This window comes from Paenibacillus sp. MY03, from assembly GCF_002165585.1.
Lineage (GTDB): Bacteria > Bacillota > Bacilli > Paenibacillales > Paenibacillaceae > Pristimantibacillus > Pristimantibacillus agaridevorans.
Genome location: NZ_MXQD01000004.1, coordinates 576,715 through 692,057, shown reverse-complemented (window position 1 = coordinate 692,057; position 115,343 = coordinate 576,715). Strand labels below are relative to the sequence as shown.

Sequence of the window (115,343 nt, the reverse complement as noted above, 5' to 3'; positions counted from 1 at the left end):
GCAGGTTCGGTCGTTTATCCTGGCGGCGCCCGAGCTGTATCGCTATCGAGGGACGAAGCGGGGGATCAGCGCCGTCATCGAGATGTATACGGGCGTGGAGCCGATCATCGTGGAGCAGTTCCAGACCAAGATAATGCGTGATCACGCCGAGCTTCGCAGCTTGACGGATGCGCTGTATGACGACAATCCGTATTCCTTCACCGTGCTGCTCAGGCCGGAGCAGGCGCTGGGCGAGAAGCAGCTTGTCGTTATCGAGGGGCTGCTGGAGGAACAAAAGCCGGCTTATACGGAAGCGAAGCTGGTCCAGCTCCAGCCGTGGATGTACTTGGACCTGCATACGTACTTGGGCATTAATACCGTATTGACGGAGCCGTCGCTGCTCATGCTGGGGCCGGAGCGCAGCATGCCGAACGATACGCTTATCGTCGAGATGGGCATGGAGAAACGAATGGACGTTCATACAAGGTTGGAGCTGGATTCCGAGCTTGAATAAACCGGACTAACGAGGAGTGGTTGGTGTGAAGAAGTCGAGGCTGTACCCGTTCGAGAGAAACCGTTATTTCTACGGCAAGCTGCTGACCGTAAGGGATTTCGAGTCGGAGCAAAAATATTTTAATGACAAAAGAAGGCTGCTTAACCGGCTAATGTTCGGCAGCGGCGTCCTGTCCGGCATGTCCGTCGTCGCCGTGGACGACAAAACGGTGTCCGTCGAGATGGGCGTGGCGATCGACTACATCGGTCGCGAAATCGTCATTCCGGCGCCTGTCACGATGAAGCTGTCCATGATCGAAGGCTTTACGAACAACGAATACAAAAAAAACGTCTACCTCTGCGTCGCATATGACGAAAAGGGCAAGGAGCCGGTGCATTCCGTAGGCAATGCTTCCGTCCGCTCCGGCGAGGTCAGCGAATATAACCGCGTGCTGGAATCGTACCGGCTTTTCATCAACGAGACGGCCCCGGCGCCGTCATCCTTCGAGTTCGTCCAGCTGATGGAGAACATCGTCACGCTCTACGAGCGGGATAACGTACGCATTACGCAGCGCATGCCGAAATATGTGACGCCGGGCGAAGTGATAGAGGTGCGCCTTGTCGTCGAGAAGACGCTGCAGACTCCGCGCATCGCGTTCTCGTATGAGTACGAGCTGACAGGTTTTCAGAACGTTGGCGATTCCAATGGAGTCGTGTCCTTCCAAGAACCGGGCGATGCGCAGGATACGGAGTACACGATTACGTATCAGCTTAAGGCGCCGCATGAAGGCGGAGTGTTCGCGGAACTCGCAGTTCCAGCCCGAAATGCCAAGCTGACGATCGGCGACGAACCTGTTTCCGTCGACTCCAGCGTAAAACAGAAGATCGAAGTCGTTGACGTCCCCGTCGCGGAGCGGATTCTGGAGGACTGGCATGGCCGAAGCCTGGAGCACGCGGTAGAAGGATCGGCTGACAAGAGCATCTGCTTGGCGAAGATCAGCTTGTTGCAGATGGGACCGACATACATGATCGAGAAGGTCGACCGCATGCCGTTCGACGAATATATCGAAAGCACAACGCTGACCCAACGCCTGTCGAGGAGCGGAGGCGGGGCGTCGCTTCATAAGTTTTTCGCGAGCGCGGAAACGCAGGATCTGGAATATGGGGCGAAGCCATCGCTCGACGTTAAGTATCATCCCGACCGCAACGAATTCGACTTCAAGCTCGGCATTCCGCGTCCGCAGCATCTCTATGATGAGATTGCAACAGGCACGATGGAGGTCGCGCTGGAGTCGATCGGCAAGACGGGAGGTTTCTTCTTCTCCAGGGGCAAGAAGAACTACGTCTCCGACGAATTGATTCACGGTCTGGGCGAGGGACCGGTAACCGTCGTCGTGGGCCTGGAGGAGATCGACGAATCCGGCCATGCCAGCGGCTCCGCAGCGAAAAAACAGGTCTATTACGGCCAAAGCGATGTGTTTAAAGGGACGGAATTCGAGCCTTCCCTCCCAAATGTCTCGCTGGGCACGATTGTTTATCCCGATAAGGGGACATTCCGCATCGGCATGAAGCTGCAAGGCGATAACGAGTCATCCGCCTCCGTAATCGCCGTTCGCTGGTGGGCATTCAAGAGCCTGGGCACTTCCGCGAAGGCGGCCGCGGCTGAGATGACATCTGCGTTGATGGAAGCGGCACCGGACAAAGAATAATCCATTTGGACATTAAAGTCATGGCCTCTCGATTCTCCTTATACGGGAATCGGGAGGCCTTTTTGTTGCGCCGATGGACCGTAAAGTAACTCTGATTAGCGTCCATAGGCGTTAGAATCGCTTATAGCTCCAAAAAAGTAGCGAACGAGCAGCTGTAGGCGTTAAAAACGCCGTTGGACCGAAAAGTAACTCTGATTAGTGCCCATAGGCGTTAGTAACGCTTATGGCTCCAAAAAATAGGCGAACGGGCCGCTGTAGGCGTTAAAAACGCCGATGGATCGTAAAGTAACTCCGATTAGCGTCCATAGGCGTTAGTAACGCCTATGGCTCCTAAAAGTAGGCGAACGAGCTGCTGTAGGCGTTAAAAACGCCGATAGACCTTAAAGAAACTCTGATTAGCGTCCATAGGCGTTAGTAACGCTTATGGCACCAAAAAGTAGGCGAACGAGCAGCTGTAGGCGTTAAAAACGCCGATAGACCGTAAAGTAACTCTGATTAGCGTCCATAGGCGTTAGTAACGCTTATGGCTCCAAAAAGTAGGCGAACGAGCAGCTGTAGGCGTTAAAAACGCCGATGGACCGTAAAGTAACTCTGATTAGCGTCCATAGGCGATAGTAACGCCTAAGTCTCCTAAAAGTAGGCGAACGAGCACCTGTAGGCGTTAAAAACGCCGATGGACCGAAAAGTAACTCTGATTAGCAGCATAGGCGATAATAACGCTTATGGCTCCAAAAAGTAGGCGAACGAGCTGCTGTAGGCGTTAAAAACGCCGATGGACCTTAAAGAAACTCTGATTAGCGTTCATAGGCGTTAGTAACGCTTATGGCACCAAAAAGTAGGCGAACGGGCCGCTGTAGGCGTTAAAAACGCCGATGGATCGTAAAGTAACTCTGATTAGCGTCCATAGGCGTTAGTAACGCCTATGGCTCCTAAAAGTAGGCGAACGAGCAGCTGTAGGCGTTAAAAACGCCGATGGATCGTAAAGTAACTCTGATTAGCGTCCATAGGCGTTAGTAACGCCTATGGCTCCTAAAAGTAGGCGAACGAGCAGCTGTAGGCGTTAAAAACGCCGATGGATCGTAAAGTAACTCTGATTAGCGTCCATAGGCGTTAGTAACGCCTATGGCTCCTAAAAGTAGGCGAACGAGCAGCTGTAGGCGTTAAAAACGCCGATGGATCGTAAAGTAACTCTGATTAGCGTCCATAGGCGTTAGTAACGCCTATGGCTCCTAAAAGTAGGCGAACGAGCAGCTGTAGGCGTTAAAAACGCCGATGGATCGTAAAGTAACTCTGATTAGCGTCCATAGGCGTTTTTAACGCTTATGGCTCCAGAAAGTAGGCGAACGAGCATCTGTAGGCGTTAAAAACGCCGATAGACCGTAAAGTAACTCTGATTAGCGTCCATAGGCGTTAGTAACGCCTATGTCTCCTAAAAGTAGGCGAACGAGCAACTGCCGGTGGGATCGACTTACAGGTTCACAGATGCGCACATCGCGAGGAATAAGCCGACGAGACCGGTTTATGAGCTTTCAGATGCGCATATAGAGAGGATTAAGTCGATGAGACCGACTTACAGGCTAACAGTACCGACAAGCGAGGGTAATAAGTCGGCGTGGCCGACCTATTGGCTAATAGTAATGCATATCGCGTGGAATAAGTCTGCGAGACCGACTTACAGGCTCACAGATGCGAAATTTGAGCGTAATAAGTCTGCGAGACCGACTTACAGGCTCACAGATGCGAAATTTGAGCGTAATAAGTCTGCGAGACCGACTTACCAGGCGTAAAGATGGTTACTTTCGAGCCCCATACTTTAACGTGTCTATAAGCAACCTTTGGGCGATGAGATGCCACTTCGTTTGACTGAGAAAGAGGTGCCCAGAGTCGAAACTTCGACTTCGGGCACCTCTTTTCGTTGATGTGTATTGGCTTGGCGTACGATGGTCAATCAGGCTTCGGGCACCAGCTGGTTGAGTTCCATACGGACAATCTTATCCTTGTTGAAAGTAAAGGTGTACAGAATCCCTCCCGATACGAAACGCACGTTAGTTCTGCCAGTCGGCAACGTCTCCTTGACAGAAACGACCTTGGCATCAACAAGCCGTTTGTAAGCAGGGTCCATGACAGCTTTATTCCAGGTCGACAATTTGGTTACTGTAAACAGCTCCGGATTGTCTTCATCGGCCGTCAGTACGAACGACATGCCCATGGAAGCATAAGTCAGTGTTTGCGTCGCAGGCAAATCCGGCAAAAGATCGTCAATCGCAGGATCGGATGCGCCGGAAGCAGAGCTTGCTGCTGAATTGCCAGTTCCGGCTGTGCTGCCGCCGAATGCCCCTGTGTTACTCCCGGCAGTTGAACCGCCGCTCGATGCCGCATTACCGCTCCCGGCAGTTGAACCGCCGCTCGATGCCGCATTACCGTTCCCGGCAGTTGAACCGCCGCTCGATGCCGCATTACCGCTCCCGGCAGTTGAACCGCTACTCGATGCCGCATTACCGCTCCCGGCAGTTGAACCATTGCTCGATGCCGCATTACCGTTCCCGGCAGTCGAACCGCTGCTCGAGTCCGTGATATTGCTGCCCGACAACGTGCTTACATTTCCGCTGGTGCCAGAGGGGGCGTCGTTTGCGTCAGCAGGATCGGCACCCGGGCCAACGCCGTTGTTCTCGCTTGCAGCCTCGCCGCCTTCTCCTTCGGAGTTCCCGCCGTTGCCACTTGAATTCGCATCGGCACTGCCGCCTGTCGTTGCAGCTTCAGCGCCTTCCCCAGTCGAAACTCCTTCGGAGGAACCTTCTTCCGATTCGGCAGAGTCATCTCCAAGAGGAAGCTCTGGAAGAAGAGGCGTCTCCGAAGCAGGAGGAGGATCGGCTGCGCCGAGCGTCTCTTGGAGTTTCGCCAGCGTTATGCCGTGGAAGCCATCTGCCCAAGGGCTGCCCGCGCGGAAGAAGCCTTTGTACATGACGGCTCCGTCGGCATCGTACAAACTGCCTATGCCTTGATAGACACCTTCGGCGAATTGTCCTTCATATCGAAGTATGCCTGCATCGTCATAAGCTTCGCCGGTGCCGCTCTTTGCGCCTCCGAGGAATGTGCCGACATACAGCGGTTTGCCCGATTCGCTGTACAGCGTGCCAGCCCCATGGTAAGACCCTAGCAGGAACTCGCCTTCGTACTTGACGAAGCCGGAAGAATATAATTCTTTGCCCGTCCCGGAAGCCTTGCCGCCGGCGAAGCTGCCTTCGTAGCTGATATGGCCAGCAGCATCGTACTGCTTGCCTGCTCCTTCATAGACGCCGGCGACGAAAGCTCCTTCATAGACAGGCTTGCCTTCAGAATTCGAGAGCTTGCCCTCGCCTTCGTACATCCCTTGCAAGTAGCTGCCGGCATATAGAATGCTGCCGTCTGCGTTGTAAGCGACCCCGGCTCCCTCGAACTTGCCGGAGAGGAAGGAGCCTTCGTAGCTCGGAGAACCATCAGCGTTGTAGAGCGTTCCCGTGCCGCTGTATACGTCATTAAGGAATTGACCGCGGTACAGGAGCAATCCATCCTCGGTGTACAGCTCTCCGTCTCCCGTCATCATTCCCTTGTCGAAAGCGCCTCTGTAGCGCAGGACGCCGCTCGGATAATAAAGCTTGCCTTCGCCGGAATACAGTCCGTCGACCAGAGCGCCTTCATAAAGCAGATTTCCGTCTCCGTCCCGCACGGCCGCCGTTCCGTTGAAGCCGCTCCCTGCAAGCGCCGTTGCCTCCAATTGAGGGGTCTTGCCCATCCACTTGTTTAGGAAGGCAGGCGGATTGATAAAGCCGAAGTATACAATGACGAGAGAGATGATCACAATCAAAGCGATCATCTTCTTGGCGATGTAATAACTCCCAAGCCGCAAGTAATTGTCCAGGGAGCGAAGCGGCCCGAACAAGGCAGTGACAAGAAATCTGCGAAGCATGGCGAACAGCCGCTTGGGAAGCGTCTTGGCTCGTTTGATGGGACGAATGATGATCCGTTGAATAGGTTTGAATATGGGCTTGAGTATCGCTTCTATCATGTCAAGGCACCTGTATCGTCATTTGGCCCGGATTCGTTATCGAAATAACGCCGCCCCAATTGCACATGCACTTGGATGAGTTGTTTAATGCGGGCATGTTGCCAATCAGCACGGTCGGAGAGCCTGGCGCCCATGGAGCGGCGGTAACTGGTACGCATGGCATAGGAGTCAGTGCGCCCAACGCGGCTGCCGTGGCAGAAGCAACGGTTGGATTGGCAAGAGATTGGCACATGCCGAAAGGCAATATGTTGACCATTGGTTTGTTATCCATAATATTGGCTGCGGGCATAACATTAAGAACTCCGTTGGCCGGCAGCGTGACAAAGCTGCTTGGCGCTACTCCGAAGCTGCATTGAAGCATGGCGCCGCCGCATACTAATTGACCCATGACGATCCTTTCCGTGAGCAGGAGGACCTTGAGGTCTTCCTCTCTCTGTTTTTCAATATTCGATGTCGAGTAGGAAAGCAGGCTTTTTGAACAATCTCTATTAATAATAGTACTATAAGCCTCTTTCTTTCATCAACATAAACCTGCACAATCGGCTCTCTTTCGTCACAAAAATGAAAGGAAAGGGATGTCAATCTATCAAACATATAGTACTATAGAAATAGAAAATTCAAGCAATCGGAAAGCGATGGTGTTCATGCGAAAGTCCCCGGTCATTATTTTGCTGCTCCTGATCGCAATTGGTCTCTCCTGGCTCGTATACGCGAATCGGTCACAGATGGCAAATCTGCCGTTCGAAGGAGAACGTTCGCTTTCGTATCTATCCAAAACATCGATAGGTCAGGGCGGTCTTGTCCACGTCATCGCGGATTCCCGCAAAGAGCTTATCCAGCTGGACGGAGAACGTGTCATTCTACAAGATGTGAAGCTTGGAGATGAGGACGGCAAAAGCCACGGCTTCACGGAGGTTGAATCGGCGGCAGACGGGAGCATGATCGCCCTCGACACGGTGCTGGACGAATACGGACTGTACGTGCACGAAGAAAGACTCATGCGTTATGAGCCGGGTTCCAAGGAGGGTACGATACTCTATACCTACGATGGCGCGGTCGGCAATAAACGTCTCGGCAAGATCAAAGGCGTTCAGACGCAAGGCGATCATGTTTACTTCTATATCGACGAAGCCGAAGCCGGAATCGGGTTAATGCGCCTTCCGTTGACGGGCGGAGCACCCGAAGAGATATACAGGTTCACGCTGCCTGGCGAACGTTATTTGTCGGAGGTCGCGGGCACCCAGCAAGGCGAGATTTATTACTCCACGAGGAGAGGCGCCATCTACCATGTGACGGCAGGAGGCGAAAGCGCCAAAATTTATCCGTTGCCGGAGACGGAGCGGACAAGCCGCAATTTCCCGGAATCTCTACAGCTGCATGACGGGCGCTTGTACTTTATCGACAGGCTTGTAAATGCTGTCTCAAGCATCAGCTTGACGAATCCGGGCGAAATTCGTACGGAGCTATCCGAAGAAGAGCTTGCGTTGCGTTCAGGCGGAGCCGAATTTCTGGAAATCATGGATGTTGAGGTCGATGACCAAGGCGGCTTGCAGCTGGCGATGGACGACCGCATCGTCTATATTGCCGCAAACAAACAAGACTCGAGCGTCATAACGTCGCTGGCACAAGGCAAGTCGGAAGTTCGCCAAACATGGATCTTCTGGACCGCAGCAGCTTTGCTCGCTCTGGCAGTCGTCGCACTGCTCCGAATGGTCTATGTTCATTGGCTTAATCGCCGGGTATCGTTATTTTTTAAGCAAGTATTCGCCATTGTTCCGATTTTGGTCGTTTCGATGTTCATGCTCTCCAACTTTATCTATGACAGCTTCTCGACTCGAATGGAGGATGAGATGCAGCGCCAGCTGTCGCTGCTGGCACGCAACGGGCAAACCCTCATTGACGGCGACCAGCTAAGCCGCCTCGCTTCTCCGAGCGATTACGGCAATGCCGATTATGTGGCGCTCCGCGACAAGATGGGTTTCCTGTATGAGAACGAAGACCCATCCATTCGTCAAGGCTTGTACAGCACGTTGTACAAATACGAGAACGGCCAATTTTTTGTCATCATGGACGATGACGACGGCGTGAACATGTTCAAGCCGTTTGCGGTGACAGAGACAAACAAGCCTGTCGTCGAGAGCGGCGCCATCGTCTCCGAGCGCTGGGAGGACGCAACGGGCAAGTTTATGTATGCCATAGGTCCCGTCTACGACTCGTCGGGCAATATCGTCGGCGTCTATGAGACGGGCAGCGACCTGAACGTGCTCTATCAATCCAACACTACCATCTACCAGAGCATTCTGCGCAACATCGGCTTAAGCAGTCTCGTTCTTATCGCGATGGTGCTTGGCGTTACATATTGGCTGCTTCGTTCTCTCCGCAAGCTTCGCAAGAGCGTGATGGAGATGGCGAGCGGCAACTGGGACGTTCATGTGAATATCCGCTCGCAAGACGAAGTCGGCGATCTCGGCGAGCAATTCAACCGGATGGCCCAGCATATTCGAACTTATATTAAGGACATTACGACCTTCAGTGAGGCTTCGCATCGATTCGTTCCTCAGCAGATCTTTAAATATTTGGGCAAGAAGGGGATTACGGAGGTCCATCTCGGCGATCAGGTACAAGGCAACATGTCGGTGATGGTAGCCAATATCCGCTCCTTCAATCAGTTGTCCAAGCAGCTGTCTCCGAAGCAGAACTTCGACTTCATGAATGGTTTCCTCAAGCGCTTCAGCCCGTTCGTTCGGCAGGAGGAAGGACTAATCAGCAAATATCTCGGAGCCGGCTTTATGGCACTGTTCCCTGGAAGGTCGGAGGATGCGATACGCGCAGCGATTGCGATCCGACGGGAGCTCGCGGCGTACAATGATAGCCTGATCGCATCCGGTTACCGTCCTGTCGACATGGGGATAGCCATCCATAAAGGACCGCTGATGCTCGGCATTGTCGGCGAGGAGCAGCGTATGGAGGGCAATGTCATCTCCGATGACGTTAACGTGACGACGGCGCTGGAACGGTTGTCCGATACGATGGGCTCATCCTTGCTAGTGACAAAGACGTTCTTCGATCAGCTGCGCGCACCGGAACGCATCCGCTGCCGCTATCTGGGGCGAATCGGCATGGAGGGCAAGGACGAATCCGTGGAGCTGTTCGATGTTTACGAAGGCGACTCCGACAAGGAGCGTCAGCTTAAGGATCGGACCAAAACGACATTCGAAAAGGGCATTCGCCTCTGCCAAGAGGGACGTTTCTACGACGCGCGGGAGACGTTCGTCGAGGTCATTAAGTTGAACCGGTTCGACAAGGCGGCCAAACTTTATTTCTACCTGTGCGACGAATATTACCAAAAGGGCTCGTCCGAAGGCTGGAACGGTACGTTAGCCGTATAAACCACTGTGAATATGATAGAGACTTATGGGGGCGGGAATCATGCTGGTTCAATCTAGTCGGATTGAAAGGGTTGGCGACAAGCAGACGGCGGATGATATCAGTTCATTCCTGCTGTCTGACAGTTCGTTCGACGACACCAATTATACGCCGGGCGAACTAAAACATTTTCGCGAGCTGCCTTATCGGGCGTTGCTAGGAGACAGCATTTTCTGGTACGCCCGCAGCGAGGACGGAAGCATAGCAGGCATTAATTGCATGGCGCCGAATGAACAGGGAACTGGCGGATATAACTGGGATTATCTCGTCGTACACAGGGATTATCGTAGAAGCGGACTGGCCGCGAGCTTTATCGAAGAAATGTTTCGTTACCTGCGTGAACAGAACGCCCGATATCTATTGGCCTATACCTGTGATTTGCCACAATATGATGCGATCAAGCTGATGTTCGCAAAGCTGAATTTTAATCTGATCGGACGTTGCCCCGATTATTATTACGAGGGCGAGGATCGCCTCGTCTATCATATCAAGATAGATTAGAGACAGTAGGAGTAGTGGAATATGAACGGAATATTGCGAGCCGTCGGCGCCCGTCCGGAGGATCAGCGCAAGCTGCTTCTGATGGCGCCTGTTTTTTTTATTTGCGGCATCGCGGAGATGCTGAACTACAATAGTTTCATGACGCTTTTTAACCAGCGATTCGGCAGTGAGTTTTTGCCGTACGTGTACGCAGCGGAAGCCTTCATATTGCCTCTCGAAGCCTGGCTGCTCTCCTGGCTGGCATCCAGACTACCGAAGCCGAAGCTGATGCGGGTCATGTATGCCATGATGGTTGGCATCGTTGGCGTAAATGCCGCAATCTTGATCACGTTAGAGGGGCTCGGCATGGATGCCCGTTGGTTCTATCCGGTGCTCTTTATCGCGTCGAGCTTCGTCGTGCGCCAGCAAACGCTGCTTCTTTGGAGTCTGGCGATCGATCTCTGTTCGACGCAGCAAGCGAAGCGGCTTATGCCGGTTTTCGTAGGCTCCGCTACGCTTGGCGGTGCGACGGCCGGCTTGCTGGCGCAGCTTATTAGTCTCGCATTTGGGCCCGTAGTTATCTATACGGTCGGGGGTCTGTTGCTGCTGCTTGTTTGGAGAAGATACCGTAAAGTGATCTCGGACTTCCTTGTGCCGATATCGCTCCGGATGGAAGCCGCCTCGGTTGAAGAAGAGACGATCGGAGCAGGTGCGGTATTCAAGCACGCACTCCGGTCGCCGTTCTTGCTAATGGTTATCTTATTGATGACGATGATGCCGGCTTTGTATTTCCTAATGGAATATGAGTTCCTGAGCATTGCCCGAATGTCCTATGTCAATGAACAAGCATTTAGCCAGTTTTTTGGCATGATTACGATGATTTTGTTCGTTCTTGCTTTCTTGCTTCAGCTTGTCTCTGGCAGGTTGATGGAGAAGCTTGGCGCGAGTCAAATGTTGACAATAATCGCGGGAGTGTACGTGCTCTCGTTCGCCGGAGCTGTAATCTTTGGAGGCGGAGCAGCGGCGATGCCCGTTATTTCTTTAGGCTACATGCTGCTTTATCTGCTGCTCTACTATTCGGCGGAGCCGTCTTATCAGCTGTTTTTCAAGACGCTTCCGCTGGCGCAGCGCGACAGCTATCGATTCGCCGCACAAGGAATTGCAGCCTCTGCCGGCATCCTGCTGGGCGCTGGCATGCAATTCCTTCATGCTGGTTTAGGTCTTTCGTGGCAGCTGCTGTCCGTGATCGGTCTGGCAGGTTCGGCGCTGCTGCTTGTGTTAGCCTGGTATGGACGAAGACTGTACATGCGCGAGCTTGTCCGGAGCGTTAGTTCCATGAGCGCCGCAGATATCGCGGATTCGTTTGACGAGATCAGCATGAATCCTGCGGCAATGGAGGAAGCAAGGCGGCTCTTGGATCATCCGTCGGATACGGCTCGCGAGATCGGCATTCAACTCATTGGCAGGCTGCATGACCCCAAGGATCTGCCGCTGCTGTTAGGACTGCTGGAGGATGGGAACGACCGGATTCGCATTGCGGCAATCAGGGCGATGTCGCTCGCAGGTGCCGATCTGCCGGCCATGGCGCAAATCGCCAAGCTGCTGGAGGATCCGGACGACGCTCTTAGGACGGAGGGAGTACGCGCGATTGCCCGCATGAAGCAACTGAAAGAGCAAGCGTTTTTCTTTCTGCGGCAAAAGCTGCTGGATCGCCATCCTTCCGTCGTGGCGGAGGCCGTCAAAGCGATGTATTCGCTTGGCAAGGAACAGAGTTACGAAGCTTGCCGAGAGGTTATCGACCGCATACTGGAAGAGGGCGGCGAAGCTTCCGTATATATGTGCGGCGCGATCGCGGACTTGGAGCTTACCGCATTTATACCCGCGATCATCAAGTTGACGGAGGATCCGCATCCCGCTGCCAGAGTGTCCGCTATTCGCGCGTTGGGAAAGCTTCGCAGCGAGGATCTTATCCCGCTGCTCTTGCCCAAGCTGTCGCGGATGGATGAAGAGATGTTGTCCGCATCCACCCAAGCATTCGTCGACATTGGCCAGCCTTCGGTGAAGCCGCTGCTGGCAAGTTTGCCGGATGCGCCTGCCAAACACTGGAGCTCGGCCGTAATGGCCTTGTCGGAGCTGCTAGGCGAAGAAGACATGCGCGGCGGATTGACGCAAGAGGCGTTAGGCCGGCTCTCGGAGCTTGGCAAAGCGGCGGACTATGGTGCCGCGCTAAGAGTATGCGGCATGGAAAAGCTGGCCAGTCTCGCGGATATGCGTTGGCATGAGGTGCGGTTGCTCGTGTTCAAAGGAATTTGGGCCATGCTCGCCAAGCTGACGGATGAACGCGCCGTTGAAGTTATCCGTACAGGCGTCACGCATGCCGAGGAGGAGTACCGCAGCAATGCGCTGGAGGTGCTGTCGGAAGGCTTCGGCGATCGAAGAATTTCGCAAGCAATGATCATCTCATTGGAGCTGGAAACGATGTCCCGGCCCAAAATGGAGCGGGATGAGGCGATGACATTGCTGGAAGCGGCATTGCACGGATCTGACGATTGGTGGAGGGAAATGGCAAACGAGGCGCTGGCCGAACGGAAAGGGGATATGGCTGTGACAAACGAAGGTCAAATAATGAACCGCTTGAACAAAGTCGTATTCCTGAAGCAGGTTCCTTATTTCTCCGACCTGTCGCTCGAGGAATTGGGGCTTATCGCGGGCGTAGCCGAAGAGGAGACGATCTCCGACGAAGACATCCTGCTTAAGAGGGGGGAACCCCAGTCGGCTATGTATGTCATCGTCGAAGGCAATATCGAATTAACAAGCGTGTCCGCGGCGGGCTGGGAAGGCACCATCGGCGTGCTTGGACCGGGTGACGTGTGCGGCGTTACGTCGGCGCTTGACGGATCCCCCTCCACCGTGACGGCGCAGTCGCTGCTGGGCGATGCGCGCGTCCTTAAGCTCTCCGGCGACGATGTCTCGCGTCTGGTACGTTTGTATCCCGAGATCGGCATCGGTTTGCTGCGAGCTTCGTTCGCCCGGATCAGGCTACTGGAAGAGATGATGATGCGAATTGATTCATAATCACAAATGAATCGAATTAACTATTTACAAAATACAATATTTATGATATAATAAAATATTTAATATTGATTAATACCTCCTCTTTTATTATGATAAGAATCCATAGGGACTATCATATTTGTATGAGGAGGTTTTTTATATGCATATGCCGCATGAAATACGTGTTCTCGAATTGACCGCGATCATTATGGGAGAAACCAATCGCATTTATCCGTCGCTTCTTGTGCTTGAAGATGGTTTGACGCTTGTCGATTGCGGTTACCCCGGGCAATTGCCGCTTATTTTGCAGGCTATCGAGAAAGAGGGGTTCTCCATAGCCGATCTAAAACGAATCGTACTTACTCATCATGACATCGATCATATTGGAAGTTTACCTGACGTATTGGCGCTGTGTGCCGGGGAAATCGAGGTTTGCGCGCATCGGCTGGAACGCCCGCATATTGAAGGCGAGCTTCCGTTAGCCAAGGTGACTACGGAATCGCTTGCCCAATTGGATCTGCTGCCAGAGCCGCATCGTTCAGCCTTAAAACGGGTATTGGAGCATCCCCCTAGCGCTCCAGTCGGACGTCTCGTCGGGAACAATGATATTCTCGATTCCAAGGGCAATGTCGAAATTATCGAGACAGCGGGACATACGATGGGTCATATCAGCTTGTACCATCGTCCAAGCCGCACATTAATAGCAGGAGACTCGCTGATCATAGCAAATGGCATGTTGAATGGGCCTATCCCCGAGCAATCAATAGATTCGCAGCTTGCTCTGCGTTCGCTTGAGCTTTTGCTGACATACGATATCGAACGGGTCGTCTGTTATCACGGAGGAATATACAGTGATACCGCCGAAGCGATTCGCGATCGCATCTCATTTATCGCTTCCCAAAGAGATGATCGTGCAACAAGGAAAGAATCTGACAAATGAAGGTTGCAACCCGGCGCCTCCTTGCATATAATATAGATTAATGTTTGGAAATGTTGGATATGAAACTGCTTTGATGGAGAAGAGTACGCAGTGCCTCCGCACAGGGAGAGGACGCCATGGATTGAGAGCGTCCTTATGGAACAGGCTGCCGAAGTTCGCTCCGGAGCATGCGCTTGAACGGCCGGATATTGTTCCGCGTCAGTAGGGCTGCACGGTTCCCGCCGTTAACGGGACTAGAGCAATCACGAACAGCGGTTTTGTACGCAACGTGGTTGGAATTAGGGTGGTACCACGGTTCTTCCGTCCCTTCGGGGAGGAGGGACCTTTTTTTGTTGGAAAAGAACAGAGTTTCACACCGCTTGATGCAGTCAAGTGCTTTTGGAGTCAGAATGCTGGCTGGCTGGTTCGCTCTTGGAGTAACGATGTTGGCGGTAGTCGGATTGATGCGCGGCATGAAAAAAAGTTTAGCCGTTGGTTCAACAGAGTGTGCGTATGTGCACGATTTTCCAGCATTGGGCGCTTAAGCTAACGGACATCAGGAACCTTATTTCCATGAAAACGATGTGTTTTCAAATGTAAGGGACATAGGAAGCGCTATTAGGTGCGACAGAAGGCTGAAAGGCTCTCCGGAGGACGAATAAGGTTTCATGTGTCCGTTAGATTCTCGAAAGCCGCTGTATGGGCGAAATAACGTCGCTGGTGTCCGTTAGGTTAGCGAAAACGGAGAAGCAAACAAACGACGACGCTCGCTGCGGAGTCCGGTCCATAATTCCAGTGTAGCTTTGGGACGCAGCGGCAAGCAGTGTGATGTTGCCCGCCAAGACGGGCGAAGGCAGGGGTTACAAACTTTTGGAGGCGATGAAAGATGAAGGCAAGGCTGGAGGAGCTGCGCGCCGAGGCGCTCGGCGAGCTGCAGGCCGTGGCGTCGCAAGGCGCCCTGAACGATCTGCGGGTTAAATATTTGGGCAAAAAAGGCGCTTTGACGGAAATATTGCGCGGCATGGGCGCGCTTAGCGCGGAAGAACGTCCCGTCATCGGCGGCGTGGCCAATGAGGTGCGCGGCGCGATCGAAGCCGTCATCGAAGAGAAGCAGATTGCATTCCAACGCGAGGAGACGGAGGGACGCCTGCGCGAGGAAACAATCGATGTGACGCTGCCGGGCCGGAAGCTGCCGACGGGCTCCGTACATCCGCTGAACAAAGTGGCGCAGGAGATCGAGGACGTGTTTATCGGTCTCGGCTATACGATCGCGGAAGGTCCTGAAGTGGAGACAGACTACTACAACTTCGAGGCGCTAAATCTGCCGAAAAATCACCCCGCGCGGGATATGCAGGATTCGTTTTATGTAACGGACGAAATTTTGATGCGCACGCACACGTCGCCGGTTCAGGTTCGTACGATGAAGGCTAGCGCAGGCATGACGCCGGTAAAAGTCATCTGCCCAGGCAAAGTATACCGCCGCGACGACGACGATGCCACGCATTCGTTCCAGTTCAATCAAATCGAAGGTCTTGTTATTGGCAAAGGCATTCGGATGAGCGATCTCAAAGGAACGCTGCTGCAATTCGTTCAGCAAATGTTCGGTTCGCAAGCGCAGATTCGGCTCCGCCCAAGCTTCTTCCCGTTCACGGAGCCAAGCGCCGAGGTAGACGTGACTTGCGTGCAATGCGCCGGAGACGGCTGCCGGATGTGCAAGCAGACGGGCTGGCTTGAAATACTGGGCTGCGGCATGGTTCATCCGCGCGTACTGGAGATGGGCGGTTACGATCCCGAGGAAGTGACCGGCTTCGCCTTCGGTATGGGCGTGGAGCGGATTGCGCTGCTGAAATACGGCATCGACGACATTCGCCATTTCTACAGCAACGATCTGCGGTTCTTGGGCCAATTCGCCCGCATGTGACGAAAGAAGGGACGGTATCTAAATGAAAGTATCCTATCAATGGTTAAATGAATATATCGATCTATCCGGCCTAAGCGCCGAAGAGCTTGCTGAGCGCATGACGCGCGGCGGCATTGAGATCGACGGCGTGGAATCCCGCAACAAAGGCGTCACGGGTGTCGTTGTCGGCCATGTCGTGTCCAAGGAGAAACATCCCGACGCCGATAAGCTTAACGTATGCAAGGTGGACGTGGGCACGGGCGAGGAACTGCAGATTGTATGCGGCGCCAAAAACGTTGACGCGGGACAGCTTGTACCCGTCGCCGTAATCGGCGCGGTATTGCCGGGCGACTTCAAAATCAAACGCGCGAAGCTGCGCGGCGTAGAATCGCAAGGCATGATCTGCTCCGCGAAGGAGCTGGGTCTGAATGACAAGCTGCTGCCGAAGGAGCAGCAGGAAGGCATTCTGGTGCTGCCGGAATCGACTCGCATCGGCGCGTCAATCGCAAGCGTGCTTGGCATCGACGACGAGGTGCTGGAGCTCGATCTGACGCCGAACCGCTCCGACTGCCTCAGCATGCTGGGCGTTGCTTACGAGGTCGGCGCATTGACCGGACGGGAGGTAAAGCTTCCGGACAACGCCGTGCATGATGCCGCCGCGAAGACGGAAGGGCTCGTATCGGTAGCTGTCGAAGCCGAGGAGCAATGTCCGCACTATACCGCGAGATACATTCAAGGCGTAACGATCGGGTCGTCGCCGTCCTGGCTGCAGAACCGTCTTATGGCTGCCGGCATACGTCCTATCAACAATGTCGTGGACGTAACGAACTTCGTCATGCTGGAATACGGCCAGCCGCTTCATGCTTTCGACGCCGACAAAGTGCCGGGAGGCCGAATCGTAGTGCGGATGGCTCGCGAAGGCGAGACGCTGATCACGCTTGACGACCAAGAGCGCCATCTGGAGCCGCATATGCTGGTCATTACCGACGGCAATGAGCCGATCGCGCTTGCGGGCGTTATGGGCGGCGCAAGCACGGAAGTTACGGCGGGCACGACGAATATTTTGCTGGAATCGGCCAGATTCGACGGGGGCATTGTTCGCAAGACGTCGCGCCAGCTCGGTCTTCGCTCGGAATCCAGCATCCGCTTCGAGAAGGAAGTGGATCCGGCCAGCGTCATTCCGGCATTGGATCGCGCCGCATCATTGATCGCGCAACTGGCTTCCGGTCTCGTAACGGACGGCATCGTGCAAGCTGCTGCCAAGGCGCCGGAGAAAGCTGTAGTCGAAGTAACTCTCGCGCGGATCAACGGTTATCTGGGCACGGAGCTGTCGAGCCTCGAAGTCCGCTCCATCTTGGGCCGATTGCGGTTCGACTATGATTTCGGCGCGGACGACGCATTCCGGATTCAGGTGCCAGCGCGCCGCGGCGATATTACGAGAGCGGTCGACATCATTGAGGAAGTCGCCCGTCTGCACGGGTACGATAATATCCCGACTACGCCGATTCACGGCGACGTGATTCCGGGCTCGTTGACGAAGCCGCAGGCCATTCGGCGCGAACTGCGCAAACGTCTGGCGGATTCCGGTCTAAACGAGGTCATCAGCTATTCGTTCACGAGCCCGGCCCGCACGGAGATGTTCCCGGCATTGTCGGAAGGTGCGCGTCCGGTGCGTCTGTCGATGCCAATGAGCGAGGAGCGCAGCGTGCTGCGTACAACGCTGTTGGCACAGTTGGTAGAGACAGCCGTCTACAACCGCAATCGCAAGAACGAATCCGCCGCGTTGTTCGAGATCGGCAGCGTGTTCCATACGGACGAGGAGACGTTGACCCGTCTGCCTCGCGAAAAACATCGGTTCGCCGCGCTTCTGACAGGCAATCGGGTCCAAAGCAGCTGGAACGGCAAAGCGGCGGCTTACGACTTCTATGATGCCAAAGGCATTGTGGAGACCATTGCTTCCGTGCTTGGCATCGCCGGCAAGCTGACTTACGCGCCGGCACAGCCGGAGCACTTCCATCCGGGCCGTACGGCCGCGATTGTGCTGGATACGGAATCCGGACCTTCGATAATCGGCTACGTCGGGCAGCTTCACCCGGCAAGCCAGCTGGAGTGGGAGCTCGCGGATACGTACGTTGTAGAGCTTGAGCTTGAACCCGTCTACGAATATGCGGACTTCGACATCGTCTATCGCACGCTGCCGCGTTATCCGGCGATGGAACGCGACATTGCTGTCGTTGTAAACTCGGACGTCGCTGCGGGCGATCTGACAGCCGCCGCGACACGCACGGCAGGCGCTTTGCTGGAGTCCATCTCCGTGTTCGACGTCTTTACGGGCGAGCGTTTGGGCGCCGGCAAAAAGAGCGTTGCCTTGTCGCTTGTATACCGTCATGCGGAGCGTACGCTCACGGACGAAGAGGTAACTGCGCTGCATGCAGAGGTCGTCGGACACCTCACACAATCTTTTGGCGCAGAATTGCGGAAGTAGGCAGGAAACCACCTCAGCCGCATCGAATTAGTTCAAGCATGAACTTCGATGCGGCTTTCTTGCGCGCATCTGCGACATGGAGACGATAGGAGGATACGACACAGTGGATGCAGATCAAACCGTTGTAACCGTTGATATATATGGTGTTCAGTACAAGCTTAAAGGCCATTCCAATGTAGAATATATGAAGAGGGTTGCAAGCTCGATTGACGACAGCATGAAGAAGCTGGCGAAGACGTATCCTCGTTTAGATATGCAAAAGCTTGCCGTTCTCTGCGCCATGCAGATTACGGAGGATGTATTCCGGCTGCGGAAAGACAATGCGCGGCTGCAGGAGGAAGAAGCCAGGCTTGGCGTTATCAGCAAGCAACTGGAAGCGGAGACGCGCAAAACCTCCGAGCTGGAAGCTGGACTATCCGAGCTGAAGCAGGCTTCGGAAGCGAAGCTGCTGCAGGCGCAGGAAAAGGCGGAACAAGAGCTGGCGGAGCTGCTTGCGCTTGCGGACGAGCAAAAGCAGGCTGACGAGGCTGCCCACAGCGAAGCGTTGCGTTTGGCGGAGGAACGCTTGAAGCAGCTGCGGGAGGAGCATGAGGCCGAGCTGCAGCGTGTCAGCGACAGTCTGATTGCGGAGAGCAAAGCGGAGCTGCTGCAGCTTAAAAGTCGGCTGGAGACGGAGCTGGCCAAGCTGGAGGCTGACCGTGACGGAAAGATTGCCTCTTTGACATTGGAAAAGGAGCAAACGGTTGCAGGCTTGATGCAAGAGAAGGAGCAAGCGATCGTCGAGCTGAAGACGGAGCAGGAGCAGCTGTTGGCTGCATTTATGCAAGATCATGAGCAGCTTGTGGAGGAGCTCAAGAACGAGCAGGCACGAGCGATCGAACAGGTACAGAGGGACAAGGCTGCCATTGTCGCCAAGCTGGTGGGCGAGAAGGATGCCGTCATGCTGGAGCTGGCCGACATCTCTGCAGCCAAGGAACGCGCGGTTATCGAGCTGGCGCAGCAACGGGAGCAGGCGCTTGCCGAACTTTCCATGGAAAAGGACGAGGAGCGGGAAAAGCTTCTGGCGGAATGGCAGCGGAAATGGGAGCTTCGTGAAGCCGAATGGACGTCGTCAGTCGATGCCGCCTCAGCAGAACAAAATCGGCAAGCGGAGGAACGCGAGACGTTTTGGAGAGCGGAGCTGGAGAAGGTCGAGCAAGAACGGCGTTCGGAGCTGGAGCGCAGGCGAAGCGGCTGGCTGGAGGATCGCGATAAGCTGCTGACCCGGATTGCCGAGCTGGAACAACAAAGCCTTGCGGATAAGGAAGCCGCCGAACAGCGCATACAGGCTGCGGACGAAGGAATAATGGCCGCGATGGAGCAGGAGGAAATTCTGCGTTCATCCCTATCGCAGCTCCAGCAGGAGCGGGAAGAATGGATCGAGCAAATGGAGGTTGCCGAGGAGCGGCTGGCAGAGCTTGCGTCTGAGAAGGCAGCCAGCGCGTCCGGCTACGAGGAGCAGTTGTCTTCCTTGAAGCTGGATTACGAGAGCAAGCTGGCGGCATTGTCCCAAGAGCATGAGAGCAAGCTTTCTATCGCTCAGCAGGAAAGAGAAGCCGAGTTATTGGCGGAAAACCAAAGGAATGCGGAAATCGCGGGGCAGTTGGAGCGTAAATCCGCAGAAGAGCAAATGCTGTTGACGATGGTTGAGGAGCTCGAAGCGAATGCGGCGGAACTGGCGGAGCAGTTGGAGCGCAAGGCTGCCAATGAACAAGCGCTGGCGGAGCAACTGGAACGCAAAACTGCCAATGAACAAGCGTTGGCGGAGCAGTTGGAGCGCAAGGCTGCCAATGAACAAGCGCTGGCGGAGCAACTGGAACGCAAGGCTGCCAATGAACAAGCGCTGGCGGAGCAGTTGGCTTCGAAATCCGCCGGGGAGCAAGCGGTCGCGTCCAAGCTGGAGCAAGCGGAGCTTGAAGCATTGGAACTGCTGGAGCAGTTGACGCAGCTGGAATCCAAGGAGCAGTCGCTGACGGAGCAACTCCAGCAGTTGCAGTCGCGTGAACGCTCGTTGACTGAACAGGTCGAACAGCTGACGGCGAGAGGACAATCGTTAGCGGAGGAGATCGAGCGGTCGCGTTCGCAGGAGCAACTGCTAGCAGCGCAGATCGAGCAGTCGCGTTCGCAGGAGCAATTGTTGACAGCGCAGATCGAGGAACTGTCGGCGAACGAGCAGTTGCTTACGGAGCGTATCGAGCAATTGACGGCGAAGGAACAATCGTTATCGGAGTCGATCCAGCAGTCGCGTTCGCAGGAGCAGTTCCTTGCGGAGCAAGTGGATGAGCTGACGATCAGGGAGCAGGCGCTAAGCGCGCGGATCGAGGAAATGTCGGCAAAAGAACAATCGCTCGTCGGGCAGTTGGCCGAGCTGACCGAGCAAGGGAACGCACTGTCCCTGCAGGTAAACGAGCTGGAAAACAGCGGACAATCGTTGAGCCAGCACAAAGCCGAGCTGGAAGCCGCCAGACATGCGCTGTCCGAGCAATTGCTGGAAGCCGACTCGAAGGTCAAGGAGCAAGCCGAGCTTTTGGCGCAATTGGCGGAGAAGGAGCTTACCCTGACGGGCCAGCTCCGCGAAGCGGAAGCCAAAGCCGAAACGTTGTCCCAGCAGCTGTCGCAGAAATCGGCAGACGAGAGCGAGCTCGCCGCGAAGCTGGATCAAGCGGAGTTCGAAGCGCTGGAGCTGTCGGAGCAAGTGGCGCAGCTGGAGGCGGCCGAACGGGCATTGACCGGCCAACTGAGCGAAACGGATTCGGAGAAAAACGAGCTGTCCGAGAAACTTGCCCAATTGACGGCGGGCGAACAATCTTTGCAGGAGCGGATCCTTGCTTTTATAGCGCTAGAAGAGTCCTTGTCGGAGCAGCTTCAGCAAGCTGCCGCCGGGGAGCAAGCGTTAAAAGAGCAGCTTGATCAGGTGACCGGAAAAGAACGATCGCTGACCGCTCGGCTTCAGGATGCGGAGACAAAAGCGGCTGAGCTGTCGCAGCAGCTTGCCCTTAAAGCCAAGGAAGAAGCAGAGCGCACGGCCAGATTGGACCAAGCGGAATTCGAAGCGCTGGAGCTGTCGGAGCTGGTCACGCAACTGGAAACCAAGGAGCAATCTTTGACCGTTCAACTTGCCCAATTGACTTCGCAGGAGCATACGCTGTCCGAGAAGCTGCAAGAGGCGGAGGCCAGATGGATCGAATTGTCGGAGCAGCTAGCGCGTCAGCAGAAGGAAGAACAGGTCTGGATGGATGAGCGGGATGCGCGCGAGCATGAGCTCAACGCCGAGCTGGCTGCCCGTTCCGCAAGCGAGCGGAAGTTGTCGGAGCAATTGTCCGCGCTGACTTCGCGAGAGCGGGAGCTTTCCAATCAATTGGCGGAGTTGAAGTCGAACGAGCAGGAGCAGCAACAGCAGTTGGCCGAACTTCAATCTCATGTTCGAGAGCTATCCGCGCAATTGGCTCAGCGCGAAGAGCGCGAACAGGAATTGGTCGATCAATTGGCCCGGGGCGGCCTTGCCGAACGCGAGCTCTCCGAGCGGCTTGCCGCAAGCGGCGAACGAATGGCCGAACTTGAGCGTCAGCTTGCGGAGCAACAAGGCCGCAACGAGTCGGAAGCCATGGAGCTTGCCGCGGAGCTGGAAGAGCAATGGAAAGCGGCGTCTGCCGAATCCAAGCGGTTAAGCCAACAATTGTCGGAGAACGAGACCGAGCTTGGACGATTGACGGCCGAAGCCGCGGATCGCGATCACAAAGAGCAGGAACTGATCGCTCAGTTGGAATTGCTGGCGGCTAGGGAGCGTATCGCTAACGGTCAGCTGGAAGCGGCAATGGAGCGTTCCGAGCAAGCCGAGAAACAGCTGTCCCAGCAAGAGCAGTCGATTCGCGAGCTTGAGACGGAGCTGGCGCGTCTGGAGAAGGCGGGCAACGATTATGCCGCGATGGAAGAAGAGCTGCGCGAGCGGATGGAGCTCGCCATGCGCGAAGCTGCCGCCTCGGTCGACGTGCAGGAGGATTGGCAGGAACGGCTGAACGAGCTTCAGCAGGAGCGGGATCAAGCGGCTCAATCCGCGGAAGCGTTGCTTAACCAACATTCCGCTTTGCTCGACGATCACAACAAGCTCAGCCGCGAATACTCGAAGCTGCAGTCGGAATTCAACGAATGGATCGAGATGATCGAGCAAAGCTGACGGCAGCGTTCGAATCTATGAGGCGCAAAACATTTTGAACAACCTCTTAAAGGACGACTATTCCAGCTCGGTGCAGGTTGCATCGGGAGGGAATAGGCGTCTTTTTGCGCCCACAACCAGCCACTAAGAAGGAGCATTGGGACAATGAGCCAATATGAAGCTGCAGAAATGTTACAAGCGGTTGCCAATCGATTGATTCCGAAAGACGAGTGGCCATCGGCGGCCGAAGCGGGAGTCGTTGCCTATCTGGAACGTTTCGCCGGGCAAGAACCCGTTGTCTGGACAGACGTCATCGAGCCGGGACTTCGCGCGTTGAACGGGGAAGCATTAAAGCGGCACAAAGCCCCCTTTGTCAAGCTGACTGAGGATGAACAAGATGAGCTGCTGCGCGGCGCGGAGAGCGGTTCCTACCCGGGGTGGCCGGCTTCGGCCGAGCCGCGCTTATTGTTCTCCACCGTGCTGGAGCTGGTCGTCGACGGTTATTATGGAAGTCCGGAGGCGGGCGGAAATCTTGGAGGAAAGTCCTGGGAAATGATAGGATTCCGTTCCGGTACGGCTTCGGCGACGCGGACACCTCCCGATGAGCCCGAGTTCATCCTGACGCCTCTGGACCAGTTGAAAAACAGATACGACGCCGTAGTCGTCGGGGCGGGAGCGGGCGGTTCCGTGGCGGCGGCACTATTGGCCGAGGCCGGGCTTCAGGTGCTCGTCGTGGAGCGGGGAAGCTGGCTTCGTTACGAAGAGGTCGGCAGGGACCATTTGCGCAATCATCGGTTTAGCAAATACGGGCATAATACGGGACCGAATTCCGTCGGCTATCCGCGCACCTTTGCAACGACTAGCGGGGCAGAGCGTATAACAGCGCCGTTCGAAGGAGATTACCACAACAACGCGATGACGCTCGGGGGAGGCACGCGCGTCTATGGCGCGCAGGCGTGGCGGTTCCATCCCGAGGACTTTCGAATGGCGAGCCGGTATGGCATACCGGAGGGGAGCTCGCTCAGCGACTGGCCGATTACTTACGAGGATCTAGAGCCTTACTATAATCGGGCAGAGTGGGAAGTAGGCGTCTCGGGCGACGGTAATGCTCATCCGGGACGAGGCAAGCGTACGCGCGCTTATCCCATGCCCGCGCTGCCATTTACGACGGAGGCGGAAGCGCTCGCTCGGGGAGCGAACAAGCTGGGATGGGCAACCGGGGCGGTACCGCTTCTGATCAACTCGGTTGAACGGGACGGCCGGCAACCATGCGGACGCTGCGGGGAATGCGTGGGCTTTGCCTGTCCGACCAACAGCAAAAATGGCGGGCATAATACGATGCTGGCAAGGGCGATGGCCACCGGCAACTGCGATCTCGTTTGTGACACGTTGGCGGAGCGCATCGATACGGAGGGAGGAAAACATGCGACGGGAGTTCGTCTTGCGCGTCTCGAGAATGGCATCATCCAGCGAAGACAGGTGCGAGCGGGCCAGGTTGTCGTTGCGGCAGGGGCTATCGAAAGCGCGCGTCTCCTGCTCAATTCCGGCAGCGATTCCGAGCCCGAAGGAATCGGCAATCGGAACGGGCAAGTGGGAAGACATTTGCAAGGTCATGTCTACTCCGGCGCATACGGCTTGTTCGACGAACCTTTGCAGGACGGATTAGGCCCGGGTGTCAGTATCGCAACTTTGCGATTCGACCATCATCCGGAGAATGGAATTATCGGAGGAGGGCTGCTGGCTAACGACTTCACCCGGCTGCCGCTTGTTCATTGGTATCGAGCCTTGTCTCCGAACGCGATCCGATGGGGACGGGCAGGCAAAGTACATATGCGGGAAAGCTATTCTCGCACCAGCCAGATCCAGGGGCCGATTCAGGAGATTCCGAGCGCCGAATCCAGAGTCCGTCTATCGCGGACGGTCAGAGATGCGTTTGGTCTTCCGGTAGCCGCGCTCTCAGGAGGCGTGCATCCCGAATCGTTGCGGGCAGCGGAAATGCTGGGCGCGCAAGCGGAGAAATGGCTGTGGGCATCGGGCGCGAGAGAGGTATGGAGAACCCGGCCGGGAGGCGGACTAAGCGGGGGGCAGCATCAAGCGGGCACGCTGCGGATGGGTAACGACCCTCTGACATCGGTCACCGATCCAACGGGACGCGTACACGGCTATGACAATCTGTGGGTGAGCGACGGCTCGCTGCATGTTACGAACGGGGGCGTTAACCCGGTGCTGACGATTATGGCGCTGGCCTTCCGTACGGCAGACCATATTATTAAAGAGGGATGATCCGGGGCGATTAGGTTTGGAAACGGCCACCCTCTTCAGCCCGGGAACAACCCTGATCCTCGCGTTCCATATTCCCAAGCTGAATCGGTTATTATTCTACCGGCCTTTGGGTAGGGCAGACGCTTGCGATTACCCGTAGGAATGGATCGTTCCCGTCGGTCCTCCGAAGGAGAGGCTCGCAAGACGGACGATATCGGGCGTCACGATGGCTGGATCCTTGCCCGTGGCGTGCATCTCCGTGCGGAGCGTGCCGGGGTTGTAAAGGTTGACCAGAATGCCGTGCTCATGCTCCTCGTCGGCGATGGAGCGCGTCAATGACTCCAGTCCGGCCTTTGCGGCGCTGTAAGCGGCATAACCGCCTGCGCCATTTCTAGACAAGCTCGATGTTATATTAATGATGCGTCCGTACTTCTGCTTGCGCATGGCCGGCAAAACGGCTTTCGTGAGCAGGAACGGCGCCGTCAGATTCGTGTCGATCTGCTTCTGCCAATCGTCTGCGGACAACTCGGCAACGGAGCCCGACTCCAGGATAGCGGCATTGTTAAGCAACACGTCGATGCGATCGTAACGCTTAAGAGTTGTGCGAATAGCATCCGTGACTTGCGATTCTTCCGTGACATCCGTCTTTAACACGAGCGCCGTTTTACCCGTGCGGTCCTGCACGAGGGCGGCCGTCTCCTCCAGCTTATCGCGGCGGCGTCCCAACAGCACGACTTCCGCTCCTTCCGCAGCGAAGGCGATTGCCGTCGCGCGCCCCAATCCCGTTCCGGCCCCGCTGATCAAGGCAATTCGAGTATTCATAGCTCCCACAAGCATTCCTCCCGTTCACTGGTAATGTGTCCATCTTATCAAAGCGGCAAGCCCAATGGAAGGCAAGGGGCTATCAGACTTTTTGACCGTGAAGCCAAATATTCCTGATAAATCTTATGTATAAAATAATAGACCCGGAGCACTGCGGCAGCAATCGAAAGCTGCGCGCGGCTCCGGGTAAATGGTATTTGGTGCTGTTAGGTAACGACCAGCTTCGCTTTCATCTTGGCATGGCCGCCGCCGCATGGCACGTTGCAAATGATATCGTAAGTGCCTGGCTTGTCGAATTGAAGCGTAACGGATTCGTTGTTGCCAATCGTATGTTTGGTCTTCAAAATTTGCACGCCGTGAACGCCGCCAACGGACTTCAATGTCAGAGCAACCGGCTCTCCAGCCTTGATCTGATACTCCTGCTGATCAAATTTCCAATCGGATGCGGTCACAACGACTTCGGAAGCCGGCTCTACGGCAGCATCAACGGCTACCACATCCCCGCTATTTCCGCCGTTGCTTCCCCCGCTATTGGCTCCGCAAGCCGCGATGACCAGAGCCAATGTTAGAATGGATGCGAATACGATCCATTTTTTCATAATCGATATCCCCTTTCAGCCTTAAAGTTCGAGTTCAAAAAGTTCGGTTTTCAGCACAATAGCGTATGCTTCCGATGCTGCGTTTTTTTCAAAAACGCTGTAGAAGATGGAATGCAAGTAGAAACTGAGGAGCGGAGCGTAGTGGAAGCTACGTGAGCACCTGCAATGTTTCCGGAGGAAACATACTTCGAAAGCATTCGCTTAGTTTCGTTTGCGTTCCATATTCGATGTCGAGTAGGCTTCATGGCATACTTCGTGATCAAAAGCGGACTTTTTGAACAACCTCTTGAATGGCTATAAATATTCTTACCCTTTCATTGTATCCTAATATTGGACATGATAAAGGAGAACAGGTGACAACTCCTTGACAAAGGATTGACAAAATTGTTAGCAAGGTGAAACGGCTCCGCGTCCTCTTCCTATATAATAAAAAAGAAAACAAACCTTTGCCCCTTTTTCTGGCAGGCAAAGGTTTGTCATCCGGCAGCGATCTTGCTGTCCATTGCGTTGCGGCGATCATCGCGATCGGCGCGGGCGAAGCTCTGATTAATCGTGGCGATTGCGACCGGCTTCATAAGGCGTGCTTACCGGGATAAACAAATCGATAATCCCGATAACAAGCGCGGCCAGAATCGCGCCGAGCCAAGTGACAGTGACGCCTCCGACGATGAACTGGGCAAGCCAGATGACGACCGCGCTGGCTATGAAGCCGACGATGCCGCGACCGAAAGGCGTAACCTTTTTGCCGAAGATGCCTTCGATAATCCAGCCCAATGCTGCGATGACAAGCGCCAGGAAGAAGGCGCTCCAGAAGCCTCCCACGCTGAACTGCGGCACGATAAACCCTACGAGCATCAAGACAAGCGCGGAAACGATAAACCTAACGACATGGCCTAGAAAAGTCACATGCATTACCTCCTTCGTGGAATGGTGAAGCTGCAGGCGAAGCCATATAAAGTCTGCCCTGAAACAGGAGATGGAACGGTTGCTGCTGAACTTAGTATGGTCATAATTTCATCAATTCATGTGAAGGCGGCAATACCCGTATTCAAAGATGCGCCGAATCGTGCATCGCGTTCAAGGTTCGGCTATAATAAAAGGGCGAGAGGAGTGTTATTTGTTGGATTCCAAAATATTGACAACGCTTGAGTATCCCAAAATTATAGATAAATTAACGAAGCATGCCAGCACGTCGCTGGGCAAAAGCATCGCGGAGGCGCTGCAGCCGGAAACGAAGCTCGAGTCCGTGAAGGCGCTGCTGCAGGTAACGGACGAAGCTTATGCGGCCGACAGACTTAAGGGCAGCGCGCCGTTCGGCGGCATCGTCGATATCCGTCCGTCCTTGCTTCGCGCTAGAATCGGAGGCACCTTAAATCCCGGAGAGCTGCTCGATATCGCCTCGACTGCACGCGGCGGCCGCAGGGTGAAACGTCATATCGAGAGCATTCACGACGAGCATCCGCTTCCGATGTTGTCCACGACGGCATCCGGCCTTGCGGAGCATAAGCCGCTGGAAGACGCCATCCTGGACTGCATCGACGAGAACGGGGAAGTGCTGGATCATGCCAGCCCGGAGCTTGCTTCGATCCGAAGGGAGCTGCGGAGCGGCGAGGGGCGCATTCGCGAGAAACTCGAGAATATGATCCGCTCGTCAAGCGTGCAGAAGATGCTGCAAGACACGTTGATTACTTTGCGCAACGACCGTTATGTCATTCCGGTAAAGCAGGAATATCGCGGCAGCTTTGGAGGGATCGTACACGATCAATCCGGATCGGGCGCCACTCTTTTTATCGAGCCGGAAGCTATCGTAGCGATGAACAACAAGCTCAGAGAGACGCGGGCAGCCGAAACGCGCGAGATTGAGAAAATTTTACAGAAGCTTACGGCCCAAGCCGCCGATCATGGGGAAGAGCTGCTGATCGATCTGGAGCTGCTGGCCGAGCTGGACTTCGCGTTCGCGAAAGCAAGAATGGCGCACGAGATGAAGGCAACCCAGCCTCGAATGAACGACAGAGGGTTTTTGAAGCTGAAGCGCGGCCGGCATCCTCTGATCGATAAGGATAAGGTCGTTCCGCTCGACGTCGAGCTCGGCAATAACTACACGGCTATTATCGTGACGGGTCCCAATACGGGAGGCAAGACGGTATCGCTCAAAACAGTGGGCCTGTTAAGCCTGATGGCAATGTCGGGATTGTTCGTGCCAGCCGAGGATGGCAGTCAGTTATGCGTCTTTGATGCCATCTACGCGGATATCGGCGACGAGCAAAGTATCGAGCAGAGCCTCAGTACGTTCTCCAGCCATTTGACGAACATCATTCGCATTTTGGGCTCCATGACCGCCAAGAGCCTTGTGCTGCTGGACGAGTTGGGAGCAGGAACGGACCCCGCGGAAGGATCCGCTCTGGCGATTGCGATTTTGGAGCATATTCATGCTCGGGGCAGCCGTATTATCGCGACGACGCATTATAGCGAGCTCAAGGCTTATGCTTATAATCGCAAGTCGGTCATTAACGCCAGCATGGAGTTCGACATCGCGACCTTAAGTCCAACATACCGGCTTTTGGTCGGCGTGCCGGGACGAAGCAATGCGTTTGCGATCGCGGAGAGGCTGGGCCTGCAGCGTTCTATTATCGATCATGCGCGAGGCGAGGTCAGCGAAGAGGATCTGCGCGTGGAGAACATGATCGCGTCGCTGGAGGAGAACCGGATCAGCGCCGAATCGGAACGTCAGAGCGCGGAGGCGCTGCGGAAGCAGATGGAGGCGCAACGCGCGAAGCACGAGGAGGAGCGTCTTCGCTTCGAGGAACAGAAGGAGAAGCTGCTGCTGAAGGCGCAGGAAGAAGCAAGGGAGGCTGTCGCCAAGGCGAAGCGGGAGGCGGAGGTCATTATCGCCGACTTGCGCAAGCTGGCGATGGAGGAGGGCGCTTCGGTCAAGGAGCATAAGCTGATCGAAGCAAAGCGGAAGCTTGATGAGGCGTCTCCGCAGGTACAGACCAAGAAAGTCAAGTCGGCGGGCAAACAAGGCAAGATCGAGCCTGGCGACGAGGTAATGGTGTACAGCTTGAACCAGAAGGGCTCCGTGCTCGAGGTGCACGGCTCGGACGCCACCGTACAGCTTGGCATTCTAAAGATGAAGGTCGCGCTGGATGATATGGAGCTGCTCAAGCCGAAGGCGGCCGACGCTGCCAAAGCCGTTCAGCCTAAACAGTCAGGGGCGAGCTTGAACCGCACACGCGACGATAACGTCAAGATGGAGCTGGATCTGCGCGGCGAAAGCCTGGAGGAAGCCATCATGGAAGTGGACCGGTTCCTGGACGAGTCGTTCCTGTCGGGATTCGGTCAGGTTTATATTATTCATGGCAAGGGGACGGGCATTCTTCGCACGGGCATCCAGCAGTATTTGCGCAAGCACACCCATGTGAAGAGCTTCCGGAACGGCAATTACGGCGAAGGCGGCATAGGGGTTACAGTTGCCGAGCTGAAGTAGGAGGTTTGGGTAATGAAGGAATCGGAGATCGATAAGCTGCTTAACAATCCGTATGCGTCCTCGCTGGTATTCGTATCCGTCACCGTGCTGTCGCTGATCGTTTTTCTGTCGGTGTTCGAGCTGGTGACGAAGTACAAGTGCTGGGACGAGATCAAGCGAGGCAACGTGTCGGTGGCTATGGCAACCGGGGGCAAAATATTCGGCATATGCAATATCTTCCGCTTCTCCGTCGAAGCGAACGACAGCATCTACGAAAGTCTGATCTGGGGAGCGTACGGCTTTATTATTTTGCTCGTGGCGTACTTCCTGTTCGAGTTCCTTACCCCCGTCTTCCGGATCGACGAGGAGATCTCGCGCGACAACCGTGCGGTCGGGTTGATCGCCATGATCATCTCCGTATCGCTTTCCTACATCATCGGAGCCACCGTCATCGTCGACTAGAGAGGTAGTTCAAAAAGTCCGCTTTCCATTACGAAGTATTTCTAGAAGCTTATTCGACATCGAATATTGAATTCAGCCGAAACTTCCGGTACTCACGTAGCGCTGCTACGCTCCGTTCCTCAGTTTCTAGCTTCATTCAATCTTCTCGGTACTGAAAACCGAAATTTTTGAACTTTTATTTTGTATTGAATTAGGGGGTTTTCCCGAAGATGAAGTATCTTTGGATTACGCTGCTTGTCGTGGCGATATTGTTTTTTGTGGTCGGTATTATTTACGTTATGAATACTTGATGGATGTTAGATGAGAATTGAAGGAGAACTGTAGCGATGGAAGAAAAGCAAATTTGTCCTTGGTGCCAGACGGAGATTACTTGGGATGAGGAGATTGGGCCGGAGTCTCATTGCCCGCATTGCGAGAACGAACTGAGCGGCTACCGCACGATGAACATCGGCATCGGAGACGGCGGGGAAAGTGACGACGTAGATGAAGAGGACATGGATCTTCCGGAATGGAACGACACGGACGACGATAGCGAAGCGGATTGGGCCGCCGAGCAGGAAGGGTACATAGGAACTACCAGAAGCACTTTAGCAGCGCAAGGCGTCATTCAGGAGATCACGGAGGCGCAGTACGAGGTTCCGGAATGTCCAAACTGCAGGGAATATATGTTGGAAGCGGGGACGCAAGTTCTGGGCGGAGAAGGTTTCGTGCCAGCTGCGCCCGAGGTCATTGGAGAACCGTTTCTGCCATCGCCATTCCGTATAATCTGGTACGTCTGTCCATCCTGCTTCGCAACATCTTCGCAGCTGAGTGCCAGTGATCGGGAGTATATGATGGGCAAGCTGTCCGAGCGGGAATAGAAGCCGTCAGGAGGGCAGCTTCCAAGATTGGACGGGCATAGTGAGCGGCAATCGGGGCATCTTACAAAACATATTTACGATGGCCGCAGGATAAAGCTGCGGCAGGAGGTTATGTTTTGGCGAAATTAGACAAACAAGCTGCCCTGCTTCTGATCGTCCAAGCGATGTACGGCGTAGCGAACGCGCTCTCGGGAACGTTTGTGCCGGTCTATCTATGGAAGGCAAGCGAGTCGTATATGCTGATCGGCTGGTTTACCTTCGCCCAATTTGTACTCGGCGGACTTACCTTTTGGGTCGTGGGCAAGTGGGTAAAGGAGCACAACAAGATGAACAGCCTGAGGGTCGGCATCGCGCTCTCGGGCGTATTCTATTGCGCTGTGTTGCTGCTAGGCACGGCCGCCAAGACATGGGCCGTCCCGCTTGGCGCCCTTAACGGCATTGCGATGGGCATGTTCTGGATTGCCTGCAACGTCGTTTACTTTGAAGTAACAGAACCGGACACGCGGGATTCCTACAATGGATGGGCTGGTCTTCTTGGTTCCACGGCAGGCATACTGGCGCCATGGATATCGGGCTTGCTGATTACGACCATGCAGGGAGAGAAGGGATACCGTCTCATTTTTACCCTTTCGCTTGCCATCTTCGCGGCCAGCGTCGTGCTAAGCTTCTGGTTGAAGAAACGCAAGGCCGAAGGAACTTATGATTGGCTGTACGGCTTGAGGCAGCTCTCCACGAAAGGAAATTCATGGAGGCGAATGTTCCCGGCCATCGTGGCGCAAGGCGTGCGGGAGGGCGTGTTTATGTTTCTCGTGGGTCTGACGGTCTATATTGCCACAAGGGATGAAAGCAAGCTAGGTACGTATTCGCTTATAACGTCCTTTGTTGCATTGATCAGCTTTTGGGCGGTGGGCAAATGGCTGAAGCCGCATCGGCGTTTGACGGGCATGCTGATCGGTGTCGTTATGATCAGCCTGGTCATCCTGCCGTTGTTCTGGCAGGTCTCGTATACGACCTTGCTGATGTTCGGTATCGGCACCTCTTTGTTCATGCCGCTGTACATTATCCCGATGACGTCCCGTGTTTTCGATCTAATCGGCGAATCCAGGGAAAGCGCAAGCCATAGAGAGGAATTCGTCGTGTTAAGGGAAGCGGGATTGACGCTTGGACGTATGGCAGGTTTGTCGGCATATCTCATTGTTTTGCCGATTACGGATTCGCCGAGAGCGATCACATGGCTGCTGTTGGGAGTCGGCGTCGTGCCGATCGCGGGCTGGTGGTTCATTCGTCCATTCCTGCAAGAACAGCATAGCGATGTGCGAGAAGGGAACAGGAGAAGCCGCATAAAAGGGAAGGCGAAGCCGAAAACGTCATAATCAAGTTGTGACCTGCAAGACTACAATTAAAAGGCATGTAAGCAATGGGAGAAGGTTGAAACAATGGCGAGAGCAGTAAGCGATATTACGAAATTAATCGGAGAAACGCCGATCGTCCGCTTAAACCGGATCATCGAGCCCGGAAATGCCGAAGTTTATGTGAAGCTGGAGAAATTAAACCCCAGCGGCAGTGTCAAGGACCGGGCGGCATTCGCGCTTATCGAAGCAGCCGAACGCGATGGCATGATCCATCCAGGTGCAACCCTAATCGAGCCTACGAGCGGCAACACGGGAATCGGTCTCGCGATGAATGCCGCGGCTAAAGGATATAAGCTGATTCTGGTCATGCCGGATAATATGTCGACGGAGCGGATCAAGCTTCTTAAGGCTTACGGCGCAAAGGTAGAGCTTACGCCGGCAGCCGAGCGGATGCCCGGCGCTATACGCAAAGCGGAGGAGCTGCAGCGTCAACACCCGGGAAGCTTTATTCCGAATCAATTCAAAAATGGAGCGAATCCCGATATTCACCGCCGGACGACTGCGCTAGAAATTATGGAGCAGACCGGCGGCAGGCTGGATGCGTTCGTGGCAACGGCAGGTACGGGTGGTACGATAACCGGTACAGGCGAGAAGCTGAAAGAGCTGCTGCCGGAATTGTACGTCGCCGTCGTGGAGCCGCAGGGCTCGCCCGTCCTCTCCGGAGGGCAGCCAGGTCCCCATAAGCTGGTCGGCACAAGTCCCGGCTTTATTCCGGACATTCTGAATACTTCCGTTTACGACGAAATCATACAGGTTTCCGACGAGGATGCCATCAGCACGATGAGAGCGCTCGCGAGACAAGAGGGCCTGCTGCTGGGTCCATCCTCAGGCGCTTCGGTCTGGGCAGCGCTCAAAATCGCCCGGAAGCTGGGCGGAGGACGGCGCGTCGTATGTATCGCCCCGGATACGGGTGAACGATATTTAAGCATGGGCCTATTCGAGTAGCTTACAGGCGAATATATTCACGACAGCCAGCCGGTCTGCAGACCGGCTGGCTTCTTTAAATGAAAGGAAATATTCCTCAATTGCATGCATTCAGGCCACCAGTTCTGGGCAACCTTTGGTTGTAAGGAAGTGAGTGCCATATGTCAATCAAGCCGTTCGGCATATTTCCGGCCGCATGCATTATGGTTTTATCCGTTGGTCTCGTAAATCACGTACTCGTCGTACCGCTTATCTTGAGCGCCGCACGCAGAGACGCCTGGATGGCGGTTTTCGTCGCACTAATCTTCATTTTGCCCTGGACGGCCATACCGCTCTATAGAGCCTTGTCCAAGTTGCAGGGCATGCGGCTTGACCACTGGATGAAGGATCGACTCCCCTTGCCCGTCGTCTGGATATTCATTGGGTACATGATGCTGTTCGCGTTCACGACGGCAACGGAAACGCTAATCATAACAGTCTCTTGGGCGGAGACAACGTATCTTAGCAGTACGCCTCCCATAGCGGTTCTAATGGTGTTTATCGGCTTATGCGTGTTTGCGGCGAGTCTGGGGCTGCGAACGATTGCATTCGTCAGTTGCTTGCTGCTTCCCGTTGTGGTCCTTGTTGGCGACTTTGTCATGTCGGCCAATATGCCGCACAAGGATTACCGCTATCTGCTTCCCATGCTCGAGAATGGCATGTCCCCGGTCTTGCAAGCTTCGTTGTTTTCTCTTACTGCGTTCGGCGAGTTGTTCCTGCTTCTGCTTATGCAGCATCACTTCAGGTCCTCCTTCAAGCGCTGGCATCTGATTGTGCTTGTCGCCTTCCTGGCGCTGCTTGCAGTCGGACCGGTAACGGGGGCGATATCGGAATTCGGTCCCTTTGAAGCAGAGAAGATGAGGTATCCGGCTTTCTCGCAGTGGAGACTTGTCACGATCGGGCGTTATTTCGAGCACGTCGATTTTTTTGCGATCTACCAGTGGTTGTCCGGCTCGATGATTCGTATATCGCTCTGCATTTATTTGATCGCAGAGTTTAGTCCAATCGGGAGGATGAAGCGGAAAAGCATCGGCCTAGTCTTAATTGGGACGATGGTTGGCGGAGTGTCCCTGTACTGGGTCCATAATATGGTCGATTATGCTCGGGTGCTCAGATTTTCATATACCTATGGAGGCATCGTGTCTTGCACTATGGTACTCGTCGTATACGGGCTAACATTTGTTAAAGCAAGGAGGAGCGGCAATGGACGGACGGGAGCTGGATCAGCGGAATGAGACGAGCGGCAATGAAAGAAGCGAGCGAATTAGCAGAGAGAGATTCCGCGAGCTCATCGAACCGTGCAAGGACGTTTTCCAGCATGTCCTGCGCGTTCCCGACGTCGAAGACAAGTCAGGCATTCAGTGCGAATTGTATTATTGCGACGGCATGGTTGACGGTCAAATGTTCCAGATGGGTCTTATTCCTATGCTGGAAAATTGGAAGCAGCATACATCGACATTCCGTACGGGCAACGCGCACGGTTACGGATATAAGCAAACCGACGAAATCGAGGGGCGTACCGAGCATACCGCTCCATATGGCGAGTCTGCGGAATTATGGAGCCGCCATCCAAGCGATATGTTCAACGAAACAGAAGGTGACGGAGACCGGCTGTTCGAGTGCCTGTTCGCCGGCACCGTTATCCTTCTATTTTCCGATCGGGAATCGTTTTACGAGTTCAACATCGCAAGCTTGCCTTCCCGCAATCCCGAAGAATCTACAATGGAGTTATCTCTTAAGGGACCGAGGGACGGCTTCGTGGAGAAGCTGTCGGTCAATATCGCCCTGATTCGCATGAGATTGAGGACGCCAAACCTGCACGTAGAGTATTTTATCATCGGGACGGAGACCAAGACGGAGATAGGGTTTCTCTACATGATCGATCAAGCCAAACCGGAATTGGTGGAGGAGGCGAAGCGACGGCTTCGTTCCATCCTGATCCCCAGTCTGCAAGGGGCTGGAGAGCTGGAGGAGCTCATCAGCGACAGGCCCAAATCCTTGTTTCCGCTTATGAATTACGTGGGCCGTCCCGACTTCGTCGTCCATTCTCTGATGAAAGGAAGGGTCGCGATCGTTGCGGATGGCACGCCGGCCGCCCTGATTGCTCCTGGCAACATGACATTGCTCATCAAATCGCCTGAAGACGCACACCTCCCTTATTATTACGTCACGATGGAGAGGCTGCTTCGCTTTATCGGCTTGTTTGTCGCCATGTTCCTGCCTGGCTTCTGGGTAGCGATTTGTTCTTTCAATACGGATCAAATGCCATTTACTCTGCTTGCTACCGTAACCATGTCGCGAATCGGACTGCCTATCTCCGCCACGATGGAGATGTTCCTCATGCTGGGTATGTTCGAACTGTTCCGGGAAGCCGGCGTTCGGCTGCCTCGTCCTGTAGGCCAGACCGTATCTGTTGTCGGGGGACTGATCATCGGTGATGCCGCGATCCGAGCCGGGATGACATCGCCGACGATGTTGGTCGTCGCGGCTGTCTCTGCCGTGTCGACATTTACGCTGGTTAACCAATCGTTAGCCGGCTCCGTCAGCGTTATTCGGTTCTACGTACTGATTCTGTCCTCCATCTTCGGCATGTACGGCTATTTCGTATCGATGTTCTCGGTTCTGTTATACATGTGCTCGCTGGAATCATTCGGTCAGCCGTATATGGCTCCTCTGGCGCCTATTCGCTTTAAGGAAGTTGCAGCCGCCATAATTAATAAACCTTGGTCCTCTTATAAGAAAGCGAGGCGGTCATGATTACGTTATCGCGTTTGATCCGCACCGGGATTACGGCAACTGCTCTTGCTTCTATCACCATGCTTACAGGCTGTTGGGACGAAGTGAATCTGCAAGACGTTAGTTATGTGTCGGCGCTCGGGATCGATTATGTAGACGAAAAGATCGTCATCTACGGCCAGATCATCAATTTCGCTTCCGTGGCCAAGACGGAGGCTCCGGGATCAAGTCCGGCGGAGACGTGGGTAGGCACCGGCAGTGGTAATTCTACGCTGCTCGCGTTCTACGATTTGATGCGTTCTGGATATGCGACTCTTAATCTGGAGCATCTCAAGACCGTGCTCATCCATGAGCGGGCCGCAGATCAAATCGAAGATGTCTTGGACGCGCTGAATCGTCATAGGGCTTCGAGGTACACTTCGCTTATTTTTGGGACAACGGACGATATCGAGAATGTATTGAATACAGAGAACTTTTTTAACCAATCGCCGCTCTATAGCGTTCTCTACATGCCCCAGCCGCATGAAGAACAATACACGTTCATCGAACCGCTTCAGATGCAACTGGCTGTTCAGACCATAAGGGAACCGAAGGAACTTACGCTTCTTCCCGTCATCAACAGCAGCAGAATTCCTTGGAGCAAGAGGGGAAAGCCTATCCCAACCCAGCTCATATCGGGGGTGCTGGTCTACAAGGATTTTAAGTACAAGGGGTACTTCTCGGAAAAGACCGTTATAGGGCTCCGTTGGTTGAATCCGGAGTTCAAGCAAGTGTTCGTGGAGGCGGGACAGGGGGGATCGAAGGGCACCGTATCGGTCAGACATGCCAAGACCAGCCTTGAGGTCTCCAAGACGGGAGGAGATCCACGATTTACGATTACACTTAAGCTTTCGGGATCGCTAATCGAAATGGACAGCGAGATGACGAAGGAGGGAATCGAGAGTTCCATAGAAGAGCTTGTACGAGGTCAGATCCAATCGCTGTTTGATACGGGAAGGGAAAGAGGAGTCGACTTTCTGGAGCTCGAGCATTATCTGTATCGTTACCATAACCGTTATTGGCACGAACACATCGAGAAGAAAGATTGGCTTCCGAATAAAGGAACGCTTGCGGAGATCAAGGTGGAATTCAGGCTGACCGACTCCGGCAAGTTTGTTTTGAGGAAGGGAGCATAATTTGGAGGATTTGGCTCATAATACGGAAGGCAAGATAAGATGTTTGCGCTCCGAGGGCCAAACATCTTCACCATTCAGGATAAGGGAGGCTTCACCTTGTTACAGCCAATGACAGCCAAAGAACTGGAATACGTAGCGGATTCCATGTCGAACGAGGACCTGCTGATGAAGCAATGCGCATCAGTCGTAGCGGCGTCCATGACGCCGGCAATCCGCAACTGCTGCACGCAGATGATCAGCATGCATCAACAACATTACGATTCGCTGATGCATGCCATCCAGCATCATCAGCAAGTGGCTCCTACGCAGCCGCAATAAGAGGTCGGAGTCAAGCAACCAATACTTGTGGAGGGATAATCAATGAACCATCAAGCCAACAAGCAACTTTTATCGGAAGAGGATTTGGCTTCCATCGTGCTGTCCGATCTCAAGCGGGTTGTTCGCGAATATGCAACGGCAGCAACGGAATCCACATGCCCGGACATGAGACAGCTGTTTACGAAGCTGCTCAACAACACGCTAAACGCGCAAGGCCAGCTGTTTACGGCCATGCAGCAGGCGAATATGTATAATACGGCATCTCCGGCGCTTCGTCAGGAACTGGACAAGCAGGCGCAGCAGTATAAACAGACACAGCAGCAAACGAAGCAGTTCCTTCAGCAGAATCTGGGCGGTCAGCAGCAGTCCATGTATGTGCCGGCTGGCGGGCAGCAGCAGGGAAGCCAATCGCAGCATCAGTCTTATTTCAATTAGAGACCCCGTCGGGGTCTTTTCTTTTTTCCTTTGCAGGAACCGAGTATTTCTTGTAAAATATTCGTTATAACCTTGGATCGCGAGCCGGAAGGAGTAGTGGAATGACGGAACTGCAATTAAAAGTGTTGGAGCTGCTGAAGGAAGACGCCCGCAGAGACGCGGAGTTGATCGCGACGATGTTAGGCGTACCCTTGGAAGACGTGAAGGAAGCCATCGCGGCGATGGAGGAAAACCATATCATCGTGAAATACGCCACCGTTGTCAATTGGAGCAAGGTAGACGACGAAAAGGTAACGGCACTGATCGAGGTCCAAATTACGCCGGAGCGCGGCAGAGGATTCGAGGGCATAGCCGAACGCATTTATCTGTATCCGGAAGTGAAATCCGTGTACTTGATGTCCGGCGCTTACGACCTGCTTGTAGAGATCGAAGGCAAAAATTTAAAGGAGGTCGCCTCGTTCGTATCGAACAAGCTTTCGCCGATTGATGCGGTGCTGTCGACCAAGACATTTTTCATACTTAAAAAATACAAACAGGACGGCATTATCTTCGATGAGCACGAAGGTGACCATCGCTTGATGGTATCGCCGTAACATAAAAAGGTGGCGCGTATGATGAAAGAGGAGCTGGAGGTTTCCTCAGGGCTCGCCCGGCGGCAATCGATGAGCGATTATTTGTCCCCGCTGGTGAGGGGGATTAAACCGTCGGGCATCCGCCGTTTTTTTGATTTGGTAAGCACGCGCAAGGACGTCATTACACTCGGCGTAGGAGAGCCCGACTTTGTCACTCCCTGGCACGTACGAGAGGCAGCCGTCTATGCGCTGGAGACAGGCAAGACCCAGTACACGTCGAACGCCGGCATGCCCGAGCTTCGGGAAGCCATCTGCCAATATTTGGACGACTCGTTTGATATCGCATATAACCCCGCGGACGAAGTGATCGTAACCGTCGGCGGCAGCGAGGCCATCGATCTTGCGCTTCGCGCGCTGATCGCTCCGGGGGACGAGATCCTTATTCCCGAGCCTTGCTATATTTCGTATTCGCCGATAACGGCGCTTAGCGGCGGCGTTCCCGTCGGCATCGAGACGTTCTCGGCCGACGCGTTCAAGCTGACGGCGGAGTCGCTCAAGAAAGCGATCACGCCGCGCTCCAAAGTTCTTATTCTCTGTTATCCCAGCAATCCGACCGGCGGCATCATGACGTACGAGGATTGGCTGCCGATCGCGAAGGTCGTCGAGGAGAACGATCTGATCGTCATCTCCGACGAGATCTACGCGGAGCTGACCTACGGTTCGAAGCACGTAAGCTTCGCGGCGGTTCCCGGGATGAAGGACCGCACGATTCTCGTCAGCGGCTTCTCCAAGGCGTTCGCGATGACGGGCTGGCGGATGGGATATATGTGCGGACACTCCGAACTGCTGGCGGCCATGCTCAAGATTCATCAATATACGGTCATGTGCGCGCCGATCATGGCCCAATACGCGGCGCTTGAAGCTCTGCAGCACGGGCTGGAAGAAAAGGACCGCATGGTGGAGTCGTACAATCAACGTCGCCGCCTTGTCGTTAAGGGCTTCCGGGACATCGGCCTGGATTGCCACGAGCCGCAAGGAGCGTTCTACGCGTTCCCGTCTGTAGCCTCTACAGGGCTGAGCAGTGAAGTATTCGCGCAGCGGCTGCTTGAGGAAGCCGGAGTCGCTGCAGTTCCCGGCGACGTGTTCGGTCTGGGAGGCGAGGGCCATCTGCGCTGCTCCTATGCAACATCCGTCACTCAATTGACGGAGGCGATCGATCGGATCGGCAATTTCGTTCATAAGTTGAAGGGATAGGTTTCAGCAGGTCGGAGTGATGTCCGGCCTGCTGTTTGCTGTCATAGAGAGGAGCTGGGTATAGGAATGCAGCTGTATACAAGAACGGGAGACAAAGGCGAGACCTCCTTGATCGGCGGGCGAGTGCGGAAGGACGATGCCCGCGTCGAGGCTTACGGCACGATCGACGAGTTAAACAGCTTTGTCGGATTGGCGGCGGCGGAAGCTGTTAAACACGAGCAGTTGCGCGATCTGGCAGGCAGGCTGATCGATATTCAGCAGGAGCTGTTCGATTGCGGCTCCGATCTGGCGTATGCGCAGGAAGGCGCTCCGTTTAAGATGGACGGCGAGCCGGCCGTTCGTCTCGAACAATGGATGGACGGATATGTGGCGGAGTCGCCGGAGATCACGAAGTTTATTTTGCCTGGGGGCAACAGCGCCTCATCGGCCTTGCATGTCTGCCGGACGGTATGCCGAAGAGCGGAGCGCAGGGTGGTGACGTTGGCAGGCGAGCATGCTATTAACGAAGCTGTTCTCGTTTACTTGAACAGGCTGTCCGACTTTCTGTTCGCGGCGGCGCGTTACGCCAATGCCAAGCTCGGCGTGCCGGATACGGAATATGTGCGAAGCGCGAACGTGTTCCGCAAGGGCAAGGGCAAGAGCAAGAGCAAGGGAGCAACAAAAGGCAAGACCGAGGGTGAAACGGAATAGAAGAAATGAGTGCGTCAAATGGACGAACGAAACGTGGACATTACGCACGACAAAGTCGTTGGGGAGACTTGGCTTTTGGGAAAGGGGGACGAAGCGATGCCGGCTTCTGCCAAAGAATTGGACTATCGTTACTATCCGCCCCTTGAAGTGAAGGTCGACGCGCAGGACGCCGGGAAGGAAGTCCGCACGGTACTGGAGAGACGCCTCGGCGTTTCCCGCAAGCTCTTGTCCCAAGTAAAGCTGACGGAGCATGGACTGACCGTTAACGAGCTGCGAGCGTACACATCGGCCAAAGTAGCGGAAGGAGACGTCATTCGGCTGCGGATGGAGCGGGAAGAATCGGACGACATCCTGCCGGAAAACATTCCGTTCCAGATCGTCTTCGAGGACGAGAGTCTGCTCATCGTAAACAAACCGGCAGGCATGATCGTTCATCCCACGCACGGACATTACACGGGCACGCTTGCGAATGCCGTCGTGTTTCATTGGAAGTCGCTCGGCGAGAGGGTGCGCTTCCGTCCCATTCACCGGCTGGACGAAGAGACGTCGGGACTGGTCGCGATCGCAAAGACGGGGTATGTTCACCAGCAAATTTCGGAGCAGCTCCAGGCAGGTGAAGTGGATAAGCGATATCGCGCATATGTATACGGCTCGCCCGACCCGTCTAGCGGGGTCGTAAACGAACCGATTGACAGAGACAGCGACCGGCCCCATCTGCGAGTCGTTCGACCCGACGGGTATCCGTCCATTACGCATTATGAAACGGCGGAAACCTTCGGCGCGGAGCAAGAAGGGGGAGGGGCCGCGGCCTGCATCAAGCTGAAGCTTGAGACGGGCCGGACGCATCAGATCCGCGTACATATGCGCCATCTCGGCTGCCCGCTCATCGGGGACAAGCTCTATGGGCCGGACGAGGGCGGCGTAAAGAGCTGGGAGCAAGCCGTCGGCAGGCAGGCGTTGCATGCGGAGACGTTAAGTTTCGTTCATCCCTTGACGAAGCAGCGTATGGTTTGGCATGCGCCGCTGCCGCCCGAGTTGATCCGACTGGAGGCAGTGTTGCGCGGCAAGTGCTGACATCGCCACCGGGGCTCGCGAGTATGAAAAATCATACACAATGCGCACGAACAGGTGGATTCGAGCCACGCGAGTATGAAAAATCATACACAATGCGCACGAATAGGCGTCTACGAGGCACGCCAGAATGGAAACAAGCACAACAACCATAGAAAGGAGCAGCACGATGAGCACAGCTAACAAGATAACAATCATCCAATATCCCAAATGCAGCACCTGCAAGGCTGCGGTAAAGTCGCTAAAGGAGAAAGGCAACGAAGTTGTACTACGCGACATTAACGAGGATACCCCGACTGCTGCGGAGCTCAAAGCATTGCTGGAGCTGGGAGGCTTCGAGCTCAAGAAGCTGTTCAACACTTCAGGCGAGGTTTATCGAGAGCTTGGGCTGAAGGACAAACTAGCCTCGATGACGGACGATGAAAAGCTGGAGCTGCTGTCGCAGCACGGCATGTTGATCAAACGTCCGATCGCGACGGACGGCAGGCAAGTGACAATTGGCTATAAGGAAGAGCAATATGCAGAAGTATGGGGGAAATCATGAGCCAGATAAAAAGTCGGCGATTCCGCGCGGAACGGCTGTCCCAGCTGGGCTCCTCGATTTTCTCGGAGGTGGCGGCGTGGAAGCGCGAAGCGGCGGCAAATGGTCTTGATATTATTGATCTCGGCATCGGAAGTCCCGACCAGCCGCCTGCCGCAGCGATTCGCCAGTCGCTGGCAAATGCGGCGCTAAGAGAGGATATGTATGCTTATCCGGCCACGAGCAGTGGCTTGCCTTTCCGGGAAGCGGCTGCAGAGTGGATGCACTATCGCTTCGGCGTGCAAGTAAATCCCGCCGCGGAAATCGTCACGCTAATGGGCTCGCAGGATGGACTGGCCCACCTGGCAATGGCCGTCTGCGATCCTGGCGATGCCGCTTTTGTGCCGGATCCCGGTTATCCCATCTATGCGGCTTCGCTGGCATTGGCCGGCGTGGAACCCATCTTCCTGCCGCTTCGCGAGGAGAATAACTTCCTGCCCGATCTGGATGCCATACCCGAAACCGAATGGAATAGAGCATCCTTCATCCTGCTCAATTATCCTAATAATCCATTGTCCGCTGTTTCGAATCTGGACTTCTTCGAGAAGCTGATTGCTAAAGCGCGTAAGCACGATGTGCTTGTCGTTCACGATCTGGCCTACTCCGAGATGGGCTTCGACGGCGTGCTGCCTCCAAGCATTCTTCAAGTCCCGGGTGCGATAGAACAGGCGGTCGAGTTCCATTCCTTATCCAAAAGCTTCAACATGGCAGGCTGCCGAATCGGTTTTCTTGCTGGCAATCGGGATGCCGTCGCCGCTTTGCGCGAATTGAAAGGCAATATCGATTATGGCGTATTCGATCCTGTCCAAGAGGCTGGCATAACGGCGCTTCGAACTGCGATGTCTTCTGATCGCGAATCTTATATGCCGGCTGCGAGCGCCATCTATGAGCGGAGAAGAGATGTTTTTGTTCGTGCGCTCCGCGAGGCCGGTTGGGAAGTTGAGGCGCCTAAAGCGACGATGTTCGTATGGGCCAAGCTGCCTAAGCTGATGGGAAACGACGGAGAAGTATGGAACTCAAGAACCATTTCCCAGGAAATGCTGAGGGTAACCGGCGTCGTCGTTATTCCCGGCGAAGCGTTCGGCACAGAGGGAGAAGGTTATGTTCGTATCGCGCTGGTAGAAAACGAAGACCGATTATTGGAAGCGGCGGCAAGAATCGGAGTATTCATCCGTTCGTCCAATGTGGTAGGATATTGAGGAGAACATAGTCGCGAAATCAAGTGTTTCAATAACTTGCACATGCAAGCATAGCAGGAGCTGATTATTGATGAACGGTCAAAAGGTTTTGTTGGTGGATGGCATGGCGATCTTATTCCGCGCGTACTTCGCAACCTCGTTTACGGGAAGCATTCGCCGGACAAGCAGCGGCATGCCGGTCAACGCCGTGCACGGCTTCGTCCGCTACTTTATGGATGCCATATCGAAGTTCGACCCGACGCATGTCATCTGCTGCTGGGATATGGGAAGCAAGACGTTTCGAACGGAGCAGTACGCCCTTTATATACCTTTTCATAAGTGGGAATAATAAGAAGAACTGAGAAATGGCTTGTATTCACAATTATCCCAAGCTAATATGGGATTAATTTGGAACGTTCTGCACTAAAGTGAAATCCCCGTAAAGTGTTAACATTTCGGGGATTTTTGCATTGAAGAACGTATCATTCTAAATAGATAGAAAACCACATTGGCTAGTTATATCCCACTCTCCAAATTAACAAACGTTCCGTGTACAATGCCAAAAAGAAAGTTAGTTAATGAGGAGATTCCGCTACAAAACGGCTCTCATTCAAGCTAACCAAGGTAAGTGGAAAAGGGTTCCCTCATAAAAAAATTAGTGTATGGATGATAAAATGTCTGAAGGTAAGTTTAGTGAGTTTCCTCTTATTGAGACAACCGTCGTTCATCATTTGAATAACATTAACGAAATGCTTACTTCGGGAAATATTGATGAGTTTTATCACAATAATCAAATCATGTACAAATGTTATTAAAAAACGAATAAACAATTATTTGCTTATTTAATGTTAAAAGGGGAGCATATGGTTGGAATTAAGAACAATAGAAGAGCTAAATTTACGAAAGAATTAATAAAGAGTAGTTTTCTTACGCTGTTGCAAGAGAGCGAGTTGCCAGAGGTAACAGTCACTGAAATATGTAAATTAGCTGATGTTAATCGCGGTACTTTTTACCTCCACTACTAAGATACTTTTGAATTATTTGATGTTATTCAGAGAGAATACATTCAAGAAGTAGCTGAACGTTGCAGCAAAATCAGTGTACAGTAGATGGAGCCATAATTAGGCTATTAACGCTCATTCAAGAGAAGAGCATGGGTATTTCGATTAATCATTTTAGAGAATAGGAATAGTTACTACTTCTCTCAACTACTGCAAGAGCTTTACTCCAATCATGTTAGAAAGTCAGAAGAAAAAAATTTGAGGCATCTGCAATTGATTTTTCTTTTACATATATGATTTACGGATCTATCGATGTGATTAATCATTGGCTTGAATCAAATACGCAGGAAAGCCCTCTTACTATTGCGAGAATCCTCTCTGCTTTAAAGCAGCCTGCAATGAAAGACTTAGACCAAGCATCATCAAATTGAACCTGACGACAATTAGGATAGTATATGGATGATTAAATACAGTTCGGGAAATGTGGTGATTCACATGAGGCTGCATCCTTGCTACAATCTCAGAATGGTAAACGTTTTTAGTTACGCAGGCAGAACGGGAGTGAGCGAAGATGTTCCAACACTTTGGCAAAATTCGCAATAGCATCATCTTCTCATGGCTGGTTTCTTATCTCTCCATTTTATTAATACCGATCGTCATCAGCGGTATTGTCTATGACCAATCCGTACGGATTATGCAGAATCAAGTCATCCGTATTAACGAATCGATGATACGGCAGTTGCAGCAGGCGGTAGAAGGTCAGATCAACAATATGGAGAAAATAAGCACGCAAATCGCGTTAAATCCGAAGTTGACTCGTCTGATTAACGAGTCGGCAAATCATAGGCCTATGAGTTTTGCGTATGTGGAACAGATTAAGCAATTGTTCCAGGACTTCAATATCTATACCCTCTCCAACAGTTTTATCGACGAGTTCTATGTCTACATTCCGAATATTGATCTTGTACTGACATCAAGCGGGCATTATGCGAGCCGGAGCTTCTATGAAGCGAATCTTCATTCCAGGGGTGCAACTTACGAGAGCTGGCACGCGGATATGCTTAGGCCGCATTACAACGATTATGTCGTTGAACCTGTGCTGGGCAGCATGGAGATGGAAACGACGATTACGTTAATTCGTTCACTACCGCTGCAAGGCGAAAGCATCAAGGCGACATTGGCCGTTTCAATTAACCGGGATGAGCTTCTGAAGTTGGTGGAGAACGTGAACTGGGCGAATCAGGATATGTTCATCATTACTGACCGTAATAATCAGGTGCTGTTCAACAGCCAGAACACGTCACTTCCTAATTTCATCAGTAATGACAAGATGATGAATGCAAGTGGCGTGCTGTACGGAGAACTGCAAGGGAATGAGGTAGCCGCAACCTACATGAAATCCGGCGCCGGTGATTGGAACTACATTTCGATTACGAAAACTTCGTTGTTTAACGATAGGGTAGCCTACATACGGAAGCTTACTTTTGTTTGTTTGATAATGTGCGTGGTGATCGGAGGATTTATTGCCTATTGGTTCGCAAGGAAAAATTATAACCCAATCAATCAGCTTATCCAGAACATCTCAAGAAACGCAGGGTTGCGGCTTGAGAAAAGCCAAAATGAGTATCGATTCCTGAGTGAAGCATTCTCGAATGCCATAAGCGAGAAGCAGCGATCCGATCGAAGACTGGAACAGCAAATGTCCTCACTGCGCTTTAGTTTTATCTCGAGATTACTGAAGGGGAAGGCCGGAAATATCGTTCCAACCGCTGAATCGCTTAAAATGTACGGAATATCTTTCGACCGTCCGCGTTATGCGGTCATTCTGTTCGATATTGACGATTATAGCCGATTAATGGTTCATGCGAGCGATGAGGACAACCTTCGCTTGGCTGAATTTATTGTGCACAATGTGGCAGAGGAAATGACATCGGCGGGCTTGCACCGTGGGTTCGCTGTCGATATAGATAACTTTGTCGCATGTCTGATGAACCTGGAAGGAACAAACGATGAGAGTCTATATTGCGATATGGAAGAGAAGGTACGAGATATTCAGGAACTTCTAGAGCGGAAATTCCAAATTTGCTTAACAGCCGCTATTAGCAGGGTGCATCCGACCGCGGCAGACATATCCGAGGCTTATCAGGAGTCGCTCGAAGCCATTGAATATAAGCTGCTGAAGGGAAGCGGCAGTATGATTCGCTACGACGAAATCGTTACTTCGATTGAAGTATCCGGTTCTTACAGCTATTCTCTAGAAACTGAAAGGGTGTTGACTAACAGCATCAAGTCGGGCGATTATGAGCAGGCGCAGCGGATCATGGATCATATTTTCGAGAGCAACATAACGAATGGCAGAGTCTCGCTGCAAATCGTCAAATGCCTCATGTTCGATCTGGTGAGCACGATGATTAAAACGATGAACGAATTAAGCACTGTATATGATCCTTCTTTTATTGAAGAATTAAATCCTGTCGAGCGGCTGCTCAAATGCGACACGCTCAGCGAGCTTCGGTTACAAATTCACGCCATTTTAATGAAAGTTTGCGGCGTTATTAATGAGAAGAGCAAAGGAAATAACCAAACCAAGCTTAGAGATTTGATGATCGAATTTATAGAGGACCGTTATAACGATGGGAACTTAAATCTGACCATGGTCGCGGATCATGTTGGTCTAAGTCCCAAATATGTGTCGGCATTCTTCAAGCAGGCGACGGGAGAAGGCATAAGTGCCTATATTAACAAGGTGCGGCTGACGAAAGCTAAGGGACTATTGTCCACGCCGAACCTTAGCATATCGGAAATTGCCGGGAAAGTCGGCTACACGAATAGTAATGCGCTGATACGCGCCTTCAACAAAATTGAAGGAATAACGCCGGGACAATTCAGAGACTTGGTTCAGTCAGAAACGAACCAGGATCCAAAATATTGAGGAAAGAGAAGCTTTCCCATGCGAATAGGGAGAGCTTCTTCGTTGTTTTATACGGATAGATGGATATGGAAAAATGAATGCGATGATCAATATCTGACTCTGCGGCCATTTCTGCTTTTTTGAAGATCGTTATGGACAATTGAAGATTTACGGTTGAACAACCGCTGGATTATGATGTGGTGGCAAGCAACGAAACACCCCGGGGAGAAAGACAACAGACAAGGAGTGGGAGAATGGTGATGCTACATGAATAAGGCCGAGAGTCTTCCTTCAGCGAAGCTCTCGAAAACGAGCCGATACGGTGCCCGACTATGGAAGGATATAATAAGAGACCGGTGGCTATACCTGATGCTTGCGCCGGGGATTCTCTACTTCTTATTGTTTAAATACGGACCCATGTACGGACTGATCATTGCCTTTAAAAATTTCCAGCCGATACTGGGGTTTTTTGATAGCGAGTTTGTCGGCTTTGCTCATTTCGAGAGGCTCTTCCAAGAATCTGCTTTCTTAACCTTGTTCAAAAATACGTTGTTGCTCGCGATCTACAACATCGTATTCTTTTTTCCGGCACCTATCATACTGGCGCTGATGCTTAACGAGATCCGAATGAGGTTTTTCAAAAATGCCGTGCAGACGCTCGTGTATATCCCCCATTTCATCTCCTGGCCTGTCGTTATCGGCTTGTGTTATGTGCTGTTCACGACAGAGGGAGGCATCGTTAACGAAATACTTGCGATGATTGGAATGAATGAAATCAATCCGCTCATGAGCGAGAGCGCTTTCCGTCCAATGATTATCCTTCAACAAATATGGAAAGAAGTCGGCTGGGGAACGATAATCTTTCTGGCGGCGCTTGCAGGCGTAAACGTGGAGCTGTACGAATCTGCGACAATCGACGGTGCTGGCCGATTCAAGCAAATGTTCCACATTACCTTGCCCGCAATCAGAAGCACGATCATTATATTGCTGATTTTGCGCATGGGCTCGTTCATGGATTCGGGCTTCGAGCAAATTTATCTCATGCTTAATCCGCTGAACCGCGATGTGGGCGAAGTGTTCGACACTTATGTGTATTCGGTGGGCTTGACTGGCGGACAGTTCAGCTATAGTACGGCTATCGGATTTTTTAAATCCATCGTCGGATTGTTCCTCGTTATTCTGGCTAACCGGCTCGCTAAAGTTTTCGGAGAAGAGGGGGTGTATTGAACCGGCACGTCCGGTTGTGCTTATGAAAATTGCAGCTACGAAATCAGGCAAGGCGTTCGATATATTCAACTATATCTTTTTGGCGATATTCGCTTTATTGATGCTCCTTCCACTGCTGTACGTATTGTCTGGTTCGCTTACGTCCGATGCGGAGCTATCGCTTAAGAAGGTCGTATTGATTCCAATGGAACCGACGCTTGATTCCTACCGATACATCCTAAAATCGGGAATCATCTTACAAAGCTTGATGTACTCGATTTGGATAACGGTCGTCGGAACAGCCATTAACATCTTTTCGACAGCGGTTATGGCTTACCCGCTTTCCAGGCGAACGCTCCGGGGAAGAAGCGTTGTCATGAGGCTGGTTATTTTCACGATGCTGTTCAGCGGTGGCATGATTCCCTCCTACTTGCTTGTCAAAGAGTTGGGGATGCTGAACTCTTATTGGTCGCTATGGCTACCTGGGGCGATTGCCGCCTTCAACTTGATTTTGATGAAGAACTTTTTTCAAGAGCTCCCTGATGGCATTGAGGAGGCGGCCAAAATTGACGGCTGCAACGATATGCAAATTTTGTTTCGCATGGCGTTGCCACTTTCGATGCCATCGATTGCGGCCTTGACTTTATTCTATGCCGTATCCAATTGGAATAGCTTCTTCAATGCACTTATGTATATTCAGGATTCCAATAAATGGCCTATCCAGGTGTGGCTGCAGCAGATCGTCATCTTGTCACAGGCTGGATACGATCCGAATAATTCAACAACGGAATTCGTGAAACCGCCGGAAACGGTTAAGCTAGCCGTTATTAGCGTGGCTACGCTCCCGATATTATGTATCTATCCGTTTCTGCAGAAATATTTTGCAAAAGGCGTGCTTCTAGGCTCAGTCAAAGGGTAAACCAAAAAACTAAAAGGGGAATGAACCATGAACCAAACAAAGAAAACGTGGAAAAGACTTTCAACAAGCCTGGTAGCTTTTAGCCTCTTCAGTGTGGCACTCGCCGGCTGTAGCGGCGGTAATGCGGGATCGAACGTAAACGAGACACCATCCTCATCTCCAAGCGAGACGGCGTCACCGGATACTAGCAATCCGCCGGCTGCCGGGCCTTTGAAGTTTTCGATCACGACCCAGTTAAACAATGCTCATCCACCTGTATTGGATGGAAATCCGATCTGGGAACAGTTCGAGAAATTGACCAACACGGATATTACGATCAACTTCGTTCCGAATGCCAATTATGCGGATAAATTCAATCTTTCCCTGGCCGGCGGAGATTTGACTGAAGTCGTAATGGCGCCAAGCAAAGTCATAAAAGCGACCGCATTTGTTAATGCAGCACGTGGTGGAGCATTCTGGGATTTGACTGATGAGCTTCCTAAATATCCGAAAATAATGAAAAACATGAACGATATTATTTTGGCTAATACCGCAATCGACGGCAGGACATATGGTATTCCGCAACCTCGTCCGACGGCGCGAGTTGGCTTGCTGTATCGAAAGGATTGGTTCGATCAGCATGGCATTAATGTGCCGACGACGATGGAGGAGTTTTATGCGGCTGCTAAGGAACTCAAAGCGAAAATGCCGGACGTTATTCCGTTCTCCTATGCCGACCAAACAACAGAATCGACGTGGAACGGTCTTGACCTTTTCACGGTTTCCCAAGGAGGCTACAACATCTGGGGCCTCGATGACGGGAAGGTCACTCCATACTATGAAACGCCAGAATATATGAACGTGCTGAACATGTTCCGGGATATGTACAATGAAGGGCTACTCAATAAAGATTTAGCGATCGTACAAGGCGCGCAGAAGAAGGAGGCAATCTCAACAGGCAAAGCGGCGATGTTCGCTACGGCATATGGTGACATCAAAAGCATCCAAGATGCCATTACGAAGATAGATCCTAATGCCGAAATCGGCTTACTGCCTGTGATCAATGGTAAAACCAATGCGACAAGTGGACACAATGGCTTGTTCGTGCTGCCAAAAAGCAAAGTGAAAACACAAGAAGAGGTAAATGCAATCTTGTCATATTTTGAACGTGTGCTTGAAGAGGACATCATTCTACTGTCAAGTTACGGAATTGAGGGTCGGACCTTCAACAATGTAGATGGCGCGCCATCCTTTATTAGTCCAGAGGCAGAAGCTCAATTCAAAGAAAATGTTGCACCGATAGGCGGAATCATTATTAGTTCAATCGTTACTCGCTGGAAAAATGATAAACCTATGGACACGATGGTCAAAGACGCTATTGAACAATATGGTCCAACGGCTGTTGCTAATCTGTCGGACCCATTTGTCTCCCCTACTTATGTAGAGAAGGGCGGCGAACTCGACAAGATCGTTTACGATGCCCGAGTCAAATATATTATGGGTGAGCTCGACGAAAACGGCTATGCCGCAGCGATCGCCGAATGGCGCAAGCAAGGCGGAGAAAAGATGATTGCCGAATACACCGAAGAGTACAACAAGGCAAACAGTCAATAAAGGATAATGCACTAATTGTTATAAGCTGGCCTTCCTTGTGTGGGGGCCAGCTTCATTTTATCATCATTATGCTAGGAAAAGTTGGAGCGATATGTCTTCTTTACACATGAAATGGCTTGCTTCGCTCAGTAAGAAGCAGACAGCGGCCAGCTTTGGAACATGTTGGGTGAGAGGAAGGCTGCAGCCTGGGGAAGCTTCTTATCTCGAGGATGATGCGTCGAATCGGATTCCCGTGCAGACCCGAATTAACGCTTACTGGCCGGATGGATCCGTAAAATGGCTGCTGTATAGCGCTGTTTTAGATAAGGAGAAGGGTTATCAGGTAAGCATATGGGTGAGCCCCTATGGACCCATTCGTCTTGAAAGCGCATCTTGTCTCGGACGGATCCATCCGGGCGGAGAGTGAACTGCTGTCTTGTATGGTTTCTTCTGGGACAACGTTCATTCAAGACTTAGTGCGTAAAAATGTTGGACAGAAGCCCGTTTCAGTTGAGGAGGCCACTGAAAAAGGCCATCTCACAGGAGTGGTTTCAGCAAAGTTATGACGAACTTATCCGCTTAACCCAATTGATGAACGATATGGAGAAGCTGCCGGAAGCCGAGGGGGCTCATTTTACCATCCACATTAGATGTGTCAACATGGTTCAGCTGGCGCAAAATGTACAGCGTAATTTTCAGCAGATTGCTGAGAGCAAGGGCATTAAGCTAATTTTTTGTTCCTACTAATGCGCCGTGTTATGCTGAAGCGAGTGCTGGTTTGTGAGTTAATTCCCAAAACATGTATAGCTGTATATCTTCGTCATATTAAAACTAGAAAGCTTACAGCGAGTTGGAATTAGCCTTGCGAAAGGAACTGGGAGTGCAGCCTCGTTTTCTTTTGAACATTTTGCTAAAAAGCATGACATCCTCGTACCCGACCCTGGAGGCCACTTCTGTTATGGAATCCTTAGATTGCAGGAGCAGCTCCTGCGCCCTCTTCATGCGAAAATCCATCAGATAGTCTTGTGGAGACATCCCTTTGTATTGCTTAAAAAGCTGAAATAAGTAAGAGCGGCTCACACCGATTTCTTTCGCCAACTCCCCGATAAGCAAAGGCTGGTGTGCATGATCTCCGATATAACGAACCGCTTGTTCCACCAGACACTCATTCATAGGTTGGCATTGTTTCCTGTTATTTAGCTCAGAAAGTATGAGCATAAAATTCCCCAGTAATTGCAACTCCGGATTAGGTTGAGATTTGTCTATCTTCATCATCAATTTCAATAAACCATGTAGATTAAGGTAGGAAGCATAATTAAAAACAGGACTCTTTGAAACCTTGATGAATTTTGCTAAAATCTCACACTCATATGTACCTCTGAAAGCAATCCATGTGTAGTTCCAAGGCTGCTCAGAATCAGCCTGATAGCGGTGGCGATCTCCGGCCCTTATGTAAAAGCCCTGCTTAGGTGAAACGGGGAATGTTTCTCCGTTAATCTCCAGAACACCTTTCCCGCTATGGACAAAATGTAGGATATCGTGATCCCTTATAGAGGGCCCGTACTCATGACCTGATCTGCAACGCTCGAACCCACAAAATAACAAGTTCATTTCATGAAATGGATGAGTTTCCGCCTCAATCACCTGAATATCCCGCATCATCTTCACCTCTGAACATAGTAACAAATATAATCAACATAGTGCCATATGCACCTGAAAGGTCCGGAGATACAATATACAAAAGACCTATTCAGGAGGAAACTAGGATGACAAGCATGATAAACTCTACCAACAAAAGCCACAAATCAAACTCAATTTGGTCAAACTCGGAACCCGCATACCTAAAGGGAATGGAAGAATGGAAGGTACGGCTTGCATCAGGCATCGGCAAGTCGGAATGGAAGCAGCTTCTGTCTTACACCTCAGACCTGCATATAACTTGCACCCATGCACCAACGCCTCCTTTTCACCAACCATGGGAGGAAATCGGCACGGGGTATTGCTACGGTCCGGCTTGCGGACATTGGGATCTTGTTCACGCAGCTCTGGATTTCCTTCCACATCATCCCCTTCACGCTAAGAACCAGTTACTGAACTTGTTAGCCTTACAGCGACATGACGGTATGTTGCCGGGCTCCGTATGGATGAGAGGAGATTCCGTATCGTGGAGCAACACCGAGAGTCACCCTCCGGTTTGGCCGGAAGCGGCGCAGGCTTACTATTCCCTCACAGGCGACACGCCCTTCCTAGGGGTTACCTTACGCGCATTAGATAAACAGCTTCACTGGTTCGAAGCGAATCGGAATGCTCAGGACGGAGGCTTCTATTATACCGACATCCTGAATCATGAGTGGGAAAGCGGCGTTGATGAAGGTGTTCGTTTTGACGAAATAGCCACGGGTCCGTATGCCTGCATAGATGCTACCTCACACTTATACAGAGCATATGAAATAGCGGAACATTGGGCCATGGAGCTTCAAGAGACGACACTTGCAGACCTTTATCGCTCTAAGCGACTTGTCCTACAGATTTTCATTCAGGATCGGATGTTCAATGAAGACGTTAGTTATTTCTTCGATATCTGGTCAGTGAATGAACCAGACCATCAGCACCTTGCATTCGAAGGGCTCTGGCCTGTTGTCACGGGAGCAGCGACTTCCGATCAGGCCCATCGAGTCATTGACCGATACGTACTGTCTCAGCAACATTTCTTAACGGAGCATCCCTTGCCAACGCTAGCAATCAGTGATCCAAAATTCGAGTTGCGCATGTGGAGAGGACCTGCCTGGAACAGCATGACCTACTGGGTAGCGCTAGGATGTTATCGGTACGGAAGAACCGACGCCGCCATGCTGCTGTTAGAGAAGGCATTGGATTCAACCGCCAAGCAATTCGCCAAAACGGGCACCATTTGGGAATTCTACCATCCTTTTGGGGAAACACCGGACAAGGTAGCCCGTAAGCCGCACACCCCCTACAATGTGCCATGCCGAGACTATTTAGGCCACAACCCTTTGATTGCCATGGCTCAGCTTTGGGACCTATGCAAGTAGATTGGTAGTAGGAAGGGACTGCTGCCTGCCGGCCCTTCCTCAAAATCAGCTACTGAATGAAAGTGCGAAAGCTACTATTGTTGGTTTAACCTACATCGTTATCACTATACTACCTATTCTATCTCTTTCTGTACAGTACACCTTAGCGATCTGCATCGGTGAATGGGCTCCAGCCCCCGTGGCGAATAAACGATTTATTTACTGCCGTCCTTCAGTTGTTTGCCGACTGCTATCTCTTTTCATTAGAGTTGCTTGTACCGCCATTTTTGCTGTCGGCCAGCACCCCGAATCATGTCATGTTCCACGCTTTGCTGCTTGAAAGTCAATTTTGTATAAACGGTTATCGGCAAGCCGCACCCCGCGCAGATCCGCTAAATACATGCAGACAGCCTTACTGTACTGAAGAAAGACTAAATTGTAAACCTGTGAAGGAGGAGAAGAAGACGATGAAAACCTTACAAATTTAGGCGAAAGGCCAGTATGCGATTATCGAGACGCCGACACCGGAACCGAAAGATAACGAGGTGCTGGTGGAGATTGGTGTCGTGGCTACATGCCCGCGCTGGAGCATTTCGGCGATCTGAAAGGGAAACCATTGTCATATCGGGGCTCGGGCCGGCCGGGATTCTGGCGATGCAGGTGGCCGGCTTATGGGGGCTGCGCGCGTGATTGGCATGGATATTAACGAGGAGCGGATGGAGTGGGAGCGAAGCCTGGGATTTGGCGAGGTCATGCATCCGGACGAGCTGGCTCAGCATCAGGTCCATCTGGGCTACGAATGCGTCGGTGCGGCAGCGGCGCTACAAATCTGATCGACCACCCGACGATCGGGCATGTCGTGATTTTCGGCGAGAAGCTTCGGTGCAACGATGACCAGGTCGGGCACAAAGCGCAGCACGTCGCGTTCGACTCGCTTCAGACCTCCGGAAGCGCTGTCCCCTCCAATGCCTGCGTCCACCATGTTGACAGGTACGTTAGGAATGGGCGCTGCTCGGCATCATTCACGGCACGGCCGGCATCCCCGACAAGTGGGTAGAAACGATCGCCGATGTCATCAATATATGCTGCATCAATGAAACCAACAATGTGTCAACGATCCCCCCGCACGGTAACCGAGCTGACGGAGCGAACCTTACAGCAAACCCCGATATTCCTGGGGGCGAAGCTGGTCGATATTTTTGCCGGACCCGAGGGGTATACGTTTACGGTCAAGGAAGGCAAGGAACTGTATTGCATCCGAGATTTATATGTAAACGGCATTTGCGGAACCCGGCGGCGTTCATGGACCAGCCGGCAACGAGGCTGTACAACCGCATCTCGCTGCGCACATCATCGGATTTGATGCCAGTCTGGGTAAACCGCAAGTCGCGGAAATCGATAAAATCCTCATACCGGTGCGACCACGAACGTTCCAGCGCATCCGTAACGGAGCTGGCGGTCAATTGCTTGATGCCTTCTATGCGGGATTCCGTTTGACTGACAATGAACTGATTGGCTTCGTTCAATTTGGTTTGAATCGTATCGGCTGCCCTGAATAGGATAGAAAACCGATGAGCAGCATCGGATCGGTGCCGAGTATAACACTGAATATCAGCAACCGGACGAGAAATCTGGAGCCGCGAATGTTCATAGGACCTCCTGCCGCCGAAATTCATGGTGTAAGTGTGTAAAGTTAGAGCAGTATGATCATGCCTCCTTGCCGTTCACGATGCGCACGCCGCCGGGCGCATACCAGCGCAGGGCAGCTCATTGCTGCCCGCCGGTCGCACCGTTATAGGTCAGTGTCAGCTTGACTTCCTTGTGATCGCCAACGTGAATGAAGGGCTCTTCCTGATAGTCGATCAGGGCACTAAAGGTCGCAAAATCATATTTGACCGCGTGAAGCGACTGTTGCAGCAGCTCCAGAATGCGATGCTCCTCCTTCTTCTTATATGACCTTTCGGCGGCAGACGGGGCAGCCGGAATTTTACGTCAAAACATTAACGTGCAGCGTCTGGCGGTGTTGGCAGTGAAGTAGGGCGACCCGGAAACCGTCGTGCAGGCGGTCGCGCTCGATCCGCTCACCTCTTCGGTGCTGACGCTGAAGGAAATCCGCGACATGGTGACGTAGATGCTAGAGGCGCAGCAGGAATGGCTGCCGCAATTCGGCGGTCATTCCTGCTGTGCCAGAAGCCGACCATCGTCATTCCGGACAACGTGCAGCGCGCCGAAGTGCCGATCAATCCGGCTTTGGCCGTGTTCTCCCGCTTTGGCGAATTGGCTAAGTAATTGTCTGAAGAGTGCAACCTCAACTACTCGCCCTGCATCCGAAACTCCGACGGGGTCATGCCGATGGCTTCCTTGAAGGTTCTGTAGAAATAATGCGCGCTGCCGTAGCCGAGCTGTTCGGCAATGGCGTCAATCGGTTCGCCGGAGAGCAGCAGCTGCTTCGCCCTGCGCAGGCGCTGTTCGATCATGTACGCCTTGGGCGTCGCACCTGTCGCCATCTTGAACAGTTCCGTGAAGTACGCTGTCTGGTAGCCGCACGCACGGGCCAGATCGGCGACCGACCAAGTCTGACCCGGATGCTGTTCCAGCAGCTGAAGGGCCGGTCTTATTTTGCGGCGGCTGACCGGCTCCTGCTCTTCGCTTAAGTACCGCATCAAGTCAGCCAGCAGCACGATCATTCTGCCGCGCAGGACGAGCTCGTATCCGACTTGCTGTTGTTGATATTCCTCCACAAGGAGGCGAAGCGCTTCCTCCATCTGCGGCGCCCTATGTCTGAAAGGGATGGCAAGGTCGGCACAGGCGCCGAAGCCGATGTGAAGAGCGGCTGGCTCTTGCGCCATCTCGGTATCACTGCAATAGATCATGCGAGCGGACGGATGCAAGGGCTGCGCATCGGGCTGATCCCAGTCAAAATGGATGCTGTAATAGTTAAACGGCTCGGCGCCGGGATTGCGCAAGATCATCGGGGTTCCGCCGCCATATAGGCCCATATCTCCGGGGCGAAGCTCGCAGGAGCGCGTGCCCAGACGCAGTTCTGCAGTGCCCGCCAGCAAATAGATGATCTGATAGTCGGGGATAATGCGCGGTCCCCATTGATGCCCGGATTCCGCCAAGGTACAGCCGGCGAAATTCACCGTCGGCCGCAGTTCGGTGAAATTTCCCACATGAATCGCACTCATGACCTACGCGTCCCCTCTCCGCCTTATCATAAACAAAATCCGATAAAACTGCACGTTTTCACGCCAAAAGTACAGTTACAAGCACATCGCGATTTGATACTGTTTGCAGTAAACATGTCCTTACATGAAACAGAGGAGCGTAGATATCCATGACTGAGCTGAAACTTGATCTACATCCGTCTTCCGCTTACCGCATCCAGCCGTTCTGGTTCTGGAATGGAGAGATGGACGAGCGGGAGATGGAGCGTCAAATCCGCGAAATGGCCGACAAAGGCTTGGGCGGCTTCTTTATTTGTCCGCGTCAAGGGCTGCAGGTGCCGTATTTGTCTGAAAGCTGGTTCGATAAGGTTCGCTATGCAGTCGATTTGGCGGCTCAATACGGGTTGGAAGTGCGGCTGTACGACGAGTACCCGTATCCGAGTGGTATTGCCGGCGGGGAAGTGTTGGTGCGCCACCCGGATGCGAAGCACAAACTGCTGGCGCATCGATCTGCGCGCATCGCGGACGGAGGGAAGCTGGAGCTGGAGCTTCCGTGGGGTGAGGTGTTGTACGCCAAGGCTGCGCCGGTCGATGCGGCGAGCGGCGAGCCCGATTGGAGCTCCGCGGTGGACGTTGCCGCTTATGTCGGGAATTTGCAGGTGGAGCAAGTGTTTCAGAAAGTCGGACTGACGGCTTACAACAATAAACGCTATTTCACGTACAACCCTCGCAAGCAGATGCGCTGGGAAGCTCCGTCCGGGAGCGGCGAATGGCAGGTGTTCGCGTTCATCGAGGAAGAGGTGGGCGAATTCAAATATTACGGAACGTTCGTCGACCCGTTGCACAAGGAGGCGATGCGGACCTTCATTGAGCTGACTCATCAGAAGTATGCCGAAGCTCTTGGCGATCGTCTTACCGCCATCGTCAAAGGGATGTTCACCGACGAAATCGGTCTGTTGGGCCACGTGCCGTGGTCGCCTGTCATTGCCCGGTATATGCGGCACAAGTACGGCGCTGATTTGCATGCCCAGCTTCCTTCCTTATTGATTGGCAGCGGAGAGAGGACGTCCAGGCTGCGTTACCAGTTCTACCAATCGATTCACGAGCTGCTGAGGGACAACTACCATCTGCAGGTGCATGAGTGGTGCGAGCGGTATGGGCTTGACTATATCGCGGAAGTGCCGTCCGTCCGCATGACGACGCAGCGGTACAGCCATATTCCGGGGTCGGACAGCGGCCACGAGAAGCTGGGGCGCTCGCTGGAATGGATACTGGAGAAGAGCGCGTACAGCTTGCGTTACAATCCGAAGATGACGTCGTCCCTCGCCCGCCAGCTCGGCCGTGAGCGCGTTCTGGTCGAATGCTTCCACAGTGTGGGCTGGTCGATGAATCTGCAGGATGCCAAGTGGATGATCGACCGGCTTGCGGCGCTGGGAATCAACATGTTTAACTTCCACGCGTTCTATTATACGGCCGACGGACTTGCCAAGCATGATGCACCGCCGTCGCAATTCCTGCAAAATCCGTACTGGCCGCATTTTCGCCTGCTCGCTGACTATACGGGTCGGCTTGCCCGGCTCATGAGTGAGAGCCAGTCGCTGGCGGCTGTCGCGCTGCTCGATCCGACAACGTCGTTCTGGACGCACATGGGCAACCCGTTCCATGAGTTCCGTTACTGCGGCGGCAGCGAGGCGGAACGGCTGCGTCTGGAGCGACTCAAGCGCGATTGGGCGTACGCGGCCAAGACCTTGTTGCGCAGCCAGCGCGATTTCGATCATCTAGACCCGGAGCTGCTCGCGGACGCGGACATTGCGGACGGGGCGATTCGCATCGGCGATGCGGAATACCGCGTGCTCGTGCTGCCACCGATCAGCAATCTGGAAGCGGCGGCCTGGCGGCAGTTGCAGCGGTTCGTAGAAGCAGGAGGCACGGTCATCGGCATGGGGTTGCTTCCGTATGAAGCGATCGACGAGTGGGAGGAGGCAGAAGCCGACACGCGCGAGTGGTTCGGACTGACGCATGCAACGCGGCACCGGTACTGGGGCGGCGAAGGGGACGCAAGTTCGCTTCAAGGCGAAGAAGCGGTCAGGCCGACTGTTCGCATGTACGAACGAACGCATGGCAAGGGAAAGGCGCTATTCATCGAGACCGTCAGCGGACAAGATCTGGAAGAAGCTGGAGCTGGGTCCGCGCTGCTGGCGCTGCTGGAAGCGGCGGAACCGGCGCCGGTGTTGCTGGAAGCGGCGCCGGACCGGGGCGCCTTCCTGCTGCAGCACCGGCGTTATGCGGATGACAGCGAGTGGGTGTTCCTGACCAATCAGGAAGGTCATGAGCAGTCAGTTACGCTAACGTATCGCGGCCGTCTGGCGCAAGAGGACGCGGCTGTCCGGGCGCTCAAGCTGCATCTGGCGGATGGAGGAAGCGAAGAACTGCCGGTTCGCCGCACGGCGGTAGGCTGGGCGATCGAGCTCGCCTTCGCGGCTTATGATGCGCACGCCGTACAGATCACGCCTGCACACGAGGTTGCAGATGGGCTGCGGCTCGCCACCGGCGCCCATGCTCCGGCTCCAGGGCGTAACTGTGCTGCCGATCAGGCCGGGACGCAGCCCTGCAAGCTCACCGTTAGCTGCGCCGATGCGTGGAGGATCGCTGCGCAGGAGGATAACGTGGTGCGGTTCGGCGAGTTCAAGCTCACCGTAGGCAGCGATGAACAAGGCGCAGCGGTCGTGCAGGTGAAAACCTTCATCGACCAGTGCGCCGATCTGGCGGCGACGAGCCGTTTACCGTACCGCTTCGAGCAGAACTTCGGAATTCCGATGGAAGCAAAGCTCGATTATCCGGTGCACGCCCGGTACGAGACGTCTTTCGCGGTGAAGGAACTGCCATCGGCTTGCAAGCTCATGATGGAACGAGGCGCGATCTCGGGCGAGTACGGCATCGAGCTCAACGGACACGTCCTGACAGCGGAGGATTTCCAACCCGAGCGGCGCTACGATTACTTGAACCAGGCAACCGACATCAGCGGTCTGCTCGTGCTTGGACACAATCGCTTGACGGTGTACGTGGAGGTGGGGCGCGACTGGGACGGCTTGGTCGGCTGCCTGTATATGACAGGTCCGTTCGGTGTCGCCTTCGACGCGGAGGAGAAGCCGATCATCGGCCCAGCTCAGCAGGAGGCGCCTTTGTACGGCGGCGTGCAGGTCGGCTTCCCGTATTTCGCAGGTACGCTGTCGTACGAGTGCGAACTCATGGTTGACGAGCTGCCGGCCGAGGGAGAGTTCGAACTTGATTTTGCCGGTTGGGATGTCCACTTCCACGAGTGCGCCGAAGTGCTGTTGAATGGCGTCTCGCTCGGCGTCCGGGCGTGGTCTCCGTACCGATGGAGCGGCCCATCGTCACTGCTTCGTAGCGGCGTCAATGTCCTTGAGGTTCGTGTGACGAACACGCTGATCGGCATGCTGGAGGGGCGGTATTTCGACTGTGGTTCGCACGCGCTGCAGCCAGTCAATCACAGGGAACGGTAAATGAATAGAGGTGTCCCAAATTAACATGGCCTAACGGCCACCACCATGAATGAAAATGTTTTGGCTTGTGAATCTGTATGTTCCATAATGGAACTGCAGGTCAAAGGCCGAGACTTTTTTGGTAGGAAAACTCTGAGTCCCAAACCGACCGAATGTATCCCGCGAGCACCGCCAATTGTCTCCAGTTTCCTGCAAGCGAATACCGAAAGCGATGGTGACGTGATGCAAAATGGAAGACATGCCAAAGTAACCTGTCATTTTGCAGGTTGTGCCGCGCAGCGGTTGATCGGTTTTGAGTTTGCTTAATCAGGCTACTCGGGATTCGTCCGGCGGTCGTAGCCGAACTCGTTCGAAGCCCGCTCTGCATCGTGAGCACAATAGCTTCCAGTTCTGGGCATGCCGCCAATCGAATGTGCTGGTACCGGCCGGAGCCGGCCACATTTCCCTGCACCTTGATCACGACCCGGCGAAACGTATTCACTTCGAACCGCTGCTTGTGTTCGAGCATCAGCGTATGCTTGAACCAGACGATCAGGTTATAGGGGATCGCTTTGATCCAACTGAACAGAGGGTTGTTCGACATCCTGAACAAACCGGAGATGTATCCGTTATCAATGGCTCTCAAGATGTTCCTGGACAACGAGTCGGTATCCAACTGGGGCGCCAGGTTCGCAATGTCCACTGTAAACCTCCTGCCTGTACTGGTGTCTTCTTCGCTTTCCAGAAGCAGATCGTCGAAGGAATCAGCACAAGCGGGTTGATGTAGCTCGAGAAGAAGACGACTTGATTCCCGATCTCCGGGAGATGCAAGTTGTCTTTTGTATTTTTATTCGATAATCCCAAAACACCTGATAAATCAAAGGTTTTTTCGGCGTTGTCCAAAAAAATATCACTTCACTGAAAATGTGCAAGGCGGCAATAACCGCAATTGCAAAAGAATATTATTGTTCGCAAGTACATGCCGTATTAATGTCAACGTAAGAAGACGAAAAAATTCAACAAGAAAAAACAAAAATACGAGGATGTGGTAGGGATCATGCTGAGACAAGAAATAAACCCCAGGGGAAAAGCGGTGAAAGTGGAGAGCGACGTTTTACGAAAGAATGGTGGAAAGTTCAGAAAACACTTGAAAGAAGTATCGCGTGACAAATATCTTTATCTTCTTGCTTTGCCAGGGATATTATATTTTATCATTTTCAAGTATGTGCCGATGTACGGCATTTTGATCGCATTCCAGGATTTTTCTCCTTACCTCGGCTTTTCGGGAAGCTCTTGGGTCGGATGGGAACACTTTCAACGTTTATTCACGGAAGACGACTTCTGGCAAATGCTTCGAAATACGCTAGCGATCAGCTTTCTCAATATTGCGATGTTTTTCCCGCTGCCCATTATTTTGTCGATTTTACTTAATGAGCTTAGCAATCAATATTACAAAAGAACGATTCAATCGCTGGTCTATTTGCCACATTTCCTGTCCTGGGTCATCATTGCAAGCCTTACGCTAATGCTGTTCGGCAAATCGGAAGGGATCATCAATTATTTTCTGAATGAGCTAGGTTTCGGCACGGTTGATTTCCTGACCAACCCGAGCACCTTCTGGTTTCTGTTGACCGGACAGTCGATCTGGAAGGAAATCGGTTGGGGAACGATTATCTTCCTCGCAGCCATCGCCGGCGTCAATACGGAGTTGTACGAAGCAGCCCGAATCGACGGAGCCAATCGCTTCCGGCAAATCTGGCATGTCACCTTGCCGACGATCCGCAACGTCATTGTTATTTTACTGATCTTACGTTTGGGGGATGTGTTGGAAGTAGGATTCGAGCAAGTTTTCCTGATGTATAACGGAGCCGTGTCCGATGTGGCGGAAATATTCGATACGTACGTGTACCGGGTCGGTATTCAGCAAGGACAGTTCAGCTACAGTACGGCGGTTGGATTATTCAAGTCATTTGTTGGCCTGGTGCTGGTTGTGATCGCGAACCGACTGGTGAAGCGCTTTGGCGAAGAAGGACTTTATTAGGAAAGGAAGTGCGACGTGATGAAGATTAGTGTCGGAGATAAAATATTTAATACGGCCAATATCATACTTCTTGGATTGGCGGCCCTTGTAACCTTGTTCCCGATTTATTACGTGCTTATTGTGTCATTTACCGATCCTGCGGAATTTGTACGCAAGACAGTTGTACTGTGGCCGGAGAAGTGGTCGCTGGTGTCCTACCGCTACTTGTTGTCGGCGCCGCCCTTTATACGGGCGATCGGAGTGAGCGCATTCCTTGCTATAGTCGGTACGTTTTGCAGTTTGCTCATCACCTCTTCGTTTGCGTATTCCTTATCGCGGAAAAAATTTAAAGGCAGAAAAGCGATTTTGATGTTTGTCCTGTTCACCATCCTGTTCGGACCGGGTATCATTCCGAATTACCTGCTGGTGAAGGAGCTTGGCCTGATCAACAGTCTGTGGGCCGTCATTCTGGTATCGCTGACTAGCGGCTGGTATGTGATTCTAATGAAAGGGTTCTACGACAGCTTGCCGGATGCGTTGGTGGAGGCTGCCTCGATCGACGGATGCAACGATATTACGGCATGGTTCAAAATTATTTTACCACTGTCCTTGCCTTCAATTGCAGCGTTTGGTTTGTTTTTTGCGGTCGCCAACTGGAATCAGTTTTTTAACGCCTTGCTTTATTTGAACGACTCCAGCAAGTGGCCAATTCAGGTTTTACTGCAGAATATGTTAATCGATTCATCATCAAGCAGCTTGGGGGACGTAGATCCGTTGATCAAGCCGCCGCCAAGCACACAATTAAAAATGGCCGCAGTTGTGATTGCGATTACACCGATCATCTGTGTATATCCTTTCCTGCAAAAGCATTTTGCCAAGGGGGTGATGATTGGCTCGGTCAAAGGGTAAGCGTGAAGGCAAGCAGTCATCTTTACAAGCGTTTAATTTGAGTAGAAAATTTAGAAGGGGAGGAAGTACAATGAAAAAGTTGGTCTTGATTACGGTATTGGCATTATCGGTTGTGGTTACGGCGTGCAGCGGAGGTAGCGGAACAACGAGCAAAGGAGCCGCCACCGCAACAACGGAGCCTTCCGCTACCGCGGGCAGCGATGCCGGAAAAGATGATAATAAACAGGAGGAGCCGATCGAGGTCAGAATTATGAGCCATTTCTTCGGCGCAACACCTCCGAGCAAGGATAACGCGGTGGAGCTGGAGATCGAAAAAGCGACCAACACCAAGCTGAACATTGAATGGAACTCTGCACAAAATTATCAGGATAAATTGAATGTTGTATTGGCCTCCGGAGATTTTCCCGACTTGATGCTGGTGCCGAACACCAATCCGTTGCAAAACGCAGTATTTGCGAGAGCGGCCACGGAGGGAGCGTTCTGGGACGTTTCCCCTTATATTGACGACTATCCCAACATTAAAAACAAAATTCCTGCAACCGCATGGGATTTGACGAAAATCAATGGCGGCAATTATGTCATTCCGCGTCCGCGTCCGTCCGAAGGCGAGTCCTTCTTCGTATTGAGGAAGGACTGGCTCGACAATGTAGGCCTTGGCATGCCGACTACATCCCATGAGCTGTATGAAGTCCTGAAAGCTTTTACCGAGAATGATCCGGATCAGAACGGCAAAAAGGATACGGTCGGTTTTGTCGGGAACGTAACGGAAGACGGAATGGGCGACTTTGTTCATTTTGAATCCATCTTTACGGGCATCAACGGCGAATGGGGCGAGAAAAACGGCGAACTGGTATTTTCCGCGTTCCTTCCGGAAATGCGCGAGTCTATCGAATATGTAACGCGCGCCTACAAAGAAGGACTGATCGCGCAAGACTTTGCGTCCCTGCAACTGAGCCAAAGCAAAGAAATTTTTTCGGCTGGCAAAGCGGGCGCACGGGTAGAGAAAACGGGAGCGTTCCAGGAATATTACAACATTTTTGTTGAAAACAGTCCCGACTTTGAGTTTACCAATCTGTACCCGGTAACCAATATTAACGGCTATAATACGAAAGGTCCGGGCTTCAGCGGCGGAAACGCCATTCCGAAAACCGTGCCGGAGGAAAAAATGAAGAAGATTTTGGCCATGATCGACAGCTGGATGGAGGATGACGTATTTGCTCTCCACCAAGGACTCGAAGGCACTCATTATAAAGTAGAGAACGGCGAAAAGGTGTTTGATTCGGTGCAACAGCAGAAAGACGGCGTAGGCGAATACAATCAAATTGTATATGTTGCCGATCCTTATGCAAACACGGTCAAATTGACCTTCCCTAAAGAGGCTCAGGAGCTGTATGCGCAAATTCAGGACGAACGCGCTAAAACAGGCGTCGCTTCGATCGGCACGAGTCTAGTATCGGAAGCGGGCCGCACGTATTTGCCGGGTCTGAGAAAAGATTTGACGGACTTGAAGATCAAAATTATTCTTGGAGTCGAGTCGATTACGGCTTGGGACGCTTTGATTGAAAAAGTGAAAAACGATTCGAAGATGCAGACGGTTATCGCCGAAATCGAAGAAGCGTATAAAAATCTGAAGCAATAGCAGAATAAATGAGCCCGGCACCCTCCGAAAATAGTCGTTAGATTTTGGAGGGTGTGTGCTACAATAATAAATAATAAAGAGCTTTAATGCATATGGAGTGGTGCGGGTGGAAAAACGATGGAGCAAAAGGCTGCTGCGATGGTTGCGCATAAGAGGTCATTATCAAAAAAAATTGATTGTATTTCTGTTGATCGCCAGTCTTCCCGGCATTATATTCAGCTCCATCTTGTTTGTCGTGACCAAATCCCAGATCGAACGGGAACTGCAGAGCGTTCATCAAAACCATATGTCAAACACGATTCATACCATTAAAAATCAGTTTTCAGATTTGGAGATGCTGATGGCAAATTGGGCGTCAAATACCAATATGCAGGAGTTCGGCAACCTTGATGTCGTCCGCGACTATGTCCAGATCAAAGATTTGTATAATACGCTCAGCTTGATGGGCGGCTACAATCCGCTGATCGGGCGGGTGGAGTTGTTTTTTAACGAACCCAGCCCGACAGTTTATACCGAGAACGGTTATAAATTTTTGGGGGATACCCCTTTGTTGGAGACGTATACCCGCCTGTTGGTCAGCAAACAAAGGATGTTTTGGGATCATGATTTGACGACCATCGAGGAAGGGTATAGAGGGCTGTACGCGCCGTTCGCGATGGTGCATACAATCAATCGTAACTTGTTCGATCCGATCGGTTCCCTTGTTGTGTTCCTGGAGCGAGAGAAGCTGGAGGATATGTTGTTGTCTCCGTATGAGGACGGATCGGTATTTCTGCTGCAGGATCGTCGGTACTGGCTGTTCGGCCAGAAAGATCAAACCGAGCCGAATGCGCTGCAGAACGAAATTATGAAAGAAATCGAGCGGCGCTCGGAGCTGCCGGAACCGTTTGTGTTCCATTATGAGAATATCAAATATACGATTACTTACGATACCTTTACCCGATTGGGCGAAGTTTGGCATTATGTATCGGCTGCGCCGATGACGAACATTACGGCTCCGGTCCTTTTTGTTTCAAAATTATTTATTTATTTGAATGTGGTCATATTGGTTATTGCGATTTTCCTCACACTTGTTGTATCGAAGAAACTTTATGCGCCTATAGAGAAGCTTACCCGCAGAATCGGCGGCAATCAGATACTTTCCAATGAATTTAACCTGATAGAAATGCATCTGAACGATTTGTCTGCAGAGAGCGAGCATCTTCAAAATCGTTTAAAGCAGCATTTGCCGCATTTGCGGGAAGGTTTTATGTTGCAATTGCTGCAAGGTAATCTGTACGCCTACCATGAAGAAGAGCTGCAGGATCGGATGCGGCAATTCGGTTCGGATCATACGGGCAAAAGGTTTATTATTGCGGTTGTTCAACTGCTTGGCTTCAATAAATTGAAGGACAGATTTACGGAAGGTGATAAAGGTTTGGTGACGTTCCTGGCGGTCAATATCGCCGAAGAATTGTTATTGTCCTCGGAGACGGAAACGGATGTATTGAACTTCCATGATTTGTCGTTAGGCTTGCTGTTCTCCTTCTCCGATGATATGACGATTCACCAGATGGAGCAGCGTGTGCTGGAGTTTTGCGAGGAGTTAATCCAATATATCAACAGTATTTGCAAGCTGAATGCCTCGATTGGCATAAGCCGTGTGGCCGATTCGTTAAAGTCTGTGCACAGCGTATTCGAAGAAACAAAAATTTCGTTAAGCTTCCGGAACCTGCAAGAAGACAATCCGATTATCGAAATCAAAAAGCTGGATGATCAGCAGAACAGTCAGAGTTATATGGAATATCCGTTCGAGTTGGAGAAAGAAATTATTCATGCGATCCGGCAACGGAGTCAAGATGATGCGGTTCAATTGGTGCAGAATTTTTTTTTGATCCCGGATAAACGCAACTTCAGTGAAGCGATGATCAGACAACGGGCTTTCAGGCTGCTTGGCGCGATTTTCCATAATGTGCTGCAATCGGGCATGATCGAGGAATTCGTCACCGGAGGCGCGAATTTGTACGAAAATCTGTATAAATTGAAAGACTCGGAGGAAATTTTCCTCTGGTTCGAGCAAAGGGTAGTTGTTCCGATTATCGAGGAGTTGTCCCAGAAGCAGGATCATCGGCTTCGAGTCGTGGTGCAGAAGGTTGTGCACAGGTTGGAAACTCAATATATGGAGGATCTGTCGTTGGAGGTTTGCGCCGGCGAGGTCAACTTGAATTCTTGGTTTCTAAGCAAAGTATTCAAAGAGGTGACGGGTTGGAACTTCATCGACTATTTGACGCATATCCGCTTAATGAAGGCCAAGGAGCTACTAATCGACACCGATACGAAAATCAAGGATGTGGCGGAATACGTTGGATACAACCAGCACAGCTATTTCAATCGTATTTTCAAAAAAGAGGAAGGTATTACGCCAAGCGAATTCAGGGAAATGAATCGTAAAAAATAGAGCCTGCAGCTCATACCCGAAAAATCCATACTTTCATTTAAACGACGAGAGAGGTATATGATTGATAGAGACACTTCGACGGCAATTCGAGAACTCTCCCGGGGAGTTCGCTCCGATTCCGTTCTGGTTCTGGAACGATGAGCTTAGCCAAGATGAGATTATTCGTCAAATTCATGACTTCCATGCCAAGGAAGTAGGCGGCTTCGTGATCCATCCACGGATGGGGTTCCCGCGCTCCATTCCTTATTTGTCGGATGAGTTCATGGCGCTTGTCGGTCGAGACAGCCGTCGCCGAAGTAGCGCGCCTTGGCATGAGCGTCATTCTGTACGATGAAGCGATGTATCCTTCAGGTTCGGCCAGCGACATGGTTGTGCGGCGTAATCCCGAATATACCAGCCGAGGGCTGCAACTGTGGGAGTTTCCTTGCACACAAGGAGTTGTGAGCGTACTGATCGAGTTAGAGCCCGGAGAGATTCTAGACTCGGCTCAGGCAGTGCGTAAGCTGTCGGATACGTCGATCGAGCATATTATGAAACAGCCGTTCGCAACCGCCTCTCCCGCGTTTATTTCAAGACGCTTGCCGAATGGTGCGGCTCATGGCATTGCGCTGACAGGGCATCCCGCATTAAGCGATGAAATCGGGCTGCTGGAGCATTTCCACATTCCCGGTCAGGATGTCGTTTGTAGGTATATCGCTCCAGAAATAATAAAGCGATTGCGGGAGTTCATAGCACGATGGGCAAATGTTCATCCGATGCCACTCGACATCGCGGCAGAAGAAGAAAACTGAACGAATGCTTCGGCGTGTGCGGCCGGGAGAGCGGCTGGGCTTTGTCCGCAGACATCTGAAGAGGTATTTGGACTGGCTGTTCATTCGAGGGGGTAACTTGATCAGTCCTCATGCGTTCTATTATTCGATTCAGGACGACCGCCGCGATGAGCGTCCGCCGGATGTCGGTCCGAACAAGCGTGAACGGCGCGGATGTGGCCGTGCTTGCGCAAACCGCATATCTGCCTTGGGGAATCGTCAAGCCGCTGTATGAGCGACCAATCGAATTCAACTATTTGGAGGAAGAACTGCTGCTCAATAACAGTGAAACGATCGACGGCAAGATCCGAATCGCTGGTCAGCAATACAAGGCGATTCTGGATGAGGAAGGGAGCAGATTCTGGAAGGGCAGCGTTCAGCAAGGCTTCAGGAATTATCCGGCAGGGAGGTCAGGCCGTCGAACTGACTGGTCAAGTCGAAGGTCTGCGCGAGATCGGGCAACGGCGTGTTGCCGACGTTGAAGAAGTGCCGGGTCTGCTCGCGGAGGCGCTGGATGATAGCGTAGTCAGATTCCAGCCTGCCGAGAAGTCTGTTCGCATAAGCCAGGATATGAGTGCCTTGGCTAAACAACCTGCTATTACGTTCACATAATTTCAAAAGCAGTTTCTTGCCGAAGAGGCTTACTATGAATATCTGTACAAAATGAAATGGTCGGAAGGTTTTCGATGCCCTAAATGTCAACACGATGCTTGCTATGCCATTACGACGCGTAACAATCCGCTTTATAAGTGCAAGAAATGTACGCACCGGACGACACTTACTGTTTGTAAGATTTCTGAAAAGACACGTACCGACTTAACGGTTTGGTTTCTTCGACTAAAGCCTGAACCGACTGCTCCGCTTGTCATGGAACCGGACGGACAAGTGGCCTTCCTGGAACTGGCGGAACAGAAGCGACAAGCGCAGTGGACAAGTGAGCCGATCTCCTATGCAATGACGGGAGGGGATGATACGCCATGTATTGGGTCCTGCAAACTCCTCCCACGCCGCAGAGGCCCTTTAGCGAAGAACTCAATCCAACACTCTATTATGCGTTCAGCGGGTATAAGGAAGCGGCCGCCCGATTGGACCTGATGATTATGCATCGAACTCTCGGCGTACTAACGGGCGAGGTGGGCGGCGGCAAGTCCACTTTGATTCGGCGCTTGTTCGCTTTGCTCGATCCCATGCTGTATTTGCCGATCTATCTGTGTTGCGCCAATCAGAAATCGCGCAGGTTTTATGTGGGGCTGCTTGAAGACGTTGGCGTGGACCCAATCTACACGGTGTCCAATGCACGAAAGCTATAGCAAGGTGGTGCGCAGTCGGTCTGCGCCAGGAGAAAAAACGTTAGCCGTTATTATTGACGAAGCACATGAGATAAGAGAGGCTATGTTGTAGGAACTGAGATTTGCACTTAACTACAATATGGACTCGCCAGCCCTGTTTACGCTCATCCTTGTCGGTCAGCCGGAGCTGCGCAAACTGCTTCGACTCAAAAAGTATGAAGCGACCCTCTAGCGCGTCGGGATGCAGTATCATCTAGGCAGCATGTACAAAGATGAAACGAGCGTCTATATCCGGCACCACATGACCGTAAGCCAAACGGAGAAGCCTGTTTTCGCCGAAAGTGCGCTCGGCAACATCTTCGCAGCGAGCCAAGGGCTTCCACGCGTCGTGAACCAAATTTGCACGCAGATCCTGCTCGACGCTACCGCCCGAAATCTCGAGGTTATTGAAGAAAGCGATGTCGTTCGTGTACTCGCGGACATGGATCGGCAGCGGGGCCTCACGATTTATTTCGCCGTTACTCCCTATATTCATATTGGTTGGCGTATGCCGTCTCTTATTCACAGAGCTTGGCATACGCCTCCTCTATTGTATGGCGATACACTTCTTTCAATTCTTACAAGAGCAGATTCTCTCGGTTTCTGCTCATTTAGGTTTGCTCGGGGACATCTCCACGCTTACCACAGCCGGTGATAGCACACTTATCGTCACTTCAGCTTATCCCCGTAGCAAACCTACTTGTGATAGTCACGCCCGCGGTATAGACAAATGCGACCATTATCGTTTATACTCCCAGCCCGACTGCGACTCAGGCTGGGACAGCGCCAGAGAGTTGTTTTACAACGGCTACCACTTATACATGGTATCGGCGGCGGATAGTCCATACGATATGCCTTTATACCCGAGACTTCATCCTGCATCCAGACATGATTCCGTCAGTCATCAGTGCGGCCCTTATTTAGGCAACGATTCACCTTGCGAACGGTCGATAAAATGCTTCTTGATGCCGTCTATGATGAGGAAGCCATCTACAGGCTGCTTCATCATCAGAACATCGAATCCTTTATTGACCTCAATAAACGTTCTCAGAAAACAATAGAGACTAGCGGCGTCATCGACCTTTCGCCGGAAGGCATCCCATTTTCCCGAATGGGAACAAGATGAAGCCCAATGGATTTGAGAAAGCCAAAGGCCGTATGAAGTGGAGTTGCTCACCGTGCTGAGGTTGTTCCACCGCCAAATACGGGAGAACTTACCATACCTATGCGCATGTAAATCTCCATCTTATTACAAACACGGTGCGCGGTTCGAAATACATGGAAGAACATTTACAAGCGTCGCACTTCCATCGAACGTTCCAACAAGCGCGAGAGTGGTTCATGTGCCATTACGGCATCATGACCTGTCAGTATCTTGAGCTTGGTATCTGGACCAGAATGATCATTGGGACCAAGCCAGTTTTTCCAGCTCATCACCTCATGTTCTCTACTCGATCCCCCTTTTGTGGACTTCTACTTCCGAGAGGCTATTATTCATATGGAGCTCCGAGATCCGCATCAGAAGAACCGCCGCCTGGGCTCGTGTTACAGGCTGATCGGGACTAAACATGCCGTTACCTGTTCCTATTAATAATTCGGCGCCAGCCAGCGCTTGTACGGCTTCGGCTGCGTAGCGTCGTATCTTCTCGGCGTCCTTGAAGTCTACGGCGTCATTCGGGCTGCCCTTGATCGGCAGCTTCGCCACTTGCAGCGCCCGATGGATCAGCACCGCCATATCCTGACGTGTCATCGGCAGCTCCGATCCGAATCTTTGCCCGTCTATGCCCCGGGCGATCCCGAACTGCAGCGCTGTCGCAATCTCCCGATAATACGGAGAGTCGCTTACCACATCCCCCATATTGACCGATGTCTTAGACGCCTCCAGATCAAGCGTTCGCATGAGCGCAGCAACAAGTTCGCCGCGGGTCACGGCTTGGGCCGGTTCGAATGTGTTGGCTGCCGCTCCCCCGTTCATCCAGCCTCTTGCCGCGACGGCCTCTATCGCTTCGACTGCCCAGGCATGACGGTTGAGATCGATATAACCAATGGCATGGTTTGAAACGGCATATTGACCGAGCTGATACGTCCGCAATGTTGCAAATTGTTTCTCCGACTCATACTTCGCACTTCCGACCACCGCAGGTTTGCCATCGTCGTTAAAGCGGTAGACAACAACTTGGCTTGCGTGTTGTCCGGTGGACAGCGCATATGGCAAGGATATCCGTATCGGCTGATCGCCGCTGGTACGTGAGATGAAACGTTCCCCTGCCTTGGCGGTCAACTCATAAGCTGAACCGCCTCCGATCACAGCCCGAGCCTCGGCAGTCCACTTTGCTTTATCCGTTAGCGCGATGCGGAACGAGATCCGATCCGACTGCTCTAGCATGGTGTCGTCTAGCGCTGTTACAGGGATGACCAGCTCAGCGAGCCCGGTCGACAGGCGAATTTCCTGCAATCCCTCTTGCTTTGCGGTTGCGAACGCATCGGCTGGTAGCTCAATCGTGACACCCGAGCGCTCGGCCCCATCCACCAGCCGCACCTCAACGAATTTACTTTTCCCGGCGATCGCTTGTTCGATCGCTTCCTTCAGCGCCGGATCGGGGACTACTGCATTCGCTTCCATACCCTCGAATCGTCCTTGCAGCTCGATCACGGCATCCTTGACGACAGGCGCCGGGAGCAGCGGCAACACAGGTCCGCCGAAGCTGCCCGTCCCGTCAGATCCGCCCGGATCGGGAGGATTGTTGGTAAACCGGACCCAGTCCAGATCGCTTACGCCGCTTTCCGTCGTATTTTTGAAGATGACGTAGACGTCCTGCACGCCTTTCAGCGGCGTGGACAAGTCGATTCTCTCGGCCTTCCAGGAGCCTGGCGCAGCCCATCCGCCCGTTCGCTGCATCGCAATCGTCCCGATTAACGTCCCATCCGCGCTGCCGGTACGAATCTCGAGGCTGCTGCCGTCGTATTCGGTGGCATAACGTGCGGCAACTTGATTATAACCCGCTCCGAAGTCCACCTGAGCGAATGCGATCACATCCCCGTTCTGTGTCCAGCCGGCCAATCCGTTGCCACCCGCTCCTTTCGTAAGCTCGTTCTTGAAGGCGCGAACGCGGCCCGTGGATGAGGAGAAGCTTTCCGCTTCCAGCCTCAGCGCACCTACAGGATCCGGATCCAGATCCGCCTGCGTCTTTACGACCAGCGGCGCGCTATACGCTGAGCGATTGCCGGCTGCGTCAAGCGCTCTCACAGTAATCGTATATTCCTTGTCTGGCTGCAAACCGTTCAGCGAGTATTCTGTATCAAGCAAGCTGCTGTCGCTTACAATCGTCCCGTCTACATTCACTTCATAACCGGACACCGCGAAGTTGTCCGTAGCGGCGCTCCAAGTCAACTGCAGCCGGTTTTGCTGAATATCCACAGCGGTCGGCTGACCGGGAATTGTCGGAGACTCTTCATCCAACGCCACCTCATCCGTTACGGTGAAGGATCCCAGCGTCAGCCAGCCTTCCCAATTCCAGTCCTGCTTTTCATTTGCAAACTTCAATGCTTTACCATTAGGCAGCGGATTAACAAATCGCATCACCATCTTATAATCTCCAGGCTGTAAGCCATGATCCGATTTGTAAAGCGAGCGAGTGTAGTCTGCTCCGTCAGGCTGAATGTCCTTCAGGTTCCAATCATCGATATCCCCCCACGGTGAAACTACCAATTGGTTGGAAGAGTTAATGACACTCACTTCAGCTTTCCAGTTATAGGGGAAGGGAGCGATACCTGTGTTCTTGATTTTTAGCTCAAGCGTCAAAGTGCCATTCGTGCTTACATTCGGCATTCGAATGGAAGAAACGTAGAACTCATATCCTAGCATCTTGTGCGCTCGCATGGCATTGTTGTACTGCGTGCTTGTCAGCGAGTTCTCGAAAACCCAATTATCTGCCATCCAGGACGCATGCGTTGTTTGAACGGAAGTGGTCCAATCCTGTCCAGAAGTATTTGGCCATTCATCCCAGATTGTGGATTGAATTGCGGGACGAATTTCACCTCCCATCGAATGGGTCTGCCAATTAGATGTCAAGCCATTGCTTTGCATCTTCAGCCAAAAATGCCAGGTCTTCGGCCCAAGAGTTTCATAGGCGAAGGAATCATCGAAGTATCCAAAGTAATTTTTGAGAGTACTATCGCTTGTTCCCAGCGGATCGCGAAGCAATACCTGCGTTTCGTTGAAACTGTCCTTGTATGCCGTTAGTAACCGGTCCCGGTTCGTGCTGTTCATTCGCCAATCGTCGCCGTTAGTGTTCTCCCCCGGTTGGTACGGTGATGTATGCCATTCCCCCCAGAAACCATATAGCCCCACTTGAACGAACGCGATTCGGTTGTCCCCATCATAGCGGGCGCCCAGGGCTTCGATAAAATTCTCCAATGCCGAAATGAGGTTGCCGTCATTCCAATCCGGTGCTTTACTCGTCGTATTCCCATGATCGGTATAACTTCGCATCAGCAAACCGCCGTCAATTAGAAACTGAGGCGTACCGATCGGTCGTTTTGGGTAATCCAGATATACACGAAAGATAGCGTGATTTCCCCTGTTTGCAATGGCGTTCAATTGATTGTCAATCGCGGCCCAGTCAAACGAATTGTAGTTCGTCATCAGGTCGCTGAGCGGAACATAGAACCACTCCAGACTGTGCGGAAAAGAGGTATTGCCGTTATTGCTGACCCAAGAGAACGGCATAAGCCCTTTCATAGGATTCGTCTCCAGGCCTGGCGCATTGGCGTCGTAGACCTGACTTTCCCAATTTCCTGCAGCTAAGATACTGTGCTTCATGGGTACAGCCGTCGTCACCAAGAGCAATGCAAGTATTAACAGCAAGAGAAAGCGTTTATTCAACTTCATCAATAATTCCCTTCTTTCCTTGTTATATAGGGCATACTGAACGATAGCAATTTACGATAATACTGGCAAGTGGAATACGAGTCTCGGACACACGACCGAAGCAATAGATACAAAAAAGATACCAGAATCTTTTTGGGGTTCATCACCAGCAGTTGCAGCTCGGTCACCGTCTCGCTAATCGTCTGAAGGTGCGCTCGAATACAGTCAATCCCATAGCTGCGCTTGTCTTCTCAGAACTTGCCTTCCACTGCATTGAGAGCGGCTGTAACCGCCTTGGCGATTTTCTTTTGCTCTTGCGCTTGCAGCGTCAGTCCCTCGTTGTAACTGTTTCAGGACAGGCTCTCGAAACGCATACCCGTTCACCACGCTAATCGGAGCTTCCCTCCAAACTCAATGTTCGCCCGGGTTTGCCGCGCATGATCGCTCTGACCTCCTCTCATTATTTTCTTTGCGCATATGCTGTACTGTCATTCGTCTCGACCTCTTTTCCCAGCATTCAATATGCGCTGGCTAACTCCCCACTTATCTTAAATCAAGCGCTTTCAAATGTATTTATGTAAAGTTGACTTGGATTCATGGGAAATCCGTTGTAGAATGACTCCTTATGGCTTGCTTATTGCGGAAAATTGCCTTGAAATGGGAAAGGGGGAAAATAGCTTTAACAAATGAAGGGCAGAGGTCGAGTTTCGCTCAGAAGGACCGACCTCCGCAACATGGCATAACTGTCTGTTAGTCCTCCGTCCAAAATCTTCTATCGTTCATCCCCTACAAGGGTACGTGTTGTAATCGATGTTGTCCGGACAGCAAAATTGATTTCACAAAAAAAACGATCCCCATATAAGGGGATTGGAGTTTTTTCGCTAAAGGCAATTTTTCGTAACATCCAAGTTGAATTGGCGAGTTTTGAAGGAACTTTGCAACGAAGCATAGTCAATGATACATAAATACAATTGAGTGCGACTATTGTATCCTTAATTGGCATAAGTGCGCACCAATGTACTTAGGTTACCAATGCACTTTTAATTAAGGGGTGATATCAGGCACGTGCTTTGTTGAGATCGACAATATCCTTTCGAAATTCAGAAAGATCAGTCACGAGAAGGCAATAACATGATGAACTGATGTGTATGAAGACTTAACACCAGGTCCAAAAATAATGAATACTTGCATGACTGCTACTGCATCCTTTCCCGTCTCCACTTGCTTGGGCTGATTCCATGCTTTTTCTTAAAAGACTCGCTGAAGTGATGGAGAGTTGTATAACCGACTTCTTCAGCTATATCTGTTATCGACATTGTGCTGTTTTCCAACAGACATGCGGCCGCTGACAATCGTAGATGCTGCAAGTAATGGAGTGGAGTGATACCAGATATCAGTTTGAACTGGCGTATCAAGTAGGAAGGAGCAAGATGGAGGTAACTTGATAAGCTTTCCAGCGTATGCGGTTTTTTGAAACAGGACTCCATATACCGCATCAGATCCAATAAACGCGCTTCCTGAATAAATAATTGGTCTTGTTGAACGGCAGTTTTCTCGGATGTATGAATCCAGAGAGTAATCGTATCTTCAACGATTAAGAGCAGCTTGCGCAAATTCGCAGTCAAAATCCCCAAATACGAAGGAAGCTGCTGGAGAAATGAACAGTTCAGATCATGATCGATGGTGTCGAGCAGTTGGCTGATCAAGCGCTGCTCTTCGCCGGAACACTCCTTGGCACATTGACGCCTGTTCCACATGAGGCATGCCTCGTGGCTCAGCAATGATTCATCGTCAATATCCAGTAGGAAGTACCAATAGCTAACACTTCCAGAGCCGATCGTCAAATGATGCGGAGTGTATGGAGGAATCAAAAATAACGTCGCCTTTTCGGTCGATATCGAAAATGTGACATCAAGAAACTGGAGCGAGGCCTCTCCCTTCTTGAAGCATAACACTTCTGCATATGGATGCACTGACCCCTCGGTGTAGTATTCCTGATCCAACTGTGAGGAATCGACCGGAAGCTCGCGTTTGATTTTCCGATATTGGCGAATTTTCATCGGGATCACTCCAATAAGGTTAGTTATTTGCAAACAGTCGAATGCGAATATTGTAAGCGAAAATAGGCGACCTAACAAGAGCTTCTTACGGCTTTCGACAAAAACGGGACAAAACAATCAGACGAACGGAGGAATGGTTTGGATGAAAGCATTGCAAATAAATGGGATCGCCAATTATTCGATTATCGATATGGATGAGCCGATTCCACAAGATACAGAAGTGCTCGTAAAAATCGAAATAGCGTCAACCTGCCCACGCTGGGACATCAACATGATGAGAGGACGCGATATGATCGATACGAGTCGGGTTCCCCAATATCCTTTGCTCCCTGGACAGCCGGGGCATGAGGCAGCGGGCGTCGTATGCTCTATTGGCAAAAGTGTAGAAAACTTGCGGATTGGCGATCGCGTGGCTTCCTTAGTTCACGACCAAAACCGTCAAGGCGCATACGCACAGTATCAATGCTTCGAAGCCGCCGATCTCATCAAGCTGCCTGACTCCGTTTCGTATAAACAGGCGACCTCGTTTGAGCTGCTAAAATGCGTGATGTTCGGGCTCGAGCAACTTGATGAACTGAAAGGCAGTACGATCGCAATATGCGGTCTTGGTCCTGCAGGGATATTGGCTATGCAAATCGCCAAAATTTGGGGCGCGACACGTGTCATCGGTACGGATATCAATGATCAACGGCTGGCTTATGTCCGAAGTTTAAACATAGGTGAGGTGATGCATCCAAGCGAGCTCACGGATCACACTATTCAGCTCGGTTACGAATGCGTGGGCTCGGCGGCTGCGCTGCAAAGCTTGATTGAACACCCGACAATTCGACATGTCGTCATTTTCGGTGTGTTGCGAGGCGAAACCATATTTGGTGAACACTTGCGAAGAAAGGCGTTCAAACTGGAGTTTTATCGACCTCGAATACCGGTTTCACAAATTAAAACATGGATCTTGGAGGCTATGGAGAAAGGTCTCGATACGACTTGCATTCAGACGCATCATATTCCATTTACCCGATACCGTGATGCGGTCGAATTGCTAGAGTCCCAAGAGGCGATCAAAGTGAATTTTTACCCGCAGCAAGATTTTGACTGAGCGTTTGCCTGTGGCTGTCGTGCGCTGGTGTTTGCCCGATTCGTTTCAGCCGTTCCATGAATGTGTGGAGTTGATAGTTAACGACCGTTCGCTTGGAACATGCGCATGGGCTCCATATCAATGGAGGCGCCCGGCTTCGATCGTCAGGCGAGGAAGCAATCGCATTCAGTTTGTCTGGAGTAATACGTTGGTCGGTATGATCGAAGGCGCTTATTTTGACGATACCCGACACCAGCTAGTCCCTATTCAAGAGTGGTCCATAGTTGATATAGAACGACCTGAACCACAGGATGACGAGGTGCTTGTCCGGATTGAAACGGTCGCGACTTGTCCTCATTAGGATCAATATGATGAAGAGCCGGCATATGAAGGATTTGCTACAGCCACCGCCCTATCCCTTGCCGCCCGGGCAGCCGGGACACGAAGCGTCGGGTTACGTGGAGGCTGTTGGAAAAAACGTCAATGAGTTGCGAGTGGGGACAGAGTGGCATCGCTGGTACATCATTTCAGGCAAGGCGCATATGCTCAATTTCAATGTTATGCCGAGGCGGATTTGCTCAAATTACCGGATTCGATCAGCTTTTTGCAAGCAGCCTCATTTGAATTGCTGAAATGCGTGCTGTTCAGGATAGAGCAGTTCGGCGACCTGTGCGGTAATCGCATCGCGATTTGCGGACTTGGATCGGCGGGATTGCTGGCTATGCAGGCTGCGAAGCTGATGGGCGCGGCCCAGTTGATTGGCGTGGACATTCAGCAATCCCGTCGGTATTTTGCCAAAGAGCTGAATCTGGGAGAGGTCATGCATCCGGACGAACTGGCCAAACACAAGGTGGATTTCGGCTATGAGTGTGTCGGTGCCGCCCAGGCACTGCAGGCGTTGATTGATCATCCGACAATAGTTCAAGCTGGAATTTTACAAGTGCGGGTGCCGCTTGTGGTAATCAAGCAGCAAATTGTTGAATTGATGAACAAAGGCTTGAATACTGTATGCTTGCAGGCTTCGCGGCAAGTTTGCAGAGCATGATCGGGCGGTAACGGCTTTGGAGCGTCAGGAAGCGGTTTAGGTGTTTTTACCCGTAAAAGAGGACTTTGGATGAGAACAAGTGGAGAGGAGAACCGCAATGAAAGCTATGGCTGTCGTCTATGAGGCGGAACGAACAATCGCCTTTCGCGAGGTTCAGGTGCCTGAGCCTAAAGAGGATGAGATTGCAGTGGATGTGCTGCATTCATGGATTAGTATCGGAACGGAAAAATCGATTTTATTCGGCGAACGGATTCAACATTACCCGATCGTTCCCGGCTATCAGAAGGTCGGTGTGGTACGAAGTATCGGTTCGGCTGTTCGCAATTTTCGAATCGGTGATCCTGTGTTTGTTTCTTATAGCGCGGTGCAGGGGCTGGGGAGCGGTTGGGCCGGTCATGTGAGCGTTGCGGTTGTCCAGGCGAACATGGTTTTTCGGCTGCCCGTGCAACATCCCCCGGTTCGCTACAGTCCGCTTGTGGTTGCACAGGTTGGATACAATTCGGCGTCGAGAGTGCCGATCAATACGGGAGACCGAGTTCTTGTAATCGGCGATGGGCTAGTTGCCCATTGGACAGCGCAGTCGCTGTTACAGAGGGGAGCGGAAGTAACGGTAGCCGGAAGACATTCATCAAAGCTTGAACGGCTGCCGCAACGTGTGAACAAACTGCTGCTCTCGCAAAAAGCGGAGCTGACGCAAGCCATTGATCAGGATGAACTTCACGCTGTCGTCGATACGGTCGGATCGGTGCAACTGATCTCTGAACTGTTGCCGCGCATGCGCCGCGACAGCCATTGGGTTAACACCGGATTTATCGGACACAATTATATGCTAGATCTGAGGCTGTTGGTGGAAAAGGAAATTACGCTTCATATGCCCAATGGCCGGACTCAATCAAGAATGAAGGCGACATTTGACGAAATTGTTGCCGGCCATCTTCAGACGGAATCGTTAATTACTCACCGTTTTCCTGCTGAGAAGGTAAGGGAAGCCTGGGAAATGATTTTGGACAAGTCTCAATGTTGCTTGGGAGTTGTACTGGATTGGCGTTAGTTCAGGCTTCATTACGAAGAATAGAGATTGGTCAGGGAGAGCGCTGAAAAACGTTATAAGAATATGGAAAACCAGCTTGTGAGCAATCATCAGCTGGTTTTTGCAGCTGCGATTGGCAACGGGCAGACTAAGGAGTGAAAGTCTCCAGCACACCGAGAGGTGCGGAAGTGCATAGCTGAAGCAAAGTTCGTCGTCCGTGAGGATATTTGCGTAGGATGCGATGGCAAACCCCGGAATAGGTGGCATACCAGATGGCTGACGGAGCGGATAACCCTGCCACAAAATGGAGAGTCCAATACCACCAATGGATCGGGTATGTAACCTAGTGTGGTATGAAATAGGGTCATTTTTAGGAGTTTTAGTTTGATGTTAAATAATATTAATAGCTGAGCGAAGTGAGGGCACGATGAGTGAAAACATAAGTCCTGTTATAGTAGCAGCGGTTGTGACCAGAGGCATAATTCAAACATCACTAATTAATTCAAAAGCAAAAAGAAGAAAAAGTACATTATGAGACACTCTTAAGGGATAAATTGCTTAAGGTATATTCTCCACAGTTTATGTTGCTCCAAAAAAAATCTAAAGAAAAACTTTTGATAAATGAAGAGATTGTAGAAATTATTCAAAAAGAGGGTCATTTACTTTCATTTTCTCGTATTGAGGATTTTTGAGAAATTATTACACTTGAAAGCAGACTAGAATTTCTAACTGATAGGGAGAAAGATGAATATCGTTTTCTAAAAGAAAAAATAATAGTAGAATTAAAGAACGAATATTAAGAATTGCATGATGCGGTTATTATTTACAAACGACAATATTCTCTACCTATAAAGGCATGGATTGAAAGTCGGATTCTTAAAACGACATTATGGAGTACCATAATTTTTGGGGATGTTTTTTTAATATCCTCTTTTCTTAATTCTTCAAATGCAATAAGCAGAGGCATTATAAATAGCATATTGTACGTATGGACGGGACTATCTATAATTATCTCAGTTATGTTCCCATTGGCAATACTTATAATATTGATTCATGTATTATTTCGTAAGACAGCAATATCAAATAAATTTATGGGAAAAGATTATATTCTGTTAACGGGCAACTATAAATGTACCGCATGCGGGGAAGTATTAAAATTAACCAAAAATCTACGATTTGAAGAGTGTTTTAACAATGGGAAACTACTTCATAGATTTCGTGCCCACCTAATGATTTTCGAGTGGAAGCGAAATCTGGGTATTAAAGAATAATTAAGTTTGAAATATCAACCATCAACGATTCAGATATTGAACAAGTAACTAAGTGTTCTATGATTCACAAGAAAGAGAAATTAGATAACGGAGGTAGATCAATATATAAATGAAAATAAGATTCTAATTGTAGACGGGAAGGCACTGCTATTTAGAGCTTATTTTGCGCAATCGTATAGTTCTAGGCGAGTCGAAGATGCAACGCCTACAAACGCAATCTACGGCTTGCTGCACTACCTGTTTGATGCGGTAAATACGTGTAATCCAACTCATGATATTTGTTGTTGGGATATGGGCAGTAAAACCTTCAGAAGTGACCTATATACTAATTATATGTAAGCGTCAAATTCTTCACACCTTCAATTACTAAGCTAGCTATGAGACCATGAGATTAACCTGAATGCGGAGGGTATCTCATGAATGCCAAAGAACAACGCAGACAAGATTGGAAGGCACGTATCGCAGCCTATCGGGCAAGTGGCCTTACAATGAAAAGTTGGTGCAACGCAAATGAATGCTCTGTCGAACAATTGAAATATTGGCTGTGCAAATTTAAGCGTGGTTCATTCTCAGCTGCTCCAGATCCAAAGATTTCTCCCGTGCACTTTGTACCTCTTGCAACAGTAGATCTGCCTGGTGGAGATTTCCCTAATTCATCTCTAATCCTTCATATCGGTGAAGCTAGTATTGAGCTTCAATTAGGCTTTGACCAAAAGCTTCTGCGCGAAGTCATTCACGCGCTTACTTCATCATGCTGACCTTTCCTAGCAATCAGCGTGTGTTCCTAGCCTGTGGCACTACCGATCTGTGCAAGTCAATCGACGGACTTGCCGCCATCGTCCAGGAAAGCTTTGGTCTGAATCTGTTCACTTCTGGCTTGTTCGTATTCTGTAACCGGACATGCGACAAGCTCAAGCTTTTAATTATTCGGTGTGGCTTAAGCAACAGCGCTTTCAAACACTGCCGAAGAGTCTTGTTGGACAAGCGATAACTTACAGCCTGAATCAGTGGGAGAAATTGACCGCATTTCTGAAGGATGGCCGACTCGAGATCGACAACAACCGAAGTGAACGCTCGATCAAGCCATTCGTAATCGGGAGAAAGGACTGGTTATTTGCGAACATGCTTCGCGGCGCGAAGGCTAGTGCGGCGATCTACAGCGTCATCGAGACGGCGAAGGAAAACGGCCTTCTTCCGTTTCAATATTTAAAGTACCTGTTCGAGCAGCTTCCGCAGCTTCCGGATGCACTAAATCCAGAGGCGCTCGAGGCTTATTTGCCATGGTCAACTTCACTTCCGATCACTTGTCGCGTGATGGGGTAGGCATGGGCAAGTTTGAGGTTATGTGGTTAGCGTAATAAAAACTAGGAGCAGCACCGCGTGATATGCTCCTTGTTTATTGCGCTATCGTTCTTCGTTAGTTGAACAATATGATATAAACTGCTCAATCGCACAGCCAACCAGTTTGTAAAGAGTGAAAGCTTCATTCATTAGAATAAATTATTTCTTTTGTGCAATTCACATTAATCCTTTGTACTCAATTAATTAAGCTCATGTAAAGTCCACTCCCTTTACTAGCATTTCCGTGAGTTCCACTTGAATACCAGTCACTATTGTTCCCGCTAAGTTAAGAACCTTAAACCACTCAAGTTATTGCTCCTCAGTCAGATCATACGCAATTTTTTATAACGTAATAATAGCTCATAAACTTATTTGACGAATCCGGTTTATAGATATAGGTGATACAGCTGCAAACCCCCTAAGTTGAAAATTCAAGAGTGCGATTGACTTTTCCAACTGCCACCGGATATATGTTTGGAAAATTGGTAGGACGATTGCTCCTTTTTCAATATCACTACAAATTTCTCTCAGTGATCGCCGAAAGTTTCACTAATTAAGCGGAGCTGCATTATGATTCACTCATCTATAACCTTAACGGGTGCATCAAGTTTAATCTCTTCGCCATCAACGTTTCTGCCATTAGTTTTTGTCAAGAATATATACCGAATCCAACCTACGATTTACGCAGGTTGGATTCGGTACATATTCTTGAGATCCGATAATTATGGATTCTCGTAGTTTTTTAACGGCATACCAACATATTCTCGGAAGGAGCGGATCCGCTCTGCCTCGAACTTGAAGACGATTGTAAGCTCATTGCGAAAATGCCGCCCATTCAACGAACCTTCCGCTGAAAATACTACCAACCAGTTGTCCTCATTCTCAAGCGCGATGAGCGGAGTCAGCTGCATCTGAAATATGGAGCGTTCGAACCTGATCAATTCCTCGAACCGCTCTTTGCCTTGCTGCTCGTGATTCCATCCTTCTAGCGGGAGCGGAACGAAGAAATGGAAATCTTCAGTGACCTTCTTAAGAAAATCTTCTGTATGCCCTGTTTCTAAAGCTTGCCTAAAAGCATCAAACCCTTCGCTAGTTCGGGATGTAACTGAGCCTACGGATTTTTTCAAGAAAGATTCCTCCTCATTACAGTTTAGTAGGCGCTCAAAATATTGAGTCCTCCTTCGTCGTTTGTCACTACTTTTCAAACGTTGGTTAGCGCGACAGAACCTTAAGCTGGCTCGATATCGTTCCAAGGTGAATGGCTTCGTGAATGAGAGCGAAGTTGAACAACTCGCCGGCGGTGTTGAATTGGAACGGTCCCATGGCATACGGAGTTGAAGGTTTCTCACCCAATATTTCAGGTGTCAGCTCAGACAGTCGGGAAAGCTTCGCCGTTAACATCTCGATCAGCTCTTTCTGAGATGGAGGAGCAAACGTCCAGTCCGAGGGCTTGGTCCCGGAGTTAAACAGCGTACCATACGAGTCCGGTATGGCAGACGGGGAGCCGAAGCTTAGGGTAGAATACTATTCCATCCAATAAATGATATGGCCGACATTCCAACGGATTGTATTGTTAAACCCTGCAGCTTGAACGTTGAACAGTTCCTCGGGGATAGCCTGCACCTGCTGCAGCACCACTTGACGTACAATCTTTGCCGTGTTGATAATCATTACAGACATGTTATTTTCCTCCTTTGTTAGAAGAACCGCTTGATATGTTCCCAGTATAGGTCTTAAGGAACTCCTCATCAATGCAGTGGGCGTTACCGGAACGTTAAGTATAAGTTAACGATTATTCATTGACAGGATAAGGAAGGAGGAGTAACAATAATCATGTTACAGACATTCAGCAATTCTATTGAAAGCAGGTGTGAGTTATGGAGTTAAAACAACTACAATATTTTATGGTCATTTGCGAAGAGCTTCACTTCACAAGAGCAGCTGAAAAAATGGGAGTCAGTGCACCCAACATCAGCCAACAGATAAGGAGATTGGAAGAAGAATTAGGAGTTCTGTTGTTCGATCGAGTGGGGAAAACAATTGTCCTTACAGAAGCTGGAGCGATTCTTCGTGAACATGGTGCTGCCGTGTTCGGGCATCTGGAGCAAGCGAGCGATGCCATTGCTGACCTGAAGCAGATGCAAGGCGGATCACTATCCGTCGGCGTCTTGCCCGGTGACGCGGATCTCATGTTTAATGCCTTGCTATTGGACTTCCATCAATCTTATCCCACCATCTCGCTGTCCCTTCTGGAAACCATGAAAGTTACAGAACAAGTTTTGGACCGAAGCATCGATGTCGGCGTAACCATTGGGCCGGTTATCGATGAACGTCTCACGTCAATCCCCCTGTTTCATGAGGAATTTTCATTGGCGGTACGCAGGAATGATCCCCTTGCCGCGGAGAACTTCATTCCCTTGAACAGGCTGCATGCCTTGAAGATGGTCATGTTTCCGCCCGACCATCAATGCCGCAAGTTGATCGACCGCTTTTGCATGGACAAAGGGTTTACAGTGGAGCCGCATATGGTGACGACGACGTTATCGTCTCTCCTCCAGATGGTACAAAGCGGAGTTGGCGCCTGTGTTCTGCCGCGACTTCTACTAGATAATCTTCACAATGCAGACATCAAAATCGTGCACCTGAGAAATCCTACGCCTTCTCAGGACATTTGTCTGATCTACCGCAGCGATAGATATGTCGGATACGCCATGCGCACGTTCATCAAGACTTTGAGAGCCTACATCGAGACCGCTATCAATCATGCGAAGTCTTCATAGATAAGGAGTACCGGTAAAGCTGATATCTTCATTAAGTTCATTTTCAATTTTACGTTTTCGGCAATGTTGTAATTGACCTTGGCAGAGGTGGAGGTTTCGACTGTTTCTTGGCTTCGCACCAAGTTGGTGAAGCCGGTCATGTGATTGGTGTAGACATGACGCCAGAAATCGTAAACCGCGCCCTTGCTAATGCCAACAAAGGCGGGTTTACGAACACCGATTTCTGTTCAGGGGAAATTGAATATTTGCCTGCTTCTAATCAAACGGTAGATGTAATTATTTCAAATTTTATGATCAATCTATCTCCGGTCAAGCAGCAAGTATTTCACGAAGTATTCAGGTTCTTCGTTGCGGCGGCCGTTTGGCGATTTCGGATAGTGTCATGACCGCTGAGTTTCCTCCAGAAATCAAAAATGACCTAGATGTGATGTATTCGGGATGTATTTCCAGGGCTTTCTCCGTTGATGAAGTAAAAGCCATGTTAACCCAAAGCAGATTTACGGATGTAATTGTAGAGCCGAAGGATGATTCGAAGACATTTTTAGAAGATTGGGTGCTGGTGCTAATGTACAAAACTATATTATCTCTGAGGTCATAACAGGAACCAAGCCTTAAATAGTTTAGCGTATAGAAAAGAAAAACCGCCTATTTCCACGAGTGTTCGTACTCAATTGTGGATAGGCGGTTTTTGTGTAGTTAAGGTCTGAACATTTCTTGTAAGACACGAAATGCTCTTTCCTGATCTTGTGGGTCTTTCTCTTTAAGCATCATGACTACTTTCCAAATCCATTCATCTTTCTGCAGATGTTCAAATGCATTCTGGTTGAACAGGTCGTCAACACTGATATTTAGGGCATCGGCGATTTTTTCAAGAGTTGATAATTGAACGTTTTGTTCGCCCCGTTCGACACGGCCAATATATGTTCCTTGGGAGTCCAACGCTTCGGCTAACTGCTCTTGGGTCCAGCCCCTGAGGGTTCGGTAATGTCGTATGTGCTCGCCAACCGTTTTGAGAATATGCATGCGGTCATACACCTCTTCCTATATGTAGAAGTGTAGACTATCGTTATCAATACATTGCAGATCATTAAAAGTTCTTTTTATTAATGTTTATTTGAACTCAAAACATCAAATGAAGTATACTGAAACTACTGATTAATGCTTCATACTATTTAGGGGGGTACAATGATTCCTAAAATTATAAGTGTAGAAACGCTCATACTTACTAACAAATTACAAGAGTGGACAGCCGTTTATTTCCGGAAAATCCTATTCCACAATGAGAGTCAGTACTTGTTGGTAGAGCAACAAGAGAGTCGGAAAATTCTAAAAGCTAAATTTATTGAAGGCGAGTTAAGATTAATAACTATAAATTTAGAAGAATATACGGATCTTCAGAATCACTTTAACTGGCTTAATTATGAATTTGAAAGAAGTTCAACTACTTCCGAAGAAGAATACTGGGTTTTGGGCATAAGCTTTAATAAGATGGTAAGTAAAGATAGTACTGTTTCGGAATTTAAAATTTCAAATGAAAAGCCGCTCGACATTTTACCTTATATTTTACGAACGGGAGATGGCCATGTTTTCTTTTCAAAATGAAGCAATTAATTTTTTTACAAATGGCAAGGCTACAGTAAGAGTTCTTGCTCAACTTGAATTAATACCTGTCGGGCAATGTGCATTTCCTAATCAGTTTCATGAGAATGGTTGGGGGAGGTGGCTTCCTATGCCGAATATTACACTATTGCCCTACTTTAGCGACTGCGTAGCAAAGGAATTTAGCAGGGAAGAAACAGAATTATTTTTGGAACAAAAGGTCAGACCGAATACGTTCATTAGTTTCCGTGAGGATTGTAAGTCAACAAAAAGAGAAAATAATGAAGATAACATAATGAACAATAGAGAATCAGAGGTTAAACGAAGATTAGAGGCCAACGGGCTTCAGTATCCGAGTTGTATAAGTGATGTTGTTGGGCTTTACTTATCCCTAAAATTGGCACATGAAGAGCATGATCGGCAAGGAAGAAGTTGCCTTGATATGTTAATACGCCCGCTTCACAACATTGATGAAGTTCTAATCAATCCGTAGAGTCAATGATTCAAAAAGCGAAATCAAACAGCTTGGAAGTGAAAATATGACTTTGTTAAATGATACAAAGAAAGTGTCTATTTTAATCGATATATTGGCTCGACATATGAAAAAGCTTCCAAATGACTCCGCGATTCGTGATTATCTTGGGACTATAAAGAGCTTTTTAGAAACGAAAATTCCAACTATCCAAGAAAAGGCTATTTCAAATAGTACTAAGTTTATAAATACTCTGGCTCAATGTACTTCTGAGACCAATGATCTCATTAACTGTCTTGAAGGGGAGTTGGCTGAACTAGAAATGGAGATGAAAAATGATCCGTCTGATGATCTTTTGAAAGGAAATATTAAAGGAATTAAGCATGCCCTAGTACTGACTAGAATGATGAGGCTAGGCTATAGAAGTCAAGGTGAAGGAATCGATGTTATAATTGACTGAAATTTAAATAGCGTTAAAAGGATATTCGCTGAGCTCTTCTAGGGCGACGCCTTTGGGTTTTGCTTTTCGAGTTCCAGACCGATCATCGGTCTGGGGTGGATGAACGTTCAACAGTGGATGAGAATGGTCCGGTCAGCGATGGTTTGAAATGTGGTTTTTCTACCTATCGAATGGGCCGCGAGGAAATTAATATAAAGGTTCGTCCTGACATTAAACATGTATCTAACGACGATATACCTGCTCCGATTGGTTCTAAAAATAAGGGGCTTATTAAGGAGCCTTGTGCTGCATGTGGCGAACATCAAGGACATTAGTTTTTGTTTTTTTGGGGACAGAATATGGAAACGCATCTATCGCATTATATTATGTAAATAAGCGGAAAATTTGACACTGAAGCTGAAGATATGAGGAGGTAAGACTGAAAACTCTTTTTGCTATTATTACCAAGAGCACGCTGTATATATTAATGATTTACGCGGTCGCTTGAGCAATAACTTTCAGTGGGCTCACGAGAGACTAGGAGACGGAATCGGATGAAGAGCATATGACAGGAGATTAACCCATTTGCGCAGTGCCTTGATATGAGAGAGTGCGATAAAGCCGGTTTTATAGCCGGCTTTATTTTTTTTATCAAATCAACCGAATGGACTGGAAAAGAAATAGAGCAATACGGGGATGTAACGGTAGATTATACACCTCTGTTTGGTTGTGTCCTTCTTAGTCAATAAATCGATAATTCCGTGTGGGTAAGTACAATCCAAGCAACAATGACAATACCGTCAATTGCATGATCCTTAGAATCTAAGTTAATTATCATAGGAACCCCTACGGTATTCACTGGGTGACATACCGAATTTAGCCGGAATATACGGTGGAAATAGTTGTAGTTCACAAAACCCCGACGATTCAGCGACGTGGGCAAGCGGTATAGGGGGAAAGAGAATGCGTTCGCGAGCCCCCATGCGCTCGCCGCATTCTCCGTTTGCGACAGCTGACACATAGTGCGCAGTCCGTAATAAAACGGATACAAGTCCTCGTCGGTATCCCCGTGCATGGGCCATCTGCAAATCGCCGGGCTCCAATCGGGATATGTCCGGGTTGCTCAGCAGCTCCTTGTAGTGGGATGAACATACGAATCACGCCTTCACGTAAACCTTGCCGTCTTCCTCCGTTACGTCGAATGTTTCTACCGTTACTTCGTACGTCCTGGTTCGAACTTTACCGTCTACGACCATGCATCCGGTCTTGATGTCGAATTCCCACTGATGCCATGGGCATCGCAAAATCTCACCATCCCGGTCATAGCCGAATTCCCCGGGCGCCGGGGCGTTCACCCATGGCCGTACATGTCCCTGGCATAGAGGAGCACCTTGATGCGGACAGTAATTCAGTACGGCATACAGCTCACCATCCAGGCGGAAAACACCTACGCTTTTACCGTTAACATCTACTAATTTGCGTTCATTTTCTTGAAAGTCCGATTTTAACCCTATAAAGTGAAGTTTCATAACGATCCACCTACCACTTAATTTATTTTTACAGGCGTACATGCTATACTGCTGTCATGGAAAAGAATAAACAACACTTTTATCAGCCAGATTCGTTCGACAGAAGCGGTGGACTGTGGCCGCTAAAAGCCGGTATAACATGGGGCGAAGCCAATTATAGGATCGGACCTCGGGTAATCGAATACTACAATCTGCATTTCGTCATGGACGGTCATGTCGAGCTGTATTATTCCGATAAGCGAATCGTGCTTACAAAAGGCGATGTATTCGCTATGTTTCCGGGCGTTGTATATCAATACCTGAGACCGGAGAACGCAACCCGGCTGCAGATGGCCTGGATATCCTTCGATGGTCCCCAAGCCGGTCAATTGATGCGGTTAAGCGCATTCACAGTGGAGTCGACTTATGGGCGGCAGATCATGAATGCGGAATTGGAAAACGTGCTTGGGCAGATTCATGCCTATCAGTCGCAGGATGCAAGAAGGCAAGTCGAAGTGATTTCCTTGCTTTACCGGGTATTCAGCTTATTGATTCAGCCGAATCCGACTGCCAAGCCAGCGCGGCAGGATGTATGGCTGCCCAGAAGCATCGATTATATGAACACCCATTATATGGAGAGAATCACGGTCCAGGACGTTGCCGATTATATCTCTATCCACCGAGGGTATTTCTCCAAAGTTTTTACTGAGCGAAAGGGCCTTTCCCCCATGAAATATATGCAGAAGCTGCGGATGGAGAAAGCCGCGGAGTTGCTTAGAGCAACCGATCTGTCTATAGAAGAAGTTGCCTTGACCTTGGGTTACACGGACGCTTACTCCTTCACGCACTCCTTCAGCAAATATTACGGCATGCCACCTGGCAAATGGCGTATAGCGGGCTCATATGCTCCTTCTGATTCGCCGGATCCGCCTAAAGTTGATTAAAGCCTTGGAGGCAGCTTATACAGTTCTGCAGCATTGTCATAGAAGATCCGCTGACGATAAGCCGGGTCGAGCTTAGGGAACGCAAGGCGAGGCGAATCGAAATCCCAGTGCGGATAATCGCTGGCAAAGAGCAGCTTCTCGTCCGCCCAGATCGCATCGAGCATCGGCTTGAACATCGCCGGATCAGGCGTTATCTCGATCGGCTGAGAGGAGACGTACATATTGGAACGGAAATATTCGCTTGGCGATTTCACCACCCATGGCGTCTGATAACGAAGACCTTTCCAATCCTGATCCAGCTTCCACAAATACGGAGCGATCCACATGACGCCGGATTCCTGCATGACGACTTTTAAGGTCGGGAACTTCTCGAATACGCCGTTGAAGATGAAACTCGCTATATGGGCCATCATTGTCTGAGTACGTGCGGCGCGAGATTCGATATAGTAGCTTACATAGCCGGCGCCGGTAGGAGACGGGTTGATTCCTTGGCCCTCATTGCCGATATGAATCGTAAATACGAGACCGTGTTCGACGCAAGCTTCAAAGATCGGATCATAGAAGGGATTACCATAAGGTTTCTCCGCGCCTCCGGGAACGAGTACCTGAACGAAACGTTTGTCGTTGCCCAGTCTCCTGATTTCTTGCGCAGACATCTGCGCATGCTGCTTCGGAATGTTGATCGAACCTCTCAATCGATCGTCCTTGTCCAACCAATGATCGCGGGTATAGTCATTGTAAGCGGAACATAGAGCTGAGGCGTAGTGGACATCCGCGATCGTGCCCGCCGTATAGAATTCTCCTGTCAAAATCGCGTAATCCACGTTAAACGGATCCAGATGATGCCGCCGCAAGTGCTCCAGAGAAGAGCCTGGGGACCCGCCCTCGGGCGGATCTGCATCTACGCGTCTCCCCCATTTACCTCCATTCATGAACGGATAACTCGGAAGTAATAACCCCCACTCGCTAATCTGATCGCGATATACTTGGGACAAGTAAGGAAAGATGGCTTGCACATTTGGCGTATTGTGATGAATATCGACATCAATGATGGAACGTTTGTCTACAGACATGATGTGTCCCCTCCTTCGTTTAGTTGCTCTCATTATACGCAGGGACTGAGAGGACGAACAATGGCAGAGTGTCAACTCTATTGTCAATTTGTCACATTGATGCAACAATAGGCACAGGGGCAGTAAGCGTTTTTATGACAGAAGAGGAAATCCGTCATTTCCGTAGAAATGAATCTATCTTTAGGGGGAATGACATTGCAGTTATTATTTTCGCGATATTTCCGCATGATTGTATTGTACAGTCTCATTCTGGGAGCGCTGCCGGTCGTTTCGCTCGGTTTGTTCTCTTACTACAAGGCTTCAACGGTGGTTCTGGACAAAGTTCAATCGGCTAACAGACACACCTTAGAGCAGGCTCACCGTAGAGTTGAGCAGGAGTTGATGGCGCTCGACAATCTTGCGATGCAGTATTTGAGTACGGTGCTCGTCAAAGAAGCGATGACTCAAAGTCTGGGCGTAAACGACTTCGGGAAGGTGCGGGAAATGATGAGCAGCCACTTCGGAATGAGAACTCATGGGTTGGACGTGACGAAGGTGGAGCTAGTCAACTTCGGCAAACAATGGATTATTGACAGCAGTGGACTGCATGCCTTTGATGAAATGGAAACCCTTGATAAATACATGGATTTTTTGAAGTTTGATGGGAATTCGTTCTGGTTGTTCGAAACGACCGATAATAACCATTACATCAATCTGGTCAAAAAGTTCCCACTGGTCTCGACCGTGCCTACAGGATTGCTCGTTATTCAAATCCCGAATTATTACATCAACAATCTGGAACTGCTCCCAGCCGACAAGCTGGGACAGATGTTGATCGTGGACGGGCAGGATAATGTCATTGCAAACCGGGATTCGACCCGAATTGGGGCCAGCCTGAAGCAGATGCCCTATTGGGCGGATTTAAAGAAGCAGCAAGCAACAGACGGTTTCTTCCAAGCCACAGATGAATCCGGAAACGCACTCCATGTGTTGTACCGGAAGTCAGAATATAACGGTTGGACATATTTATATCTGGTATCTCCGAAAGAAGTCGTCAAGGATGCGCGAAGCATCGGTTGGCTTACGTTCGCCATTTGTTTCGGCATATTCGGGGTAATGGCTGCGATTGCGATATTCGGTTCAAAGCGAATTTATTCGCCGGTTCGCCAATTGTACAATTCAGCGATGGGAGACGATCATAGCTCAGATCACCGGTCTAGCGAATTTCAACATATTGCAGACAGAATCGAAAGTTTGATCGTCTCCAATTCGGAGATGAACGGTAAAATTAAAAGTCAGATTGACCAGTTGCAGCACCTTTTTATTTTTAAATTGCTGCAAGGAACCGTTAATGAGGCGGAGGCGGCAGAACGGACCAGCCAGTATCAATGGATTCGCGATGATCGGCTGCGGCTTTGTCTGATTGTCGTTCAGCCGGATTCGCTGGACGAGACGCGTTACCGTCGAGAGGACCTCGACATTTTGATCTTTGCGGTGGACAATATCGTCAACGAATTGATCTCCCCGGATCGGCGCCTGTTTGCCGTCCCGTTCGGTTCGGTGCAGGCGACCGCGTTATCTGCAATTGAAGAAGAGGAAGAAGCGTTTCGCGATAACGTCTACGAGTGGGCCGAGATGATTCAGACGACGATCAAGAGAGTGCTGCAATTACCGGTAAGTATCGGCATAAGTAGACCCTACCGGAAATTGTTTCAAACTTCACAGGCCTACGAAGAAGCGACCGAAGCGCTGAAATTCCGGATTCGGCTCGGGCGGGAACTGATCGTGAACATCGATGAAGCCGCCCCCGGTGCCGGATCGCATCCGATCTATCCGATTGTTTCGGCAAGCGAACTTGGTGATGCCATTCGGACAGCCAACCTGAAGGAAGCGGACCATTTTTTGGACCGATTTATCGAGGAAGTCCGACAGCAAGCTCTTAATCCGCGAGAATACCAGATGTTATTTGTCCGATTGTTAATGGATATAGTGAAGTTGGCCGAGGGGGTAGGGGAGCCGCTCGAAGTGATGCGCGATGACGGGAGAGAAGGCGCGGTTTCCTTTAACCGTCTGTTTGAACTGTATTCAATGGAGGAGATTAAACGGTGGTTGTGGGAAATTGTTATTTTGTCATTGATCCAGCGCATTGAAGGACAGCGAGAAGCGCATTACAGTCAAATTTCTGACACGATGGTCGAGATGATCCACCAAAGCTACGATACCGATCTGACATTGGAAGTATGCGCCGATGAGCTGAACTACCATCCGAACTATATCAAGCGGGTATTTAGCAAAGAAACAGGTACGAACTTCAGCGAATACCTGTTGTCCTACCGAATGAAGATGGCCAAGTTATGGCTCGCCGAGAGCGAGATGACGATTGCCGAAATCGCCGATAAGCTTCGGTATCGGAATTCGCAAAATTTCATCCGCCAATTCCGCAAGATGGAAGGAATAACGCCTGGGCAGTTCCGAAAAGCAGCTGAATCGATACATCAGGGCCCGACTTAACATGCTCCCCTTATAGTTCCAACTCAATAAAAGCTGCTCCGTCCCGTTCAATCAGAGATGGAGCAGCTTTAATGATTATAGTGCCCTAATGATTATTCGGCAATCTGGCGGCAGGTGGTTCCCGGGAGATTATAGACAGTTATTGGCCTCGGATCTACACTTGGGATTGTAAGCGCATAACTAACATCACGTTAAGAAAGGAGGTCCATCAGAGATGAAAAACAAGCTGGAGGGCAGCACATGGAGGCTATTGTCGCGGGATCGCTATCTGTACTTCATGCTATTGCCGGGAGTGATTTACTTCTTATTATTTAAGTATTTGCCCATGTGGGGAGTCCTGATTGCCTTCAAAAACTATCAGCCCTTTCTTGGTTTTAATGGGAGCGAGTGGGTTGGATTTAAACATTTTATTCGTTTCTTCTCCGACCCCGCCTTTAGTCAGTTGTTCAGAAACACGATCATACTGGCCCTCTACAATCTGGTGTTTTTCTTCCCGATGCCGATTGTGATCGCCTTGATGCTGAACGAGATTGGCCGGGCTTGGTACAAAAGATTCGTGCAAACCATTATTTATATTCCCCACTTCTTCTCTTGGGTGGCGATTGTAGGTATCGCGTATGTACTGTTTACGACTGAGGGAGGAGCAGTTAACGAGTGGTTTGAATCAATGGGGATGGAGAAAATCAATATACTCGCCAGTGAACAATGGTTTCGAACAGTCGTGACCTCGGAAGTGATATGGAAGGAAACCGGTTGGGGGACGATTATCTTTCTGGCTGCGCTGACCGGAGTCGATCCCCAACTCTATGAGGCAGCGCGGATTGATGGGGCTAACCGCTTCAGACAATTGTGGCATATTACATTCCCGGCGCTTCGATCGGTTATCATTATTTTGTTTATATTGCGTCTGGGCAATTTTCTCGATACCGGATTCGAACAAATCTACCTGATGTTGAACGCGACGAATCGCGAGGTTGGCGAAGTATTCGACACCTATGTATACAGCATGGGTATACTCAATGGGCAGTTCAGCTTTAGTACGGCTATCGGTTTGTTTAAATCGGCCATCGGTTTGTTGCTGGTCGTAGCAGCCAATCATCTGGCGAGAAGGTTTGGAGAAGAGGGTGTTTATTAATCCATGTGGAGAAGGAGTTGAGATAGTTGCCCGATCGTTCTTGGCCCAGCAGAATATTGGATGTACTGATCTATATTGGACTGTTCGTGTTTGCCGCACTCACACTCATTCCGTTTCTGTACATTGTGAGCGCCTCGTTTACTTCGTCGGAGGAGTTGCTGCAGAAGGGATTCGTCCTGTTTCCAACTAAATTTTCACTTGAAGCTTACCAATACATTTTCTCGACGCAGACGTTGGTACGCAGTTTGTGGGTAACGGTCTTTATTACCGTAGCGGGAACGGCGATCAATCTCGTATTTACGATATTGATGGCGTATCCGCTGGCGCGTCCCACTCTGAAGTGGCGTCGGCAATTGATGTTAATGATTATATTTACGATGCTGTTCAGCGGAGGGATGATCCCTACCTTCCTAATAGTAAAAGAGTTAGGCATGCTTGGTACGTACTGGTCATTGCTTATTCCCGGAGCGATCAGTGCCTTTAATCTGATTATTTTGAGGAACTTTTTCCAGCAGCTGCCTGACGGATTGGAAGAAGCGGCTAAAATAGACGGCTGCAACGACTTTATGATTCTGATTCGCATTGTGCTCCCGCTGTCTCTTCCGGCGGTGGCTACGTTCGCCTTGTTCTACGCCGTAGGTCACTGGAACTCCTTTTTCCAGGCTATCCTGTATATTAACGATTCAGAGAAGTGGCCGATTCAGGTGCTGCTCCGCCAAATCGTTATTCTATCCTCGGGAGGAGCAATCGGCGATTCTTCTGCAATGAGCGAGAGCTTTGTGCCGCCGGGGGAAACGGTCAAGATGGCAACGATCGTTGTGGCTACTGTGCCGATCTTGCTGGTGTATCCTTTCCTGCAGAAGCACTTCGCCAAGGGCGCTTTACTTGGTTCTGTTAAAGGATAGAGCGGTGACTGCATCCGATTATTTGAATGTTCACATATCAAATAAAATGAAGGGGGATGAAATGGCATGGCACATCAAAGGGAAACAAAGTGGAAAAGGAAATTCGGGGGGCTTATTCTTGCAGGAACGATGCTTTTAGGAGCGGCCTGTTCCAATAACGGGGCGGATCCGGGAGAGCAGGGAGGAGAAGAGTCTACGAAGCCTGATCTTGTCAAGATCAAGTTCATGACGCCGTACTTTAATGCGGAACCGCCAAAACAGGATTCGGAAGCGATGGACAACATCCGAAAGCATACGAATACGGATTTGGAAGTGGTATGGGTTCCTGCATCGGCTTACAATGATAAGCTGAACGCGTCGATCGCCGGGCAGGACTTGCCGGAAGTTGTCATGGCGCGCACTGGCTCGAACAATAACGCGGCTTTCGTTAACGCGGTTCGCAGCGGGATGTTCTGGGACATCGGACCGTACTTGAAGGATTATCCGAACTTAAACGAGATGGTGCCGGATCTGGAAGCTAACACGCTGATTGACGGTAAAATATACGGCATTCGGAAATACTTCCCGCAAGCTCGCGACGGCGTCATTTTCCGGAAAGATTGGCTAGATCGTCTGGGACTCCAAGAACCGAAAACGGTTGAAGAACTTATCGAGGTGATGTACGCTTTTGCAAAAGAGGATCCGGATGACAACGGTAAGGACGATACGTTCGCTTTTGGCGTGACATCGGGTGTGAACGGCTTCGGCTTGTTTAATTCGTGGTATGGAGGTGCGAATCGCTGGGAGTTTAAGGACGGACAGATGATTCCGGAGTTTTACTCCGAAGCTTATTTGCAGACGTTGAAGTTGTATAAGCAGTTTTATGATGATAATATCATTAATCAGGATTTCCCGGTATTTACCAACGGGTTTGAATTGCTGAATAAAGGGAAAGCCGGCATGGTCTTGACGGCATTGGATGACCTGACGGTACGCTTCGGAGATCTCGCGAAGGCGTTTCCGGATGCCGAACTCGACGTAATCAGCCGGATCGAAGGGCCGCAAGGAGCCCGAGTTCCAACAATGGGCACGTTGCCTACACTGTTCGTCTTCCCGAAAACAAGCGTCAAGACGGAGGAGCGATTGAAGCAGGTGCTTGGCTTTATGGACAAGATGGCCGATCCGGAGATGCAGGATTTGTTCGTATGGGGAATCGAAGGCGTTCACTACGAACTGAAGGATGGCAAGCCTGAACGCACGGATGCCTCAAAGTTTACCGCGGATTTCAGCGATTTGGATATGATTCGTTTTGATGAAGGTGCCAAGGCTCAAGAAGGCAATATGCCGGCGAATTTCTTGAAAGCCAAGCAGGTGCAACTCGACAATTTGGAAATCGCAGTGCCGAACCCCACACAATCGCTAATCTCGAATACTGGTATCGAGAAGGGCACAGAACTGGGCAAAATCATTGGCGATGCGAGGACGAAATTCATCATTGGGGAAATAGACGAAGCGGGATGGCATAAGGCTGTCGAGGATTGGACGAAAGGCGGCGGCGAGCAGATCATTAAGGAATACACAGAAGAATATTTGAAATATAACAAATAGTAGGAATCAAGATCTACAGGAGACGCCCGTTGTCCATGTGATGCGGGCGTCTTGATCTTTTTCTCGGCCTGAAGCTTGATCGTCTCCTCAGCCATAATGCATTCCTCCCAAGATTAACAACTTCCTCCTAACTTAATAACATTTTGCAGAATAAGTCAATCTTCGTCTTATTAGTTATTCCCCCTCGTCCCGCGCAGCGTTATGCTGAATGCGAAAGATTATATAAGGAGGAACGAGGCATGTGGAAGAAAATCTCGGTACAACTATACGCATTGCGCGAGGAGTGCGCGGCGGTTTTCCCGGAGGTGCTGCGCGAGTTGGCAAGCATCGGCTACAGAGGCGTGCAGTTCGCCGGATTCCATGGATACGATCCCGCGTTGTTGAAGTTTGTCCTGGCAGAGACGGGGCTTCGCGTGTCGGGGTTGCATTATGGCGGCGACGAAATGTTGAAAGACCCGGAGCGCCTGATCTCGGAAGCGAAAATGTTCGACATGCCGGACATCGTATGCGCCGGATTAGGGGGCGGTCATCAGAACAGGAAGGATATCGGACGATGAAGCACTGGTTTAACGAGCTGGCCAATCGTGTGCAAACCGATGGTTTACGTAATAGTTACCATAATCACTCCTTCGAATTTAATACGATCGTGGACGGGCATGACGGACTGTCTTATCTGATCGAACATTCGTCAGATAACCTTATCCTAGCGGAACTGGATGTCTTCTGGTTGAAGAATGGCGGGCACGATCCAATCGAATTTCTGAAGCCGTATGCCGGCAGGGTGCCTATCTTGCATATGAAAGATATGAGTGATGATGAAGAGCAAGTCTACGCGGAAGTCGGTACGGGGTCGATCGATTTCAAATCCATCGTCCGCTGGGGGAAGCATCTGGTGTTGAGTGGTATGTCGTAGAGCAAGACTTCTGCAAGTCGGATCCGATGGGATGCGTGAAGAGGAGCTATGAGAACATATCCCAGCTGATGGACAAGATCGGTCAAGCATAATCCGCTCAATGAAAGGGAGGCAAGTTATTGCGATGAACAAGTTGAAAGTTGGTATCGTCGGAACGGGAAATATAAGCGGGATCTACTTCCAAAACGGCAAGCGGTTCGACTCTATGGAAGTTGTGGCGTGCGCGGACTTGGATATGGAACGCGCCGCTGCCAAGGCAGCGGCGCATGGTGTTCGGGGATGTTCAGTTGATGAGTTGCTTGCAGAACCGGACATTCAGATGGTCATTAACCTGACGGTTCCGCAAGCTCATGCAGCGGTAGCCCTGCAGGCTCTGGAGGCGGGCAAACATGTGTACTCGGAGAAGCCGCTGGCTACGACGCGCGAAGAGGGGCGGCGCGTGCTTGAGGTTGCCCGAAGCCGAGGCTTGCGGGTCGGATGTGCGCCGGATACGTTTCTGGGCGGCGGTATCCAGACTTGCATCAAGCTGCTAGAGGACGGTTGGATCGGAACGCCGATCGGCGCGACTGCGTTTATGATGGGTGGAGGACCGGAAGGATGGCACCCGAACCCTGATTTCTTCTATCAGCCGGGCGGAGGTCCTCTATTCGATATGGGTCCTTACTACTTAACGGCGCTTGTGGCTCTGCTTGGCCCGATCAACCGAGTGACAGGATCGGCAAAAATTTCGTTCCCAGAGCGGATCGCTACGAGCAAGGAGCAGTTCGGTAAGAGAATTAAGGTGGAGACACCGACCCACATTACAAGCGTTCTCGATTTCGCGTCCGGTCCTGCTGCTACACTGGTAACAAGCTTCGATGTAAGGGGAGGCTCCGTGCTCCCCCGGATCGAATTGTACGGAAGCGAAGGCACGCTGCTGGTCCCGGATCCGAACACGTTCGGCGGGCCTGTGCGCATCCGTCGCGCCAGTGCGGGGGATTGGTCCGACATTCCGCTAACGCATGGCAAGTTCGAGAATGCGCGGGGAGTCGGAGCAGCGGACATGGCGGCAGCGATTCTGAGCGATCGCAACCACCGGACGAGCGGCGAAATGGCTTATCATGTGCTCGAAGCGATGTTCGGCATTCTGGACGCCTCCGAGCAAGGTGTTCATTATGCGATGAAAAGTACCTGTCAGCGTCCTGCGCCGTTCCCGCTTGGTCTTGCGGATCACAGCCTGGACGGGTAGGAGTAGCGGCAATTGTGTATTTAAATTTCTAAACATTCCTGGTTGACGGTAATACCGCACTAGCCTGCTGATATTCAGCAGGCTAGCTGCATATCAAGTGCAACAATTAGGTCATAGAAAGAGGCCAATAATAATGATTCAACTAGATGATAATTCCGATCTTGCCGTTGTCCACCTGGACTTTATAGGAGCGGGTCCGGACTCTTTCGTTAAAGATCGACTTGCCCGTCTTGATCTCAAACTCCCAGCCGTGCCAGGGACAACGGACAATCTCGCCTTCCCGACCGAACTGGTAGTCGTATACGTCGGAGGGAAGCGTCGTTCCGCAGATCGGCCCTTTACAGAGTTCGGCGCCTTCATGAGGACATCGGTTATGCAGTGCGTAATAGTCGTGACCAATCCGGTATAAACCGATCGATCGGCCCTCCAATTCGATGATCTTGCTCTGGCCGTCCTCTATTTCGTTTGTTTGGGCTACGTAGTGTACTGCCATGGCGATTCCTCCATTATATCGATTAGTTTCCCGGAAGCCTTACAACCGGTACAGCTTTTTCGCGTTTTCATAGAAGATTTTACGTCGCGCTTCGGGGTTGAGGCGCTTCAATATTTCGCCAGGATCGTCGTTGTCCCAGTGCGGATAGTCGCTGGAGAACATCAGGATATTCTCGGCATCGACCATATCGAAGATGGCAAGCAGTTCCTTGGGATTGTCGGGTTCTTCAATCGGCTGTGTAGAAAACATGCAGTTGCTTCGAATATATTCGCTAGGCATCCGCTTTAGCCAAGGCACGGAGGCGCGCAGTCCCTTATAGTTCTTGTCCAGTCGCCACATGAGATGGGGCAGCCAGGCAATGCCGCCTTCCAGGCATACGAACTTTAAATTCGGAAACTTCTCGAACACGCCTTCGCAAACCAGGCTGGTCACATGCGCCATGTAGTTCTGGGATAGAATCGTATGGTATTCCAGGTACCGGGTTGGATATCCCGAGGCCGTCGGAGGCGAGGAGATCCCGGAGCCTTCGCCGCCGGGGTGGATCGCGATTGGAAGACCGTGGCGCTCCGCGGCTTCGTAGATAGGATGAAACTGCCGTTGGCCGAGCAGAGCCCGCTGCGCGCTGCCGATAATGATGCTGACGATTCTCGGATGGTCCGCCATGCGGTTTATTTCCCTAACGGCCAGCGCGGGATCCAGCGTCGAGATAACCATGCAGCCTCGGAAGGATTCGTGTTTCGGCAACCATTCTGCGACAAGGTAGTCGTTGTAAGCGGAAGCTACGGCTGCTCCATGATCCGGGTCATGCATGACGGATACGCCATCGAGATGGCCGGTCAGAATTGCGATTTCGATGTTGTACGGTTTAATCAGATCTTGGACGAGGAAGTCCGGATCCGACGCGGCCGGGCCGCCTCCCGGAGGTCTGCAGTCATTTCGGAGCACACCGACGGGGGACGGGTAGCCGCGATCCGGTATTCCGATGCCGTTGGCGGCAATTCGCGACTTCCATGGCTCGGGCAGATAGGGCAGCAAGTCTCTGTGACTTTTTAATTGATTGTGGACGTCGACATCAATGACTTTCGAATTTGCAAGCATCCTATTAATACCTCCCAATGCGATTCATTAACCTTACAGCTCTTATTGTAATCTGGGAGGGCCAAGAAAACGATTGGTAATCATGTGATTTATTGAGTGATTCTTTGAATTCTTTAAAGTAACAACCTCTTAAAGCTTCATGTTGCTGCTGTGACCGGGAGATAGACGCGCATCAGGATCGAAGTACACCTTGGCGTTGTTTACGGCTGTTGGCGCTTCGCCGAATCCGACGGCAATCAGCTTAACTTTGCCCGGATACGTGGTAATATCCCCCGCTGCAAAAATGCCCGGAATGCTGGTCTCCATACGAGAGTCCACCATGATGGAATTATTCTCAATCGCTAAGCCCCACTGAGAGATCGGACCAAGCGAGGAGATAAATCCGTAGTTTACGATAACCTCATCAACTTCGAGTTCTTGGGTTTCATTTGTTTTGATATGGGACAGGCTTACTTTCGTGATGCGATCATCTCCGTGAAGCCCGGTTATTTCGGTTGGCGTAATGAGATTGACCCTGGAATCAAGGAGCTTCTCGACGCTATGCTCATGTGCGCGGAATTTGTCTCGGCGATGAACGATGCTGACCTGTTCGGCAATAGGCTCCAGCATTAGAGCCCAGTCCAACGCCGAATCGCCGCCGCCGCTGATCAGCACTCTTTTGCCTTGGAAGCGGATAAGATCGCTGACGAAATAATGTAGATTGCTGCGCTCGAACTTATCTGCATGATCCACCTCCAGCCGGCGAGGCTCGAAGGCGCCTACGCCAGCGGTAATGATAACAGACTTTGCGCTATGCGCACCTTTATCCGTTGTGACAACAAAGTGACGCTCGTCGATCTTCTCTACGGATGTCACTTTTTCTTTCAAACGAATGTCTGTGTTAAACAGATCCATTTGCCGGGCAAGGTTTTCTACCAGTTCCTGTGCTGTTATCTTGGGAAATCCGGCTACATCGTATATATATTTCTCCGGATACAGTGCAGCCAGTTGACCACCAAGCTGTGGCATGCTTTCGATCAGTTTCACGGAGGCCTGCCGGATTCCGCCGTAGAAAGCGGCGAACATTCCTGTGGGGCCGCCACCGATAATGAGTAGATCCGTCATGTTGTTGTCTTGTGGCATTGTTGTCATATTAGGTAAAACCTCCATCATTCATATTGATTGAATTACGGGGAACTGACCCCTCCGCAGTTCTAATACATTATACGGAGAGAAGAGACTGGCGAACAATGTGATCATGTCAACTATGAATTGTCAGTTTGTCAGGTTTGATCAAAAAGACAAGATGATCCCGATCAGAGCAAAGTTGTATTATGCACAGCTAGTATTGCAATCCTGCAAGCGATTTTAGTACGGCATTTATCATTGTAAGAGAAAATGATTCGTAGTACGATTGGTAATACTATATTCTTTTGAATGATTCTTAGATTTACACAATATGACAATGGAGGTTAGGTGATGCGCATCGAGTTTGTCTTGTTACACCAGGCCGTTCAGGGGGGGTGGAATGTGCCGTTATCTTATACGAATCAGCATATATTATTTCTGGTTACGCGGGGGACGGTGATCTACGAGATTGCAGGGAAGACGCTGCGGATCGGCAAAGGCGAAGGAATATTCATGCCGCAAGGTACGTTGCGTTCTTCCGAGGTTGTTGCCGAGGATCTTCATGAGATGTACGCAGTCTACTTCAGCGATGCGTCACAAGAGGACCTTGCCCCGTTCGCAGACGAGCCGTACAAGCAATTCCGGCCTAATGCTTATGACTATATCAAGCAAAGGTTGTCCATGCTGCATGAATGCTGGGTTGGTAAAATGACCGGCTATGATCTCATTACACGCGGCATATTGATGGAGGTAATGGGCATAATTCAGCGCGATTTGTTCGCAGGAAGCCGTGCATCCTCGCGAAGAAGCCTTGTCCTCCAAATTCAGGAGTATATCATTCGGCATTACCGCGAACAATTGCAGATTAGCGATCTGGCGCAATATGTGGACCGCTCGCCTACTTATGTGTCCACTGTATTCAAGCAGGTCATGAATCGGTCGCCAATTACTTATATGCACGAAGTGCGTATAGCCGCTGCCCGCGATCTGCTCATGACGACCAACATGACCGTCGGAGAAATATCCGAGGCTCTAGGATATTGCGATCAGACTTATTTCAATCATATATTTAAGAAAATCGTCGGACATCCGCCTTCCCATACGCTGAAACTTAAGAAGTTGCAAGACAACGATAAGCTCTAGCATTGGCCATCGGGAAGTCCGGGTGCCGTATACAAACACGCCTTCGACATGTCGAAGGCGTGTTTAACATTGAATTAGATTCATCATAAACGTTGATTTAAAGGCTACAATTTTACCCATGTAATAATTCACTTTTACTCTTGTTGTCAAGGTACCAGGGTGATAAATTTAATGCGCAGGAATTGAATTATGAATAAGGGGGATGTAAATGATTAAAGTGAAAGCGGTGCCAAAGGTGGGGTTATTATTGGCAATGGTTTTATTCTTCTCGGCTTGCATGGGAAATCAAAATGTTGATGCAACATGGTCAATGCTGAATGAAACTGAGTACAGCCCTAACACAGATGTTGTTGACGTAAACGTTTCACAACTGATGAATACCGCGAATGAATTTATAACAAATCCCGGTTTTGAGGACGATAACGGATGGATCAACTCTAAAAATAGCGCATATTTTGAAACTTCGCCTTGGACTCACGGCGGAAGCCGTCGGCTTGCGCACTACACAGGTCCAATGGATGAAGTTACTACCGAGCAAACGATTACGAGTTTGGAAAATGGTTACTATACCTTGTCAGCGTGGACAATAACGGGTACTGAAAGTTCTACTGTAATGTACGCGAGCGGTTTTGGAGGCGATGCTCTAAGTATTTCAGTTCCCGCCTCGAACTTTACTTGGACCAAGATCTCGATACCAAACATTCATGTGACTAATGGCCAGCTAACAGTGGGTTTTCAAACCAATAGTTCGGACGATTACTGGGTCGGAATAGATGACGTGGAACTGGAAGCAAGACTATTGATTTCTGACTTGGATAATGGAGTGTATTCCTTATCGGCCGAGGTCAAAACGGATGGCGTTCCACTTATCAGTGAATTATATGCTTTCAATGATATTGGGGATAAAGTGAAAGTGAATGTACCCGAAACTAACAGTTCCTGGGTGCAGGTTGTTACTCCACCTATTGCGGTCACAAATGGGATTTTACATCTCGGCATGAACTCCAAAAGTCTAGACGGCGAACAGATGATTGTGAATAAAGCGGAACTGGTTAAAATGAATGGAGCCGTCATAAATCCTGGATTTGAGGGTGGAACGCGGGCAGAGGTGATTGGCTGGCAAGTCAACAGCACAAACGCAACGGAATCGGCTGCAGCGATGGAAAAAAGCATGCAATCGCGCGGAGGAGCTGGTCACTTAAAACTGTCTTCTAATTCGCCTTACCAAGTTTATGTCCATCAAGTTGTCAACGGTATACAGAATGGGACGTACAGCCTGAAAGCATGGGTTAAAAGCAGCGGCGATTTCCAATCTTTTCAAATGAAAGCCGCAAATTACGGAGGAAGTGACTTAATTCATTCGCACACCGATGCGAATTCTCAGTGGCAGCAAATCACGATCGATAATCTGCAAGTTCTGAACAATCAGGTAGAGATCGGCTTTATTGCAGATGGCAACGCCGGTAGTTGGGCCAATATAGACGATGTACAGTTGGTTGCTCAGGGCAATACATTAGTTTCTTTGGAGAAAGATAATGAACCGATTTATCGAAACCCCGGTAAAGGTTATGTATTGTATGGATATGGACCAGGGAGTATATCCCAAGCCAATCAAAAGTATGCCAATTTGTATTATGCTAGGTACCAATGGGGGGATGTTCAGCCAACGGAACACGATACTTCCTTTCAAAAAATCGAGCAAGATATCGCCTTGGCCAAGAGCATGGGATTGAAGTATGCATTCCGTATTATGAATGCGGATACGGAATGGGGGAGATCGGATGGATACAATGTCCCCAAGTGGGTGTATGATGCAGGGGCAAAGTCTTATACTGTAAATTTGAATGGCGTAGAGCAACATGTTCCGGAATGGACGGATAATCCGATCTTCTTCGATAAAATGGCACAGTTCTTAGAAGAGTTGGGTGAAAAATATAACGGACATCCGGATGTTGAGTTTATTGATATTGGTAACTTTGGCACATGGGGGGAAGGGCACATCTATAATCTGGAAATCGACCATGAAGGGAACAAACATAGCTATCCTTCAGTTAATGAAATGATGGATAATTACTTTAAACCCTACATGAACGCATTTCCGGATACCCAATTAGTTACTGTGTGGGGAGTGCCTGAATTTCAGGACGTCTACAATTGGGCCGCATTGCATGGAGTCAGCGCACGCAGAGACGGAATTCCAATTCAGAACGATGGAAGCCATATTACTTATGTGCATGGAGTAGGTCCGGGAATTATTGAAATGACGACCAATTACAGCACGTTGATTGAAATGGGACGGTGGGATCCTCAGGAAATTGCAGGAAACTACAAGATTGGCAAGACCAGTTTTGCAGAAATTAGCAGGGGCGAGGCGGATAACTTTATTGTATCCGAAATTGATCTGATACGCGATAATGCAAACAAGCTGGGATATCACTTCACGATAGATACCGCACAGTATCCGGCTACCGTAGACCCTGGAAATGATTATCAGCTTGTTCTGAACTGGACGAACAGCGGTTACACGTATCTCTATAAACCGGCGCATGTAGCCGTCGCTTTATTAAACGACAGCAATCAGGTTGTTCAAACGCAATGGCTGGAGGATATTGCCCCTCAAAGCTTCGCGCCTGACTACACAACACGAACGGACTCTTCATTCCGGTTTAATGGAGTGGACAGCGGTAAGTATAAACTCGCTGTAGGTATGTTCTTGAACAAATCCAATGTGAAGCCGGATTATGGAATGGGCATTGCCGGGGGGACAGACGACAAGTGGTACCCTATGGGCGAGATTCAGGTTTCGGGAAGTAATACTGGATCGGAACCAACAAACCCTTCAAACCCGGCGATTATACCGAATGATACCTTGATCGAGTCGACTGTAAACGGGAAGAACAAGTCGTTTGCAACAGGTACAATGTCCACTGCAGAAGGCCGTAACGTTGTGACGGTTCAAGTGGATTTGAGCAAGTTGGACGGGGCATTGGCTGAGGGCAACGATCAGGTGCTGCGCATTCACTCGTCCAAAGACAGTGATCTGAAGGTCAACGGTTTGACAGCAGACTCAATTGGCAAGTTGACGGGGCAGGGTGCCAGTCTGGAAATCAGCAGCCCGCTGGCCATCTATCCGATTCCCGGCGACCGGATAGAATTGAATGATATTGCTAATCAACTGAGTAATTCTTCATTAAGCGATATTGAGGTGCAAATCGAGATCAAACGCTCTTCGGAAGCGCTCGCAAAAAAAGCCGGTAACAAAGCAAAGCAAGAAGGATACGAATTGATCGTACCTCCTATCGAGTTCGACTTGATCTTCTCAAGGGAAGGCCAGCGAGCAAGAGCGGATTCGCTGAACGGATATGCAAGAAAATTCATCGCTCTACCTGAAGGCATCGATCCAAGTAACATAACAACAGGAGTGATCGTGAATCCGGATGGTAGCGTATTCCATGTGCCAACGATCGTCACAAAGATCGGCAACCGGTATTATGCGTTGATTAACGATCGACACAGCAGAGGTTCGTATGCGGTCATCTGGAATCCGAAGGAATTCGACGATATGGAGAATCACTGGAGCAGAGCGGATGTGCGAAATATCGCGGCAAGACTAAACCTTGCGGGGACCGGTAACAATAAGTTCTCGCCGGATCGCAGCGTTACACGCTCGGAGTTTGCCGAGATTGTGGTATCTGGTCTTGGACTTATGCAACTGGATACGCCGAATAGCGCTTTCCCGGACGTTCCGTCCAATGCTTGGTATCGAAATGCTGTAGCATTAGCTAAACAATACGAGATCGTACGCGGCTTTAGCGATAACAACTTCCACGGTACCCGGGAAATAACGAGGGAACAAGCATTCGTGATCATTGCTCGCGCATTGAATTTGGTTAAGCCGCCAGTTTCACTACTCGAGTCGCAGATTGACGAGTTATTGTCGGCGTACTCAGACGCCAAAACCGTATCGAGTTGGGCGAGAGCAGACATTGCTCAACTGATCGAGGCTGGAGTCGTGAAAGGCAGCGATGGGGGGAAGCTCCATCCACAAACCGATATTTCCCGCGCTGAAATTGTGGCTCTGATCGCAAGGTTGCTTAATCGGGGATGGCTTATTGACCACTTAAACGAATAAGCTGTTATCTAATGAAAGGGTTAAGAGGAGTGCTTATCGCACTCCTCTTAAATTTTCATTGGATTTGTTTAATCGGAGTGAAAGTCATTTGGTTTTCACGAAATTCGCTCGGATTGATTCCATTCCATTTCCGAAATACCTTAGCAAAATAATTGCCATTGGAAAAACCACATCGCTGAGCGATTTGTTCGACGGATAAGGTGCTGGATGAAAGCATACGGGCGGCTGATTTCAGTCGTGCTTCGATCAAATAGTGCTGAGGTGTTGTGTTTAGATACTCCCTGAAAAGGCGGGTCAAGTGACCGCGCGATACTTGTGCAGAGCGGGCCAAGTCTTCGATCCCGATATTTAGATGATGCGAGGTTTTTATGAGTTCAAGGCATTGCAAGACAGAAGGAGGGAATGCAGGCAATGTGGATGTATTCATACTATTCTGTTCCGCCCAGCGGAGCAGTCGGATCAAGAAGTTGTACCCATATTCGGAGCAGAGGTACTTGTCCTGGTCGGGATCCGTCGTTAGAAGTTCAAAAAGTACATTCCAATAATGCAGTATATCCGAAGACTCGTCAAGTCTGATGATCCGGCCGGCCAGCAAAATGACTTTCTTCCATAAAAACGAAAATTCCGTGGTCAGACTCACATATTTAAATTCCCAGTGGGGGCTGTGATTGGGCAAACGGTAATAATAAGGTCCAGGTACTTCAATAAGAAAGGCGTCTCCCGGGAGAAGACGATGTCTTACTCCGTCGATATAAATTTCTCCTTCGCCTGAAACGGAGTACTGAAAGATAAAGTGGGGATCCGGGCGATTCAAACAGTCCCATTCGTACGAATGGGGAACAACCCTTCTTTCCGTGCCCACTCCGTACAGGCGAGGCAGCGGTGTCCCGCTAGTTTCAATGGAATGAAAACACTCGGAGATAAAATCTGAATTGTACATTGGCATATCCCCCCCCTAAAAATACAAAGTTAGAAAGCGATTACAATATTACCCTTAAGTTATTCGATTTTACTCTTGTTGTCAAGGTTGTCTGGAAATATGATGAGATATGTAAGAGTGAAAATTTCATGAAAAAGAATCAGGGCAATTATAGCTAAGGGGGAGTGAATGATCAAATTAAAAACGGTATTAAAAATAGGGTTATCCTTGGTATTAATTTTATGTCTTACAGCTTGCAGGAGAGATACGGACGTTGATTCAATATCGTCAAAACTTCATGAAACTGAGTATAGCTCCAACTCAAATGTTGTTGAATCCGTACACGTTTCTCAATTGGAGAATACCGCTAATGGACGGATAACAAATCCTGGGTTTGAGGACGAAATCGGATGGATGAATACCAAAGATGAAGCAGGATTCGAATATTCGACATTGTCGCAAGAAGATGGAGGTTGGACACATTCGAATGACAGCTCATTAATCGAATCCTCAAGTAGCGCATTTGAGGGGGCTAGGCAGTTAACACATTATTCGGTTTCTAACTATCATACAACCACCGATCAATTAATTCCTGACCTAGATAGTGGTATGTATTTATTGTCGGCCTGGGTCAAAACGGATGGGGGTCAATTTACGAGTGATTTATTTGCTATCAATCATAGTGGTGATGAAGTAAAAGCGATTATAACCCAAACTAACAGTGAATGGGTGAAAGTGGCTACTCCACCCATTGCTGTCACAAAAGGATTTCTGCATATCGGCATTCGCTCAAAGAGTCTTGGAGGCAAACAACTAAATGTAGATAAGGTGGAGTTGGTTAAAATGAATGGCGACATCATCAATTCTGGATTTGAAGGCGGATCAGGGGCAGAGGTGAATGGCTGGCAAGTCAACAGCACGAACGGAACGGAATCGGCTGCATCGCTGGAGGAAAGCTTACAATCGCGGGGAGGAGCCGGTCACTTAAAACTGTTGTCCGATTCGCCTTACAAAGTGTATGTCCATCAAGTAGTCAACGGTATACAGAATGGTACGTACAGCCTAAAAGCATGGGTTAAAAGCAGCGGCGATTATCAATCCTTGAAAATGAAAGCCGCAAATTACGGCGGAAGTGAGAAGATTCATTCGCACACCGATGCGAGTTCGGAATGGCAGCAAATCACGATCGACAATCTGCAAGTTCAGAACAATCAGTTAGAGATCGGCTTTATTGCAGATGGCAATGCCGGCAGTTGGGCTAACATAGACGATGTACAGTTGGTTGCTCAGGGCAATACTTCTGTTTCGTTAAAGAAGGATAATAATCCTATCTATCGAAATCCGGGCAAAGGTTATGTATTGTATGCTCCTGGAGAGATCTCTGAAGAAAATCAAAAATATGCCAATTTGTATTATGCAAGATACCAGTGGGCGGATATTCAACCAACGGAACACGACACTTCTTTTCAAATCATCGAACGAGATATCGCCTTGGCCAAGAGCATGGGGTTGAAGTTTGCTTTTCGCATTATGAATTCAGATACGGAATGGGGGAAGGCGGATGGATACAATGTCCCTAAGTGGGTGTATGATGCAGGGGCAAAGTCTTATATTGTCGATTCGTTTGGTCATGATCAACATGTTCCGGAATGGACGGATAATCCGATCTTCTTCGAAAAAATGGAGCAATTCGTAGAAGAGTTGGGAGAGAAATACAACGGGCATCCAGATATTGAGTTTATTGATATTGGCAGCTTCGGCACGTGGGGAGAAGGACACATCTATAGTCTAGAAATCGATATTGAAGGGAACAAACATAGCTATCCTACGGTTAAAGAAATGATGGATAATTATTTTGAGCCCTACATGAACGCATTTCCGGATAGCCAACTTGTTAATGTGTGGGGAGTGCCTGAATTTCAGGATGTCTACGATTGGGCCGCATTACATGGAGTCAGCGCGAGGAGAGACGGAATCCCGGTTTGGAACGATGGTAGCCATATCGCTTATGTGCATGGAGTCGGTCCCGGAATTATTGAATTGACGGCGACTTATCGCGAGCTTATAGAAAGTGGTCAGTGGGATGCTCAGAAAATTGCAGATAGCTACAAGATTGGGAAGGCCAGCTTTGTCGAACTCAGCAGGGGCGGTGCGGATGATTATATTGAATCAGAATTTAATCTGATACGCGATTATGCGAACAAGCTGGGCTATCACTTCACGATCGATACCGCTCAGTATCCGGCTACCGTAGCTCCTGGAAATGATTATCAGCTTGTTCTGAACTGGACGAACAGCGGTTATACGTATCTCTATAAACCGGCGCATGTGGCCGTCGCCTTGTTAAATGACAGCAGCCAAGTCATTCAAACGCAGTGGCTGGAAGATATCGTCCCCCGAAGCTTTGCCCCCGACTTCACTACGCGAACGGACTCTTCTTTCCGTTTTAACGAAGTGGACGGCGGCAAGTATAAGCTCGCTGTAGGTATGTTCTTGAACAAATCCAATGCAAAGCCGGATTACCAAATGGGCATTGCGGGGGGGACAGACGACAAGTGGTACCCCATAGGCGAGATTCAGGTTTCGGGTAGCAATTAATTATTATTCGACAAAGGCGACGTAAGGAGAACCTCTCCAACGTCGCCATTTTTCCATTCCGGATCGACTAAAGTTGTTACAATATTACCTATGATTTATTCGATTTTACTCTGGTTGCCAAAGTGGAACGAGTTTATAATTCAATTACATAAGCGCATTAATTAGTTCTAAGGAGGTAAGGAGCAAGGGATAAAAAGAATTTCAGGTAGCAAACAGCGTGTTATTAGCCCAAATGTAGCTGATTAATTATTGTAAATGGGGGATTGACATGAGAAAAATGAAAACGATATCAATTATTGGATTAATCGCTGCAATGCTCATTTCGCTTGCAGCTTGTACAGGCGGTTCTAACAACAAACCACCGACTGCTACAAGTCAACCGGAAACGGAGAGCAACAGTCCAAGCCCAGAACCGGAAGAACAGCCGACCATCAATATGAATGGAGAAACTTTGCGTTTTGCAGCATGGGGGGATCTTTCTCCAAAAGCCGATTCCGTGATGGGAGAACTTCTTATCGCAAAGCAGAAGGAAGTCGAGCAGAAATACAATGTTAAAATCGAATATGTCGATATTCCTTACAATGAGCTTAAAGATAAAATTACAACTTCTATTTTGTCCGGTGAGCCCTTCGCCGACATCATTCGCTTGGAATATAAATGGGTATTTCCGAGCATGGTTCAAAATGGTCAAATTTTGGAGTTGGAAGAATCAGATGTTAATGAATCAAAATCGCTCGGTGAACTCTATAAAAAAATGAGCTATAATGGAAAAAAATACATGTTTGGATCTGACTATGTAGATGGGTCCGGTATCTATTATAATCGCACATTGTTTAAGAAGCTTGGGCTTCTAGACCTTCACGAAATGGTGGCGGCCAAGGAGTGGACCTGGGAAAAAATGAACGACATTGCCAAGCAAGCGACGCAAGATACAGATGGCGACGGCCAAAATGATACATGGGGTTTAACGGCTTATCATGAAGGTTTCGCAGGGATGCTGGCAAGTACTAACGGGGCATTGATCGTCGATGAAGAGAATGGTCGGGAAGCCTTGTCCGATCCGGCAATGATAGAAACGCTTGGTTTCTTAAACAAGTTATACCATGAAGATAAGGTAGTTCGTTTTAATGATCCCGCTGATTGGGGAGAACAGAGAAGGATGTTCCCGGAAGGCAATGTGGCTATGGTTCCCGGTTATTCATGGGAAGCAGGAGAATACAACAAGACGATGAACGATATTGACTGGGGTTACGTCCCGCTTCCGATTGGGCCGCAGATGGACGATTATGTTGCGCCGAATAGCGGATTGGTCGGGTGGTTCCTTCCGAAAGGAAGTAAGTATCCGAAGGAAGCTTTTCATATATGGAATGAGTTGCAAGATATAGAGCCAGTGGAGGATTATCCCAATCAAACGACATTCGAGAAATGGTTCAAGCATGAGGAAGATATTGAAACGGCAAAGCTTGTCAGCGGAAAGTTCGTGGTCCAGAACTATGGCGCCTATCCGGACTTCCCATTCTGGGGATTGGTAGACGATATTATTAAAAATCGCACATCTGTATCAACAGCGGTAGAGAAAGTAAAGCAGCAAGCACAGGCTTCGATCGATGCGGTAATTAACAAGTAAGCGGATTCAGCGGTAGAGGGATGAAGCTCATCGCGTCGGTTGTACCGTACATCCGACGCAGAGCTTCTTTTCTTTCATAAAAGGGCGGAAAGTGCTCTCATCAAAGAAGAGCGGCGGGAAGGGTGAAACCATGATGCGGATTTTATCCAAACGACTTGTTATAGCGGTTGTCTGCGCCGCAATTGCTTATTGGGCTTTGGCGGGCGGGTTATCCCCGCGTTCAAGCGATCGTTCCGCAGCGATAATCAGTGCGGAACTCGGTCTGGATTCGGCGGACAATGGCACGATAATGAAGGAAAACGGTTATGAGCAATATGCCGCCAAGTTCGAAAACGCGGCCAATCTTGACCTGATCGTTAAAGTAGAGGCGGAAAAATTCAGCAAGGTCGAAGGCATGCGTGCAGAAATTATGGAGGGATACAAGGGCTCCGAAGGAAAAGCTGTACGAACGGCTGAAGAGGGGACGATCGAATGGCTGGTCGATATTCCAGAAACGGGCAGCTATCAGATTGAAATCCGGTATTTTCCGATTGAAGGGAAAAGCTCTTCGATCGAAAGGGAATTTCGGATCAATGGAGAGCTGCCGTTTAAAGAAGCGGCCACGCTTGTTTTTCCGAGAAGATGGACCAACGAACAACAGCAGATTGAGCGAGACAACCGTGGCAACGATCTACGACCGCGCCAGTTGGAGGCCCCGGAATGGCTGACGGCGGATTTTCGCGATATGGACGGCTACTTTGTACAGCCATACCTATTTTATTTTACCAAGGGTACCCAAACGATATCGCTGACCTCGACGAGAGAACCTATGGTCATCGATTATCTTGTTTTGCATCAGGGTAAGGATGTGCCAATGTATACCGACTTGCAGAAGGAGTATGTCGAGAAGGGGTATATGCCGGCTGAAGGCGAGTTGATCAAGATTCAGGGCGAGAATGCAGCAAGCAAATCTTCGCCGACGCTGTATCCGATCTCGGATCGGGCAAGCCCGCTGACAGAGCCATCGCATATTTCCAAAATTCGCATCAATACGATCGGTGGAATTAACTGGCGCCAGCCTGGGCAATGGATTGCCTGGAACGTGGACGTTCCCCAAGACGGTTTATATCAATTGGCATTCAAGCACCGCCAGAACATGCTGAGAGGATTATTTTCCACACGCAAATTAACGATTGACGGGCAAGTGCCATTCCGGGAAGCGGCGAATATCCCATTCTCCTATGACGGGGATTGGCAGATGAAAGTGCTCGGAGACGATGAACCGTATTTAATCTATTTATCCAAAGGCAGTCATGAGCTTAAGCTGGAGGTTGCGCTTGGTGAGATTGCGCTGCTGCTTCGCAAAGTCGAAAACATCGTATTGCAGTTGAATGGGATGTACCGCAAAATTCTGATGCTGACCGGCACGGTTCCCGATCCATTCAGAGATTACCAACTCGACAAACAAATTCCGACTATGATTGAGGTGTTCGAGCGGGAAAGCAACAATCTGTATGCCGTATCCGCGGCTCTGGAGAAAGTGACTGGCGGTAAAAGCGATCAAGCAGCCATTCTGAACACGCTGGCGTACCAGTTGGCGGATCTGGCGGAACGGCCGGAGACAGTGGCAAAAAGGTTGGATCAATACAAGACGAATGTTGGAAGTCTCGGCACATGGATTCTGACGGCGAGGGAGCAGCCGTTGGAAATCGATTATTTGATCGTCTCGCCGCCAGGAGTACCTCTGCCGAAATCGGAAGCGAGCTTCGCCGACAAGCTGCTTCACGAGGCTGGAGCGTTCTCATATTCCTTCATCGAGGATTATAACAGCATTGGCAACGTAACCGACGAAGATCAATCGGTGACGGTGTGGATCGGAGCGGGACGCGATCAGGCGCAAACTTTGAAAGCGATGATTGACGATACTTTCACCCCGAAGACGAATATAAATGTGAACTTGAAGCTTGTCGATATGGGAGTGCTGCTTCCGGCTACGCTTGCCAAACAAGGACCGGATGTCGCCATGCAGATCGGCAATGAAACGCCCGTTAATTTTGCGATGCGCAATGCTGCCGTCGATCTGACCAGATTCCAGGATTATACGCAGGTCGCGAGTAGATTCCGAGAAAGCGCAATCGTGCCTTATCAGTACAACGGAGGCGTGTATGCGCTTCCTGAGCAGCAAACGTTTAGCATGCTCTTTTACAGGAAAGATATTATGGAGGAATTGGGCTTAAGTGTGCCGGACACGTGGGATGAGGTATACGACATGATTCCGGTGTTGCAGAAACATCATATGGAATTTGCGCTGCCGCTTGGTCTGCAAACCTATTCCTTGTTTTTGTATCAGGCGGACGGTCAGATCTATCAAAACGGAGGCACGGCAAGCGATCTTGATTCCGAGATTGCCATGAAAGCATTTAAAAGATGGGTTGAATTTTACACCAACTACAAGTTTCCGTTAACTTTCGATTTCGCGAACCGTTTCCGAAC

The 115,343-nt window shown here is 50.5% G+C and carries 88 protein-coding genes, 8 pseudogenes and 1 other annotated feature (2 of these 97 only partly in view); of the genes and pseudogenes, 75 read left to right on the top strand and 21 right to left on the bottom strand.

Annotation, left to right across the window (positions count from 1 at the left end; genetic code table 11):
• Both B1748_RS05425 and B1748_RS05420 read left to right on the top strand, forming a co-directional pair.
• On the top strand, positions 1-493 hold the 3' end of the coding sequence (locus B1748_RS05425; protein ID WP_087566823.1) for a phage tail protein. The gene continues 1,565 nt to the left of window position 1, outside the view; only the last 493 of its 2,058 coding nucleotides appear in the window; its start codon lies beyond the left edge, outside the window; the stop codon is at positions 491-493.
• 25 nt (positions 494-518) lie between these two features.
• Positions 519-2,180, top strand: a complete 1,662-nt coding sequence (locus B1748_RS05420; RefSeq protein WP_087566822.1) for a hypothetical protein — start codon at positions 519-521, stop codon at positions 2,178-2,180.
• 1,948 nt (positions 2,181-4,128) lie between these two features.
• On the opposite strand, the gene B1748_RS05415 is transcribed toward B1748_RS05420, so the two are convergent.
• Complete coding sequence (locus B1748_RS05415; RefSeq protein WP_087566821.1) at positions 4,129-6,225, bottom strand: MORN repeat-containing protein; 2,097 nt, start codon at positions 6,223-6,225, stop codon at positions 4,129-4,131.
• A 1-nt stretch (position 6,226) separates the two neighbouring features.
• Positions 6,227-6,613: a DUF4280 domain-containing protein gene (locus B1748_RS05410; RefSeq protein ID WP_087566820.1), complete on the bottom strand. Its 387-nt coding sequence runs from the start codon at positions 6,611-6,613 to the stop codon at positions 6,227-6,229.
• Positions 6,614-6,869: 256 nt separating this feature from the next.
• Between B1748_RS05410 and B1748_RS05405 the strand changes: the two genes are divergently transcribed.
• From B1748_RS05405 to B1748_RS05365, 9 genes are all read left to right on the top strand, one after another.
• On the top strand, positions 6,870-9,614 hold the full coding sequence (locus tag B1748_RS05405; protein ID WP_179215404.1) for a HAMP domain-containing protein: 2,745 nt from the start codon (positions 6,870-6,872) through the stop codon (positions 9,612-9,614).
• Positions 9,615-9,654: 40 nt separating this feature from the next.
• The gene (locus B1748_RS05400; protein WP_179215403.1) at positions 9,655-10,152 is read left to right on the top strand and encodes a GNAT family N-acetyltransferase; all 498 of its coding nucleotides are present in this window, start codon (positions 9,655-9,657) and stop codon (positions 10,150-10,152) included.
• 21 nt (positions 10,153-10,173) lie between these two features.
• Positions 10,174-13,206 (top strand): HEAT repeat domain-containing protein, encoded by a 3,033-nt coding sequence (locus tag B1748_RS05395; RefSeq protein WP_087566817.1) that lies wholly within the window; start codon positions 10,174-10,176, stop codon positions 13,204-13,206.
• Positions 13,207-13,345: 139 nt separating this feature from the next.
• Positions 13,346-14,125 (top strand): MBL fold metallo-hydrolase, encoded by a 780-nt coding sequence (locus B1748_RS05390; protein WP_087566816.1) that lies wholly within the window; start codon positions 13,346-13,348, stop codon positions 14,123-14,125.
• 61 nt (positions 14,126-14,186) lie between these two features.
• Positions 14,187-14,436, top strand: a binding site (T-box leader).
• A gap of 18 nt (positions 14,437-14,454) precedes the next feature.
• On the top strand, positions 14,455-14,649 hold the full coding sequence (locus B1748_RS05385; protein ID WP_087566815.1) for a hypothetical protein: 195 nt from the start codon (positions 14,455-14,457) through the stop codon (positions 14,647-14,649).
• Between the two features lie 341 nt (positions 14,650-14,990).
• Positions 14,991-16,025 (top strand): phenylalanine--tRNA ligase subunit alpha, encoded by a 1,035-nt coding sequence (pheS, locus tag B1748_RS05380; protein ID WP_087566814.1) that lies wholly within the window; start codon positions 14,991-14,993, stop codon positions 16,023-16,025.
• Between the two features lie 22 nt (positions 16,026-16,047).
• Entirely contained in the window at positions 16,048-18,489 is a 2,442-nt protein-coding gene (gene pheT / locus B1748_RS05375) for a phenylalanine--tRNA ligase subunit beta (protein ID WP_087566813.1), read from the top strand.
• Between the two features lie 103 nt (positions 18,490-18,592).
• Positions 18,593-22,702 (top strand): cell division protein ZapA, encoded by a 4,110-nt coding sequence (zapA, locus tag B1748_RS05370; protein WP_179215401.1) that lies wholly within the window; start codon positions 18,593-18,595, stop codon positions 22,700-22,702.
• Between the two features lie 144 nt (positions 22,703-22,846).
• A complete protein-coding gene (locus tag B1748_RS05365) occupies positions 22,847-24,964 on the top strand; it encodes a GMC family oxidoreductase (RefSeq protein WP_087566811.1) in 2,118 nt (705 codons plus the stop codon).
• A 129-nt stretch (positions 24,965-25,093) separates the two neighbouring features.
• Here the strand turns inward: B1748_RS05365 and B1748_RS05360 are convergent, their stop codons facing one another.
• The 3 genes from B1748_RS05360 to B1748_RS05350 form a co-directional block, all read right to left on the bottom strand.
• Entirely contained in the window at positions 25,094-25,780 is a 687-nt protein-coding gene (locus B1748_RS05360; protein ID WP_256975535.1) for an SDR family NAD(P)-dependent oxidoreductase, read from the bottom strand.
• A gap of 191 nt (positions 25,781-25,971) precedes the next feature.
• The gene (locus B1748_RS05355; protein ID WP_087566809.1) at positions 25,972-26,364 is read right to left on the bottom strand and encodes a cupredoxin domain-containing protein; all 393 of its coding nucleotides are present in this window, start codon (positions 26,362-26,364) and stop codon (positions 25,972-25,974) included.
• A gap of 546 nt (positions 26,365-26,910) precedes the next feature.
• A complete protein-coding gene (locus tag B1748_RS05350) occupies positions 26,911-27,270 on the bottom strand; it encodes a phage holin family protein (RefSeq protein ID WP_087566808.1) in 360 nt (119 codons plus the stop codon).
• A 214-nt stretch (positions 27,271-27,484) separates the two neighbouring features.
• Here B1748_RS05350 and B1748_RS05345 point away from each other — a divergent pair, with 214 nt between their 5' ends.
• From B1748_RS05345 to B1748_RS05240, 23 genes and pseudogenes are all read left to right on the top strand, one after another.
• Positions 27,485-29,851, top strand: a complete 2,367-nt coding sequence (locus tag B1748_RS05345) for an endonuclease MutS2 (RefSeq protein ID WP_087566807.1) — start codon at positions 27,485-27,487, stop codon at positions 29,849-29,851.
• Between the two features lie 12 nt (positions 29,852-29,863).
• Complete coding sequence (locus B1748_RS05340; protein WP_087566806.1) at positions 29,864-30,292, top strand: DUF350 domain-containing protein; 429 nt, start codon at positions 29,864-29,866, stop codon at positions 30,290-30,292.
• 326 nt (positions 30,293-30,618) lie between these two features.
• Positions 30,619-31,152 carry a hypothetical protein gene (locus B1748_RS05335; RefSeq protein WP_087566805.1) on the top strand — a complete coding sequence of 178 codons (534 nt, stop codon included), beginning with the start codon at positions 30,619-30,621 and terminating at the stop codon, positions 31,150-31,152.
• A 116-nt stretch (positions 31,153-31,268) separates the two neighbouring features.
• Entirely contained in the window at positions 31,269-32,525 is a 1,257-nt protein-coding gene (locus B1748_RS05330) for an MFS transporter (protein ID WP_256975534.1), read from the top strand.
• A gap of 63 nt (positions 32,526-32,588) precedes the next feature.
• Complete coding sequence (gene cysK, locus B1748_RS05325; RefSeq protein ID WP_087566804.1) at positions 32,589-33,509, top strand: cysteine synthase A; 921 nt, start codon at positions 32,589-32,591, stop codon at positions 33,507-33,509.
• A gap of 140 nt (positions 33,510-33,649) precedes the next feature.
• Entirely contained in the window at positions 33,650-34,762 is a 1,113-nt protein-coding gene (locus B1748_RS05320) for an endospore germination permease (protein WP_087566803.1), read from the top strand.
• A complete protein-coding gene (locus B1748_RS05315) occupies positions 34,731-36,284 on the top strand; it encodes a spore germination protein (protein ID WP_087566802.1) in 1,554 nt (517 codons plus the stop codon). The genes B1748_RS05320 and B1748_RS05315 overlap by 32 nt, the downstream gene beginning before the upstream one ends.
• Complete coding sequence (locus tag B1748_RS05310) at positions 36,281-37,438, top strand: Ger(x)C family spore germination protein (protein WP_087566801.1); 1,158 nt, start codon at positions 36,281-36,283, stop codon at positions 37,436-37,438. Before B1748_RS05315 ends, B1748_RS05310 begins: the two co-directional genes overlap by 4 nt.
• 96 nt (positions 37,439-37,534) lie before the next feature.
• Entirely contained in the window at positions 37,535-37,756 is a 222-nt protein-coding gene (locus B1748_RS05305) for a hypothetical protein (RefSeq protein ID WP_246608550.1), read from the top strand.
• A gap of 42 nt (positions 37,757-37,798) precedes the next feature.
• Positions 37,799-38,191, top strand: a complete 393-nt coding sequence (locus B1748_RS05300; RefSeq protein ID WP_087566799.1) for a spore coat protein — start codon at positions 37,799-37,801, stop codon at positions 38,189-38,191.
• 101 nt (positions 38,192-38,292) lie between these two features.
• Positions 38,293-38,784 (top strand): Lrp/AsnC family transcriptional regulator, encoded by a 492-nt coding sequence (locus B1748_RS05295; protein ID WP_087566798.1) that lies wholly within the window; start codon positions 38,293-38,295, stop codon positions 38,782-38,784.
• An 18-nt stretch (positions 38,785-38,802) separates the two neighbouring features.
• The gene (locus B1748_RS05290; RefSeq protein ID WP_087566797.1) at positions 38,803-40,017 is read left to right on the top strand and encodes an aminotransferase class I/II-fold pyridoxal phosphate-dependent enzyme; all 1,215 of its coding nucleotides are present in this window, start codon (positions 38,803-38,805) and stop codon (positions 40,015-40,017) included.
• A gap of 66 nt (positions 40,018-40,083) precedes the next feature.
• Entirely contained in the window at positions 40,084-40,707 is a 624-nt protein-coding gene (locus tag B1748_RS05285; RefSeq protein WP_087566796.1) for a cob(I)yrinic acid a,c-diamide adenosyltransferase, read from the top strand.
• Between the two features lie 18 nt (positions 40,708-40,725).
• The gene (locus B1748_RS05280) at positions 40,726-41,781 is read left to right on the top strand and encodes an RluA family pseudouridine synthase (RefSeq protein WP_306299312.1); all 1,056 of its coding nucleotides are present in this window, start codon (positions 40,726-40,728) and stop codon (positions 41,779-41,781) included.
• 166 nt (positions 41,782-41,947) lie between these two features.
• Complete coding sequence (locus B1748_RS05275; protein WP_087566795.1) at positions 41,948-42,322, top strand: arsenate reductase family protein; 375 nt, start codon at positions 41,948-41,950, stop codon at positions 42,320-42,322.
• Positions 42,319-43,557, top strand: coding sequence for an aminotransferase class I/II-fold pyridoxal phosphate-dependent enzyme (locus tag B1748_RS05270; protein WP_087566794.1), 1,239 nt, complete (start codon positions 42,319-42,321; stop codon positions 43,555-43,557). Before B1748_RS05275 ends, B1748_RS05270 begins: the two co-directional genes overlap by 4 nt.
• A gap of 70 nt (positions 43,558-43,627) precedes the next feature.
• Positions 43,628-43,861: pseudogene (locus B1748_RS05265) on the top strand (5'-3' exonuclease); the annotation flags it as partial.
• Between the two features lie 942 nt (positions 43,862-44,803).
• Positions 44,804-44,968 (top strand): annotated as a pseudogene (locus tag B1748_RS37925) (TetR-like C-terminal domain-containing protein); the annotation flags it as partial.
• Positions 44,969-45,108: 140 nt separating this feature from the next.
• A complete protein-coding gene (locus B1748_RS05260; protein WP_087566792.1) occupies positions 45,109-47,469 on the top strand; it encodes a helix-turn-helix domain-containing protein in 2,361 nt (786 codons plus the stop codon).
• A 246-nt stretch (positions 47,470-47,715) separates the two neighbouring features.
• Complete coding sequence (locus tag B1748_RS05255) at positions 47,716-48,675, top strand: ABC transporter permease (protein WP_087566791.1); 960 nt, start codon at positions 47,716-47,718, stop codon at positions 48,673-48,675.
• 22 nt (positions 48,676-48,697) lie between these two features.
• Positions 48,698-49,573, top strand: coding sequence for a carbohydrate ABC transporter permease (locus B1748_RS05250; RefSeq protein ID WP_087566790.1), 876 nt, complete (start codon positions 48,698-48,700; stop codon positions 49,571-49,573).
• Positions 49,574-49,600: 27 nt separating this feature from the next.
• Positions 49,601-51,166 (top strand): extracellular solute-binding protein, encoded by a 1,566-nt coding sequence (locus B1748_RS05245; RefSeq protein ID WP_087566789.1) that lies wholly within the window; start codon positions 49,601-49,603, stop codon positions 51,164-51,166.
• Positions 51,167-51,257: 91 nt separating this feature from the next.
• Complete coding sequence (locus tag B1748_RS05240; RefSeq protein WP_306299311.1) at positions 51,258-51,572, top strand: RIFT barrel domain-containing protein; 315 nt, start codon at positions 51,258-51,260, stop codon at positions 51,570-51,572.
• A 413-nt stretch (positions 51,573-51,985) separates the two neighbouring features.
• Here the strand turns inward: B1748_RS05240 and B1748_RS05230 are convergent, their stop codons facing one another.
• Entirely contained in the window at positions 51,986-52,807 is an 822-nt protein-coding gene (locus tag B1748_RS05230; protein WP_087566786.1) for an AraC family transcriptional regulator, read from the bottom strand.
• A gap of 104 nt (positions 52,808-52,911) precedes the next feature.
• On the opposite strand from B1748_RS05230, the gene B1748_RS05225 reads away from it, so the two are divergent.
• Together B1748_RS05225 and B1748_RS36740 are read left to right on the top strand one after the other, a co-directional pair.
• A complete protein-coding gene (locus B1748_RS05225) occupies positions 52,912-54,198 on the top strand; it encodes an MGH1-like glycoside hydrolase domain-containing protein (protein WP_087566785.1) in 1,287 nt (428 codons plus the stop codon).
• Positions 54,199-54,848: 650 nt separating this feature from the next.
• Complete coding sequence (locus tag B1748_RS36740) at positions 54,849-55,010, top strand: hypothetical protein (protein WP_179215398.1); 162 nt, start codon at positions 54,849-54,851, stop codon at positions 55,008-55,010.
• A 396-nt stretch (positions 55,011-55,406) separates the two neighbouring features.
• Here the strand turns inward: B1748_RS36740 and B1748_RS05215 are convergent, their stop codons facing one another.
• Positions 55,407-55,703 (bottom strand): hypothetical protein, encoded by a 297-nt coding sequence (locus tag B1748_RS05215; RefSeq protein ID WP_087566783.1) that lies wholly within the window; start codon positions 55,701-55,703, stop codon positions 55,407-55,409.
• A 625-nt stretch (positions 55,704-56,328) separates the two neighbouring features.
• On the opposite strand from B1748_RS05215, the gene B1748_RS36735 reads away from it, so the two are divergent.
• A complete protein-coding gene (locus B1748_RS36735) occupies positions 56,329-56,466 on the top strand; it encodes a hypothetical protein (RefSeq protein WP_179215397.1) in 138 nt (45 codons plus the stop codon).
• A gap of 23 nt (positions 56,467-56,489) precedes the next feature.
• On the opposite strand, the gene B1748_RS05205 is transcribed toward B1748_RS36735, so the two are convergent.
• Complete coding sequence (locus B1748_RS05205) at positions 56,490-57,365, bottom strand: AraC family transcriptional regulator (RefSeq protein WP_087566781.1); 876 nt, start codon at positions 57,363-57,365, stop codon at positions 56,490-56,492.
• Between the two features lie 149 nt (positions 57,366-57,514).
• Between B1748_RS05205 and B1748_RS05200 the strand changes: the two genes are divergently transcribed.
• Positions 57,515-60,868: a glycosyl hydrolase gene (locus tag B1748_RS05200; RefSeq protein WP_087566780.1), complete on the top strand. Its 3,354-nt coding sequence runs from the start codon at positions 57,515-57,517 to the stop codon at positions 60,866-60,868.
• A gap of 349 nt (positions 60,869-61,217) precedes the next feature.
• Here the strand turns inward: B1748_RS05200 and B1748_RS36325 are convergent.
• Positions 61,218-61,451, bottom strand: a pseudogene (locus B1748_RS36325) (IS1380 family transposase); the annotation flags it as partial.
• Between the two features lies 1 nt (position 61,452).
• Between B1748_RS36325 and B1748_RS37365 the strand changes: the two are divergent.
• The 10 genes and pseudogenes from B1748_RS37365 to B1748_RS37360 form a co-directional block, all read left to right on the top strand.
• A pseudogene (locus tag B1748_RS37365) lies at positions 61,453-61,634 on the top strand (carbohydrate ABC transporter permease); the annotation flags it as partial.
• 270 nt (positions 61,635-61,904) lie between these two features.
• A complete protein-coding gene (locus B1748_RS05185; RefSeq protein WP_087566778.1) occupies positions 61,905-62,888 on the top strand; it encodes an ABC transporter permease in 984 nt (327 codons plus the stop codon).
• A gap of 18 nt (positions 62,889-62,906) precedes the next feature.
• Positions 62,907-63,776 carry a carbohydrate ABC transporter permease gene (locus tag B1748_RS05180; protein WP_087566777.1) on the top strand — a complete coding sequence of 290 codons (870 nt, stop codon included), beginning with the start codon at positions 62,907-62,909 and terminating at the stop codon, positions 63,774-63,776.
• A 70-nt stretch (positions 63,777-63,846) separates the two neighbouring features.
• A complete protein-coding gene (locus B1748_RS05175; protein WP_087566776.1) occupies positions 63,847-65,415 on the top strand; it encodes an extracellular solute-binding protein in 1,569 nt (522 codons plus the stop codon).
• A gap of 106 nt (positions 65,416-65,521) precedes the next feature.
• Positions 65,522-67,852 (top strand): helix-turn-helix transcriptional regulator, encoded by a 2,331-nt coding sequence (locus B1748_RS05170; RefSeq protein ID WP_087566775.1) that lies wholly within the window; start codon positions 65,522-65,524, stop codon positions 67,850-67,852.
• A 61-nt stretch (positions 67,853-67,913) separates the two neighbouring features.
• The gene (locus B1748_RS36320) at positions 67,914-68,186 is read left to right on the top strand and encodes a hypothetical protein (protein WP_143810248.1); all 273 of its coding nucleotides are present in this window, start codon (positions 67,914-67,916) and stop codon (positions 68,184-68,186) included.
• Positions 68,122-68,643, top strand: a complete 522-nt coding sequence (locus B1748_RS05165) for a hypothetical protein (protein ID WP_087566774.1) — start codon at positions 68,122-68,124, stop codon at positions 68,641-68,643. The genes B1748_RS36320 and B1748_RS05165 overlap by 65 nt, the downstream gene beginning before the upstream one ends.
• Before the next feature lie 146 nt (positions 68,644-68,789).
• The gene (locus B1748_RS05160) at positions 68,790-69,143 is read left to right on the top strand and encodes a hypothetical protein (RefSeq protein WP_143810246.1); all 354 of its coding nucleotides are present in this window, start codon (positions 68,790-68,792) and stop codon (positions 69,141-69,143) included.
• Between the two features lie 163 nt (positions 69,144-69,306).
• Positions 69,307-69,756: pseudogene (locus B1748_RS37920) on the top strand (transposase); the annotation flags it as partial.
• Complete coding sequence (locus B1748_RS37360; RefSeq protein ID WP_256975533.1) at positions 69,639-69,971, top strand: ATP-binding protein; 333 nt, start codon at positions 69,639-69,641, stop codon at positions 69,969-69,971. The pseudogene B1748_RS37920 and the gene B1748_RS37360, both read left to right, overlap by 118 nt.
• A 232-nt stretch (positions 69,972-70,203) precedes the next feature.
• Here B1748_RS37360 and B1748_RS37355 read toward each other — a convergent pair whose 3' ends face one another.
• From B1748_RS37355 to B1748_RS05140, 3 genes are all read right to left on the bottom strand, one after another.
• Positions 70,204-70,515 (bottom strand): hypothetical protein, encoded by a 312-nt coding sequence (locus tag B1748_RS37355; protein WP_256975532.1) that lies wholly within the window; start codon positions 70,513-70,515, stop codon positions 70,204-70,206.
• A gap of 921 nt (positions 70,516-71,436) precedes the next feature.
• Positions 71,437-74,880: an S-layer homology domain-containing protein gene (locus tag B1748_RS05145; RefSeq protein ID WP_087566771.1), complete on the bottom strand. Its 3,444-nt coding sequence runs from the start codon at positions 74,878-74,880 to the stop codon at positions 71,437-71,439.
• Positions 74,881-76,055: 1,175 nt separating this feature from the next.
• Positions 76,056-76,919 (bottom strand): AraC family transcriptional regulator, encoded by an 864-nt coding sequence (locus tag B1748_RS05140; RefSeq protein WP_087566770.1) that lies wholly within the window; start codon positions 76,917-76,919, stop codon positions 76,056-76,058.
• A gap of 142 nt (positions 76,920-77,061) precedes the next feature.
• On the opposite strand from B1748_RS05140, the gene B1748_RS05135 reads away from it, so the two are divergent.
• From B1748_RS05135 to B1748_RS05105, 8 genes and pseudogenes are all read left to right on the top strand, one after another.
• Positions 77,062-78,015, top strand: a complete 954-nt coding sequence (locus B1748_RS05135) for a zinc-dependent alcohol dehydrogenase (protein WP_179215395.1) — start codon at positions 77,062-77,064, stop codon at positions 78,013-78,015.
• A 290-nt stretch (positions 78,016-78,305) separates the two neighbouring features.
• The gene (locus B1748_RS37915; protein ID WP_373271251.1) at positions 78,306-78,626 is read left to right on the top strand and encodes an alcohol dehydrogenase catalytic domain-containing protein; all 321 of its coding nucleotides are present in this window, start codon (positions 78,306-78,308) and stop codon (positions 78,624-78,626) included.
• Positions 78,509-79,039 (top strand): zinc-binding dehydrogenase, encoded by a 531-nt coding sequence (locus tag B1748_RS36725; RefSeq protein ID WP_373271258.1) that lies wholly within the window; start codon positions 78,509-78,511, stop codon positions 79,037-79,039. The genes B1748_RS37915 and B1748_RS36725 overlap by 118 nt, the downstream gene beginning before the upstream one ends.
• Positions 79,040-79,136: 97 nt before the next feature.
• Positions 79,137-80,090, top strand: a complete 954-nt coding sequence (locus B1748_RS05125) for an alcohol dehydrogenase catalytic domain-containing protein (RefSeq protein ID WP_087566767.1) — start codon at positions 79,137-79,139, stop codon at positions 80,088-80,090.
• 1,334 nt (positions 80,091-81,424) lie between these two features.
• The gene (locus B1748_RS05120) at positions 81,425-81,679 is read left to right on the top strand and encodes a PIN domain-containing protein (protein WP_087566766.1); all 255 of its coding nucleotides are present in this window, start codon (positions 81,425-81,427) and stop codon (positions 81,677-81,679) included.
• Between the two features lie 77 nt (positions 81,680-81,756).
• On the top strand, positions 81,757-82,098 hold the full coding sequence (gene tnpA / locus B1748_RS05115; protein WP_087566765.1) for an IS66 family insertion sequence element accessory protein TnpA: 342 nt from the start codon (positions 81,757-81,759) through the stop codon (positions 82,096-82,098).
• The gene (gene tnpB / locus B1748_RS37910; protein WP_087566764.1) at positions 82,092-82,331 is read left to right on the top strand and encodes an IS66 family insertion sequence element accessory protein TnpB; all 240 of its coding nucleotides are present in this window, start codon (positions 82,092-82,094) and stop codon (positions 82,329-82,331) included. The genes tnpA and tnpB overlap by 7 nt, the downstream gene beginning before the upstream one ends.
• A pseudogene (locus B1748_RS05105) lies at positions 82,265-82,663 on the top strand (IS66 family transposase); the annotation flags it as partial. The gene tnpB and the pseudogene B1748_RS05105, both read left to right, overlap by 67 nt.
• A gap of 740 nt (positions 82,664-83,403) precedes the next feature.
• Here the strand turns inward: B1748_RS05105 and B1748_RS05100 are convergent.
• Together B1748_RS05100 and B1748_RS05095 are read right to left on the bottom strand one after the other, a co-directional pair.
• Complete coding sequence (locus B1748_RS05100) at positions 83,404-83,808, bottom strand: nuclear transport factor 2 family protein (protein WP_087566763.1); 405 nt, start codon at positions 83,806-83,808, stop codon at positions 83,404-83,406.
• A gap of 85 nt (positions 83,809-83,893) precedes the next feature.
• Positions 83,894-84,361 (bottom strand): annotated as a pseudogene (locus tag B1748_RS05095) (DinB family protein).
• A gap of 197 nt (positions 84,362-84,558) precedes the next feature.
• On the opposite strand from B1748_RS05095, the gene B1748_RS05090 reads away from it, so the two are divergent.
• Together B1748_RS05090 and B1748_RS05085 are read left to right on the top strand one after the other, a co-directional pair.
• A complete protein-coding gene (locus B1748_RS05090; protein ID WP_087566762.1) occupies positions 84,559-85,461 on the top strand; it encodes a LysR family transcriptional regulator in 903 nt (300 codons plus the stop codon).
• 59 nt (positions 85,462-85,520) lie between these two features.
• Positions 85,521-86,076: pseudogene (locus tag B1748_RS05085) on the top strand (methyltransferase domain-containing protein); the annotation flags it as partial.
• Between the two features lie 81 nt (positions 86,077-86,157).
• Here B1748_RS05085 and B1748_RS05080 read toward each other — a convergent pair.
• Positions 86,158-86,484 (bottom strand): helix-turn-helix domain-containing protein, encoded by a 327-nt coding sequence (locus B1748_RS05080; protein ID WP_087566761.1) that lies wholly within the window; start codon positions 86,482-86,484, stop codon positions 86,158-86,160.
• A 162-nt stretch (positions 86,485-86,646) separates the two neighbouring features.
• Here B1748_RS05080 and B1748_RS05075 point away from each other — a divergent pair, with 162 nt between their 5' ends.
• The 4 genes from B1748_RS05075 to B1748_RS36310 all read left to right on the top strand — a co-directional run bounded on the left by B1748_RS05075 (position 86,647) and on the right by B1748_RS36310 (position 88,306).
• Positions 86,647-87,063 (top strand): hypothetical protein, encoded by a 417-nt coding sequence (locus B1748_RS05075; RefSeq protein ID WP_087566760.1) that lies wholly within the window; start codon positions 86,647-86,649, stop codon positions 87,061-87,063.
• Positions 87,044-87,553 carry a DUF6042 family protein gene (locus B1748_RS05070; protein ID WP_143810245.1) on the top strand — a complete coding sequence of 170 codons (510 nt, stop codon included), beginning with the start codon at positions 87,044-87,046 and terminating at the stop codon, positions 87,551-87,553. Before B1748_RS05075 ends, B1748_RS05070 begins: the two co-directional genes overlap by 20 nt.
• 46 nt (positions 87,554-87,599) lie before the next feature.
• Complete coding sequence (locus B1748_RS05065) at positions 87,600-87,992, top strand: hypothetical protein (protein ID WP_087566758.1); 393 nt, start codon at positions 87,600-87,602, stop codon at positions 87,990-87,992.
• Between the two features lie 113 nt (positions 87,993-88,105).
• Positions 88,106-88,306 carry a hypothetical protein gene (locus B1748_RS36310; RefSeq protein ID WP_143810244.1) on the top strand — a complete coding sequence of 67 codons (201 nt, stop codon included), beginning with the start codon at positions 88,106-88,108 and terminating at the stop codon, positions 88,304-88,306.
• 822 nt (positions 88,307-89,128) lie between these two features.
• On the opposite strand, the gene B1748_RS05055 is transcribed toward B1748_RS36310, so the two are convergent.
• Positions 89,129-89,500: a Rieske (2Fe-2S) protein gene (locus B1748_RS05055; RefSeq protein WP_087566756.1), complete on the bottom strand. Its 372-nt coding sequence runs from the start codon at positions 89,498-89,500 to the stop codon at positions 89,129-89,131.
• 56 nt (positions 89,501-89,556) lie between these two features.
• Here B1748_RS05055 and B1748_RS05050 point away from each other — a divergent pair, with 56 nt between their 5' ends.
• Complete coding sequence (locus B1748_RS05050) at positions 89,557-90,423, top strand: AraC family transcriptional regulator (protein WP_087566755.1); 867 nt, start codon at positions 89,557-89,559, stop codon at positions 90,421-90,423.
• On the opposite strand, the gene B1748_RS05045 is transcribed toward B1748_RS05050, so the two are convergent.
• Positions 90,420-91,496 (bottom strand): amidohydrolase family protein, encoded by a 1,077-nt coding sequence (locus B1748_RS05045; RefSeq protein WP_179215393.1) that lies wholly within the window; start codon positions 91,494-91,496, stop codon positions 90,420-90,422. The genes B1748_RS05050 and B1748_RS05045 overlap by 4 nt on opposite strands.
• Positions 91,497-91,691: 195 nt before the next feature.
• Here B1748_RS05045 and B1748_RS05040 point away from each other — a divergent pair, with 195 nt between their 5' ends.
• The 7 genes from B1748_RS05040 to B1748_RS05010 all read left to right on the top strand — a co-directional run bounded on the left by B1748_RS05040 (position 91,692) and on the right by B1748_RS05010 (position 99,754).
• Entirely contained in the window at positions 91,692-93,986 is a 2,295-nt protein-coding gene (locus B1748_RS05040; RefSeq protein WP_179215392.1) for a helix-turn-helix domain-containing protein, read from the top strand.
• 214 nt (positions 93,987-94,200) lie between these two features.
• Positions 94,201-95,121 carry an ABC transporter permease gene (locus B1748_RS05035; RefSeq protein ID WP_256975530.1) on the top strand — a complete coding sequence of 307 codons (921 nt, stop codon included), beginning with the start codon at positions 94,201-94,203 and terminating at the stop codon, positions 95,119-95,121.
• A 26-nt stretch (positions 95,122-95,147) separates the two neighbouring features.
• A complete protein-coding gene (locus B1748_RS05030) occupies positions 95,148-96,026 on the top strand; it encodes a carbohydrate ABC transporter permease (protein ID WP_087566752.1) in 879 nt (292 codons plus the stop codon).
• A gap of 66 nt (positions 96,027-96,092) precedes the next feature.
• On the top strand, positions 96,093-97,613 hold the full coding sequence (locus B1748_RS05025; RefSeq protein WP_087566751.1) for an extracellular solute-binding protein: 1,521 nt from the start codon (positions 96,093-96,095) through the stop codon (positions 97,611-97,613).
• Positions 97,614-97,852: 239 nt separating this feature from the next.
• Positions 97,853-98,170, top strand: a complete 318-nt coding sequence (locus B1748_RS05020) for a hypothetical protein (protein ID WP_087566750.1) — start codon at positions 97,853-97,855, stop codon at positions 98,168-98,170.
• Positions 98,167-98,526 carry a sugar phosphate isomerase/epimerase family protein gene (locus B1748_RS05015; protein ID WP_373271250.1) on the top strand — a complete coding sequence of 120 codons (360 nt, stop codon included), beginning with the start codon at positions 98,167-98,169 and terminating at the stop codon, positions 98,524-98,526. The genes B1748_RS05020 and B1748_RS05015 overlap by 4 nt, the downstream gene beginning before the upstream one ends.
• 124 nt (positions 98,527-98,650) lie before the next feature.
• Complete coding sequence (locus B1748_RS05010) at positions 98,651-99,754, top strand: Gfo/Idh/MocA family protein (protein ID WP_087566748.1); 1,104 nt, start codon at positions 98,651-98,653, stop codon at positions 99,752-99,754.
• Between the two features lie 142 nt (positions 99,755-99,896).
• Here B1748_RS05010 and B1748_RS05005 read toward each other — a convergent pair whose 3' ends face one another.
• From B1748_RS05005 to B1748_RS04995, 3 genes are all read right to left on the bottom strand, one after another.
• Positions 99,897-100,247 (bottom strand): Rieske (2Fe-2S) protein, encoded by a 351-nt coding sequence (locus B1748_RS05005; protein WP_087566747.1) that lies wholly within the window; start codon positions 100,245-100,247, stop codon positions 99,897-99,899.
• Between the two features lie 39 nt (positions 100,248-100,286).
• Positions 100,287-101,345: an amidohydrolase family protein gene (locus B1748_RS05000; RefSeq protein ID WP_087566746.1), complete on the bottom strand. Its 1,059-nt coding sequence runs from the start codon at positions 101,343-101,345 to the stop codon at positions 100,287-100,289.
• A 129-nt stretch (positions 101,346-101,474) separates the two neighbouring features.
• Positions 101,475-102,476: an NAD(P)/FAD-dependent oxidoreductase gene (locus B1748_RS04995; RefSeq protein WP_087566745.1), complete on the bottom strand. Its 1,002-nt coding sequence runs from the start codon at positions 102,474-102,476 to the stop codon at positions 101,475-101,477.
• Positions 102,477-102,803: 327 nt separating this feature from the next.
• Between B1748_RS04995 and B1748_RS04990 the strand changes: the two genes are divergently transcribed.
• Together B1748_RS04990 and B1748_RS04985 are read left to right on the top strand one after the other, a co-directional pair.
• Positions 102,804-103,595, top strand: a complete 792-nt coding sequence (locus B1748_RS04990; protein ID WP_087566744.1) for an AraC family transcriptional regulator — start codon at positions 102,804-102,806, stop codon at positions 103,593-103,595.
• Positions 103,596-103,803: 208 nt separating this feature from the next.
• Positions 103,804-107,727 carry an S-layer homology domain-containing protein gene (locus tag B1748_RS04985; protein WP_087566743.1) on the top strand — a complete coding sequence of 1,308 codons (3,924 nt, stop codon included), beginning with the start codon at positions 103,804-103,806 and terminating at the stop codon, positions 107,725-107,727.
• 55 nt (positions 107,728-107,782) lie between these two features.
• Here the strand turns inward: B1748_RS04985 and B1748_RS04980 are convergent, their stop codons facing one another.
• A complete protein-coding gene (locus tag B1748_RS04980; protein ID WP_087566742.1) occupies positions 107,783-108,673 on the bottom strand; it encodes a helix-turn-helix transcriptional regulator in 891 nt (296 codons plus the stop codon).
• Positions 108,674-108,835: 162 nt separating this feature from the next.
• Between B1748_RS04980 and B1748_RS04975 the strand changes: the two genes are divergently transcribed.
• From B1748_RS04975 to B1748_RS04965, 3 genes are all read left to right on the top strand, one after another.
• Complete coding sequence (locus B1748_RS04975; protein ID WP_087566741.1) at positions 108,836-111,244, top strand: DUF4832 domain-containing protein; 2,409 nt, start codon at positions 108,836-108,838, stop codon at positions 111,242-111,244.
• A gap of 268 nt (positions 111,245-111,512) precedes the next feature.
• A complete protein-coding gene (locus tag B1748_RS04970; RefSeq protein ID WP_087566740.1) occupies positions 111,513-112,871 on the top strand; it encodes an ABC transporter substrate-binding protein in 1,359 nt (452 codons plus the stop codon).
• Positions 112,872-113,001: 130 nt separating this feature from the next.
• On the top strand, positions 113,002-115,343 hold the 5' portion of the coding sequence (locus B1748_RS04965; RefSeq protein ID WP_087566739.1) for an extracellular solute-binding protein. 541 nt of this gene lie beyond the right edge of the window; only the first 2,342 of its 2,883 coding nucleotides appear in the window; its start codon is at positions 113,002-113,004; its stop codon lies off the right edge, out of view.

Bases quoted from the DNA above. Each gene is read 5' to 3' on its own strand.
- pheS (WP_087566814.1), top strand. From the start codon at position 14,991: ATGAAGGCAAGGCTGGAGGAGCTGCGCGCCGAGGCGCTCGGCGAGCTG.
- B1748_RS05025 (WP_087566751.1), top strand. From the start codon at position 96,093: ATGGCACATCAAAGGGAAACAAAGTGGAAAAGGAAATTCGGGGGGCTT.
- B1748_RS05415 (WP_087566821.1), bottom strand. From the start codon at position 6,225: ATGATAGAAGCGATACTCAAGCCCATATTCAAACCTATTCAACGGATC.
- B1748_RS05300 (WP_087566799.1), top strand. From the start codon at position 37,799: ATGAACCATCAAGCCAACAAGCAACTTTTATCGGAAGAGGATTTGGCT.
- B1748_RS05075 (WP_087566760.1), top strand. From the start codon at position 86,647: ATGATTCCTAAAATTATAAGTGTAGAAACGCTCATACTTACTAACAAA.
- B1748_RS05225 (WP_087566785.1), top strand. From the start codon at position 52,912: ATGACAAGCATGATAAACTCTACCAACAAAAGCCACAAATCAAACTCA.
- B1748_RS05070 (WP_143810245.1), top strand. From the start codon at position 87,044: ATGTTTTCTTTTCAAAATGAAGCAATTAATTTTTTTACAAATGGCAAG.
- B1748_RS05360 (WP_256975535.1), bottom strand. From the start codon at position 25,780: ATGCTTGTGGGAGCTATGAATACTCGAATTGCCTTGATCAGCGGGGCC.
- B1748_RS05205 (WP_087566781.1), bottom strand. From the start codon at position 57,365: ATGAGTGCGATTCATGTGGGAAATTTCACCGAACTGCGGCCGACGGTG.
- B1748_RS04980 (WP_087566742.1), bottom strand. From the start codon at position 108,673: ATGCCAATGTACAATTCAGATTTTATCTCCGAGTGTTTTCATTCCATT.
- B1748_RS05185 (WP_087566778.1), top strand. From the start codon at position 61,905: ATGCTGAGACAAGAAATAAACCCCAGGGGAAAAGCGGTGAAAGTGGAG.
- cysK (WP_087566804.1), top strand. From the start codon at position 32,589: ATGGCGAGAGCAGTAAGCGATATTACGAAATTAATCGGAGAAACGCCG.
- B1748_RS05065 (WP_087566758.1), top strand. From the start codon at position 87,600: ATGACTTTGTTAAATGATACAAAGAAAGTGTCTATTTTAATCGATATA.
- B1748_RS05275 (WP_087566795.1), top strand. From the start codon at position 41,948: ATGAGCACAGCTAACAAGATAACAATCATCCAATATCCCAAATGCAGC.
- B1748_RS05090 (WP_087566762.1), top strand. From the start codon at position 84,559: ATGGAGTTAAAACAACTACAATATTTTATGGTCATTTGCGAAGAGCTT.
- B1748_RS05145 (WP_087566771.1), bottom strand. From the start codon at position 74,880: ATGAAGTTGAATAAACGCTTTCTCTTGCTGTTAATACTTGCATTGCTC.
- B1748_RS37360 (WP_256975533.1), top strand. From the start codon at position 69,639: ATGTATTGGGTCCTGCAAACTCCTCCCACGCCGCAGAGGCCCTTTAGC.
- B1748_RS05005 (WP_087566747.1), bottom strand. From the start codon at position 100,247: ATGGCAGTACACTACGTAGCCCAAACAAACGAAATAGAGGACGGCCAG.
- B1748_RS05395 (WP_087566817.1), top strand. From the start codon at position 10,174: ATGAACGGAATATTGCGAGCCGTCGGCGCCCGTCCGGAGGATCAGCGC.
- B1748_RS05135 (WP_179215395.1), top strand. From the start codon at position 77,062: ATGAAAGCATTGCAAATAAATGGGATCGCCAATTATTCGATTATCGAT.
- B1748_RS05320 (WP_087566803.1), top strand. From the start codon at position 33,650: ATGTCAATCAAGCCGTTCGGCATATTTCCGGCCGCATGCATTATGGTT.
- B1748_RS05285 (WP_087566796.1), top strand. From the start codon at position 40,084: ATGCAGCTGTATACAAGAACGGGAGACAAAGGCGAGACCTCCTTGATC.
- B1748_RS05405 (WP_179215404.1), top strand. From the start codon at position 6,870: ATGCGAAAGTCCCCGGTCATTATTTTGCTGCTCCTGATCGCAATTGGT.
- B1748_RS37915 (WP_373271251.1), top strand. From the start codon at position 78,306: ATGACGAGGTGCTTGTCCGGATTGAAACGGTCGCGACTTGTCCTCATT.
- B1748_RS36740 (WP_179215398.1), top strand. From the start codon at position 54,849: ATGGGGGCTGCGCGCGTGATTGGCATGGATATTAACGAGGAGCGGATG.
- B1748_RS05035 (WP_256975530.1), top strand. From the start codon at position 94,201: ATGAAAAACAAGCTGGAGGGCAGCACATGGAGGCTATTGTCGCGGGAT.
- B1748_RS04985 (WP_087566743.1), top strand. From the start codon at position 103,804: ATGATTAAAGTGAAAGCGGTGCCAAAGGTGGGGTTATTATTGGCAATG.
- B1748_RS05400 (WP_179215403.1), top strand. From the start codon at position 9,655: ATGCTGGTTCAATCTAGTCGGATTGAAAGGGTTGGCGACAAGCAGACG.
- B1748_RS05080 (WP_087566761.1), bottom strand. From the start codon at position 86,484: ATGCATATTCTCAAAACGGTTGGCGAGCACATACGACATTACCGAACC.
- B1748_RS05175 (WP_087566776.1), top strand. From the start codon at position 63,847: ATGAAAAAGTTGGTCTTGATTACGGTATTGGCATTATCGGTTGTGGTT.
- B1748_RS05295 (WP_087566798.1), top strand. From the start codon at position 38,293: ATGACGGAACTGCAATTAAAAGTGTTGGAGCTGCTGAAGGAAGACGCC.
- B1748_RS05315 (WP_087566802.1), top strand. From the start codon at position 34,731: ATGGACGGACGGGAGCTGGATCAGCGGAATGAGACGAGCGGCAATGAA.
- B1748_RS05015 (WP_373271250.1), top strand. From the start codon at position 98,167: ATGAAGCACTGGTTTAACGAGCTGGCCAATCGTGTGCAAACCGATGGT.
- B1748_RS05290 (WP_087566797.1), top strand. From the start codon at position 38,803: ATGATGAAAGAGGAGCTGGAGGTTTCCTCAGGGCTCGCCCGGCGGCAA.
- B1748_RS05160 (WP_143810246.1), top strand. From the start codon at position 68,790: ATGAGCGTCCGCCGGATGTCGGTCCGAACAAGCGTGAACGGCGCGGAT.
- B1748_RS05045 (WP_179215393.1), bottom strand. From the start codon at position 91,496: ATGTCTGTAGACAAACGTTCCATCATTGATGTCGATATTCATCACAAT.
- B1748_RS05010 (WP_087566748.1), top strand. From the start codon at position 98,651: ATGAACAAGTTGAAAGTTGGTATCGTCGGAACGGGAAATATAAGCGGG.
- B1748_RS05245 (WP_087566789.1), top strand. From the start codon at position 49,601: ATGAACCAAACAAAGAAAACGTGGAAAAGACTTTCAACAAGCCTGGTA.
- B1748_RS05255 (WP_087566791.1), top strand. From the start codon at position 47,716: ATGAATAAGGCCGAGAGTCTTCCTTCAGCGAAGCTCTCGAAAACGAGC.
- B1748_RS05270 (WP_087566794.1), top strand. From the start codon at position 42,319: ATGAGCCAGATAAAAAGTCGGCGATTCCGCGCGGAACGGCTGTCCCAG.
- B1748_RS04995 (WP_087566745.1), bottom strand. From the start codon at position 102,476: ATGACAACAATGCCACAAGACAACAACATGACGGATCTACTCATTATC.
- B1748_RS05055 (WP_087566756.1), bottom strand. From the start codon at position 89,500: ATGAAACTTCACTTTATAGGGTTAAAATCGGACTTTCAAGAAAATGAA.
- B1748_RS05020 (WP_087566750.1), top strand. From the start codon at position 97,853: ATGTGGAAGAAAATCTCGGTACAACTATACGCATTGCGCGAGGAGTGC.
- B1748_RS05410 (WP_087566820.1), bottom strand. From the start codon at position 6,613: ATGGGTCAATTAGTATGCGGCGGCGCCATGCTTCAATGCAGCTTCGGA.
- B1748_RS05280 (WP_306299312.1), top strand. From the start codon at position 40,726: ATGGACGAACGAAACGTGGACATTACGCACGACAAAGTCGTTGGGGAG.
- B1748_RS05335 (WP_087566805.1), top strand. From the start codon at position 30,619: ATGGAAGAAAAGCAAATTTGTCCTTGGTGCCAGACGGAGATTACTTGG.
- B1748_RS05200 (WP_087566780.1), top strand. From the start codon at position 57,515: ATGACTGAGCTGAAACTTGATCTACATCCGTCTTCCGCTTACCGCATC.
- B1748_RS05240 (WP_306299311.1), top strand. From the start codon at position 51,258: ATGTCTTCTTTACACATGAAATGGCTTGCTTCGCTCAGTAAGAAGCAG.
- B1748_RS05230 (WP_087566786.1), bottom strand. From the start codon at position 52,807: ATGATGCGGGATATTCAGGTGATTGAGGCGGAAACTCATCCATTTCAT.
- B1748_RS36735 (WP_179215397.1), top strand. From the start codon at position 56,329: ATGGCTGCCGCAATTCGGCGGTCATTCCTGCTGTGCCAGAAGCCGACC.
- B1748_RS05000 (WP_087566746.1), bottom strand. From the start codon at position 101,345: ATGCTTGCAAATTCGAAAGTCATTGATGTCGACGTCCACAATCAATTA.
- B1748_RS05140 (WP_087566770.1), bottom strand. From the start codon at position 76,919: ATGAAAATTCGCCAATATCGGAAAATCAAACGCGAGCTTCCGGTCGAT.
- tnpB (WP_087566764.1), top strand. From the start codon at position 82,092: ATGCTGACCTTTCCTAGCAATCAGCGTGTGTTCCTAGCCTGTGGCACT.
- B1748_RS04990 (WP_087566744.1), top strand. From the start codon at position 102,804: ATGCGCATCGAGTTTGTCTTGTTACACCAGGCCGTTCAGGGGGGGTGG.
- pheT (WP_087566813.1), top strand. From the start codon at position 16,048: ATGAAAGTATCCTATCAATGGTTAAATGAATATATCGATCTATCCGGC.
- B1748_RS05340 (WP_087566806.1), top strand. From the start codon at position 29,864: ATGAAGGAATCGGAGATCGATAAGCTGCTTAACAATCCGTATGCGTCC.
- B1748_RS05355 (WP_087566809.1), bottom strand. From the start codon at position 26,364: ATGAAAAAATGGATCGTATTCGCATCCATTCTAACATTGGCTCTGGTC.
- B1748_RS04975 (WP_087566741.1), top strand. From the start codon at position 108,836: ATGATCAAATTAAAAACGGTATTAAAAATAGGGTTATCCTTGGTATTA.
- B1748_RS05390 (WP_087566816.1), top strand. From the start codon at position 13,346: ATGCATATGCCGCATGAAATACGTGTTCTCGAATTGACCGCGATCATT.
- B1748_RS05260 (WP_087566792.1), top strand. From the start codon at position 45,109: ATGTTCCAACACTTTGGCAAAATTCGCAATAGCATCATCTTCTCATGG.
- B1748_RS05180 (WP_087566777.1), top strand. From the start codon at position 62,907: ATGAAGATTAGTGTCGGAGATAAAATATTTAATACGGCCAATATCATA.
- tnpA (WP_087566765.1), top strand. From the start codon at position 81,757: ATGAATGCCAAAGAACAACGCAGACAAGATTGGAAGGCACGTATCGCA.
- B1748_RS05050 (WP_087566755.1), top strand. From the start codon at position 89,557: ATGGAAAAGAATAAACAACACTTTTATCAGCCAGATTCGTTCGACAGA.
- B1748_RS04970 (WP_087566740.1), top strand. From the start codon at position 111,513: ATGAGAAAAATGAAAACGATATCAATTATTGGATTAATCGCTGCAATG.
- B1748_RS05125 (WP_087566767.1), top strand. From the start codon at position 79,137: ATGAAAGCTATGGCTGTCGTCTATGAGGCGGAACGAACAATCGCCTTT.
- B1748_RS05250 (WP_087566790.1), top strand. From the start codon at position 48,698: ATGAAAATTGCAGCTACGAAATCAGGCAAGGCGTTCGATATATTCAAC.
- B1748_RS05365 (WP_087566811.1), top strand. From the start codon at position 22,847: ATGAGCCAATATGAAGCTGCAGAAATGTTACAAGCGGTTGCCAATCGA.
- B1748_RS05310 (WP_087566801.1), top strand. From the start codon at position 36,281: ATGATTACGTTATCGCGTTTGATCCGCACCGGGATTACGGCAACTGCT.